Genomic DNA, 111,662 nt, shown 5'->3' on the forward strand with positions numbered 1-111,662 from the left:
GCGTCCGGAGAGGCACGTCGCGATTGACCGGTACTTTCGCTCGCCCAGGAGTGTTAGTTCTGCTTCAGTACTCCCAGAGCCGACGGATTCGCGATTCGATCTCCGGATGGTCGACTCGAAGGGACTCGACGTCCGTCTCGCCGTCGACGTTGACGACCTGCACCTCGCCGCGGCGGTCGGAGTAGACGTCCTGGAAGTCGTAGACGACGCCGACGACGTCGACGTCGTCGAGGATCTCGTTGCTCTCCAGGAGGAACTCGACCTGGCGGTCGACGTTGTACTCGACGAGGCGGTTCACGGCCTCCGGACGGCTCAGGTCGTCGGGGAGTGCTTCGACGCCCGCTTCGAGGCGGGGTGCTAGCAGGCCGATGCAGTGCTCGATGCCGGCGGGCTCGTCGAGGCCTTCGGTCAGGTCGTCGTAGGTAGCGGTGACGGCACCACAGCCGGTGTGTCCAACGACGACGACTGTCTCGGTGCCGGTGTGGGCGACGGGGTAGAGGACGTCGCCGGAGACCGCCTCGCCGTCGTCGGTCCGCTGGACGACGCGGTTGCCGATATTGCCGCAGGTGAAGACGCGTCCGGGGTCGGCGTTGCCCCACATGGCGTCCTGCAGGACGCGCGAGTCCGAACAGCAGACGGTGACCACGTCCGGTTCCTGGGAGTCCTGTACGTCGTCGAACCGCGACTCGAACTCGCTGGCGTGCTCGGCGTTGCGTTCCAGCAACTCGACGACTGTCTGGCGCATGGTTCAGACGAGACGCTCCGTCACGTATAATCCCCGGTTCCGGACTGCTGGAACCCCCGGAGTATATGCGCGCGGCGTCCGCTTCTCCCCACATGTCGCTCGAGACACCGTTCACCGACGCGCTCGGTCTCGACGTCCCAATCGTCCAGGCGCCGATCGGTAGCGCAACCTGTCCCGCGCTGGCGGCCGCCGTGGCCGACGCCGGCGCGCTGGGCATGCTGGCGGTGACGTGGCGGGACGAGGCGGCGACGCGGGCGGTCGTCGCCGAGACGCGACGGCGCACCGACGGGGTCTTCGGGGTGAACGTCGTCATCGACCCGGACGCCAAGACGGTACCGACGGAGACCCACGTCGAGGCCTGTCTCGACGAGGGCGTCGACGTGTTCTCCTTCTCGTTCGGCGACGCCGCGCCGTACGTCGACCGGATTCACGCCGAGGGCGGTGTCGTCCTGCAGTCGGTCGGCAGCGCCGCGGCGGCGAAACGGGCCGTCGATGCAGGGGTGGACGTCGTCGTCGCGCAGGGCTGGGAGGCGGGCGGCCACGTCCAGGGCGACGTCGCCACGCTCCCGCTGGTGCCGCGCGTCGTCGACGCGGTCCCCGAGACGCCGGTCGTCGCCGCGGGCGGCATCGCGGACGGTCGCGGAATCGCTGCCGCGCTCGCACTCGACGCGGACGGCGCGTGGCTCGGCACGCGGTTCCTCGCGACCGAGGAGGCCGACGTCCACCGACTGTACCGCCGGCGCGTCGTCGAAGCGGACGAGACGGAGACGGTCCACTCGACGCTGTTCGACGAAGGGTGGCCGGACGTTCCACACCGGGTGCTGGAGAACGAGACCGTCGAGGCGTGGGAGGCGGCGGGTCGCCCGGACAGCGACCGGCCGGGGGCGGGCGAGGTCGTCGCCGAGACCGAGGACGGGACGCCCGTCCGGCGCTACGAGGACTCGCTCGCCGTTCCGGGGATGACCGGCGCTGTCGAGGACCTCCCCCTCTACGCCGGCCAGAGCGCGGGCGGCGTAGAGGACGTCGAACCGGCGGACGAGGTCGTGACGACGCTCGCCGCGGAGACGGACGAGGCACTGACGAACGCCCGGCGATAGCGTCGTCGGGCGCGCCCGTCAGTCGTCGAGTCGACGGACGGGCCGCGGGACGTCCCGTCCGCGCAGCGACTCCGCCCCCTCGACCGCGACGAGCAGGGCCGCGACGGCGAAGGTGCCGAGGAAGACGTACGGGTAAATCGCGGCGTCGAACCCCATCACCTCGCCGCGGAGGTTGCCGAAGGCGTGGAAGCAGATGGCCGCGAGGACGCTCCGGCGCGTGTTGTTGTAGACCCAGGTGGCGACGACCGCGGTGAGAGCGACGTCCGGCAGCCACCACCACAGCTCCGGCTGGAACGTCGTCTCCTGGTAGTACCCCGTCATGAGGGTGAGCGGCACGTGCCAGGCGGCCCACGTCGCGCCGAGCACCAGACTCGCGGCGAGCGCGCTGTAGCGCGCCTGCAGGCGGTCGAACCAGTAGCCGCGGAGCCCCGTCTCCTCGACGAGCGGGATGAGGAAGGCGAACGCCACGAGCGAGACGAGCGCGACCGGGTCGACCAGCCGCTGGACCTCGATGAACTCTAGCGGCGACGACGTCAGTCCGACCGCCAGCGCGATGCCCGCCAGGGCCACGGTGAACGCCGGCCAGTAGGCCACCAGGACGACCCACCATCGGGGGCTGATGCGCCCGACCCCGGTCAGTCGCCGGCACAGGTCCGCGTACCCCGAACGACCCTGCGTCAGCCCGAGCAGCAGGACCCCGGCGAGTAGCGGGCTCAGGCCGCCGACGGCCAGGAGCGCGACGTTCGGGAACGTCCACACGGACTCGCCGGACGCGACCACGGGTGCCCAGAACAGGTAGGCCCACCCGAGGTACAGCACCGGGAACCCCCACGGCGTCGCCCGCCGCGCGAGCGAGCGCAGTCGCGTACCGCCCGATTCGGGGTCCTCGGTCCGGTGGCGTCGCTCCATCGTCTGCTGGCGACGTACGGGCGGCAGGTAGAAATAGTCACTCGCAGGTGCGACGGGCGCTAGCCACGCCGTCGACCTACTGCTGGACGAGCGCGTCGTCGGGGTAGCCGACCCGCCGTCGCGCCTCGACCCGTTCGCGCTCTGTCAGGCGGAACGGCGGGAGTTCCTCCTCTAGCGGCCCCAGCGCCGCGCGCCGCTCCTGGTGCGCTTCGAGGAAGTCGGCGACCTGCTCCGCGGCGATGTCCTTGAGTTCGCCGCTCAGCAGCGACCCCTCGCGGTACTCGCGGGCCAGCCGTTCGAGTCGCTCGTCGTCCGCCTCGAAGAAGTACTGGAGCAGGAGGAACGGGACGTCGACGGTCGGGTCGCCGCCGTGCTCTCGGTGGGCGTCGACGCTCGACCGCCCGCCGGAGTAGGCGTGTGTCCGCATCTTCTCGACGACCGTTTCCCGGTCGTCGGTGAGCAGGACGTCCGGCGCGTCCCCCGAGGAGCTCATCTTCCCCGGGCCAGCGAGGCTGGGGAGGAACTTCGAGAGCAGGGCGCCCGGCTTGGCCACGTCGTAGCGCCGCTTGCCGGCGACGTCGCGGCAGACGCGGACGTGGGGGTCCTGGTCGACCGCGATGGGGACGAGCGTGGGGTGGCGCCCTTCGACGAGCTGGGGCAGCAGGAGGTGTGCGGCCTGCACGGCGGGGTAGAACGAGAGGCCGACGTTCGCCGGCGCGCCGTACGTCGCCTCGACGGTGGACTGGGTCACGTCCGCCGCGAACGCCGTCGCGAGGGGGTAGAGGACGTCGGCGTCGGCCGTGTCGACCACGATGCGCGTGCGCTCGGGGTCGAAGCCGACGGCGAGGAGGTCGCGCATGTTCTCGCGGACGTGGTCGCTCGTCGCCGCGAGCGACTGGTCCTTCAGGAAGTACTTCTCGTCGTCCGACAGCGGGACGTAGACGACGGCGCCGGTCCGGTCCTGCAGGTGCTTCGCGAAGTAGAACGGCAGGACGTGGCCGAGGTGCATCGGTCCGGACGGACCGCGTCCGGTGACGATGGAGTGGGTCTCGCCCGCGTTCGCGGCGTCGAGGAACGGGTCCAGGTCGCGCTCCGCGTAGAACACGTCGCGCCGGACGAGCGGGTGGACCGGGTCCGGGAACGTCGCTCGCTGTTCGTCGGTCAGTGCGTCTGCGCCGAACCGTTCGAGGAGGCGGTCGTAGTCGACGTCGCCCTCGACGGCGTACGGCGTCACGGTGAAGTCGTGGTCTGCTGGCATACGTGGAGGTGTCGCTGGTCGCTCGGCGGTCGATACGGACGAGAAAGCGAGTGAGCGCCGCGGTCGCGGCCACCGGGTTAGGCCCGGTCGCCGCCGAGCGCGACACTGTCCGCTTCCCGTGGCTCACGCCAGCGCCAGCGACCGACGTCGGGGGAAGCGGACGTCACGGTGACCTGTTGGCTCGACGGGTATTTAAATGCATCTCCCGGGAAGCGGCGACGGAACGACGGCTCGACCGCGCGCTACTGTTCGGTCGAGTAACGTCTGGGGCCGGCGTCGCACGCTCGCCCGGTGTCACGTCGTCGTCTCGCCCGCATCGGCCGTCTCGCCGACGACATCGAACCGGACCGCGGCGGCGACCCCGACCGCCAGGAGCAGGCATCCGGAGAGGGCGAAGACGAGGAACGGCGAGTGCGACGCGGTCAGGTACCCCGCGCCGAGGAGCGCGACGGGGAACGGCAACTGGAGCACCGCGTTGGCGAGCGCGACCACCGTCCCGCGGTCGTCGTCGTCCGCCGCCAGCTGCACCAGGCTGTCGCTCGGGACGTTGAACAGCGGCTGAAAGCCGCCGAGGACGAACACCGCCGCGGCGACGACGGCGAGTCGTGCCGTCGTCGGGAAGCCGGCAACGAGCGTCCCGAGCACGGCGACCCCGAGGGCGGCGATGCCGACGGAGAGGACGCCCGCGACGTACGTCTCCTCCCGGGACCACGGGACGACGGGGACGGCGTGGTTGCCGAGGAGCTTCCCGGCGGCGAGCGCGCCGCGGAGCACGCCGTACGCCAGCGCGACGCCGAAGGCCTCCCAGCCGAGCGTCGCGAGGAGCAGCGAGTAGGGGACGACGGCGAGGTTGACGCCGACGCCGAACAGCACCACGTCGCGGACGACGGTGCCGCGGACCACGTCGGCACCTGCCCGGACCTCGGCGACGAAGTCGGACAGCACGTCCCGCGGACCGTGGAGGTCCGCGAGGTCCGGCGCTGGCGCGGTGACGGCAGCGAGCGGCAACGCCGCCAGCGCCGTGGCGACGGCAGCGCCGACCAGCGTCGGCACGCCGCCGAGGTACTGGGTGAGCGCCCGCCCGCCAGCAGGAAGCCGATCGACAGCGCCGTCCCCGAGACGTAGAACTGCGAGTTCGCCTCGTCCAGGTTCGCCTCGTCGACGATCGTCGGCAGCGCCGCCTCGCGGGCGTTGTGGTACGCGGCCCGCGTCACCGACAGCAGCGCGAGCGCGAGGTAGAGGTGGCCGACGGCGAGCGTCCCGACGACCGCGGTCAGGGGGACGAGCGTGACGACGGCGGCCTCGGCGAGTGCCGCGCCGACCATGACCCGGCCGCGGGGGAGCCGGTCGACGTAGTAGCCGAGGACCGGCGCGAGGAGGACGTCCGGCGTCGTCCCGAGCGCCAGCGCGATACCCAACTGGAGCGGGTCGCCGGTGAGCTGCAGCACGAGCCACGGGACGGCGATGCGTCGCAGACCGGCGCCGAACTTCAGGACCGTCTCGCCCGTCCAGAGTCGGCGGTACTCCGCGTCGGTCGCGACCAGTCGAAACGGGTGCTTCATCGGTCGTCCTCCCGGCCGTCGGGCCGATAGTGGCGAGGTCGTGTCTGATAGCCGATGAATCTGTCCCTTCGGCGGGGGGCACCGGCGCGCCGCCCGGAAGGTGCGACCAAACGAACCGCTTTTACCGGGAACACGCCAATGCGAAGGCGATGAACGTACTCGTCGTCGGTGCGGGCGCGATGGGTCGCTGGTTCGGCGAGGCGGTCGACTGCGAGGTGGCGTTCGCGGACGTCGACCCCGAGGTGGCGGCCGACGCCGCGGCCGAACTCGGCGAGCGAACGGTCGCGCTGGAGACAGACGAGTCCTTCACGGCCGTCTGCGTCGCCGTCCCCATCCCGGCCGCGACCGAGGCCATCGCCGAGCACGCCGGGAAGGCCGAATCGGCGGTCGTCGACGTCACGGGCGTCATGGCCGACCCCCTCGAAGCGATGGCCGAGAACGCGCCCGACCGCGAACGGCTCAGCCTCCACCCCCTGTTCGCGCGGGCGAACGCCCCGGGGAACGTCGCCGCAGTCGTCGACGAGGCGGGGCCGACGACCGACCGCCTGCTGTCGTGGCTGCGCGAGCGCGGCAACGACGTCGTCGAGACGACGGCGCAGGAGCACGACGAGGCGATGTCGACCGTCCAGGCGGGCGCGCACGCGGCGGTGCTCGCGTTCGCGCTCGCGGCCGACCCCGTCCCGGAGGGACTGCGGACGCCCGTCTACGACGAGTTCGCCGACCTCGTCGAGACCGTCACCGGCGGCGACCCGCGGGTGTACGCCGACATCCAGGCGGCGTTCGATGGCGCCGAGGACGTCGCGGCGGCGGCCCGGCGGGTAGCCGACGCCGACCCCGGGGCCTTCGAGCGACTGTACGAGGAAGCCGGCACCGAGCAGGCAGGCGACGGGGAGGCGGGACGATGAACGCCGACCAGCGCGAGGGCGTGGTCTCGAACGCGAAGTACCTCCGCAGCGTGCGCCCCGTCGACCCGGAGGAGGTCAGCGAGTACGTCGAGGGCCAGCCCCACCCCGCCGCCGTCCGGCAGGTGCTGCGCGAGGAGGCCGTCGACCTCGGCCTCGTGGAGCGCGACGACGGGACGTTCGAACCGGCGTCCGAGGAACCCGTCCCCCACGAGTTCCGCGGCGTCGAGCGGTTCCCGGAGCGGTACGGACGGTGCCTCGAGGACCTGCTGGTCGAGTCGCTCGGCGTCGGGTGGCCCGACGCCGAGACGGGCGAACAGCTCCGGACGACCATCCGACGGCTCAAGGAGGACTACTTCGCGCAGAACCCCGTCGAGTACGACCGCGACGTGGCGCTGGGCTACGCCGTCTATCACCTGCCTGACTACTACGCCGTCGTCCAGTACGTGCTCTCGGAGTTGACCGAACGGGGCCTGCTCTCCGGGCGACTCCGGGTGCTCGACGTGGGCGCGGGCGTCGGCGGGCCGGCGATCGGCCTGCACGACCTCCTGCCCGAGGACGCGCTGGTGGACTACCACGCCGTCGAACCGGGCGAGTCCGCCGACGTGCTCGCGGAGATGCTTTCGGAGACCGGGCGCAACTTCCACCCGACGGTCCACCGCGATATGGCCGAGGCGTTCGACCCCGAGGGGACCTACGACCTGGTCCTGTTCGCGAACGTCCTCAGCGAACTCGACGATCCGGAAGCAGTCACCCGCAAGTACCTCGACGTCGTCGCCGACGACGGGTCGCTGGTCGCCATCGCGCCGGCCGACCGGAACGCCAGCATCGGCCTGCGCGAGGTGGAGCGGTCGGTCACCGACCGCGCGACGGTGTTCTCGCCGACGCTGCGCCTGTGGCCGGGCGAGGAGCCGTCGGACGACTGCTGGTCGTTCGACGTGAAGCCCGACGTCGAGGTGCCGCCGTTCCAGCGCCGACTCGACGAGGCAGGCGAGGGCGACGGCGAGTTCGTCAACGCCGACGTGCAGTACTCCTACAGCATCCTCCGGCGCGACGACACCCGGCGCCTGGACCTGACCGCGGACGCAGGCCGGTTCGCGAAGATGGCGGAGATGGAGCGCCACGTCACCCGACGCGTCGACCTGCTGGCGGTGAAGCTCAGCCACTCGCTGTCGGAGTCGGACGCCGACAACCAGGTGTATCGCGTCGGCGACGGGAGCCAGCAGGAGGACCACTTCGCGGTGCTGGCGAAGGAGACGGCGCTGAACGCCGCCCTGGCCGACGCCGGGTACGGCGAACCGCTCGTGTTCGAGGAGGTGCTCGTGCTCTGGAACGACGACGAGGCGGCCTACAACCTGGTGGTCGACGAGAAGACGATCGTGGACCGGCTCTAGTTCCGCTCGGGGTCCTGGCGGACGGACTCGTAGTAGACGCCGAACTTGCCCTCGTCGTTCGGGGAGAGCGGGATGCCGTTCTCGGCGAGGAGTTCGACCGTCCGCCTGGGCTCACAGTCGAACCAGATGGAGAGGATGTCCACGTTCCGCTGTGCGTACTCGTAGTTGAGTTCCAGCCTCCGTGCCTCCGTGACGTCTCTCTCCGCCATGTCCACGTAGTCGAACAGAACGTTTCACTATAAATCCCATTGCTTCTTTGATTATATTTCTCCCTCGGCGACCCTCACGATGGCCGTGCGCCGGACAGCGATGCACTTTTGCGCTCCGCCCCCGACGCCGCGCACATGGCCGACCAGTTGGAGATACTGTTGACCAACGACGACGGTATCGACAGTCCCGGCATCCGAGCGCTGTACGAGGCCCTCCAGGACGTGGGCAACGTCACCACCGTCGCTCCTGCGACCGACCAGAGCGCCGTGGGGCGGGCGATGTCCTACGAGGTGGAGGTGGAGGAACACGAACTCGGATACGCCGTCGCGGGCACGCCCTCCGACTGCGTCGTCGCCGGCCTGGAGGAACTCGGTCCGTACCCCGACATCGTCGTCTCCGGGTGCAACGAGGGCGCGAACATGGGCGCGTACGTCCTCGGCCGCTCCGGCACCGTCAGTGCCGCCGTCGAGTCCGCCTTCTTCGGCGTCCCCGCCATCGCCGTCTCCCTGCACGTCCCGAACCACCTCTGGCCCTACGACACCTCCGTCGACGAGTACGAGGACGCCGCTCGCGTGACCAGCTACCTCGTCGACCACGCGCTCGGCGCGGGCGTGTTCGAGCAGGCGGAGTACCTGAACGTGAACGCGCCGATGGCCGGCGACGAACCGGCGCCGATGGAGGTCACCCGTCCCTCCCACGTCTACGACATGGACGCGACGAGCGAGGGCGGCGTCGTCACCCTCCACGACCGGACGTGGGAGCAGATGCAGAACGACACCATCCCGGACCCCGACGGCACGGACCGCCGCGCCATCCACGAGGGCCGGGTGAGCGTCTCGCCGCTCACCGCCCCGCACACCACCGAGCACCACGAGGCGCTCGACGCGCTCGCGGAGACGTACCTGAACTAGGTCCGATCGGGTGAAACTGCCGTTCTCGGCGGAACTGTCGCTCGCCTACGCCAGTTCGAGTTCCATCTCCATCTCGGGGCCGCCGGCGCGAATCGTCTCGAAGCCCAGAGACTTGTAGAGCGAGACGGCGGGCCGGTTGGTCCGGGCCACCGAGAGCCAGACGCGATCGACGTCCCGCTGGCGGCCGAGGTCCAGCAGGGCCTGAACCGTCTCGGTGCCGACGCCGACGCCGCGGAAGGATGGATGGACGAACACCGCGAGTTCGTGGCTGCCGTGGCGGTCCTCCAGCAGTGCGGCGTGGCCGACCGCGTCCGTGCCGTGCCACGCGACGACGTTGATGCCGTCGAGCAACCCCTCGACCCACGACCGCCGGTCGTCCGACTTCGCAGGCGGGATGCCCTGCGCGCGGTCTTTGTGCTCGAAGGTGTCGTACATCCGGCAGAGCGCCGACGCCACGTCCGTCCGTTCGTCCTCCGCATCGTCGTCGGGGCACCGGAGGTCGATGCGTCGCTTCTGGGCGTCGGCGAACGAGCAAGGCGGGGTGCGGTGGCCGGCACTCATCGCGTCCGAAAGCGAGGGAGTAGAGAACTTAAAGGTAGTGTCCAATCCGCTTACAAGTCATTAAATGGCCTAATGTCTCACTCGTTCCACGGGGCGGCGTCGGGGTCGACCAGGCGCTCCGTCCGGCCGACGTCGTCGACGGCCGCCACGTCATCCTCGTCGAGTTCGACGTCGAGGCTGAGCCAGTTCTCGCGGAGGTGCTCCCGACTCGACGCCTTCGGGATGGCGGTGACGCCCTGCTCGCGCAGCCACGCCAGCGCGACCTGGGCGGGCGTCGCGTCGTGCTTCTCGGCGACGTCCTGCAGTGCCTCGACGTCGTCGACCGCGCCGCGGGCGACGGGCGAGTAGGCGACCAGTTCGACGTCCACGTCGTCCTGCGCGCAGAACTCCCGGAGGTCCTCCTGGGGCAGCATCGGGTGCATCTCCACCTGGTCGGCGAAGATGGGCTCGGGTGCGACGTCGACCGCTTCCTCCAGGAGGTCGACGGTGAAGTTGCTCACCCCGATCTCCTCGATGAGCCCCTCGTCGCGCAGTTCTGCGAACGCCTCCAGCGTGTCCTGTGGCTCGTACTCGCCGGTCGGCCAGTGGACGTACAGCAGGTCGACGTAGTCGAGGCCGAGCCGTTCGAGGCTCGCCTCGGTGCTCTGGATGACGTGGTCGTACGCCAGGTTGTCGGGGCTGACCTTCGTCGCGACGAAGACGTCCTCGCGCGGCACGTCCGACGCGGCGATGGCGTCGCCCACCGCCTCCTCGTTGTCGTACCCCTGCGCGGTGTCGACGTGGCGGTAGCCCATCTCCAGCGCGGTCAGGACGCTCTGGAAGCACTCACCGTAGTCGTCCATATCGTACGTCCCGAGGCCGAGCATCGGCATCCCGCGGTCCGTCGGCGCGGACAGCGCGGCCACCGCCTCGTCGATCTCGACGTCGGCGACTATCTCGGAGACGTCGGGTTCGTCGACCGCCTCCGTCTCCGGCCCCTGTGACTCCGCATCCGCCCGGTCTTCGGTCGTCTCGACGGCTCCTTCGCCGTCCGTGACGTCGGCCGTCGTTCCTTCGTCGACCGTCGTTCCTTCGTCCTCGGTGGCGACGCCTACCGCCGACTCCCGTTCGTTGCCGGAACCCCTGCCGAACAGGTAGCCCGCGGCGAACGCGAGTCCAACGAGCAGCAGACTTCGCAGGCTCGACCCCTCGTCCGATGTGTCGTCGATGTTTCTGGGCACGACGTGTCAGTTGCCGTGCAGTGACTTTTCCGTTGTGGTAGCGCGGAACTCACCGTCCGCGTGCGGACCGTTGGCCGAGGAGAGAACCGTCGGCTCAGTCCAGCACCAGTTCGATGGGGTAGTCCGTGAGGTTCTCGAAGCCGTCCTCGGTGACGACGACGATGTCCTCGATGCGGACGCCGCCGAACTCCGGGTCGTAGAGGCCCGGTTCGACGGTGACGACGTGGCCGGGTTCCAGTTCGCCGCCGTCGGGGCTCAGCCGCGGGAGTTCGTGCACGTCGAGGCCGACGCCGTGGCCCGTGCTGTGGATGAACCCCGTCTCGGCGCTCGGGTCGTCGCGCAGCGTCGCGTAGCCAGCCGCCTCGTACACGTCGCACACCGCGTCGTGGACGTCCTTCCCCGTCGCGCCGGGTTCCAGCGCGTCGAGCGCCGCGTCCAGCGCCTCGTGGGTGAGGTCGTACCGATCGCGGAGTTCGTCGGACGGCTCCCCGCGCAGGAAGGTGCGGGTCATGTCCGCGTGGTACTTGCTCGCCTTGTCCTGCGGGAAGATGTCGACGATGACGGGCTCGTCGACCGCGATGGGACCGCTGCCGCGGTCGTGGGGGTCGGCGGACGCCTCGCCGCAGGCGACGATGGTCTCGTCGAGCGCCGCGCCGTGACGGAGCAGTTCCACCTCGATGGCCTCCTTGACGCGCTCGCTCGTCAGCATCTCGCCCTCGTGGTGGAGGAGGCCGTCCTCGACCGTCGCGTCGGCCAGCAGCGACTCGGCCGCCGCCATCGCCGCCTCGTTGGCGCGCTGGGCGGTCCGGACGTGGTCGACCTCCGCGTCGGTCTTGACCGACCGGATGTCCGTGACGACCGACTCCTCGTCGGCGGCCACCGTCACGCCCTGGTTGCGGACGCCGTCGGCGGTGCCGACCGGGAAGCGTTCGGGAACCAGCACCGAGCCGACGTCGTGGTCGTCGAGGAACGCCGCGACGACGCGGTGGCGGCCCTCCGCCCCGCCATGTTCGGCCACCTTCGCCCGGTAGTCGTAGTCCGACAGTCGCGCGACGTCGCCGTCGGCCTCCGTCTTCGCGCGGCCGTACTCCAGGCTGGAGACGAGCAGGTGGGCGTCACCGTCCTCGTACAGCGTGACGAACGGGTCCGGCGCGTCGAAGCCGGAGAGATAGAGCTGGTCGGAGTCGGTCGAGTCCGCGTCGACGAGGTAGCCGTCGGCGTCGGCGGCGTCGAGCGCCGCGTCCAGCGCCGAGAGGTCCTTCTGCATGTCTTCGCGGAGACGGCCGACGACCAAAACGGTACGGGTTCCGGGCGACGCCGTCCCCATCACTTTTCGAGGAGGCCTCCCAACGCATCCCCATGGCAATGCCCGACGCGGGCGACCCGGCGCGTGACCCCCGCGCCGACTACGACTACGCGACCGACGACGTGCGACGCTCCGGCCTCGTCGCCGACCTCGAAGAGCGCATCGACGGCGAGGCGCGGTTCGACGAGTACACCCGAAAGCTCTACGCCACCGACGCGAGCGCCTACGAGGTGCCGCCGGTCGGCGTCGTCTTTCCGGCCTCGACGGACGACGTGGCGGCCGTGATGGCCTACTGCGCGGAGCGCGAGATCCCCGTCCTCCCCCGGGGCGGCGGCACCAGCCTCGCCGGCCAGGCGGTCAACGAGGCGGTCGTCCTCGACTTCACCCGCCACATGGATGACCTGCTCGACGTCGACCCGGACGACGCGCTCGCCCGTGCACAGCCGGGCGTCGTGCTCGGGGAACTGAACCAGGAGCTGACGGAGCACGACCTGAAGTTCGCGCCCGACCCGGCGTGGGGCGACAAGAGCGCGCTCGGCGGCGCTATCGGCAACAACTCGACGGGCGCCCACTCCCTGAAGTACGGCAAGACCGACGCCTACGTCGAGGCGTGCGAGGTCGTCCTCGCGGACGGCACGGTCACCACCTTCGGCGAGGTGGCGCTGGACGAACTCCGCGAGCGCGCCGACCCCGACGGCGACCTCGAAGCGCGCATCTACGCCGCAGTGCAGCGCATCGTCGACGAGGAGGCCGACGCCGTTCGCGAGGCGTACCCCACGCTGAAGCGCAACGTCTCGGGGTACAACCTCTCGCGGCTCGTCGAGGAGGCCGCGGACGGCGCGGTCAACCTCGCGCGCCTGCTCGCCGGCAGCGAGGGGACGCTCGCCGTCGTCACCGAGGCGACCGTCTCGCTCGAACCCGTCCCGGAGACGAAGTCGATGGCGCTGCTCGCCTACGGCGACCTGCTCGACGCGATGGCGGACGTCGACCCCATCCTCGACCACGACCCGGCCGCCGTCGAGGTGCTCGACGACGTGCTGCTGGACCTCGCCCGGGAGACCGAGGAGTTCGCCGACGTCGTCGGGATGCTCCCGCCGGGTACCGACGCGGTGCTGCTCGTCGAGTTCTACGCCGAGGACGACGCCGACGGCCGCGAGAAGGTCGCCGCGCTCCGCGACGACCGCGAGGGCGACGACGAACCCGCGTTCGCGGCGATGGAGGCCCACGACGATGCCGAGCGCGCCCGCTTCTGGAAGCTCCGCAAGTCCGGGCTCCCCATCCTGCTCTCGCGGACCAGCGACGCAAAGCACATCAGCTTCATCGAGGACGCCGCCGTCCCGCCGGAGAATCTGCCGGAGTACGTCGCCGACTTCGAGGACGTCCTCGCGGAGAACGACACGTTCGCCAGCTTCTACGCCCACGCCGGCCCCGGCTGTCTTCACGTCCGGCCGCTCGTGAACACCAAGAGCCCCGCCGGGGTGAACCAGATGGAGGCCATCGCGGACGGCGTGACCGACCTCGTCGTCGAGTACGGCGGCAGCGTCTCCGGCGAGCACGGCGACGGCCGCGCCCGCACCCAGTGGAACCGCAAGCTGTACGGCGACCACGTCTGGGGGCTCTTTCGCGACCTGAAGGCCGCCTTCGACCCCGACTGGCTGTTGAACCCCGGCCAGGTCTGCGGATACGGCGAGTCCGAGGCCCTGCCGCGCGACGCGCCGGAGCGCGCGACCGCCGTGGACATGACCGAGCACCTGCGGTTCGGCCCCGACTACGAGTTCGACGCCGGCTTCGAGCCGGCGCTGGCCTGGGAGAACGAGAACGGCTTCCAGGGGATGGTCGAGCTCTGTCACGGCTGCGGCGGCTGTCGCGGGGGCCAGGAGACGACCGGTGGCGTGATGTGCCCGACCTACCGCGCCGCCGACGAGGAGATAACCTCCACCCGCGGCCGGGCGAACATGCTCCGGCAGGCGATGAGCGGCGACTGGGGGACGGTCGCCGCCGCGAGCGACGACCAGTTCGACGTCGAGTTCATGAACGAGGTGATGGACCTCTGCATCGGCTGCAAGGGCTGCGCCCGCGACTGCCCCTCGGAGGTGGACATGGCGAAGCTCAAGGCCGAGATCGAGCACGAGCATCACCAGCGCAACGGCGCGAGCGTCCGCGACCAGCTGTTCGCCAGCGTCGGGACGCTGTCGTCGGTCGGCAGTTCGCTCGCGCCCCTCTCCAACTGGGCCGCGAAGGTCCCCGGCGCGCGCACCGTGATGGAGTGGACGCTCGGCATCGCTCGCGAGCGTTCGCTGCCGACGTTCCACGGCGAGAGCCTGGAGGACTGGTTCGTCGCGCGCGGTGGGCCGGCGGTCCCCGAAGCGGAGGCCGACCGGCGCGTCATGCTGTTCCCGGACACCTACACGAACTACAACCACCCCGCGGCAGGCCGGGCCGCCGTCGAGGTGCTGGAGGCGGCCGGCGTCCACGTCCGCATCCCCGCGGACGTCACCGCGAGCGGGCGGCCGGCGTACTCGAAGGGGTTCCTCGACGTCGCGCGGCGGCGCGCCCGGACGAACGTCGACGCGCTCGCGCCACACGTCCGCGACGGCTGGGACGTGGTCGTCGTCGAGCCCTCCGACGCCGTCATGTTCCAGTCGGACTACCTCGACCTCCTGTCGGGCGGGCGCGAGGTCCAGCGCGAGACTGACCCCGGGAGCGCCCCGGGGGCGGTCGACCGTTGGGGGGACGTCGACCGCGTCGCGGCCAACACCTACGGCGTCTGCGAGTACCTCGACGCGTTCGACCTTTCGGCGGACCTCCCGACGGACGGGGACGGGACGCTCACCTACCACGGCCACTGCCACCAGAAGGCGACGAAGAAGGACGGTCACGCCGTCGCCGTCCTCCGCGAGGCGGGGTACGCGGTGGACGAACTCGACTCCGGTTGCTGCGGCATGGCCGGCAGCTTCGGCTACGAGGCCGAGCACTACTCGATGAGCCGCGCCATCGGCGACATCCTGTTCGACCAGGTCGACGACAGCGACGGCGACGAGGTCGTCGCGCCCGGCGCGTCCTGCCGCACCCAGATCGAGGACGGCCGCGGCGACGAGCCGCCCCACCCCATCGAGAAGGTCGCGGCGGCGTTGTGCTGACGGCTCACGGGCGGGTGCCTGCGTCACTCGTACAGCGTCGACGTGACGCGCGCGCCGCTGATGACCTCCGGGATGACGACCTCGTCTGCGCCCGCCCGGCGTGCGAGGTCCTCGTACAGTTCGTCGCCGACGCGGACGACGACGTGGACGTCGGGCGCGAGCTGGCTGGCGACGACGGCGATCTGGATGTTGACGTTCGAGTCGTCGATGGCGGCGACGACCGCCCGCGCACGCTCGACGCCGGCGTCCTGGAGCGTCGACTCCAGTCGCGCGTCGGCCTGGAGCCCGATGACGTCGTCGCCCTCGATGCGCTCGCGCGTCTCGGCGTCGCGTTCGATTGCGACCACCGGGACGTCGTTCGCCGCGAGTTCGCCCGCGACGGTGCGACCGAAGATGCCGTACCCGCAGACGACCACGTGGTCGTCGATCCGTTCGAGTTTCCGTTCGTTCTGCACACGTCTCACCCCACGTCGGATCTGGCCGCCGAACGCCGCCGCGACGACCGTCTCGCCGGTCCACAGCCCCGTGAGCACCAGCCCGGTGTAGACGAACACGGCGTACGCCTTGACGACCTCCCCTTCGCCGTGGATGCTGATCGACGCGGGGTCGAACAGCCAGAACGTCGCCTCGACGATGCTGACGTGGGCTAGCGTGACGAAACCCCCGACGCCAGCGACGACGACTGCACCGAACGCGGCGACCGGGACCGCGAGACGGGTGAGGAACGCCCGGGTCGGGAGCACTTCCTCGACTGCGGCGGCCACGAGGGTACCAATCGACGGCAGCCGACGAAAGCCTTCTGGCGTGCGAACGGATGTCGTGGCAAAAGATAACAGGCCAGCGGCCGTACTGGAGTCCATGCCGACCATCAGCTTCCGAGGACGCGACGTCGACTGCGAGGAGGGCGCGAACCTGCGGGACGCGCTGCTCGACGCCGGTGAATCGCCGCACAACGGCTCCGCGAACTACCTGAACTGCCGCGGACACGCGACCTGTGGCACCTGCGCCGTGGCGGTCGACGGCCCGGTGAGCGACCCGACCAGCGACGAGAAGCGGCGGCTCTCGATGGTGCCACACGACCCCGAGGCCGGGCTGCGTCTCGCCTGCCAGACGCGGGTGCTCGGCGACGTCGACGTCGTGAAGTACGGCGGCTTCTGGGGGCAGAAGGTCGAGAAGTAGCGCTAGTGCTGCTCGGCCCACTCGATGGCGTGCTCGACGGCGTCGGCCTTCGACTCGGTCTCGACGACGGTCGTCCACGCGTCGTCGTCGACGTCGTACTGGTAGACCGCGTAGCCGTCGTCGCGGTAGGTGAGGTTCTCGACGTACAGTTCCTCGCTGCCGTCGTCGGTCAGCCAGACGCGGAACTGCTTGCCGCCCTCCAGGTCCTCGCGTCGTCGCCAGCCGTCGATGCTCACTCCCCCGACCCCCAGTCGGAGACGCCGAGCACCGAGTCGCAGTCCGGGCAGGTCCACACCTTCGGCGTGCTCGCTCGCTCCCCGTGTTCGAGCCGCTGCGCCCAGTCGGTGATGTCGGCCTCGCAGTGCGGGCAGGTCGCCATGGGTCGCGTGACGGCGGACGCCGTCTTGTAGCTTCGGGCCGCCGTTCAGGGCAGGTGGAACTCGGGGCCGTCGTCGGTGTCCTGCACCTCGACGCCGACGGCGGCGAGCTCGTCGCGGAGTTCGTCGGCGCGCTCGTAGTTGCCCGCCTCGCGCTCGCGCTCGCGGACGTCGAGGACGAGTTCGACGAGGTCCTCCGCGATGCGGACGTCGCCGCCCGTCTCGCCGCCGAACGCGAAGCCGAGGACGTCGCCGCCGAACTCGTCGAACGTCTCCACGGCGCGGCGCAGGCCCACGTAGTCGTAGGGGTCGCCGCCGTCGAGGTGGCGGTTCACCGCGGTCACGAGATCGAGGAGGGCGGCGAGCGCCCGTCGCGTGTTGAAGTTGTCGTTCATCGCGGCCGGGAACGCCTCGCGGACCTCGTCGACCGCCGTCCGGAGGTCGTCGTCCGCGACCTTCGAGCCCGCGTCGGGACTGTCGAGGGCGTCGACGGCGCGGTCGTAGGCACCCGAGAGGCGCTCCCAGCGGTCCTCGGCCTCCGAGACGGTTCCGTCGCTGTAGGTCTGCGGGCTGTCGTAGGCGGTCGACAGCAGGAACATCCGGACCACGTTCGTGCCGAGTTCGGCGACGGCGTCCCGGACCGTGAAGAAGTTCTGCAGGCTGGAGGACATCTTCTCGCCCTCCGTCTCGAGCAGGCGGACGTGCAGCCAGTAGCGGGCGAACTGCTGGCCGGTCGCCGCCTCGCTCTGGGCGACCTCGTTCTCGTGGTGCGGGAAGACGAGGTCCTGCCCGCCGACGTGGACGTCGATGGTCTCGTCGAGGTGGGTCATGCTCATCGCCGAGCACTCGATGTGCCAGCCCGGCCGCCCCTCGCCCCACGGGGAGTCCCAGGTCCCACCCGTCGGATGGTCGACGGCGTACTCGACGTCCGGGTCGCGGTGTTCCTCGACGGCGTCCTCGCCCACGCCGTCGGCCTTCCAGAGCGCGAAGTCGGCGGGGTGGCGCTTCTCGGACCGCTCGTCGTCGGCGCCCTGGGCCTCCATCTCCTCGACCCGCTGGTTCGACAGCTTGCCGTAGTCGTCGAACGTCGTCACGTCGAAGTAGACGGAGCCGTCGGCCTCGTAGGCGTAGCCCTTCTCGATCAGCGTCTCGACCAGGTCGACGATCTCCGGTACGTGCTCGCTGACCCGGGGGTACACCTCCGCCCGCCGGAGGTTCAGCGAGCGCATGTCGCGGATGGTCTCGCCGACGAACCGCCGCGCCACCTCGCTCTCGCTGTCGCCGAGGTCGTCCTCGCCGACGCGAGCGGTTATCTTCTCGTTCACGTCGGTGAAGTTCTCGACGTGGTGGACGTCGTAGCCGAGGTGCTCCAGCCAGCGGTGCATCACGTCGACGTGCACCCAGCCGCGCGCGTGCCCGAGGTGGGCGAAGTCGGAGACCGTCAACCCGCAGTAGTAGAGCAGGACCGAGTCGGGGTCCTGGGGTTCGAACGGTTCCCGCTCGCCCGTGAGCGTGTTCGTCACCGAGAGGGTCATAGGGATGGATAGCGCCACGGAGCGTTTTAAACCGTCGGAACGTGGCACTCCTCGCCCCGTCCCCTCCGAAACGGGGCGGCAGCTACGTGGGACCTGCGCTTACGCGGGCACGTCGTCGAGCGCGTCCTCGACCACGCGGAGCGTGTCCGCGCCGTCGCGGCGCTCGACCACGACCGCCAGCGACTCACCGCCGACGGCCGCCGCGACCACCGACACGTCCGCCGCGTCGAGTCGCGAGAGGACGTGTGTCAGCGCCGGCGCGTCCACGTCGCCGGTGGCGACGACGCCGGTGAGCGACCCGGTTCCGGGCGCGAACGCCGCGTCGCCGACCGCGAGCAGGGACTCCGCGTCGCCCGCCGACGCCTCGCCGAGTCCGCTCTCCATGGCGACGCGGACGTCGCGACGCTCGCGCTCCGCGTCGGGAAACTCCTCCGCGTACCGCCGGAGCGCCGTCGCGATGGCGTCCGTGTCGTCGCCCAGTTCGTCGTCGAGGTGCCTGGCGGCGGCGGTGTAGTTCACCACGCCCGCACGCAAGGCCGCGAGGAGGAACGGGCGGCGGCGCACCGCCTCGCGGGTCGCTGCTGCGAGTGACATCGGCCGGGAGAACGGGGAGTCGGGGCAAAAACGATGCGGTTACGAGACGAGCAGGTACGCGGCCGTTCCGACGCCGGCGAGCACGACGAGTGCGCCGAAGACGGCGGCGAGACCGTCGACGAGCAGCGACGCGCTGCCGGCGAGCGCCAGCGCGACGACTCCGAGCGCGACGACCGCGAGGTCGACCGCCCGGCCCGTCGACTCCTCGTTCGTCGCGGTCGCCTGCCGTGAGGGGCTGCCGAGGCCCTCGTCGACCGGGATGGACTCACGGCGGTCGTCGGGTTCGGCGATGGAGACGTCGACGTAGGCGGTCTCGGCTCCGTACCCGGTGACGACCTTGAGACGGCCGCTGGCGGGCAGGTCGCCGTCGACCTCGACCGCGACGGCGCGCGTCGCGCCGGCCTCCACGTAGTGGTTGGTGGCCTGGAGGGTGGCGACCGTCGAGAGGTCGTCGTCCAGGTGCAGGTGGACGTGGACCGGCGCGCCGTCGTTCTCCAGCGTGACGCTGAACGAGCCGTCGGCCTCGAACGACCCCGTGACGGCGACGTCGTGGAGACCGTCGCGGTTCAGCGTGATCGGCAGGATCCCCGACACGGTCTCTACCTTTCGCTATTACTACAAAAAGGTTCAGGCCTCGCGCATGTCAGGCGGCAGGAGGTTCGGGATGCCGTCCTCGATGGGGTAGCGCTCGCCGCACTCCGTGCAGGTGAGCGTCCCCTCGAGAACCTCCTCCTCGTCCTCCTCGTCGACGTCGAGTTCCAGTTCCTGCTTGTCCAGCGGGCAGCAGATGATGTCCATCAGGGACTCCTTCATGGCCGGTGGAACGGAAGGGGAGGCCAAAAGCGTGACGGGTTCGATGACACGTCGTTCGCACCCGTGGCGCGCCCAGCGTGGCGAAACGGCGGTTCGAAAAACCTAATCCCCGTGCTGTCAAACGGGCGAGTATGGCTGACGACAACGAGGAAGCAGACGAACCCGTCGTCGAACTGGACGAGGCCGAACCGGTCGACGGCGCGCCGCTCGCACGCGTCTCGTCGCGGCTCCACTGGCCGCTCCAGAAGAGCGAGGTCGACCGCAAGGAAGGCGAGTCGACGATCCGGACGCCGGACGGCCCCCAGGAGCTCTCTTCGCTGCTCGAGCAGGTCGACGAGACGTACTTCCAGAGCGAACAGGAGTTCACCGACGAGATCCGGAGCCTCGTCGGTCCCGGTCCCGTTCCCACCGCAGACGGCTCGTGAGCACCAGTCGGCCGCTCGTCGAACGGGCGCCCGGGCTGACGTGGGTCCGTCTCTCCCTGCTCGTCGGCGGACTGCTGACCGTCCTCTGGTCGTGGTGGCACGTCCCCGGCGGCGACCTGCGGGCCCGACTCGTTCGCGACGTGACGCTGTACATCGCCGTCCCCGGCGCGCTGGCGGTCACGCACGGCCGCCACCTCGGCTACCGCGTCGACCGACGAGCGATCCGCAACGCCGTCCTGCTGTCCGCGTTCGTCCTCCCGTTCTACGTCGTCGGCTCGTCGCTGCCGCTGATCCGCGAGTACTATCCGATGTGGCACACGACGCCCGCGCTCGGCGACTTCCTGCCGCACGCCGCCAAGCAGTTCGTCGTCGCGCTCGCCGCCGAGACGTACTACCGCGGCCTGCTCTGTGTCGGCGTGCGGAAGATCGGGTTCAAGAGCGTCTTCATCAGCCCGGTCGTCTACGCCTTCCACCACCTCGGCAAGCCGCCGATCGAACTGCTGCTCTCCGGGCCGACGGACGTCCTCTTCGGCGCCGTCGACTACAACTCGAACTCGCTGCTCCCCTCCGTTGTCGCGCACGGCCTGGGCCTCGTTTTGCTCGACTGGCTGGTCCTCCACGACCCTGTCGTCCCGACGGACGTCGTGCTGCGCTGGCTCTCGTGGCTCCCCGTCCCGCTGTAACCCGTTTTTGGGTCCGCTGTGACGTCGCATCCCCCGAGGACGACGCGCTTTCGGCCGGCCCACTGCTGGAATTACTGCGACGGCGACACTGCCGCCCCCAGATTTGATACCTTTCCTACATGAGTCTGACGCAGTTGTTTAGTAGGAGGGGTGCAATCACGGAGACATGACAAGTCTCGGCGAAACCTACGCGGGACGCGACGGGGTGAAGAAGCGTCCGCGGCGCCTCTACGTCGGCGTCGGACTGTTCCTCGCCGGGTCGCTTCTCGCCGTCGTGGGCATCGTCGCCGCGACCACGGACCTCTTCGCGGCGGTCGGACTCGACACGTACGGCTCCCGGAGACTGGCGGGCGTCACCGCCGGCCTGGGCGTCCCGGCGACGTTCATCGGCGTGTTCACCGTCTTCCCCTCGACCAGCGACCGGGTCCGCGCCGCGGCGGCCATCGGCTCCTCCATCGCCGTCCTCGGCGTGGGGATGTTCTGGTACGCCTACCCCGAGCACTGGGCCGGCCACGGCCGCCAACTGACCCTCCCGGTCGTCGCGGTCTACTTCTTCGGCCTCGTCACGACCTTCTGGTGCCTGTTCAGCGGCGTCGTGAACTTCAAGACGCGCAACGACCCCGGCGGGACCGTCACCATGGAGGTGACCCGCCAGGGCGAGACGAAGGTCGTCGAGGTCGAACCGGACAGCGGCGGCCTGGGTGGCATCGGCGTCTTCGGCCAGCAACCGGACGGAGAGATCGGGTCCGCGACCGCCAGCGACGGGGGCGCGACGGACGACGACATCGCCTCGCCCATCGACCCCGACAGCGACCAGACGCCGACCTCGCCGGCCGACCCGACCGACCGGTACTGCGGCAACTGTACGCACTTCGAGTACGTCCGCACCGACGACGGGATGACCCCTTACTGCAAGCGCCACGCCGAGCGGATGACGGACATGGACGCCTGCGACCGCTGGGAGCCGAACCGCTAGAGTTCCGCCAGCGTCTCGGCGACGTCGTCCCAGTGGCTCCCCTTCCAGAAGTGCTGTCCACACGACCGACAGCGCCAGACCCGCCGTTCGTCCGGGTCGGGCACCCCTTCCGGCGTCGGCCCCTCCGTCTCCTCCAGTCGACCGTTGCACGTCGAACAGCGCGCCGGTTCGGTGAGCGAGAGGTCGAGTCCGGCCGCCCGGAGTTCGCGCAACTGGCCCTCGACGTCCTTCGTCTCGACCAGTACTGCGTCGGCGGCACGTCCCGCCAGTTGCGCGTCCCGCGTGACGAGCGTGCGGTCCTCGTCGCGGGCCATCGCGAGCACGTCGTCGTCGGCCTCGACGCCGTCGTCGAGGACGTAGGCGGCGTCGTGGCCGCACATCCGGAGGTACCGCGCCAGTTTTCCGAGCATCGCGTCGAGGAGAAGAGAATCGGACTCGGAGTCCATCAGTGGCAGAACTCGCGGACGCCCCCGGCGTCGCGGGCGTTCAGCACGTCCGCGGCCTCCGCCCAGCCGCGCCGGGCGGTGTGGACGCCGTAGCGGACGTTGCGGTACTCGGCGGGGCTGTGTGCGTCCGTGTCGACGGCGATGGTCGCGCCCTCCTCGACCGCCACCTGGACTGCCCCGCCCGGCAGGTCCAGGCGGTTCGGGTTCGCGTTGACCTCCAGCGCGACGTCGTTGTCGGCCGCGGCCTGCGCCACCGCGCGCACGTCGTAGTCGAGGCCCTGCCGCCGGTTGATGAGGCGGCCGCTGGGGTGGCCCAGCACGTCGACGCTGGGGTGTTCGATGGCGGCGACGAGGCGGTCGGTGCCGTCGCCGTCGAGGGCGTTGTGCGGCGACGCGACCACGAGGTCGAGGTCGGCGAGCACGTCGTCCGCGACGCTGATACCGCCCTCGGCGTCGACGTTCGCCTCGACGCCGGCGAACACGTCCACGTCGGCGTCCGCGTCGACCGCCCGCACCTCCGCCACCTGTTCGCGGAGTTCGTCGTCGTCGAGGCCGACGCCGCCGACCATCCCCGGTCCCGTCGCGTGGTCGGAGATGCAGACGTAGTCGTGGCCGAACTCCGCCGCCCCGGCGGCCATCTCCGCGATGGTGTCGTCGCCGTCCGACCAGGTGGTGTGGCAGTGGAGGTCGCCGCGCACGTCCGCTTCGGTGACGAGGTCGGGGAGGTCGCCCTTCGCAGCGGCGGCGATCTCGCCGCGGTCCTCGCGCATCTCGGGTGGAATCCACGGGAGGTCGAGCGCCGCGTACATGCTCTCTTCCGTCTCGCCGGCGACGCGTTCGCCCTCGCGCTGGCCGGCCGCCTGGGGGTCGTCGAGGTCGGAGACGTCGAAGACGCCGTACTCGTTGATCTTCAGGCCCCGTTCGATGGCGTAGTTGCGGAGCGTGATGTTGTGGTTCTTGCTGCCGGTGAAGTACTGGAGCGCGCTGCCGTACTCGCTGGGGACGACCACGCGGAGGTCGACGCGCATCCCGGCGACGCGGATGGCGGCCTTGTCCGTGCCGGCCTCGATGACCGCCGAGGCGCGCTCCCAGTCGGTGAACGCGTCGACGACCGCCTCCTTCTCCTCGCTCTCGGCGAGCAGGTCGACGTCACCGATGGTCTCGCGCCAGCGCCGTAGCGACCCAGCGAGCGCGCACCGACCGATCTCGGGCACGTCGTCGAAGTACGCCACCACCTGCTCGCCGATGGGACGGGCGTTGCCGAGCAGTTCCCGCCCCTGGACCTGCCGGGCGAACTCGACGCCGTCGAGGATGTTCTGCTCGCTCTTCTCGCCGTACCCCTTCAGTTCACGTATCTCGCCCTCCCTGGCGGCCGACTCCAGGTCCTCGAGCGTCCGGACGCCGAGTCGCTCGTAGAGGTCGCCCACCGTCTTCGGGCCGACGCCCTCCACGCGGGTCAGCGCCTCCATCTCGACCGGGAGCGTCTCGCGCTGCTCGTTCAGTTCCTCGATCTCGCCCGTCTCGAAGTACTCGACCACCTTCTCGGCGATGGAGTCGCCGACCTGCTCGACGTTCGCGACGGCGTCCGGCCCCTCGGCCGCGAGCTCCTCGACGTCCTCCGGGTAGTCGCGGACGTTGTCGGCCGCGCGCCGGTACGCCTGCGGCTTGTACTCGACGTCCCGGGCCTCAAGCAGGTCGGCGTACTCCTCCAGCAGCGCGGCGACCTCGGCGTTCCGGCTCACAGCCGCGACCTCCGGTTCGACCCGCCGTCGTCGCGGCCGAGCGCCTGCTTCAGGAAGGACATCCAGCGCTTCTTGTCCGCCGCCTCCTTCGCCTGCGCCTCGGTCTCCAGGTCGGTGGGACCGAGGTTCTCCAGGGCGTTCAGCGCGCGGTCGATGCCGATGATGGCCTCGACCAGTCGTTCGCCCTCCTCGCGGGTGATGTCGCCCTCCTCGAGACGGTCCTTGCGCTCGCGGCGCTCGCGTCGCAGGTTGGTCTTCGCCTGCTCGACGCGGTCGCGCTCCCCGGCGGGCACCGTGTCGCGGCGCTTGATCTCGAAGACGAACTCGTGCAGGTCCAGCGGCTCGCCCTGCACCGTGATCGTCTCCGGGATGGTGGCACCGACGGTCGCGCCCTCGCGCTCGACGCGTTCGAGCAGTTGCTTGCGCTCGTACTCTTGCACGTCCGTATCTCGTCGTTCGCGGAGCAAAAAGCTCCCGTCCGTCGCGGCGACGAGGGAAACGGGGACTGTCGGCCTCGTGGACTCCTCAAACAGTGATGGGTTCCCGGAACAGTGCTGAATACAGGGCGCGAATGCAGCATCGAATCCGATTACACGGTCCCACCTGGCGAAACGGGGGCGATTCGGCCGTCTCCATCAGCGATGTACGAGTCCCAGTATCCGGCTGCGAACGTCGTCGGCGGAGTCGTACGTTTGGTTCTTGGTTCCGGCAAGCACTTCCTCGAGTGATTTCGCTCCGTCCTGAGTCTGGATCTCGTAGTCGCCATAGGCCTCGACCAGTTCGTCCGTCGTGGTCGGATAGTCCTGGGTGCCGAGGGCGTCGTCAAGGTCACCGAGCTGTTCGCTCGGGTCGCCGCGCTTCTGTTGGTCTTCCGTAGCACGGTTACGGACCTCCTCTCGCTCCCGCTCTGGCTGGCGTCGCTCTTCGTCGTCCATCTGCCCGTCCTGGCTCTGGTCGTCGTCTACCATCCCCTGTTGTAGGAGACCGGTTCTCATAACGGTTCGGTTGCCCATCGGGTCACCGCCGGAGGGGAGTTCCCCTTCGTCGCTGAGTTCACCCCCTCAATTCGGCACGCCCTTCGTATCGTTCTCAGACTGTTTCCGCGGGACCAGTGGTCGGCAGAAGAGGAGAGACGAAACGTAGCGCGACTACTCGAAGGGGTCGTTCAGGACGACGGTCTCCTCGCGGCCGGGGCCGACGCCGACGGCGTAGACGTCGGTGTCGAGTTCGTCGCTCAGGTAGTCGAGGTACGCGCGGGCGTTCTCGGGGATGGCGTCGTAGCCCTCCTCGGCGACGGCGCTCCAGTCGACGTCGTCCCAGCCGTCGAAGGTCTTGAAGTTCGGCTCGCAGCGGCCCCAGCGCTCGGTGGTCGCCGGGATGGTGAATATCTCCTCGCCGTCGAGGTGGTAGCTGTGGCCGACCTTCACCTCGTCGAGGCCCGCCAGGACGTCGACGTGGTTGACGGCGAGGCCGGTGAAGCCGTTCGCGCGCTGGGAGTGGCGCAGCATCGGCACGTCGAGCCACCCGACGCGGCGCGGGCGGCCGGTGACGGTGCCGTACTCGCCGCCCTCTTCACGGATGTACTCGGCGAGGTCCTCGTTCTCGCCCGCGCCCTGCTCGTCGTATCCGGGCGTGTCGCCCTCGACGCCGCCGAGTTCGGTCGGCAGCGGGCCGCTCCCGACGCGGGTGAGGTAGGCCTTGACGATGCCGACGATCTCGCCACCGCCGACGACGCGGGGGCTGAGGCCGCTGCCCGTCGCGGCCCCGCCCGCCGTCGGGTTCGAGGACGTGACGTAGGGGTAGTTGCCGTGGTCGATGTCGATGAGGGTGCCCTGCGCGCCCTCGAACATCAGTTCGTCACCGGCGTCCAGGCGGTCGGCGAGGAAGTTGCCGGCGTCGATGGCCATGTCCTCCTCGGCCAGTCGCTCGCCGTACTCGCGGTACTGTTCGTACAGGCTGTCGACGTCGAACGCCTCGCCGGTCTCGACGCCGAAGACGTCCTCGGCCAGCCGTCGCTTCTGCGGGACGACGTACTCCAGTTGCTCGCGGAGGCCCTCGGGGTCGAGCAGGTCGCCGACGCGGATGCCCCGGCGGCCCATCTTGTCCTCGTAGGTCGGGCCGATGCCGCGGCCGGTCGTGCCGACCTCCTTGTCCGAGTCGCTCTTGACCTCCTCTTCGATGCCGTCGAGGACGCGGTGGTAGGGGAGGATGACGTGCGCTCGTCGCGCGACGCGGACGTCGGGTTCCAGCCCTCGTTCCTTCAGCGCGTCTATCTCGTCGAACAGCGTCTCGGGGTTGACGACGCAGCCGTTGCCGAGCACGCCCACCTTCCCGCGGACGGCCCCGCTCGGGACGAGCGAGAGCTTGTACTCCTCGTCGCCCTCGACGACGGTGTGGCCGGCGTTGTCGCCGCCCTGGTAGCGGACGACGACGTCGGCGGCGTCGCCGTAGAGATCGACGACGCCCCCTTTGCCCTCGTCGCCGAGTTGCGAACCGACGATGGTTACGGTCATACCGCCGGTGGGTTGTTCCCCACCTCCTAAACCGGTTACGGTATCGCCCATCGAACGATGCACGGACGTGGACAACATCGAGGGGTGGGATGGCTCACAACGGCACGCGCGAGGATACTTCTCGGGGTCGCGGCCGGTCACGGGACCCCATCTGACCGCCGTCGATACGGACGTACCGCAGTCGGCCACGGTCGTACCGTCGAACGCGCGTGGAAGCGGTTCGTCGTCAGGGTACCAACTGCGTGGCCGTTTCCCCGACCGGAACTGTTAATTCGTCGCACCCCCAAGCCCCATCCTGTCTTGCGTTTTCCGCCGTGGACAACAACATTTAAAAGGCTCTAAGACAAGTTAACACGTGCCATGATAGATAGGCTTGAGAAGGAAGTCGATATGCTCGAACGACATCTGCAGGTCCTGAAGATGGTGATAGAGAACGAGCCCATCGGGATCGTGAAGATGTCGAACGAGACCGGCTACCCTCATCACAAGGTCCGCTACTCCCTCCGGGTCCTCGAAGAGGAGAACCTCATCTCTCCCTCCAACCAGGGGGCAATCACGACCGACCGGACGGAGGAGTTCGTCTCCGAACTCGACGAGAAGCTCTCGGACATCACCGAGAAGCTCGACTCGATGAAGATCGGAGATATGCAGGAAGCGGAAGCCGAGAGCTAGAGTTCGGGAACGTTCAGGTGGAACTCGCCGTCACGAGACTCGACAAGACACAGATGGTATCCTCGCTTCCGGGATAGTTTGACGAAACTCTCTCTTTTGTCGCGGCTCAGCAGTCCGCCGCTGGTCGCGTCTTCCGTCGTCTCCAGCGCCGCCGGTTCGAAGAAGCTCTTCGTCACCTGGAACGCCCCGCTGAGTTCGTCGTTGGCCTGCCCGACCGCCGACCCCGCGTCCACGAGCGACCCGAGCATCTCGCCCGTCGCCGGGTCACGGGAGTCGTTGAGGTTGGCCACGACGAGCGGGTTGCCCATCCGGTCGCGGAGGACGACGTCGAACGACTCCTCGTAGGTCTCGCCGTCCTCGTCGGCCGCCGTGACCATCCCTCGGAGTTCGATCCGGTCGATCTCCGGGATCGCCTCGAAGACGTCCTTCATACCGCGCTCGCGGCCCGTGTCCATGATCTCGTAGAGGAGGTCCGTGACCAGCCAGTGGACGAACCGGTACTCCATCGAACCGTGGAGGAACGACTCGAACGCCTCGCCGTCCACGGCGACCTCGTCGGCGTCGAACTGCGTGTGGTGTTCGAGCTTGAGGTTGGCGTTCACGTCCTCGCGGGTCGCCTCGCCCGACGCGGCGTCGGCGAGCGTCCCCTTCCCCTTCGACCCGTAGCGGACGAAGAGGTTCGTCCCGTCCAGAGCCTGCTGGGGGTTCAGGTCGCGCTCGGCGTCGACTGCAGCGCCGCCCGCCGACTTCGCCGCCGCCAGCTTCTCGCGGAGCTGTTTCACCTCCTCGCGGAGGTCGTCGCGCTCCTGCCGGAGGTCGTCACGTTCGTCCTCCGCGGCCGCCAGGCGCTCGCGCAGCGCTTCGATCTTCTCGGCGCGCGACTCGAGTTCGGCCTTCAACTCCTTCAGTCGGCCGTCGGCACCGCCGGTCTGCGACCGGGTCGACTGGGCGGACTTGCGCTGGCTGCGCCGCTGTTGCTCCGTCGACCGCTGCTTGTTCGGCTGGCCGCTCGCGGACGTGGACGTCCGCGACCGCTCGCTGCTCCGTTCGGGGTCGAGCGACGGGATGGCCGTCGTCTCGCGCCACTGCTGTTCGTCGGCGATCGCCCCGTCGCCGCTCTCGCCCTCTGCCTGGGACTGATTGCCGGCCGCCCCCGTGGCGGGTGACCCGCTGCCCGACCGGTCGCGCTGGGCGTCGGACTGCGGCTGTCGACCGCCCGCACCCGCCGCTCCAGCCCCGGACGGAGCGTCACCGCCACCACCCGGGGCTTCCGTCGGCGTCGCGTCGGTCGGCGCGTTCGCCGACTCCGGCGACTGCGTTCGCGACCCCGCGTCGGCGGCTCCGGTCGCCTGTCCGGCACCGCCCCCTGCTCCCGACTGGGACTCCGGCGTCGGGCTCTCGTCGGCCGTCCCCGCTGCGGCCGCGCTCCCGTCGTTCCCGCCGGCCGCCCCGGGCTCCGGAATCTCGGTCACGTCCACGTCCACGTCCATGACCTCGTAGATGCCGACCTCGTCGTTGGCGCGCTCGAAGGCGTCGTCGCCGGTGACGAGCTGTTCGCTCTCGCCGACGAAGGCGACGCTCATCGAGCGGCCGCCGTGGAAGACGACGTAGTAGTCGCCGCTGAGGACGTTCTCGCTGAGTTCGACGTACCCCGTGAACTTCTTGTCCGAGAGGGTGTCGGTGGCCTCGGCGAGCGGCGTGTCGTTCGTGTAGTACTTCGCCTGCGTCTCCCCGCCACGCTCCTGCATCACGGTGAGGAGCGGGAGCGATGAGTGAGGGGCCTCGTACGCCGTCCCGCTCGCGCTCTCGAAGTCGTCGACGTCGCCGTCGAAGACTCCGACGACCCGGCCGTTGAGCATGAACAGCCACGCGCCGCCCGCGTTGACTGCCCCGGCGAACCCGGCGTCGGCCAGGTCGTGGAGGGCGTCGAAACCTCCCGAGAAGGGGCGGGAGTCCCATTCTTTCACCTGTTCGACCGTGCGCGCATCCATACTTACGTCAAAGCCGCAACCACCTCAAATACTTTCGGGTTACCGTAACCAAAAGCAAGTAAATAAATCGAAACTGTCTGGTTCGGTCGGCCGGACGACACGACAGCGAGACTTCAGCGGCAACGTTCTCACCCGTCGCCCTCGATTCGTGTCCGACGAGGAGAACTCGGCCTCGGTGGCCTCGGCCCGGGTCCGTCGACCGAACCAGAACCCCTAACTTTCAACCACGAGAACGGTGCACCGTGAGTTCCCGCGACGAGTACCGGGTCGACATGCACGTGAAGGTGCTGAACGAGCGCGTCGTCGAGCGAGCGAAGTCACGCGACGTCGACGCCCTCGTGTACGCACCCCACTTCGTGCCCCTGCCGGAGATACGACGGCGTGCCGAGGCGTTCTCCGACGACGACCTGCTCGTCGTCCCGGCGCGGGAGGTGTTCACCGGGACGTGGCGCAACCGCAAGCACGTCCTCGCCGTCGGTCTCGACGACCCCGTCCCGGACTTCATCACGCTGGCCGGCGCGATGGCCGCGTTCCAGCGACAGGACGCCGCCGTCCTCGTCCCCCACCCCGAGTTCCTCAACGTCGGCATCGGCGAGGACGACATCAGGGTCCACGCCGACGTGGTCGACGCGGTGGAGACGTACAACCCGAAACACCTCGCCCGGCACAACCGCCGCGCGAAGGAGATCGCCCGCGTCACGCGGAAGCCGACGTTCGCCTCCTCCTACGCCCATCTCGCGCGGACCGTCGGCGACGTCTGGACGGCCCTCGACGAACCGGTGTCGTCGACCGAGGACCTCGTGGCGGCCGTCACGTCCGGCGACCTCGGCCGCGTCGTCCACCTGAGCGGACGCTCGCACCGACTCCGCTGCAAGGTCGAGTTCGCGCACCTCGGGTGGGAGAACACGTGGAAGAAGTTCGACCGCCTCGTCCTCTCGGGGACGGAACCGACCCACCCCACGGCCGACCTCTACGGCGGTCGCTTCGACGACGTGGCCGTCTACTGAATCCCGATCGCGGCGAGACTGCTCGCGAGGACGAACTCGCGATAGACGAAGAGTCCGGCGACGACCAGTTCGACCCCCGTCACCGCCAGGGTCACGACCGTGGCGCGGTCGCTGCTGACCGAGACGCCGAACGGTGCGCCGAACTCCTCCTCGTAGGGGTAGAACAGTGCGAGTCCACGCTTGCTGCCGAGCATGTCGAGCGCGTAGTGGGTCAGCACCCCGATCCAGACGTACTGGAGATTCCCGAACTGCATGGGGTAGACGTAGAACAGCGCGAGGACGGGCAGGTTGTGCAGCGTCTTCCGGTGCTTGCCGAAGGCCGTGTCCACGTCCGGGAACAGCGCACCCAGGATCACGGGGACGCCCACCTCGACGATGGTGACGAACGTCTCGACGTCGCCAGCAGGGTGGAGGACGTATCCCAGGCCGATGCTCAGGAGTGCAGCGTTCAGGACGTGTTCCTTCCGATTCATCCGGTCGGTGGTCACACCGTGGCGTATCAAGGTTTTCCCTTTCCGCTGGACGGCGACGCCGTCCGTCGCCGGCCAGCGAGCGTCGCGTGCCGAACGGCTGGCGAGCGTCGCGTGCCGAACGGTCGGGACGAGGTCGAGCAGGAACGGACCGGCGGCTGTCGGTCTACGGGACACTCGGACGGTGGTCGTCGAGTACGTCGAGAGTGTCGACGCGAGAGGAGGAGAGAACTGCGTTACGATTCGACGAGCATGTCGTCGTACTCGCCGTCGTCGACGCGCTCCTTGAACTCGCGCGGGTTCTCACCCTCGATGGTGACGCCGAGCGAGGTGCAGGTGCCGACGACCTCTTTCGCGGCGTTCTTCGTGTCGTACGCGAGCAGGTCCGGCTTCTTCTGCTCCGCGATCTTCTTGATCTGTTCGACGGAGAGGTCGGCGACGAAGTCCTCCTGGGGTTCGCCGCTGCCCGTCTCGAAGCCAGCCTCGTCCTTGACGAGCGCTGCCGTCGGCGGGACACCGACCTCGATGTCGTAGCTACCGTCGTCCTCGACCGTGATGGTGACCGGGACCTCGGTGCCGTCGAAGGCCTCGGTCTGGTCGTTGATGTCGTTGACGACCTCCTGGACGTTCACGGGGGTCGGTCCGAGTTCGGGACCGAGCGGCGGACCGGGGTTGGCCTCTCCTCCCGGCACGAGTACTTCGATCGTATCAGCCATACACGAACGAAGTCTCGCGGCAGTTTTAAGGATTTTCTTTTGTAGCGTCGTGGACACCGCTTCACAGTCACCCCCGTAGCGAAGCAGACCACCGCCGGTTCCCTCCACGACTGATACCACGTGGTGTCGACCTTTCACGTGCGTCGGAGAAGGGTGCGGTAGGGTCTCGTGCGTGGTCGGGGTCGTTCCTCGCGGCGACCGTTCTGTCTCCGCTGCTCAGGGGATGCTGACGCCGCGCCGACCGAGGAACTCGCTCGCATCCTTTATCTCGACCGGGCTACCGACGATGCGGAGGGTGTCCTCGTCGACGTGGACGATGGAGACGGTGAAGTTGCGTTCGAGTTCCTCCCTGACCCCTTCGAGCACGTCCTCTGCGACGACGATCTGGGTGCTGTCGCGGAGCGTCGCGGGGTCCGGCATCTCGTATGCGGGGGTTCGCCGTGGAGGACCTATTAACGTGTCGAAATGTCTGGAGGTCACTCGAACGAAGGAAAGGGTTTTTCGGCGGCGGTGGCGGAGAAACTGGTGATGGGACTGGAGGAGGAAATCGAGGACCTCCGCGAGGAGATCGCCAACACGCCGTACAACAAGTCGACCGAGGAGCACATCGGCCGGCTGAAGGCGAAGCTCGCGGAGAAGAAAGAGAAACTGGAGAACCAGTCCTCCGCCGGCGGCGGGCACGGCTACGCCGTCGAGAAGACCGGCGACGCGACCGTCGCGTTCGTCGGCTTCCCCAGCGTCGGGAAGTCGACCCTGCTGAACGCGCTCACCGCCGCCGAGAGCGAGGTCGGGTCGTACGAGTTCACCACCCTCGACGTCAACCCGGGGATGTTGCAGTACAACGGCGCCAACATCCAGTTGCTCGACGTTCCGGGGCTCATCGAGGGCGCAGCGAGCGGTCGCGGCGGCGGGCAGGCGGTGCTGTCGGTCGTCCGCGCCGCCGACCTCGTCGTGTTCGTGCTCTCGGTCTTCGACATCGACCAGTACGACCGACTCCGGGAGGAGCTGTACGCGAACAAGATTCGCCTCGACCAGACGCCGCCGAGCGTCCACATCGCCAAGAAGGGCAAGGGCGGCATCCGGGTCACGTCCAGCGTCGACCAGGACCTCTCCCACGACGTCATCAAGGAGATGCTGCGCGAGCACGGGTACGTCAACGCCGACGTGACCCTCCGCGAGAAGCTGGACCTCGACCGGCTCGTCGACGGCGTGATGGACAACCGCGAGTACCTCCCCTCGATGGTGACGGTCAACAAGGTCGACCTCATCGAGCCCGACTACGCCGAGACGGTCAACGAGGAGCTGCGCGAACGCGACATCGACCCCGACGAGGCCGTCTTCATCAGCGCCGAGAAGGAGAAGGGCCTCGACGCGCTCAAGGAGACCATCTGGGAGGAACTGGGCCTGATGCGCATCTACATGGACAAGCCCGGTCGCGGCGTCGACTACGAGGAACCCCTCGTCATCTCCGAGGGGAGCACGGTCGAGGACGCCGCCGAGAAGGCGGGCGGGGACCTCAAGGAGCGGTTCCGGTTCGCCCGCGTCAGCGGTCCGAGCGCGAAACACGACGAACAGCAGGTCGGCCTCGACCACGAACTGGCCGACGAGGACGTCCTCCGGCTGGTCGTCCGGAAGTGAGACGTCTCGCGCTCCTCGCGCTGCTCGCCGTTCCGTGGACCGTCCTCGTCACGCCGGGCGGGACGACCTTCGTCTACCCCTGGGGGCTGGTGAATCCCGAGACGCTTCACCTCACGACCCTTACCGACTACCTGTTCGTCTACACCACCGGTCTCCCCGAGCGACTGCTCGCGTGGCCCGTCAGCGTCGTCCTCTACCTTGCCGCACTGGCGAGCGCGTTCGCCGGCCGCTTCGAGGACCGTCGCGTCACCGGCGGTCTCCTCGTCATCGCCGGGCTGAGCCAGGCCATATTCGCGCTCGGGTTCCCGCGCCGGAGCGGGACGGTGATTCCGCTCGGGACCGTGCTGCTCTGGACCGCAGCCTGGTGGTTCCACTGGCCCGACCTGCGCAGCACGTTCGAACGATGATTCCGGGAACCCCGCTGTCCATCGCTCGCTGACCGTCGACGGACGTTCGCTCCCCCGTCGGTACTGCGCCACCGTCTGTATAGGTGATTCGCACGCACACGCGAAGGACGAAGTCGTCGGCGAGACGGTGACTCGTCGGCGAGACGGTGTCCACGAGATGGTCTGTCCAGGAGCGTCGTGCACGCACCGGACGACCGGGCCTCCAGCTCTCCTCGCCGACCGGCGTGGCGTTCCGGCGCGTCGCCCTTCCGCGAACGGTAGCCTTAACGCGTCGGCGACGGACGTTCCGAACGCATGAGTGGGACACTCGACCACGTTATGATGCGCGTGGAGGATCTGGACGAGAGCCTCGACTGGTACCAGGACCACCTCGACTACGAGGAGAAGGGCCGCTGGGAGGCCGACACCTTCACCAACGTCTACCTCGGGCCCGAGGACGTCCACGAGGAGGGTGCCGTCCTCGAACTCACGTACAACCACGACGGCCGCACCTACGAGATGGGCGACGCCTGGGGTCACATCGCCGTACGCGTCGACGACGTCTACGACGCCTACGAGCAGCTGATGGACGAAGGCGTCGGGGACTACCGCGACCCCGACTCCTGTGGCGGGAGCTACGCCTTCGTCACCGACCCCGACGGCCACGAGGTCGAGATCGTCGAGCGCGACCACGGCGCGCCCTGGAGCCTCGACCACACCATGATGCGCGTCGAGGACGCCGACGAGGCCATCGGCTTCTGGACCCGGAAGTTCGAGTACGAGCACACCGGCCGCTGGGAGGCCGACACCTTCGCCAACTACTTCCTGAAGCCCGAGGGCGCTGCCGACGAGGCGATGGCCGTCGAGCTCACGTACAACTACGACGGTCGCTCCTACGACCTGGGCGACGCCTGGGGGCACCTCGCGGTCCGCGCCGACGACCTCCACGACTACTGGGCGACCCTGCAGGAGCGCGAGGCCGAGGACTACCGCGACCCCGAGTCCTGCGACGACCGGTACGCCTTCACCAAGGACCAGGACGGCCACGAGATCGAGATCCTCGAACGCGAGTAGCGACCCTCGATTCCGACCGACCCACCTTCGTTCTTCCGTCGCTCCCGGTTTTTCAACGCACTATTCCTATCGAGCTGTCACGCTCCGAGTGCCCCGTCTATCAACTTTCCTTTCGGTCATCGATGGGACCGTTTCTCGGATTGACGTTGCCGAGCCACGGGGAAGTTCCAGGGCTAGTCCCCGACGAATGTAGTCGTAATCGACGCATAACGTCGCCACCGTATAACTTCCTTGGCAAACGTTGGCAAGCGCCGAAACCTCCGTTTTCGAGCGCATGACGGGGTAACGGCGGGTTGAAGGACCACAAAGCATTTATAACGAGAGGGTAACGTTTTGACTGTACCCCTACCCATGGTGGCAGAGTCAGCACCGCTTCCCTGCCCGTGCAGTTCGGGTTACACAAAGTATTCAAAGGGTCGTGGGAAAGACGCTGTCGCCGCAGAAACAACCAACCAACGATAACAATGACAGGAAACTCAGATAAGCTTCGCAGTCTGTTCCTGACTGCGCTGATGGTCGTTTCGGTGTTCGCCGGTTCGATGGCGTTCGCCGGTTCGGCCGCTGCAGCTTCGGACGCGCCCGGCTCCAGCGTCGCTCAGGGACCTGTGGAGTATACCGATGGCGGTAACACCTACGTTGAAGTGGTGTTCGACCAGGCAATAGACAACTCTAGCAACCATTACAACTACACCGTTTACGACCGCAGCGGCGGTGAGGTTGGCACGTACTACGCGTCCAACAACGGTAACGATTCGGTTATCCGCCTCGATCTCGGAGGAGACACCGACCTGAACGGTGAGGCTACGCTTTCCGTCCAGAACAACTCCGAGCACGTGGCCAACCACACCATCACGACCACGTCGGCTACGGTCAGTCATGATGGGGACCGTACCACCGCATACGCCGGTGCACGGGTCGCAGTCACGAACAGCACTAACAACTCGGAATACGAGGTCAGCGGCAAGAGCAACAGCTACGTCCGCTCCTTCCGCCTCGGCTCGAACAGTCAGGTGGCAGTTCTCGACACCAGCGACCTTGACGATGCTTCCGACTACCACGTCAACTTCAGCGACGGTACTTCGCAGACGCTGGAGATTCGCGACCTCGGTCTGGGTATCACCGCAGACAACGTCACGACCGAGGACGACGTGAAGGCGACCGTTACGGCAAACCGGTACGGTCGTAACGTCGACGTCACGCTGCTCAAGAACGGTGACGAGGTCAACACGACGAACGGTGACCTCGACAGCGACGCCAAGTCCGAGTTCAACCTCGGTTCGGTCGACTCGACTGGCACGTACACGATCGAGGCGACCGACGTCGCGACCGGTATCACGAACGAGACGCAGATTACCGTCAAGGAACCTGCAACCGGTACGGTCACCTACGACAAGGAGTACTACACGGTCAACCGCGGTGACATCGCCGCGTTCACCCTGGACATCGAGAACTCGGACCACGCCGAATTCGAAATCGGTGACCGGAACGAGGACTTCTTCCAGGCTAACGCGACCGTCACCGACGACGACGAGGACGGTCAGGTCACGGTGTACTTCAACACCTTCGCGACCAACAAGAATGACGAGGACTACCTCACCGTCGACGAGGACTCCTCGATCGAATACGACGCGGACAACGACGCTGAAAACAGTCTCTCGGAGCCGCTCGCAACGAGTGGCGGCTACGAGGTCCGCTCGTACGTCGGTTCGAACGCGGAAGACGCTGAAGAGCTTGCTGTCACCGAGCTTACGGTCGAGAAGCGCTCGACCGACGCTATCAGCAGCTGGATCGCGCCTGAAGACGTCGACACGACGAACGTCTCGACGCTGACCGACGGCCTCACCGACCGCGACACCGTCGCCAAGGGCGACAACGTGGTCCTCAAGGTCGAGGCGACCGGCATCTTCGGCGCCATGGACGGCAAGTCCGAACTCGAGAACGTCGACAACATGACGCTGACCATCGCCGAGTCCGGTTCGAACGTCGAGGCCAACACGAAGGCCGACGTCACCACGCCGGTGAACTTCAGCATGATGAAGGACGCCGACAACGGCTCCTTCTACGCGATCGTCGACACGCAGGAACTCAACGACACCGAGGGCAAGGCTCTCGGCGAGTTCAACGCGACGTTCGACCTCAACGGTGACTACGCGCTCGCCTCCGACGGCAACGAGACCGTCTCGACCACGTTCACTACCGAGGCCGCCGAGATGTCGCTGAACAACGGCGACGAGAAGGCGTTCCCGCAGGGCGAGGGCACCATCACCGGTGAGACGAACCTCGCACCCGGTACGGAGATCAACGTCCGCGCAGCGAGCTCGGGCAAGTTCCGTAAGAACTCCAAGGTCACCGTCGGCAGTGACGGTATGTTCGAGGCGGCGTTCGACCTCGGCAACTACGACAACGGAACCACCTTCGAGGCCTACGTCTCGAGCCCCGACGGCTTCGAGAGTGACTCGAAGATCTCCGGTGCGATCGACTCGAGCGTCCAGGACGAGCCGGACGACACGACGACGACGACGTCGGACGAGCCGGACGACACGACGACGACGTCGGACGAGCCGGACGACACGACGACGACGACGTCGGACGAGCCGGACGACACGACGACGACGACGTCGGACGAGCCGGACGACACGTCCACGACGTCCACGACGTCCACCACGACGAACGACGGCGGTCAGCCCGGCTTCGGTGTCGGCATCGCCATCGTCGCGCTGATGGGTGCTGCGCTCCTCGCACTCCGCCGCGAGAACTAAATCGGAGTAGCTGACTCCGATTCCCGATAATCCGCTTCTTTATCGCGCCAACTCCGATAGCGGCTGCGCTATCCGACGCAGCGATCCACTGCCAAAAGCGACTGTTCTGCGCGCCGAGTACCGCCGCAACAGGGCTATCCGTCGAGCAATTCCTCGGGCGCGTCCGCGAGCGTCGACAACGCATCGCGCTCGACGTGGTGGAGGTCGCCGGGAACGACGAGCAGATGGAGCGGGTCGCCGAACTCGCGGGTCGCGAGCTCGGAGAGTCGGTCGGCCGCAACGAGCGGGTCCGGACTGCCGGCCCGTGCGACGACGACGGCGAGGACGTCCTCGTAGTCCGTGGCGAGCATCTCGGCGGCCGTGCTGGCGGTCATGTACTCCTCGCGCTCGGCTTTGATGTCGAGGTAGACCAGCGTGTGGAGGCCGCGGTCGCGGTTCTCGTCGAGCGCGTCGGTGACGCTGGACGGGACGCCGTCCGCACCGTGGGCGTAGTCGAACGGGAGCGTCGTCGCCTTGCCGAAGCGGTAGTTCTGGAGGCCGGTCAGGCCAGCGGCGGCCGACTGGGCGGTCGGCGCGTGGACGACGCGGGTGTCGATGCCCCGCTCCTCTGCGCGGAGGCGGAGGTCCACGTGCGTCGTCGAGATCATCGTGTCGCCGGCGGTGAGGAAGGCGGCGTCGCCCGCCTCGGCGGCGGCGAGGATGGCTTCGGGGTCCTGCTCGACGCCGGCGCGGTCCCGGACCTGGACGTCGACGTCGTGGTACCGTTCGAGGTCGTCGACGGTCGCGCCGAGGAGCCGGCTGGTGTAGAACTCGGCGAAGACGTCGTCGGCGGCCCGGAGCGCGTCGCGTCCCTCGATGGTGATCGAGCGTTCGTCGTACAGTCCGAGGCCGATGAAGGTGAGCATACCCGCAACTGGACGCGCACGGGAGTTAAGCGGCGCGCATCGGCAGTCGCCGTGAAAAAATGGGCGGTGAACGGTTCAGTACTGCGACGACTGGGTGTGCTGTCGGCCCTGGTACTGCTGGCCACCCTGCTGTGGCTGGGACTGCTGTTGGCCGCCCTGCTGGGTCGGCAGCTGCGTCTGGCCGCCCTGCTGCCCGAACTGCTGGCCGCCTTGCTGCTGGCCACCCATCTGCTGGCCACCCATCTGCTGGCCACCCATCTGTTGACCACCCATCTGCCGGCCGCCTTGCTGCTGGCCACCCATCTGCTGCCCTCCCTTCTGCTGGAGCGACATCAGGCCCTTGTCGATGGATTCCACCGACCGACGGGCCTTCTCGACGGTGTCCTGGACCCCCGGCTCCTGGACGTGCTGCTGGAGTTCCTGCAGACTCTGCTGGAGGGTCTGTTTGGCCGCCCGGCCGATCGGTTCGGCGAACGGCGACTCCCGGAGGATGAGCTTCTTCTGCAGGTGGGCGATGTCCTGGATGTCGTCACAGGCCCGCACGACGTTCGCCATCCCGCGCTGGCAGGCGCGGGTCTTCGTCCACTCCGCGACCGAGGCCACGCGGTCGAGGTCGTGGATGGTCGTCCGAACCTCGCTCGGCAGCGAGTCGTCGAATCGCTGGCCCATCCGCTGGCCTATCTGCTGGCCGCCTTGCTGCTGGCCGCCTTGCTGGCCGAACTGGCTCTGCTGTGAGACTGGTCCACCGTAGCGCTGCTGCTGGGGCTGGTGTATCTGTTGTGCCATGGTTTGCTCCCGCTCCGGGTCGCTCCCGGCGCACTCCACCGTAACATCGGACCCAACTTAACTCGGCGCAACCGTTTCACTCGGTTTTCTCCCGAAAGCCGTATCCGAGGTGCGTAACCGGCTCACAACTACGCTCAGGGCGACAGAGACGCTGCTCCCCTGTCGCGAAGCCCGCTATCCGGGCCCAGGCAGTCGGGTCAGGAACGTGTCCCCCGTGAACGGTCGTAACGACGGATACGCAGCGGTAATCGGGAATACCACCGGACGTCGGTACGGTATCCCGACGACTACCCGCAGTGCGGCGTCCCGAAGCGTCAGCGTTAACGCCCGTTCGAGAGAACTGAAACCATGGAAACGCCGTGCGTGCGCGTCGAGCGCGAACGCGGAGAGGAGACGCGCCGCGAACTCGCGGAGGCCAACCTCCTCCGGGACGACCGCGAGATCGTCGTCGAGGACGGCTGGCTGTACGTCCCCGTGGCGGACCCCGAGGCTGTTCCGGGATCCTTCGAGGTCGTCGACCACGACGTCCCGCGGCGGGAGACCCAGACGATGCCGGCGGACCTCCTCGGCGAGGAACCGAGCTACGAGCGCCTGGGGGACATCGTCATCGTCGACGAGGACGACCCCGACCGCGCCCGCGAGATCGCCGACGCCATCGTCGCCTCTGACCTGCCGGTGCGGACGGTGCTGAATCGGGCGTCGAAGGTCAAGGGCGACCGCCGGGTGCGCGACTGGGACGTACTGGCGACTGATGAGGCCGAACCGGACGAACTGCGAGCGAGAACCGAGACGGTCCACCGCGAGTACGGCTGCGAGTTCGCGCTCGACGTGGCGCAGGTGTACTTCTCCCCGCGCCTCGCCACGGAGCGCCACCGCGTCGCGGAGCAGGTCGCGGACGACGAACACGCGTTCGACATGTTCGCCGGCGTCGGCCCGTTCGTCGTCCCGTTCGCCCAGCGTGGCGCCGACGTCGTCGGCGTGGACATCAACGAGGTGGCGATCGAGTACCTCCGGGAGAACGCGCGCCGGAACGGCGTCGAGGACCGCGTCACCGCCATCCACGGCGACGTTCGCGACGTCGCCGCGGGCGATTCCGACGCGACGGACGCCGACTACGGGAACTGGGCCGACCGCGTCGTGATGAACCTGCCACACAGCGCGGACGAGTTCCTCGACGCGGCGATTCGCCTCGCGAGCGACGACTGCGTGCTCCACTACTACGACATCCAGCACGAGGACGACCCGTTCGGTCCCGGGGAGGCGGCGATCCGCGCGGCCGCGGAACCGGAGTACGACGTCGCGGTCGAGACGCGCCACGTCGTCCGCTCGTACGCGCCGCACGAACTGAACGTCTGTCTCGACGTCCGCCTCACGCGGTAAACGCGAAGTCGTCACCCCGGCAGCCCGGCAGCGATTTCGCAACTCTTATGGCTGTACTGACGGAACGAATGAATGCGAAGCGAGGTACGCCGTGCCGGTGTAGCTCAGACTGGCTAGAGCGATTCCTTCGTAAGGAATAGGCCGAGGGTTCAAATCCCTCCACCGGCTTTCTGTGCGAACGAACGTGAGCAGCGAAAGCACTCGTGGGATTTGAAGTAGACGACGAGCGAGCGGCAGCGAGCGACGTCGGCGTGGTTCAAATCCCTCCACCGGCTTACCTTCTGCGACGACTTCCAGTCCGGTCGCTTCTCGCCTTGCCGATGCAGTACCTGCGAACGAAGAGTCCATTCCGTCAGCGGTCGCGTTCCCTCAGAGCAGTCGCGCGCCCTCGGCGGCGATCCGCGTCCGCTCGTCCAGGACGCCGTCGACGCCGACGGCGAATGCCGTCTCGCCGAGCATGGCCATGCTGGCCGTCCCGCCGGCGGCCTCCACGTCGGCGACCGCCTCCCGGACCTGGTCGGTCGGGAGGCCGAGTTCGCGCGCGAACTCCCAGGACCGGTCGAGCAGGTGCGTGAGCGACGGCTCCGCGGGGAGGGCGTCGAGCACGGCGCCGCCGACGCGTTCGACCTCGGCCATCAGTCCGGGGTCGCCGAGCGCGTCGCTGGTCGCTATGCCGCCGTAGGAGACGTACTCCACGGGGTCGTCGCGGTGGTAGCGCCGGATGCCGTCGCCGTAACTGGTCACCAGCCCGCCCGATTCCTGGATGAACACGTCGCCGAGACCGGTGCCGGCGGCAACCTCCGCGCGGTGGGACGCTTCGACGAGTTCGTCACGGGTCGCGCCGAGGTCGAACCGCTCGTCGACGGCGAGCGCGGTCGCGAGCGTCGCCGCACCGCTCGCACCGAACCCGCACCCCACCGGGAGGTCGGCGGTCAAATCGACGCGGGCGTCGACGCCGAGGTCGTCGAGCAGCACCTCGACCGGTTCGAACGCGGTCGCCGTTCCGTCGAGGGTGACGACGGTCTCCTCGGCGTCCGACACGCTGGCGACGACGCCGTCCTCGATGGCCAGGCTCGCACCGCGCGACTCGTCGCCGGACTCGGCCGGCGCGAAGACGGCCGTCACGCTTCCCGGGGCGAACGCTTCCATGCGAGCAACTGGGAGCCGGGACGGTTTATATGGTTGGGAACGGTCGGGAATCGGGGTGGAGTGCGGGAATCCCGACGTGGGCGGGCGGGAACTCGGGCGTGTGCGAAGTAGCGGACGAGCCGTAGAGGGGGACCGTGGAAGACGTGTCCGTCGGGACGCGAGGTGACGATGCAGCGGGGCCCGGAAGGCGAGTCGAGGGGAGCGAGAACAGGAGTGGTCCGCGACAGCGCGGACGGGGTCGGGCCACGCGGACCGGGTCAGGACTGCGCGGAGTCGAACTCCAGGGTCACGTCGAGCAGGCTGTCGAACACGTCGGGGAACTCCGCGACGGTCACACGCTCGTTCGCCTCGTCGTACTCGATCAGGCCCGCCGCGCTCAGTTTCGGCACGTCGGTGTGGTGCAGGTCCGTGTAGAGGCGGACGTGCGCTTCGGCGGAGAGGGGTTCCGACCGTGCCGCGTTCAGCCAGCCCGCGACGTTGTCCGCGAGTCGCGTGACGGTGGCTTCCTCGTGACGTCGAAGGTGATAGAGTGCGTACCGCCTGCGGGGTTCGGCGAGTATCTGCAGGAAGGGACGCAAGGAGTCCCTGGTCGTATCGGCTTCCATCGTGGTTGACGACGCGACGCTTTGCCGTCGGTTGCCTTAAAACGACTGATTGGCTCTCTCGACTGTCGCGCGACGGACGCCTCCTACGTCGGGTTTATATCCGGGGTCCAGCATGTTCCCGTATGGTCGACTTCCTACCCTCCAGCGTCGACCCCGCGGACGACGACAGGGGCCCGCGGGTGGTCGGCGTCGACAGCGACGACGCCGACGACCTGCTGGCGGCGCTCTCCTCGGACACCAGCCGCGACATCCTCGCCGAACTGTACGACGACCCCGCGTCGCCCGCCGCCCTGGCCGACCGGGTCGACACCTCGCTCCAGAACGTCCAGTACCACCTGGGGAAGCTGGAGAACGGCGACCTCGTGGAGGTCGTCGACACCGTCTACTCCAGCAAGGGTCGGGAGATGGACGTCTACGGCCCGACGGCCGAGCCGCTGGTCCTGTTCGCGGGCAACGAGGAGGAGACCGTGGGTCTGAAGTCCGCACTGACGAACCTGCTGGGAGGCGTCGGGGCGCTGGGCCTCGCCAGCCTCTTCGTCCAGCGCCTCTCGACCGGGGACCTGCTGGCGTTCGACGCGTCCTCGAACGCGGGCGGTGGCGGCGGCCCCACGACCGGTGATGCGGCAGACGGGACCACGGCGCTTGACGCCACCGATAACCTTTCCGCTACCTCGTCCGTGACCGACTCGACGACGCGGTCCACCGTGGCCGAAGCACCGACGCGGACCACCGACGCGGTGAATACCGCCACGGAGACGGCTGCGGAGGCGACGAAGACGAGCGTCACGACGACGACGGAGACGGCGACGCAGACGTCAGAGGCGCTGTCGACGACCGCTCCCGCCGGCGGTACCGAGGCCGCGGCTGGACTACCGCCGGGGCTGCTGTTCTTCGCCGGCGGACTGCTGATGCTGGCGCTCGGGTTCGCGGTCTGGTACGTCCGCCAGCGCGGACAGGTCTAAGGGACGTGCCGTCGAACGTCGGGCGGTATGGACGCTCGACGGACGCACGCGCTCGGCACGCTCGCGATCGCCGCCGGGACCGCGCTGTTCGTCCTCGCGCTCTCTGTCGTCGTCGTGGGCGTGGTCGGCGTCGTCGACGAGTCGGCGACCGTGCGTGACGTCGTGCGGACCGTCGCGACGACGCTGTCGCGAGACTCGACGCAGTCGTCGGCACCGGGTCGGGCGCTGTACGTCGGCGCCGCCGGACTGGGCGTCTCGCTGTGGCTGCTCGGAATCGGACTGCTGCTACAGGGTCGGGCCGAACGGAGGTGACTCGGGTGGCAAACGTGTCGGTGGAGTGGCGGCGGGCAGTACGGCGCTGTGCGCTCGAAGTTCGACGCGTCGGGAGCGGACCGGAAGGGGTGGCCGTGTGGCGCGCTCCGTGGGGGTGGATGACTTTTCTCTGGCTGGCGATGATGACTGTTCCCTGACGGTCCCGAGCGTGGCGACGCTCGCTCGCACGCCACGTTCGTGTGCAATCGTCGGGCAGTGAAAAAAGCCGCTAATTGTGGTACGTACGTCTCTATAGCTGTTCCGTCAGCGGTCGAGCCTTCCGTCGCGTCACGTCGTCGCGGACGCTGGTGCGGCAACGCCGGTCGGTCGTCGAACGTCTTCGGGTCGGTCCCCCGGTCGTGATTGCACGCGCACCGCGGCGAAGATTTTTGGGTGCATTTTTAGTAGTCGAAGGGTAACCGTTCCAGTATGGCAGTAACGGACGATTCAACAGAGGAGCACGGTCATCACCTGCCGGCCGTCGAGGACTGGCCACAGGGCTTCGGCGAGGCGTCGTGGTGGCCCTTCATCACAGCGGTCGGTGCTGCCGGGTTCTACGTCGGTGCCGCACTGTACGTGCTCGGCCACGGTGGCGAACAGATCGTCAGCCCGATGATCGGACCGGCGGTGTTCATCGGAAGCGTGTTCATCTTCCTCACCGGCCTGTACGGGTGGGTGTACCACGCCTTCGTGAAACACTTCTGGTCCCGGGACACGAACGAGTCTGGCGCGACGGCGTTGCGCTGGGGGATGGTCGCGTTCCTCGGGTCCGAGATAGCGACGTTCGGCGCACTGTTCGTCTACTACTTCTTCATCCGCGCGGGGGCCTGGCCTCCGGCGGGTGACGAACTCCCGGAACTGATCCCGATGACCAGCAGCCTCGGCGAGCTGATGGGGTCGCTCGTGCTCATCAACACGACCATCCTGGTCATCAGCAGTGTCACCCTTCACTGGGCGCACGTCGAACTCCGGAAGGACAATCACAGACGGTTCCTCGCCGGTCTCGGCGTGACGCTGCTGCTGGGCATCATCTTCGTCGGCGGACAGGTGCTCGAGTACTACGAGTTCATCGTCCACCACGGCTTCACCCTCACCGGTGGCGTGTTCAACAGCGCCTTCTTCGGACTGACCGGCCTCCACGGCCTGCACGTCAGCCTCGGTGCCGTCCTCCTCGGCATCGTCTTCATCCGCGCGCTGTTCGGTCAGTACTCCGCGGACCGTCACGTCTCCGTCTCGACCGTCTCGATGTACTGGCACTTCGTCGACGCCGTCTGGATCTTCCTCGTCGTCGTGTTGTACGCCGGCGCGGAGATGACGGTCTGACCACGCCCTGAACCTTCCTCCGTTCTGCCCGTCGACCAGCACCGGCAGTGGCGTCACTGCTGACTGCGGGTTGCAGCGTGCGTCGCGTCGTCGCGTGCGTCTGCCGCTGCGCACACAGCGTCGCTGCAGGCGGTCCTCTCTTCTGGCTTCGCCGGTCGACGCGGGCGTCGGCGTCGCGGGGTTGCGGTCCGGACTGGTGCCGTCCTCTCCCCCGTCGTCATCCCGCGTCGCGAGTTGCGCAACGAACACGACCGGGGGACGCGGTACGCGACGGAACGGCCTAACGCCAGTCGGGATTCCACTCCATGCTGTCTCCGGGAGAACTGTCCGACCCGTGCACGACTGCCCGGCCGGACGCTGCGGTAGCGTTTCGACTCGCCGAGATGACGTCGCCGTCGCGTCTCCCGCGACTGCCGTTCACGCAGTCCAGTCGCTTCGCTTCGACCTGTGGCGCTCTGGGGACGTCGTGACGGTCAGCGAGAGCACGTCACCCCTGACGGAGTGTGTTCTCCTGAACGTGCGTGTTGCTCTGGGCCGGGGCGTCGCTGGCGACCGACGGAGATCGGGTCGTGACGAGCAGGGGTCGACGTCGGGCGAGGCGCGCGGATGACGGGGATTGCCGAGTCACGGCGTGCGGAGCGGTTGCGTCGTGGTGGCGAGTACCGGAGCGGCGACGCCACTCGTGGTCGGTCGTCGGACGTCGGATGAGAAGGAGAGCGTCCGTTACGCTTCGGAGCTGTTACCGGCCGTGCTGTTGTTGGCACCGTTGGCACCCTGCTCGTTGAGCCACTGCTGGTAGCCCTCCTGGGTGCGGACCTCGACCTCGCTCAGCATGTTGGAGTGGCCGACGCCACAGTACTCCGCACAGTAGACCGTGTAGGTGCCCGTGTCGGTCGGCGTGGTCTTGATGACGTTGTGCTGGTTCGGAAGAGCGTCCTGTTTCAGGCCCATCTCGGGGACGTGGAACGAGTGGATCCAGTCCGTGGACGTGACGTTGAGGTAGACGGGGCGGTCCTTCGGGATGACGAGCGTGCTCGCGCCCTCGATGCCCTGTTCGGGGTAGTCGTAGTTCCAGATGTACTTCTGGCCGACGACATCGACCTCGACGGCGTTCTCGGGGACGTTGTTCGCGTCCTCCGGCGTCGTCGTGACCGCCCCGTTGGCCATCACGCCGTACGACGCGTAGCCGACGAACAGCAGGACGATCGCGGTCGCGACGGTCCAGGTGATCTCGAGTCGACGGTTCTCCTTCGTCGGGAGCGGGTCGTCGTTGTTCCGGAACTTCCACACGGTGTAGATGAGAATGCCCTCGACGAGTACGGTGATGGGAATCGCCGCGTACAGTAGCTGACTGTTCAGCGTACGGATGAGCTCCTCGGTCGTCGAATCGTACCCCTGCGCGAGCGCGGGGTCGACTGCGACCGCAAGCAGCGCTGTCCCCAGCACCGCGACGAACGCTGGCCGCTTGGAATCCATGCTGGCTAGTCGTTGGAAAGTTACCCATAAATATGTGCTGTCTTCTCCCGCGTGGTCGAACCCCGAGGAAAATGTTACCGCAACGGAGTGTGTCGGTCACGCCGGCACGACACGGGCAGTGCGACCCGGACGGACGGCGAGAGCATTCCCGGCGGACAGCGCACGGGCAGTCGTCCGGTCCGTTCCGCAGCGTTACCTCCTCTCGCCCCGAATTGTAAACTGGCGAAACTGACAGGAGAGTGTCTGCGACGGTCCGGGCGATCGTCGCGTCGTCGCAGACCGCAGGGAGGAAGACGGTCTCCCTGGCCGCGAAGAGGCATACAATCAAGTCCCTCCAGTATCGAGTGTCGAACATCTCGATGATCGAAGTCGACGACCTACGAAAGGAATACGGCGGCTTCACCGCCGTCGAGGGGAGCAGCTTCGCCGTCCCCGAGGGCGAGGTGTTCGGCATCGTCGGCCCCAACGGAGCGGGGAAGACGACGACCCTGAAGATGCTCGCGGGCCTCATCGAACCGTCCGACGGGACGGCCCACGTCGCCGGCTACGACGCGGAGGACCCCGAGATGCGGAACTACCTCGGCTTCCTCCCCGAGGAGTCGCCGCTGTACGAGGACATGACGGCTCGCTCCTATCTGCACTTCTTCGCCGACCTCTACGACGTCCCGGACGCGACCGCGACCGACCGCATCGGTCGGACCCTCGACAGGCTGGAACTCGACCACCGCGACCGACGCATCGGCGACATGTCGAAGGGGATGAAGCGGAAGGTCGCCATCGCGCGCTCGCTGGTCAACGATCCGGACGTCCTCATCTACGACGAACCGGCGAGCGGCCTCGACCCGCTCACGACGAACTACATCGTCGAGTTCACGCGCGAGCTCGCCGAGTCGGGGAAGACGGTCGTGTTCAGCGCGCACAACCTCTTCCACGTCGAGAGCATCTGCGACCGCGTCGCCGTGATGAACGACGGTCGCATCGTCGCCCGCGGGAGCGTCGAGGCCATCCGCGAGGAGCACGGCCAGACCGCGTACCACGTCTACACCACGGTCGAGGTGGAGGGAGCCGAACCGGAGGACGACACCGAGACCTATCGCAGCGTCGTCGCGAGCATGGACGCCGTCGAGGAGACGCGAGAGCGCGCGGCGGCCGCAGGCGGCGAGGTCGTCGACATCGAGACGCACACGCCGAGCCTGGAGGACATCTTCCTCGACCTGGCGGCGGAGTCGCCGGACGTGGAGGGACGACCGTGAAGCTACGGAAGACGCTCCGCATCGCGCGCTGGGAGGTGAGCAAGAACGCCGGGCAGTTCGACCGCCGAACGCTCGCCGTCCTCGGCGTCGTTCTCCTGCTCGTCGCCGGACTCACTCCCCTGGTCGTCGACCGCGGCAACACCCTCGACGACGGCATCTACACCGTCGGGGTCTCCGGGGAGAGCCAGTACCACGGCCCCGTCACGGACGACTCGACGTTCGCCGTCGTCGAGCCGACCGCCGGTAACTACGAGTCCGAGCGCGTCGACCTGTTCGTCTGCCCGCCCGACGCCGGGTTCTGTCCCCCCGGACGGATACTGTTCGACGAGGACCCGAAGGGGAAGGCCGCGCTCTCGGAGCTCCGGAAGACCGTCACGTCGTACAACGACGAGATGATGGTCGACGAACCGGACCGCGCCGCCGCGTTCCCGGTGAACGTCACCCTGCTGTACTCCGAGCAGAACGCCACCGGAAGCGAGGGCGGCGAGCCCGCACAGCCGCGGGACGTCACGACGCGGACGACCGCGCCGGGCGAGCAGCGACTCGGCGGGAGCACCGGCGGTGAGAGCGCCGACGGTGGCGCGCAGTCGCCGCCGGACGGCGGGGCGGGCGCCATCAGCGCGCCGTCGGTCGGCGGCGGCTCGTCCGTCTTCGTCGACGAGCAGCGCCAGGGGTCGCCCTCCGACATCACGCCGCCGTTCCCCTTCGAGTCGCTGGTGCTCGCGTTCGCGTTCGTACTGCCGATGAACTTCGTCATCCAGGCGTACGCGAGCAGCGTCCTCGACGAGCGCGTCAACGAGCGGGGCGAACTCCTGCTGGTCTCGCCGGTCTCCCGGGGGGACATCATCGCCGGGAAGACGCTGCCGTACCTGACGGGGATGGTCGCCATCGCGACGCTGACGGCCGTCGGCATCGTCTCGATGACGCCCGCCGGCGGGGCGGACGCGTTGACGCTCGCCGGCACCGTCGCCACGTCGGTCGCGGCCGTCCTCCCCATCGCCCTCCTCTTTCTCGCCAGTGCGTTCGTCGGCGGGATGTTCGCCCGGTCGTTCAAGGAACTGACGTTCGTGACGGTGTCGCTGTCCGTCCTGCTCACCTCCTACGCGTTCATCCCGGCCATCTTCACCGACGTGCACCCCATCGCGGCCATCTCGCCGCTGACGCTCGTGGTGACCGCGCTGCAGGGCGAGGCGGTGCCGCTGGCCGACTACGCCTTCTCGACGCTGCCGCTCTATCTCTCGGCGGGCGTCCTGTTCGCGCTCGGCGCGGGCGTCTACCGCGAGGAGGACATGTTCACCCAGCGGTCGGTGCCGATGAAGGCGCTGGACGCGCTCGACAGCCAGCTATCGGGCCGGCGCAGCGTGGCGAAGCTCAGCGCCCTCTCCATCCCGTTCGTCTTCGTCGGCGAACTGCTCGCCGTCGCGCTGCTCTTCGCGCTGCCGGTCGGCCTCTCGATGCCCGTCCTGCTGGTCGCCATCGCGTTCGTCGAGGAGGTGGCCAAGAGCGTTCACGTCTACGCCGGCTTCGAGCACGAACGGTTCGGCCGCACGCTGGACGACGTCGGCGTCCTGGGCGCGCTCAGCGGTCTCGGCTTCTTCCTCGGCGAGAAGGCGACCGCCATCTCCCAGCTCGTCGGACTGCCGAGGCAGGAGCTCGGACAGGCCGCGTTCGGCGTCACGACCGGACTCGGCGTCGAGGCCACGCCGCTCGTGCTGGCCGGCCTCCTGTTCGCGCCGCTGGCGCTCCACGTCGTCACCGCGACGGTGACGGCGCTCGGGGCCAGCCGGGACCGCAACGCCTACCTCGGGGCGCTGGTGGTGGCGACGCTGGTTCACGCGTCATACAACCTAACGGTGGTGAGCTACGTTGGATAGACGGCTCACCGTCGCGCGGCGGGAGCTCGCCTCCCTCCGCAGCGAGAAGACCATCGTGCTCGCCATCCTCATCCAACTGTTCGTCGCGGCGTTCTCCTCGTTCCTCGCGGTCGGGCTCGTCTCGCTGTACGACCCCGGTGCGGCGTCGAACGGATACACCGTCGAGTTCGGCGTGACCGGCGAGGCCGGCAGCGACGTCGCGCCCGTCCTGGAGGGCCAGGACGACTGGGAGGCGGTCGAGTATCCGAACTTCGAGACCGCGATGAACGGCTTCCGGCAGGGGCAGGTCCACGCCGTCCTCAGGGTGGAGCGGACGCCGGACGGCCGGGCGCAGGTGACTGCCATCGCGCCGGACGGCAACGTGAAGACGACGCTCGTCGTCACCCAACTGCGCGAGGTGCTCGACGCCTTCGAGCGCACCGAGCGCAACCGTCTCTCCTCCCGACTCGAACAGCAGCCGATCGAGCCGCCCCGCGAGACCCGGGCGAGCCCCTACTTCGGGTTCACGTACACCGTCCTCGTCCCGCTGCTCGTGTTCCTGCCGGTGTTCATCAGCGGGAGCGTCGCCGTCGACACCATCACCGAGGAGTTCGACCGCGGAACGCTCGAACTGCTGCGGGTGACGCCGCTGACGAACGTCGACATCGTCGACGGGAAGCTGCTGGCGATGGGCGTCCTCGCGCCGCTCCAGTCAGGGACGTGGCTGCTGTTGTTGTCGGCCAACGGCACGAACGTCTCGAACCCGGCCGAACTGCTGGTGCTCGCGACCGCGCTCTCGCTCGTCGTGGTCGCGCTGGGAGCGACGCTCGCGCTGCGGTTCCGCGACCGCAAGCAGGCCCAACTGCTGTTCTCGCTCGGCATCCTCGTCCTCTTCAGCGCGACCTACCTGCTCCCGGAGACCCCCGCGAACACCGTGGCGAAACTGGCCATCGGCGCGCCCACGGCGTTCACGCACGGCATGGTCGCCGTCTACTCGGTGGCCTCGCTGGCGGCCTACTTCGCGGTGCGGCGGTACGTCGGTTCGCGCGGACTCGACGGGTAGCCCCCGTCGCCGCTACTCCTCCGTCCGACCGCCGACGGTCGGACGGCCACCGTCGGTCGCCCGGCCGCCGTCCGTCTCCAGTCGCGCGCGCCGGCGCTCGAACTCGTCCTCGTCGATCTCGCCTTGCGCGTAGCGCCGCCGGAGCACCGCCATCGCGTCCTCGGTGCGGTTGCCGGGCCGTCCGTCGCGGTCACTCCCGGAGCGGCCGCTCAGGGCCGCGTAGAGCACGAGCCCCACGACGACCAGCAGGAGGCCGACGGCGAGCAGCCAGAGCAGCCCAGTCCCGTCCCCCATCCAGCCGCCGACGCCGCCGTGCGTGCCCATCCAGCCGTCGTGGTGATGCAAGCCGTCGTCGCCGCCGTGGGCGAGCGCGACGCCGGCGAACGCGACCGGTAGCGCGAGCGCGCCGAGTGCCGTCCCGGCGACGGCCGACCGTCGCCACTGACGGAGGTTCCGTTCCATGTGAGAACGTACGTGGCTCCGGTTTACGTCTATTTTCCCTCTGATGGTCGGGGCGAGACCGAGCTCACCTTTGGTTTCCGGTGCTGGTGCGGACCGAAGCGTTGGTTTCCTCGACCGGAACGGCGTTACGCGCCGGCGGTCCGGCCGACCGTTCGGGACGGTTCACGGTCGCCTCCCGAGCGCCGACGTGGCGTCGCTCGGTGGGTCCCCCTAACCCGCGAACCGGGATTCAACGGGCCGTTACGGTCGGGGGCGCGCCGGCGGACGACTAGCCGCCGTCGGTGCGCGCCGTCGGCGCGTCGCGGAAGGTCACCTCGCGCGTCCGCGGGTCGCTTCCCTCGGCGAAGACGTCGGCCCGGACGCGCCCGTCCATGTCTCGCGGGACGGGTTCGCCGTGCATGTGGAGCAGCGTCGGCGCGAGGTCCAGTATCGAGAGGCCGTCGACGTCACCGGTCGTGAACGCCGGTCCGGTCGCCGCGAACAGGCCCGACCGCGTGTTCACTCCGTCCCAGGCGTCGTGCTCGCGGGCGAAGACCTCGTCGCTGCCCACCTTGTCGGAGACGTGGACGTCGGGCGCCTTGTCGACGACCACGTCGGGCCACTCGTCGGCGTAGGGTCCATCGTAGACCTCGTCGCCGCGGTAGACCGCCTTCGCCACGGGGCGACCGTCCGGCGTCTCCAGCGTCGAGAGCTTCTGCAGCAGTTCGTCGCGGACTATCTCGCGCTCGGGACCGTCGACGGCGAGGTACACCGGCCCCTGGGCGCTGGCGACGGCCCGGGTCCGCTCCCAGTTCGCAGTGTCGATCTTCCCCCGGCCGACCTCCCCCCGGTCGTTCGGGAGGTGGTCGACGACGGCGCGCGGCGCGAGGCGGTTCGCGGCGGTCTGGACGTCGAACGGCAGGCGCTCGTCGACGCTCGCGAGGGTCTCCTTGAGGCGGTCGGCCGTGACGCCCAGACTGTGAAGCGTGCTGGCGACCCTGGCGTCGAAGGACAGGTAGCCCTGCTCCTGGAGCCACGTGTTGACGTAGAAGACGCGCTCGATCTCGGCGTGGCCGTGGTCGCTCATCAGGACGACGTTCGCACCGTCGTCGAGGAAGTCGCCGAGGTGGTCGTCGATGATCTTCCACGCGCGGAGCGAGTACTCGCCGTCCCAGCGGTGGTGGTGGAGCGCGTTGACGTAGAACGTCGTCAGCTGGAGCAGCGACAGCTCCCGCGTCTCCCGGAGGTACTTGCCCACCTCGAACTGGGTGTCGATGTGGTCGAGGACCTCCTCGAAGGCCGCCTCGTCTCCCGAGTCGAGCGACTTCCGCGTGATCGGCCGGTAGTCGAACTCGCTCCGGAGTTCGGTCTCCAGCGACGACGGACTCGTGAACCCGGACGCGTCGGCGTCGGGCGCGCCGGAGACGACGCACTCCCCCATCGACTTCGGCGGGTAGGTCGTCGGCACGCCGACGACGCCGACGCGCTCGCGGTCGTCGAGCAGCTCCCAGTACTCGTCGTGGTCGTGGTACCGGTCGTTCGGCAGGTACACCCGTTCGTCCTCCGTGTCGACGTTGTACCACCAGTACACGCCGAGCTTGCCGGGATTCTTCCCCGTCGCGTACGCCTTCCAGTTGGGCGACGTCACCGGCGGCAGGACCGACCGGAGGTTGCCCGCCACCCCGCCGTCGACGATACGTGCGAGATTGGGCAGTTCGCCCGCGTTCAGCCACGGTTCGAGCAGTTCGAAGCCAGCGCCGTCGAGACCTATCACTACTGTGTATGTCACTCCTGACCCCCCTTGCGGCGTTGCGCGGTCACCGACGCGTGGATCGACCGTCGACGCCCGACACGCGTCACGCCGCTCGCAGTACTATAGTAGGCGCGACATGTCCTTAGTTACACGCTGGCTATCCGCACCGAAACGCCGGAGTATGCGCGCGACTGTCTCGTCGACGCGCGGTTTCGTCGCCGCCCCTCGCCCTGCCGGGAGTTACTCCCGGTCTGACCGCCGTCTCGGCCTCGCTCACTCCGTCCGGACGCCGGCGGCGCACGAGCAGGTCACCGCCGGGTCCATCACCTCGTCGACGGGCATCGACTCGCCACATCCGGTGCAGACGACACGTGCGCCAGACCGCCGTCTGCGTTCCCGGTAGTAATCGAGCGCCTGCGACCCGACGACGGCCGCTGCTCCCAGCCCGACCGCACCCATAAGGACAGTGTCAAGTGTGCTCTCGCGTGCCATGACCCACCAACGAGAGGCCAGTGACTTAAAGTTGATGCCACTTTACTCGTATTAAAATTGTCGTCGCGGCGAGGACGGGAACGGACGCGACTCGACTGCACTCCTTTCGCCCGGCGAGCAGATTCGACCCTGGCGGTCGCAGGGGATTCGACCCGATGGTTGCGGGAGAACCGACCCCGGCGGTCTGCGTCACGGCAACGCGCAGTCGCGGTGCAGGTCGCGTCCGCAAACGGTTCTTATAAAAACAGCTCCGTCGTACGTGGTCCCGTATGGTTTCGATCTTCGGCCCCATCGTCGGGTTCGTCGTCAGTCTGCTCATCGGCGCGCTCGGCATCTACGTCGGTGCGCGCGTCGTCACCGGGACCGACGACTACGGCTACGCCATCATCACGGCCATCGTCGGCTCGCTGGTCTGGTGGATCGTCGCCGTCTTCGTCCCGTTCGTCGGAGGCATCCTCGCGCTCGTCGCGTGGGTCTGGGTCATCAACGTGCGCTACCCCGGTGGCTGGGGCAACGCCATCGCCATCGGCTTCATCGCCTGGCTCTCGGTGACCGTGGTGCTGTACGTCCTGACGTTCCTGAACGTCGTCACCGCCGAGGCCTTCGGCATCCCGGCCGTCTAGTCGCTCCACCCGACCTCTTCTCCGACCAGTTCCGCGGCGTTCCGGACTGCGCCGACCGACGAGAGGTAGCCCGCGCCGACCGTCGCCTTCAGCGCCTTCGCTGCGGTGCCGGTGAGCACCGTCGGACCGACCTGCGCGACCGCGCCGTCCCCCACCGACACGAGCCATCCGGGCGAGTCGAACGTGAACGGGTCGAGTCGCGGTTCGAACAGGTCGTCGCCGCCGCGGTCGTGCTCGACGAGTCGCAGCAGGTTCGCCGCGACCACGCGCGCTTCGCGGATGGCCGCCTGCGCGCTCGCCGGCACCGACTCGCCGTCGCCGTCGACCACGCGCGCGGCGTCCCCGACCGCGAAGGTCCCGTCCCCGAGGCGCAGGTCGCTGCGCACCAGCGGGCGCTCGCCGTCGAGCGCCTCCGGCCCGCGGATGCCGCCCGTCCAGACGAACTGGTCGTACTCGACGCGGCCGTCGACCAGGTCGACCGCGTCCGCCGTCGCGCGCTCGACCGTCGCGCCGGTCCGCACCACGACGCCGCGCCGCTCCAGTTGCTCGCGGACCGCCGACTGGAAGTTGCCGGGGAACGCGGGAGCGACGTGGTCGAGTTGCTCCAGCAGCAGTATCTCGGGCCGCCCCGCGTCGGGGTCGCCGCCCTGTTCGCGCGCGAGCGCGGCGAGCTCGCCCGCCACCTGTACGCCCGACAGCCCCGCGCCACCGACGACGACGCGGGCCTCCTCCCCCGCGCCGACCGCTCCATCCCCTTCCTCGCCGTCCTCCGGTTTCCCGTCGAGTACGTCGAGGAAGTCCGAGCGGATGACCTGCGCGTGCTCGATGCGCTTCAGCGGCGTCGCGTGCTCCGCGACGCCCGGCAGGTCGTAGAACGCGGTCGTCGCGCCGAGACAGACCGCGGCGTAGTCGTACGCGAATCCCCCGTCATGCAGTTCCACCCGGTTCCGGTCGACGTCGACCGACTCGACCGTCGCCTTCAGGACCTCGCAGTCGAGGACCTGGTCGAGCGGGATGGTGATGTCGTCCCGCAGCGACGGCCAGCGGACGACGCGGTGGAGTTCGTGCTGGACGAGGTGTTCGCCCGTCTCCTCGACGACGACCAGGTCGACGTCGTCCGGGAGCCCCTGCTCCAGCCGTCGAGCGAGGGTCAGTCCGGCGTACCCGGCGCCGAGAACAGCGACCTTCATGCCCTCGAGATAAGCACGGCAGGCCCTAAAGGCGTACTCCAAACCAGACGGGGCGGGGCACCGACCCCGAAGGGCCTACTCGCGGGCCGCCAGTTCGTCGGCGAGTTCGTCCGTGACCTCGAAGCCCAGTTCGTCCTTGCTCCCGCGGTGTTCGCGGACGGTTCCCTCGCGGACGAACAGCGCCCGCGTCTCGTCCTCGCCCATCACGCTGGCGTCGTTGGCGACGACGAACGAGAGGTCGGCCCGCTCCAGCGTCTCGCGGGCCGCATCGACCATCGCGTCGTCGTCGCCGCTCGTCTCGGCCTTGAACCCGACGATGGGCAGGTCGGGGTTCGACTCGCGGACGGTGTCGATTAGCTTCGGCGTCTGCTCCAGGTCGAGCGTGAGGTCCTGGCCGGAGCGGAGCTTCTCGTCGGCTGCGTCGACGGTGTAGTCGCTGATGGCGGCTGCGGAGACGAGCGCGTCCACCGGGAGCGCGCCGACGAGGTCCTGAACCTCCTCCAGCATCTCGTCGGCCGTCTCGACCCGCCGACCGGTCGCGTAGTCGGTGTCGGGGGCGTCGTGGACCAGCGTCACGTTCGCGCCGTACGCGTAGCAGGCGCGCGCGACGGCCCGCCCCGTCTTGCCCGAGGCGCGACTGGTCAGCACGCGGACGGGGTCGACCGGCTCGCTGGTCGCGCCGCTGGTGACGACGACGTGCCTGTCTTCGAGCGGACTCGGCGTGACCGTGCGCGCGAGTTCGAGCACGATGGCGTCCTCCGTGGCTATCTTCGCCTTCCCCTCTTCCACGCGCGGAGCGACGAACCCGACGCCCCACTCCTCCAGCTGGTCGATGGCGTCGAGGACGCCGGGGTGGTCGTACATCGGTTCGTGCATCGCGGGCGCGACGAGGACGGGGACGTCGGCCCCGAGCGCCGTCGTCGCACAGGTCGTCACCGGCGTGTCGTCGATGGCGGACGCCACCTTGCCGACGGTGTTCGCCGTCGCGGGAGCGACCAGGAGCACGTCGGCCCACCCGTCGCGGCCGCAGAGCTCCACGTGCTCGACGGAGCCGGTTATCTCCGTGACGACGGGGTTCTCCGTGGCGAACTCGACCGCCCAGGGATGGAGGATGCCCTGCGCGCTGTCGGTCATGACCGCCCTGACCGACGCGCCTCGCCGCCGCAGTTCGTGGGCGAGCTCCACCATCTTCACCGCCGCGATGCTGCCCGTCACCCCCAGCGCAACGTTCACTCCGGTGAGCATTACTCGGAGTTGGGCGCGGCCGCGGCTAAATAGCCACGGGTTGACACCGGCGCCGTTCAGTCACGCCTACCTACATGTCCGAAACATTATTACTGTCGCTGGGCCAACCGGTGTGGTATGCAGAAGAATGCCACTGGCGTCGGACCGGTCCTGCGGTCCCTTTCCGGCGTCACGGCCGTCCTCCGTTCGCTCCCCGCCACCGCCCGGTACTACGTCGCACGCCTCGTCGCCTACGGGATATACGTCGGGACGAGCGTCGTCGCCATCACCGCCATCGTCGTCGGCACCGCGACGGGTCTCATCTGGGTCGGGACGAACGTCGTCCCGTCCGTCCCGTGGCTCATGGTCCTCTACCTCGTCTTCGGGTCCACCGTGCTGATGGCCGAGTTCACCGTCTTCCACCGGGCGTTCAAAGGCTGGGGGACCGTCGTCTTCCACCTCGTCCTCGGCGAGGAGGACCGCGACGAACGCCGGACGGCCCACCACTGACGGTAAGATAGGGTGTCGTCGTCACGTCGTCGCGTCCTTCCACGGCGGACGAACGCACTCGTCACGCGCCTGCGTTTCTGTCGCACGACTGTCGACTGTGCTAACGTCTGACGAACATTTATGCATTCCTGGTATGTCTCGAACCTGTAGCTATGGCAAATGCAATCAGACGTATGGCCGAGGGCAGTTCGCGCATCGTGGAGCGGTACCTCCCGGACGCCTTCCTGTTCGCCATCCTGCTGTCGTTCGTGGCGTACGGGCTGGCGTTCGCGTTCGTGCAGCCGTCGGAGACCTACGCGACGCACGCGCGACTGGTCCTGACGGACGGCTGGTACGGCGGGTTCTGGGGGCTGCTCAGCTTCGCGATGCAGATGACGCTCATCCTGATGACGGGGTACGCGCTGGCACAGACCGACCTCGTCGACGGCGTCCTGTCGCGCCTCGCCGCGGTCCCGTCGACGGAGCGGCGCGCAGCCGCGTTCGTCCCGCTCGTGGCCGCGGTCGCGTCGTTCGTCCACTGGGGGCTCGGGCTCGTCGTCGGCGCAATCTTCGCCCGCAAGGTCGCGGCGGAGATGCGGGGCATCGACTTTCCCATCATCGTCGCCGGCGCGTACTCCGGGTTCGTCGTCTGGCACGGCGGCCTCGCCGGCTCCATCCCGCTGGTGCTCAACTCCACCGCCGAGGGCGGCAACTTCCTGCTGGACGACGGCGTGCTGACCTCGACCATCGCCACCGGCGAGACCATCTTCACCGTGGCGAACCTCGTGCTGTTCGTCGCCGTTGGCCTCGTCTTCCTGCCCGCGCTCTACTACCTCATGTACCCCGACGACGAGGGGAAGAAGACGACCATCGACCCGGCACAGCTCGAGGAAGCAGCGGCGGACGGCGGCGAACCCGCGGCCGCGGTCGCCGCGCCGGCCGACGACGCGACGGTCGCCGACCGCATCGAACACTCCGCTGCCGTCGCGTGGGCCGTCGGCCTCGCCGGTATGGTCGCCGTCATCTTCTACTTCGCCGTTCCGCTGGTGAACGACGGCGTGATGCCGTGGAACAACCTGAACCTCAACATCGTCAACTTCACCTTCCTCTTCCTCGGCCTGCTGCTGCACGGCACGCCAGCGGCGTACGTCGACGCGATGAAGGAGGCCGTCGAGAACGTCTGGGGCATCATCCTCCAGTTCCCCTTCTACGCTGGTATCATGGGTATCATGAGCTACGCGCCCGAGGGGTCGACCAGCCTCGCGACCCAGATCGCCCAGGGGATGGTGCAGGTGTCGCCCGACGGCGCCCTGCCCGCAATCGCCTTCCTCACCGCCGGCATCGTCAACGTCTTCGTGCCGAGCGGCGGCGGCGAGTGGGCCGTCGTCGGCGAGACGCTCGTGACGGCGGCGCAGACGCGCGGCACCAGCGTCCCCCGGGTCGCCATGGGCGCCGCGTGGGGCGACGCCTGGACGAACATGATCCAGCCGTTCTGGGCCATCCCGCTGCTGGCCATCAGCGGCCTCTCCGTCCGGGACATCATGGGCTACTGCGTGATGGTGCTGCTCGGGACCGGTGCCATCGTCCTCGTCGGCATCACCGTCCTGCCGATGTGACGCCTCGTCCGGTCGTATCGCGGCGAGTGTTCCCGTCCTCAGTCCGTTTTCGACCGTCGGACGGCCACACGAGATAAGGCCGTTCGCACCGAGGATAATAGCGTACCCGAGCCACATGACCCGCCTCTCCCGCCGTCGACTCCTTCTCACAGTTGCAACGACCGCGTCCGCGTCTGCGTCCCTCGGCCTCGCGACCGCCCAGGAGACGACGTTCGAACTCGGGGCCAGCGTGTCGGGATGGCAGGGCCAGTCGCCCGAGTCCATCGCCGACGAGACGAACCCCACGTTACATCTCACGGCCGGCAAGGAGTACGTCGTCTCGTGGACGAACCTCGACGGCGAGAAACACACCTTCGCGATCGCCGACGGCCAGGGCGACGTCCTGAAGGAGACGAAGGTCGTCGAGGAACGCGGCGCCGTCCAGACCGTGGAGTTCACGGCGAAAGCGGAGATGACGACCTACTTCTCCCAGCTCTCCCCCGACCAGATGCGCGGGGACGTCGTCGTCCACCGGCCGACGACGACCGGGACGGCCAACGCGACCACGGGCGGAACGACGAACGCGACGACCAGCCCGACGACCAGCGCGACCACCGGGACGAAAACGACGTCGACCGCGACGACGTCGCCGGGGGACGGCACGGCCACCACGAGTCGGCCTACCGCGACGACCACCGTGGTGCCCGACACCGACAACGACGACGGTCAGCCGGGGTTCGCCGTCCTCGGCGCGCTCGGGAGCCTCGGTGCGTTCGTTTACCTGCTGCGTCGACGCGGGAACTGACGCCGCCGCTGGCTTCGTTTCGATACCCGCCGTCCGAACCGGTCGTCCGATGATGGGGGAGAGAGGACGGGAGCAACGACGACGAAGAAGGAGGCGAAAGCAGTGTCGGGAGACGCAACGACGGAACCGGCGGAGGGGAAAGGACCGTCCGCGGACTCAGAGGCTGCTCTTGATGCGCTCGAAGAAGCCCTGTTCGACGTCGACCTCCTCGCCGCCGGCCTCGGCGAACTGCTTCAGGGCCTCGCGCTGCTCGTCGTTCAGCGACTCGGGCGTGACGACCTGGACGTGGACGTAGAGGTCGCCGTTGCCACGGCGGCGGAGGCGCGGCATCCCCTTGCCCTGGAGGCGGAACGTCTCGCCGCTCTGGGTGCCGTCGGGGACGTCCATCTCGACCGACCTGTCCATCGTCGGCACCTCGACGGTGTCGCCGAAGACGGCCTGCGGGAACGAGACGGCCTTGTGGATGTGGAGGTCGTCGCCCTCGCGCTCGAAGTCGGGGTGCTCGCGCACCGACACCTCGATGAGCATGTTGCCGTTCGGGCCGCCGTTCTCGCCGGGGGCGCCCTCGCCCTCCATCTGTAGCGTCTGGCCGTCGGCGATGCCGGCCGGAATCTCGACGCTGAGCGTCGCCTCGCGCCGGACGACGCCGTCGCCGCCGCAGTCGTCGCAGGTCTCCTCGTACAGTTCGCCCTGGCCCTCACAGCGCGGGCAGGTCCGGGACTGCTGGACGCGACCGAGTGGCGTCTGCTGGACCTGGGTCACCTGCCCCTGCCCGTTGCACTCCGGACAGGTGCGCGAGTCGGTGCCCGGCGGGTGTCCCTCGCCGTCGCAGGTGTCGCAGCGCTCGGGGCGGGTGACGGTCACCTGCTTCTCGGCACCGTGGTACGCCTCTTCGAGGTCGACGGTCAGGGTCGTCCGCAGGTCGGCGCCCTGGCGCGGGCGGTTGTCGTTGCGGCCGCCGCCGCCGAAGAACTGCTCGAAGATGTCGCCCATGCCGCCGGCGCCGCCGCCCATACCGCCGCCGAAGGGGCCGCCGCCCATGCCGCCGGCACCGCCGCGGCCGTCGCCGTCGAAGCCGCCGCGCTTCTCGGCCTGCTCGAACCGCTCGTGGCCCATCTGGTCGTACGCCTGGCGCTTCTCGTCGTCGGTCAGTACCTCCTTCGCCTTCTTCACCTTCTTGAACTTCTCCTCGGCGTTCGGATCGTCGCTGACGTCCGGGTGGTACTGCGTCGCCTTCTCCCGGTACGCCTGCTGGATCTCGTCCTCGCTGGCGTCGCGGCCGACGCCGAGCACGTCGTAGAAGTCCTCGCTCATTCGTTATGCCTCGATAAAAGTCGGAGTTACTTGAAGGGTCCGTTGGCGAGTCGGTGGCGAACGGAAGCGATTCGGTAGGTCGGCGCGGGGGAGTTACTCCTCGTCGTCCTCGTCCACGTCCTCGAAGTCGGCGTCGACGTACTCCTCGCCGCCCTGCTGGTCGCCGGCAGCGCCCGCGCCGGGGCCGCCGCCCATGCCGCCAGGACCGCCGCCCATGCCGCCGGGGCCTGCGCCGGCCGCACCGGCACCGCCGGCGCCGGCCTGGGCCTGCTCCTGGTACATCTGCTTGCCGATCTCCTGGAGCTGTTCGCTCAGGCTCTCGGTGGCGTCCTCGAGGTCCTCCTTCGTCGCGTCGTCGTCCTCGAGGGTCTCCTCGACGACCTCGATCTCCTCGCGGATGTCGGCTTCGAGGTCGTCGTCGATGTTCTCCTCGTTCTCGTCGAGGAGCTTCTCGGCGCGCTGGATGGAGCTCTCGGCCGCGTTGCGCGCCTCGATGCGCTCGCGGCGCTCCTCGTCTTCCTCGGCGTGCTTCTCGGCCTCCTCCTGCATCTGCTCGATCTCATCGTCGGAGAGGCCGGCACCGCCCTCGATGGTGATCTCCTCGCTGTTGCCGGAGCCCTGGTCCTCCGCGGAGACGTTGACGATGCCGTTCTCGTCGATGTTGAACGCCACCTCGATCTGGGGCGTCCCGGCCGGGGCCGGCGGGATGCCGGTGAGGTGGAACTCGCCGAGCAGTTCGTTCTCGTTGGCGATCTCGCGCTCGCCCTGGAAGACGCGGACCTGCACGGAGGTCTGGTTGTCGGCGGCCGTGGTGAACACCTTCGACTCCTCGGTCGGGATGGTGGTGTTCTTGTCGATGAGGCGCTCGAAGAGGCCGCCCTTGACCTCGATACCGAGCGAGAGTGGGGTGACGTCGAGCAGGACGATGTCGTCGACGTCGCCGGAGAGGACGCCGCCCTGGATGGCCGCGCCGAGCGCGACCGCCTCGTCGGGGTTGACGTTCTTCTTCGGCTCCTGCCCGGTCATCTCCTCGACCTTCTCCTGGACCTGGGGCATGCGGGTCGACCCGCCGACGAGGATGACCTCGTCGATGTCGCCCTCGTCGTAGCCGGCGTCCGAGAGCGCCTGCTCCGTCGGGTCGACCGTGCGCTCGATGAGGTCCTCGGTCAGGCTCTCGAACTTCGCCCGGGTGAGGCTCTCCTCGAGGTGGACCGGTCCGTCGTCGGTGGCCGTGATGAACGGCAGGTTGATGTCGGTCTCCTTGCGCGAGGAGAGTTCGATCTTCGCCTCCTCGGCGGCCTCGGTGAGGCGCTGGAGCGCCTGGCGGTCCTCGCGGAGGTCGATGCCGTGCTGGCTCTCGAACTCCTCGGCGAGGTAGTCGATGATTGCGTGGTCCCAGTCGTCGCCGCCGAGGTCGTTGTCACCGTTCGTCGCGACGACCTCGTAGACGCCGCCGCCGAGGTCCAGCACCGAGACGTCGAAGGTGCCGCCGCCGAGGTCGTAGACGAGCACGGTCTGGTCGGACTCGTCGTCGAGGCCGTACGCCATCGACGCGGCCGTCGGCTCGTTGACGATGCGCTCGACCTCGAAGCCGGCGATCTCGCCGGCGTCCTTCGTGGCCTGGCGCTGGCGGTCGTTGAAGTACGCGGGGACCGTGATGACCGCCTTCTCGACCTCGTCGCCGAGGTACTCCTCGGCGTCGCGTTTGATCTTCTGGAGGATCATCGCCGAGATCTGCTCTGGCGTGTACTCCTCACCGTCGACCTCGACGGTGTAGTCGTCCTCGCCCATGTGGCGCTTGATGGACTGGATCGTGTCGTCGGGGTTCTGGACCGCCTGGTTCTTGGCGGGCTTGCCAACGAGTCGCTCGCCGTCGTCGGAGAAGGAGACGACCGACGGCGTGGTGCGCTCTCCCTCACCGTTGACGATGATCTCGGGGTCTCCACCTTCCATCACCGCGAACGCGCTGTTCGTGGTACCGAGGTCGATACCCAGTATCTTGTTGCTCGCCATCGTTGGTCCAAACTACCCGTTTGCGCCGGTTAAAGGTTACTAGATGCCGCGAGGTCGAGCTGAGAACCATCGCGTCGCCTGCTTGCGGTTTTGCGTTCGTGACTCGTCCCCATCCGGGAACCTTTATGACGAACCGGAACTCTATCCGGCAGTCGAGTCGCCTGGAACGAAGTCGCGGCAGGGGGAGCGTGGGCATCACGGCGTTCACCGACCCGCTGGACAGCGTCGTCACGGCGGTGGTCCACGCCGGCATCATCGCCGTCGTCCGGCAGAGAATCATCTTCACGCCGGACGACAACGCGAGCACGCAGGACGCGCTCCTGACCACTGGAATCCAGGTCGTCCTGCTGCTCACGCTCTTCCTCGTCCATCGACTGGACGACCCGGTCCGAAACTTCGCTCCCCGCCCCGATTCGTCGGGCGCTCCCCCGACGCTGCGTCCTACTCTTCGCCCTCGCCGCCGTCGCTGACGGTGATCTGGGCCGACTGCAGTACCTTGTCACCCATCTCGTAGCCGGCGCGGTAGACGTCCGCGATGGTGTCCTCGGGCTGGTCGCTGTCCACGCGCATCATCACCTCGTGACGCTGGGGGTCGACCTCGGTCCCGGGTTCGGGGTCGATCTCGTCGACGTTCTCCTCGTCGAGGACGCGGTCGAACTCCCGCAGGGTGAGCTCGACGCCCTCTCGCAGGCTCTCGACGTTCTCGTGGTCGTCTTCGACGGCGCGCTTGAGGTTCTCGTGGACGTCGAGCAGGCGCTCGACCAGGTCCTCGGTCGCGCGCTCCTCGATCTGCTCCTGGCGCTTCTTCGCCCGCTTCTTGTAGTTCTGGAAGTCGGCCTGCTTGCGCTTGAGCTTCGACTGGAGCTCCTCGGCCTCCGCCACGGCCTCCTGGCGGCCGGATTCGATGTCCACGAGGTGCTCTTCGATGTCCGCTGCGAGTCCTTCGTCCTCGATGGCGACCTTCGCGACGAGCGTCGTGCTCGTCGGGCCGAGGACGTCCTCCTCGACCGTCGCTTCCGTCTCGTCGACGCCGGCCTCGTCGGCGACGTCGCGCTGCTCGTCGTCGGACGTCTGTGCGGCCTCCTCCTCGGTCATACCTGAACGAAGCCCCCGCTCGCGTTTAAGACTTACAGAAACGACCGTCGACGGCGCTCGGCTATCGCCGACGCCCGGCCGTCGCCGACCACGGTCAGGCACTGCCACCGGGGTCGTACCGCGCCGCGGCCTGCAACAGCGCGGTCAGCGGCCACGGGACGTCGGCGAGGCCCACCATGAGCCCGATGCGCTCGTACTCGACGACGCCCGTCGTCGCGAGGAGCGGAAGGTGGGTGCGCGCCAGTTCGACGAACGCGTCCTCGTACGCGTCCTCGGGAACTTCCCCGACGTCGATGCCGCGTTCGCGCGCGGCGACGTACCGCGCGAGGTCCTCGAGCTTCACCGGCCGCGAGTCGTGCCGTGCGAGGTAGTGGAGCGCCAGTCGACGGCGACGGTCCCCCAGGAGCCGGAGCAGTGAGAACCAGCGGATAGACGTCGTCTCCTCAGGATTCGACCGCTGAACGCCGCCGCGGTCCGCGAGTTCGGCGACCTGCGACGGGAACGGCGTCCCCTCCAGTCGGTCCGGCGTGCGTTCGATAGTCAGCGTTCCCTCCGCGACCGACTCGTCGCACCGTCTCGGCAGGCCGAACGCGCGGAGCGCGTACGCGAGCGGGAACAGGACGGCTCTCGCGAGCGTCGACTGGATGCCGCTGTCGGCGTTCTCCGGAGCAGGTCGTCTGTCGGACATCGTCCTCCGCGTCGGATTCACAATGCCGCCATCGGAGTTTAAGCCCGGTCACCGTTCGTGTCGTTCACGCTCGTCCTGTCGCCGTCGGTCGGTCGCTGTCTCGATTACGCCGCCGCCGACGAGAAGTAGGGTCTCGTCCACCGAACGCAACGGAGCGAATGGCCCGACACGAGGCGTCGCTGGCGCACTCCGTCGTCGCGGTGGACGTCGACTGCCGGTCACCGTCGGCGTCCCACGGCGTCCCGAAAGCCGCGCCAGTGGCGCGTTCAACCCTCGTTCGTCCGTCGACACGACGGATTATCGCGTAACGGACGGACGCCGCGTGAGTGTAACGGTCGTTACTCGGCGAGGACGCCGCAGTTTCGGTCGTGGACGTGCCACGAACCGACGATAGAGACGGGGACGAGTAGCGGTGTCACAACCCTTTTCCGGTGTGCGGGAGAACCCGCAGGTATGGCTGAAGACGAAGCCAGCGAGAGCGAGGACAACGGCGAGGAAGAGAAGTCCTTCCGAGAGCGCGTCGAGGAGATCCGCGAGAAGCGCGCGGAGGAGGGCGAGGACGAGGACCGCGAAGAGCGCATGCGCGAGGCGCTCGGCGGCGGCGGCCCCGGCGGCATGGGCGGCGGTGGCGGCAACCCGTTCGCACAGATGATGGGCGGCATGATGGGCGGCGGCCCCGGTGGTGCCATGGGTGGCGGTCCCGGCGGCGAGAGCGAGGGCAACGAGGAGCTCGTCCGCGAGGTCCGACAGCTCCGCGACGAGGTCCGCGACGCCACGCGACAGCTCCAGCGCATCGCAGACGCGCTCGAGGACTGACCCTCCTGTCGACCGCCTTCCGGCAATCCGGTGAACGAAAGCCGGGTTTCTTATAACCCAATCGTCTATTTCGATTCGTAACAGTGTCGGGAGGGTCAGGTGGCGGATCGCTCCGCCTGTTCGGTGACCGCGAGTTCGTCGCCTTAGCCGGTACTGCGTTCGCCCGGAGCCAGGCGTACTCGACCATCCTCATCGCGCTGGCGCTGTACGCCGACATGTTCCACGCCAGCCGGACCGTCGAGGGCCTGTTCGGGACGGCGTTCGCGGTCGTCCAGCTCCTCATCGTCCTCCCGCTCGGCCGGTACATCGACACGCGCAACGCGAAGCGGTTCCTGCTCGCCGGCCTCCTGCTCAACGTCGTCGTGTTCGTCGGGTTCAACTTCGTCGACAGCATCGAGCACGTCATCCTGATCCGGACGCTCCAGGGTCTGAGCGCCAGCGTTCTCTGGCTCACCGGGACGACCGTCGTCGGCGAGATTTCCGACGAGGGCTCCCGCGGGCTGTGGATCGGTACGTACAACCAGGTCGGTGCGTTCTCCAGCCTGTTCGGCGACGTCTTCGGCGGCCTCCTCCTCTTCCTCTACGGGTTCGAGGAGACGTACGCGGTGCTCAGCGCCATCACCCTCGGCGCGTTCTTCGCCGTCCTCTTCTTCCTCCGGGACAACCCGGGCGGACGGACGGACCCAGAGGAGGCGAGCGGTCTGGAGACCATCCAGACGCTGCTGGACCGCACCGCTGTCCGGGCACTGGTGTTCTTCCGGGTCGCGTTCAGCGTCGGCAAGATGGCGGTCATCATCTTCCTGCCCATCTACGCTCGCACCGAGTTCGGCATCAACCCCTTCGTCATCGGCGGCATCATGGCCGGCGGGAAGCTGACGAAGTCGCTCACGCAGGGGAAGGTCGGCGACTGGACGGACCGCGTCGGCAACAAGTACCAGTTCATCCTCGCGGGCGCGCTCGTGTACGCGGTGGGGACTGCACTCATCCCCTTCGCCGGCATCGCCCACCAGTACGTCCCCGGGACGACGGTCCGCGCGTTCGGGGCGTCGATGGACCTCCCGGGTGCCTTCTTCGTCCTGTTCGCGGCGTACGCCGTCCTGGGTATCGGCGACAGCCTCCGACTCCCCGCGAGCATGGCGCTGTTCGTCGAGGAGGGGGAGCACTTCGACGCCGTCGCCTCCAGCCTCTCGCTGCGCTCCATCGCGTGGAAGGTCGGCCAGGTCGGCGGCCCGGTGCTCATCGGCGCCGTCTGGGACGCGACCACCGTCTGGGTCGCGTTCTGGTCCGCGTCGGCGTTCATCGTCGTCTCCTCCGTGGTGTTCGCGTCGCTGTTCAGCATCGACCCCGACCCGACCGGCGACGCCGTCGCGGGCGACTGACGCTCGCCGGCGCGACGTCGACAACGCAACCGTCAAACCGGTGAAGGTCCAACGGGAACGCATGGACGAACAACCGGGACTCTCGGACCAGTACCGAAAGTCCAGTCCGTGGCCGCTTTTCATCGCGGTCGGACTCGCGCTGTTCGAGGTGGGAATCGTGCTCGCCGACGTCCTCTTTCCCGTCGCCGTCGGGGGGATGTTGATGTTCGTCGGCAGCATCGTCGGTATCCTCCGCGAGTCGGAGTACATCGACAACCCGTGGAAGGCGATGGTCGTCTGCGCCGGCCTGGCGTTCGCGGTCGGTGGCGCTCTCTGGACGCTGACCTCGGCAGACTCGGTCCAGTTGCGCGGCACCGCCATCGTCGTCGGCGGCGCGGTCCTGCTCGTCGGCGCCATCGCCGGGTCGCTGTGGCAGCCGACGGCGGCGTAGTTGGTGCCGTTCCGACGGCTGCGCGGGAGGTGATTCCGTCTGCAATCACGACCGCTCTCCCCCGCTGTCGCGTTCCGGACGGAATCACAAACCTATTTGTTACGCCCGGGGCAACGGTCCGGTAATATGGCAGAACGCGTCTTCGACAAGGAAACGCTGCTGGACATCACGGTGAACGTCGTGCCGCTCGGTATCCTCGTGTTCTTCCTGGCGCTGTTCATCGCGTTGAACACCTGGTCGGGAAGCCTCCTGATAGACGTCCTGAGCTGGGCGCTCATCGTCGTGCCCTTCGTCCTCCTCGGTCTGTTAACCTATCTCGCCGCGCGGAAAATCTAGATAGGGCGCGGAGCCGGAACCTAACCTTTCTTTACCCTGTAGTTCTCACGGTCGTCCATGGCAGACACTGGGCAGATTGCTCTCACGGTCGTGATGGGAGTGCTCCTGCTCGCCGTCGCCGCCTTCCTCTCGCGGATCGAGGACTGGCGGTCGTACACGCCTCTCAGCGGAGGGGGGTACGGGTACGGGGAGCACTCCGGACACGCGCACGAAGAGAAGCCTTCAGGAATCATCCGCTGGTTGACCACGGTCGACCACAAGGACATCGGGATGCTGTACGGGGCGCTCGCCCTGTTCTCGTTCGCGTGGGGCGGCATCGCGGTCCTGCTGATGCGGGCCGAACTGTTCGCCCCCGGCGTCGACGTCATCGGCGAGGAGTTCTACAACGCGCTGCTGACGACCCACGGCATCACGATGCTGTTCCTGTTCGGGACGCCGATCATCGCGGCGTTCGGGAACTACTTCATCCCGCTGCTGATCGGGGCCGACGACATGGCGTTCCCGCGCATCAACGCCATCGCGTTCTGGCTGCTCCCGCCGTCGGCGGTGCTCATCTGGATCGGCTTCCCGCTCGCGATGACGAGCATCAACGTCGATCCGGCCCAGACGAGTTGGACGATGTACACGCCGCTGACGACGGCCAAGGCCAACCCCGGCATCGACTTCATGCTGCTGGGGCTGCACCTCTCTGGAATCAGTACGACGATGGGGGCGATCAACTTCATCGCCACCATCTTCACCGAGCGCGGTGACGACGTCGGCTGGCCGGACCTCGACATCTTCTCGTGGACGCTGCTGACCCAATCGGGCATCATCCTGTTCGCGTTCCCGCTGCTGGGGAGCGCGCTCCTGATGCTGCTGGCCGACCGCAACTTCGACACGGTGTTCTTCGCCGCAGAGGGCGGTGGTGCCATCCTCTGGCAGCACCTGTTCTGGTTCTTCGGCCACCCCGAAGTGTACGTGCTGGTGCTGCCCCCGATGGGCATCGTCAGCCTCGTCCTACCGCGGTTCTCCGGACGGAAGCTGTTCGGGTTCAAGTTCGTCGTCTACTCGACGCTGGCGATCGGCGTGCTGAGCTTCGGCGTCTGGGCCCACCACATGTTCGCCACCGGCATCGACCCGCGCATCCGCGCGAGCTTCATGGCGGTGTCGCTGGCCATCGCGGTGCCGAGCGCGGTGAAGGTGTTCAACTGGATCACCACGATGTGGAACGGTCGGCTCCGGCTGACCGCGCCGATGCTGTTCAGCATCGGGTTCGTCCAGAACTTCATCATCGGCGGGGTGACGGGCGTGTTCCTCGCCTCCATCCCCGTCGACCTCGTGCTCCACGACACCTACTACGTCGTCGGGCACTTCCACTACGTCGTGATGGGCGCCATCGCCATGGCCGGCTTCTCGGCGTTCTACTACTGGTTCCCCATCTTCACCGGGAAGATGTACCAGAAACGCCTCGCCCACTGGCACTTCTGGCTCAGCATGGTCGGCTCGAACGTCACGTTCTTCGCCATGCTGTTCCTCGGCTACGGCGGCATGCCGCGGCGGTACGCGACCTACCTCCCGCAGTTCGCCACGTGGCACCAGGTCGCCACCGTCGGCGCGTTCGTCATGGGCCTCGGTCAGCTCATCTTCGTCTGGAACGTCGTCGAGTCGTGGCTCGAGGGTCCCGTCGTCGAGGACCCCGACCCGTGGCACCTCGAGGAGGACGGCCTCCGCACGAAGGAGTGGGAGTGGTTCGAGAAGAAGCAGGAGACGATGCTGACGGACGGCGGCGAGGAGCAGGACGGTCCTGACGCTCCCGCGGACGACTAGGTAGCAGCGTCGACGTCGCACAGTAACCAAACCGCCCTTCTTCGGGTTCCGATACGACCAGCAGCGGTGCGCGGACGAGGTCGTCGTGGCCGCCAGTTGGCACCGAGTACACAGACAACAGTGGCTACGTGGCGTGCGTCGACGAATGCAGGACGAGACGTGGGTCGGTGCAGACGCGGTGCGTGCGTCGGTCCGAACTGTACCTGGGGTGCGGCGAAGCGGGCACGGCGCGCGGCCTACGTCGTCGCCAGGACGATCCCCATCGCGAACATGAGTACGGTGATGCCGCCGAGGACGAGCGCGAGCAGTTCTTTCTCGGTCATACGTCCTCTTGGCTTGGTCGAATGAAAAGGCTAATCCTCTGCGTGTCCAACGTTCGACCGTGCCCCAGCGACTCGACGGCTCCGCGCTCGTCGTCACGATGTACGCCATCATCGTCGCCTTCGCGGGGACGGTCGGTGCAATCATCGGCGCGCTCGCGCCAGACCTGCTCGGCCAGGAGCTCGAACCGGTGATGCTCCTCGGCGTCGTGAAGATCCAGCCGACGCCGCTCGGACTGGCCGTCTTCGGCTCGGTGACCATCGGACTCGTCCTCGGCGTGCTGCTCGTGCTGGTGATGTACGTCTCCCGGTACGACGACGCCGCCGTGTGACGCTTCGGTGGTCGCTCGTCGGTCGGTTCCCGCGGACGTTCGTCGATGGCTGCTCCGGCAGTGGCCCGACCGCCGGCGTCACGTTTTTCGACGAACGTCCTTTCGCTCGGCAACGCTCACCGAATCCTTAATGCACTGTCCTGAAGAAGGTACGCGCATGTACGACGAGGACGACCTGGAGGAGATACGGCAAGCCAGGGAGGAGTGGGAGGAGGACACCCTCGGACCCACGCTGGAGCGGTTCGGGGAGCGCAAGGACCGCTTCGCCACCGTCTCGAACCTGGAAGTCGACCGCCTCTACGACCCCAGCGACGTCGCCGACCTCGACCTGGAGGAGGACCTGGGTTACCCCGGCGAGGAGCCGTACACGCGCGGGGTCTACCCGACGATGTACCGTGGTCGGTCCTGGACGATGCGCCAGTTCGCCGGCTTCGGCGCTGCGGAGGAGACCAACGAGCGGTTCCACTACCTCATCGACGAGGGCCAGACCGGGCTCTCGACGGCGTTCGACATGCCGAGCCTGATGGGCATCGATTCGGACGACCCGATGTCCATCGGCGAGGTCGGCAAGGAGGGCGTCGCCGTCGACACCCTGCGCGACATGGAGATACTGTTCGACGGCATCGACCTCGGGGAGGTGTCGACGAGCTTCACCATCAACCCGAGCGCACCCGTCATCTACGCGATGTACGTCGCGCTGGCCGACCAGCAGGGCGTCCCTCGCGAGGAGATACGGGGCACCATCCAGAACGACATGCTCAAGGAGTTCATCGCCCAGAAGGAGTGGGTCGTTCCGCCGGAGCCCAGCCTCGACGTCGTCACCGACACCGTCGAGTTCGCCGTCGAGGAGACGCCGAAGTTCAAGCCCATCTCCATCTCGGGCTACCACATCCGCGAGGCCGGCTCGACCGCCGTCCAGGAGCTCGCGTTCACCCTCGCCGACGGCTTCGCCTACGTCGAGGACGCCATCGACCGCGGGCTCGACGTCGACGAGTTCGCTCCCCAGCTCTCGTTCTTCTTCAACTCCCACAACTCCATCTTCGAGGAGGTCGCGAAGTTCCGCGCCGCGCGGCGCATCTACGCGACCGTCATGGAGGAGTGGTACGACGCCGAGGCCGACGCCAGCAAGCAGCTGAAGTTCCACACCCAGACCGCGGGCCAGAGTCTGACCGCCCAGCAGCCGCTGAACAACATCGTCCGGGTGACCATCCAGGCGCTCGCGGGCGTCCTCGGCGGCACCCAGAGCCTCCACACCAACAGCTTCGACGAGGCGCTGGCACTGCCCAGCGAGGAGGCGGTTCGCGTCGCGCTGCGCACCCAGCAGATAATCGCCGAGGAGTCCGGCGCGGCCGACATCATCGACCCCCTCGGCGGCAGCTTCGCCGTCGAGAGCCTCACCGACGAGGTCGAGGAGAAGGCGATGGCGTACATCGAGGAGATAAAGGAGATGGGCGACGGCTCGGTCCGCGACGGCGTCCTCGAGGGCATCGACCGCGGCTACTTCCACCGCGAGATCCAGGAGTCCTCCTACGAGTACCAGGAGCGCGTCGAGGACGGCGAGGAGGTCGTCGTCGGCGTCAACGAGTACGAGATCGAGGAGGAGACCAAACCGGAAATCCTCACGGTCGACGAGGAGGTCCAGGAGCGCCAGCTCGACCGCCTGGAGTCGGTCAAGGAGGAGCGCGACGACGATGCCGTCGAGGCGGCATTGGACGCCCTCGAAGACGCCGTCGAGAACGACGAGAACGTCATGCCCTACATCGTCGACGCGGTCAAGACCTACGCGACGATGGGCGAGATCATGGCCGTCTTCGAGGAGCGGTACGGCAGCTACCAGGAGACGGTCGGCCTGGCCTGACGCTTCGGCCCCTCTTTCTCTTCGCTGCTGGTGTGGTTGCTTCGCTCGTGATGCCGTCGAGCAGCGACAGACGCTCACCAGCGATGACGAACGACATTCACGTGTCCGCTATCGTATCCTGAAAACCGAGCGGCTCGGCGGCGTTAAGCCAGTTTTATAAATAGATACGATAGACGATACGTCATGGAATCGAGACGACGGATTGCGATTTCGATCGTACTCGTCGCGCTCGTCGCGGTGGCGGGGTGTACGTCGGGTCCCTCCGGGGACTCGTCGGGCACCGACTCGCCCGCGACGAACGGGACGACCGCAACGACCACGACGACGAAGACGCTCGACGACCTCTCGTTCCCCGATGGAGCGACCGACGAGGGGGTCGAGAACGGGTCGGCGCTCGCAGCAACGCACGTGGAACGGCTCTCCGACACGGGGTACGAGGTCGAGGTCACCGCGTCCTACTCCGCCGAGAGCGAGTCGGGGACCAGCACGTACGTCGTCCGGCGAGACGCCGAGACGGGCGAGATGTACCAGCGAACCGCCAGGAAGAGCAACGGCGATGAACGCGGCGAGTTCGCGTACGCGAACGACACTGCGACCTACACGAAGCGGGGCACGGACGACCCGTCGTGGGACGTGAACACGCGCCGGACCAGCGACGACGTGGCTGACAACAACGTCGTCATGGCCGCCGAGTCGATCCTGCCGATGGGCAACTGGACGGACCCGAGCGTCGTGTCGGCTGACGGCCAGCCGTTCGTCGAATACGAACTCGACGGAATCGCGCCGGAGCCCGAGTTGATCGATGCAGACACGGTGACGAACGCCTCCGGAACGCTACTCGTCGACCAGCAGGGCGTCGTCCACCGCCTCACGCTGACCATCGCACAGGAGCGCGACGGGACCGAGTCGCAGACGAACTACGAGTACCACGTGAAGAAGACGGGCGACGTCACGGTCGAGCAACCCGACTGGGTGAGCACGGCCATCGAAGAGACAGAAACGGAGGAGGAGACGACGGACTCCTCCCGCGTGCAGATAGTCTCTGGCTTCGGGAGCGTCTCGGACGGCACCGTCGAGACGGTCAATCTTACCGTGATGCGCGCCCCCGGCGCCGACGACATCAACCTCTCGATGGCCACCGTCGAGTGGGTCGGCCCCAACGCGGCCACGACGCTCACGGTCGGCGACAGCATGACGGAAGACACGTTCGTCGTCGAACCCATCAAGGACGAGGACGGCTCAGCGCCGGTTCTCAACGAGCACGACGACCGGTTCATGATCGCGATGGACGCCTCCGCGGTCGGCGGCGCGCTGGAGGAGGGCGAGAGCGTCGAACTGAAGGTCACCACCCAGTACGGAACGGTGACGTACTACCGCGCGAACGTCCCAGAGGACCTCTCGGACGAAACCGCGGTGACGCTGTAACCGTCGCCGGTTCGCGAACGACTTTTTCGACGGTTGCTCACCGGTAGTGACGACCGTCCGAACGCCTGGAGCACCGGCGCTGGTTACGGCGGGGACGCGCGTCGAGTAAACGCCACGGTAACGCCGTTGGCCACCTGCGGCGTTTCCGAATCGGTCGTTTACCGTGGTCCGAGCGGCCGACGACGGAGAACGACGGATATGGGGTAGGGGAATCTTTATGCCTTTGGTAACTGCACTCTAGCACGGATATGTCAGACGATACCGTGGAGCTCGAAGCGCGTCTCGAAGAGGCGGAGAGCTTCGACCCTCCGGAATCGTTCGTCGAGCAGGCGAACGTGACCGACGAGGGCATCTACGAGGAGTTCGACGAGAACTGGCCGGAGTGCTGGGAGCGGGCAGCCGACCTGCTCGACTGGGACGAGGAGTACGACACGGTACTGGACGACGGCGACGCGCCGTTCTACGAGTGGTTCACCGGCGGATCGCTGAACGCCTCGGCGAACTGCCTCGACCGCCACCTCGACGAGCGCGGCGACGAGGTGGCCATCGACTGGATCGGCGAACTCGGCGACACGCGCACGTACACGTACGAGGAACTCCACCGCGAGGTCAACGAGTTCGCGGCCGCGCTCCGCGACCTCGGCGTGGAGGAGAACGACGTCGTCACGATGTACATGCCGATGATCCCCGAGTTGCCCATCGCGATGCTGGCGTGTGCCCGCATCGGCGCGCCCCACTCGGTGGTGTTCGCCGGCTTCTCCGCCGACGCCCTGGCGACGAGGATGGAGAGCGCCGCCTCGGAGTACCTGATCACCTGCGACGGCTACTACCGCCGCGGTGACCCGCTGCATCACAAGGAGAAGGCCGACGAGGGGCTCTCGCAGGTCGACCACGAGGTCGAGGAGGTCGTCGTCGCGGACCGGCTCGGCGACGAGTACGACCACCCGATGGACGACGGCGAGCGCGACTTCGACGACCTCGTCGCCGACCACGAGGGTGCGGCGGTCGAGCCAGTGTCGCGGGACGCCGAGGACATGCTCTTTCTCATGTACACCTCCGGCACCACCGGGAAGCCGAAGGGCGTCAAGCACACCACCGGCGGCTACCTCTCGTACGTATCGTGGACCAGTCACGCGGTGCTGGACATCGAACCCGACGACACCTACTGGTGCTCGGCCGACATCGGCTGGATCACGGGCCACTCCTACATCGTCTACGGCCCGCTCGCGCTCGGCACGACCAGCGTGATGTACGAGGGGACGCCGGACTATCCCGAGAAGGACCGCCTCTGGGACATCGTCGAGGAGTACGAGGTGGACATCTTCTACACCGCGCCGACGGCCATCCGCGCGTTCATGAAGTGGGGGACCGAGCATCCCGAGAAGCACGACCTCACCAGTCTGCGCCTGCTCGGTACCGTGGGTGAACCCATCAACCCGCGCGCCTGGAAGTGGTACTACAAGCACGTCGGCAACGAGGAGTGTCCGGTCGTCGACACGTGGTGGCAGACCGAAACGGGTGGGATGATGGTCACCACCCTGCCTGGCATCAACACGATGAAGCCCGGGAGCGCCGGCCCACCGCTGCCGGGCATCGACGCGCGGGTCGTCGATACGGCGGGCGAGGAGGTCGACGCGGGACGCGCGGGCTACCTCACCGTCGACAAGCCGTGGCCGGGGATGCTCCGGACGGTGTACAAGAACGACGACCGCTACGTCAGCGAGTACTGGTCGGAGTACTCCGACCCGGACGCCGACGAGTGGGTGTACTTCCCGGAGGACGGCGCGAAGATCGACGAGGACGGCTACATCACGGTGCTGGGCCGCGTCGACGACGTGCTCAACGTCTCCGGCCACCGTCTCGGCACGATGGAGATCGAGTCCGCCATCGTCGGCGTCAACGGCGTCGCTGAGGCCGCCGTCGTCGGCGGCCAGCACCCCGTGAAGGGCGAGGCGGTCTACGCCTACGTCATCACCGAGGAAGGCCAGGAAGGCGACGCGGCGTTCGAGGAGGAGATCGTCGCGGCCGTCGAGGAGGCCATCGGTCCCATCGCCCGCCCCGAAGAAGTGGTCTTCACGCCGGAACTGCCGAAGACGCGCTCCGGGAAGATCATGCGCCGCCTCCTCGAGGACATCGCCAACGAGGAGGAACTGGGCGACACATCCACGCTGCGCAACCCCGACGTGGTCGAGGACATCCAGGCGAAGGTGAGCGACGACTGACGGCGTAGCGACGTCCAGCGAATCCGCTTTCTTTCGCCGCGGGCTATCCGTGGCGGTGGCATCGACCGTCAGGCCCGGGATATCGGAACGACCGGCGCGTCCCCGTCGTAGGTCGACCGTACCGTCGCAGCGACGACGCGAGCCCTTTACCGGCCGACTGTTCCGATTCCGAGTTAACGTCGACGCCGTCCCCGGAATCTTGCCCTAAGCACAACGTATTCACGAACGAAGATTGTGTTTCGACGCATGTACAAATCCCTGCTCGTCACGGACTTCCTGGACCGGGCACGCGACCACTACGGGGACCAGGAGGCGGTCGTCGCCACCACGGGCGAACGGTACACCTACGACGAACTCGGCGACCGGGTCGACCGACTGTCGGCGGCCCTCCAGGCGCGCGGCATCGAGAAGGGCGACCGGGTGGCCGTCCTTGACCCGAACACCCACTACCAGCTCGAGACGGCCTACGCGACGATGCAGCTCGGGGCGGTCCACACGCCGCTCAACTACCGGCTGACCCCCGACGACTTCGAGTACATCCTGAACGACGCCGGCGTCGACGCCATCGTCGCCGACTACGAGTACGCCCACAACATCGAGGCCATCCGCGACGAGGTGCCGACGGAGACGTTCATCAGCAACGACGCCGACAGGACCGAGGGCGACTGGGAGGACTTCGAGACGGTCATCGACGACGTCGAACCGGCGTACGACCGCCCGGAGATGAGCGAGGACGAGATCATCACCATCAACTACACCTCCGGGACGACGGGCGACCCGAAGGGCGTGATGCGGACCCACCGCACCGAGACGATCCACGCCTACCTCGTCGCCATCCACCAGGAACTGCGCGACGACGACGTCTACCTCTGGACGCTGCCGATGTTCCACGTCAACGGCTGGGGACACATCTACGCCGTGACGGGCATCGGCGCGAAGCACGTCTGCACGCGCGGGGTCGACGCCGGCGAGATCGTCGAGACCGTCCAGTCCGAGGACGTCTCGATCCTCTGTAGCGCGCCGACCGTGCTCAACATGCTCATCGACTACTACGAGGAGAACGACCGGCCCGCGATGACCGGCGACAACGACGTCCGGGTCACGACCGCCGGCAGCGCCCCGCCCGAGGCGACCATCCGCACCGTCGAGGACGAGTTCGGCTGGTACCTCAAGCACCTCTACGGCGCGACCGAGACGGGGCCGCTCATCACGATGTCGGACGCCCGTCGGCTGATGGACGAGGACGACGACAGCCGGTTCAAGCTCAAGAAGCGCCAGGGGATGGGCGTCCTCGGCACCGAGGTCGAGGTCGTCGACGACGACGGCGAGGCGGTCCCGCGCGACGACGCGACCATCGGCGAGATCGTCGTCCGCGGCAACCAGATCATGGAGGGCTACTGGGAGAAGCCCGAGGCGACCGAGGAGGCGTTCGACGACCGGCGCGAGGGCTGGTTCCACACGGGCGACCTCGCGGTGGTCGACGAGCACGGGATGGTCTCCATCCAGGACCGCAAGAAGGACATCATCATCTCCGGCGGCGAGAACATCTCCAGCATCGAGCTGGAGGACACCCTCTTCGAACACGACGAGGTGAGCGACGTGGCCGTCATCCCCGCGCCCAGCGACGAGTGGGGCGAGACGCCGAAGGCGTTCGTCGTCCCTGCGAGCGGCGACGCCGACGACCCGGGCGTCGAGTCGGACGCGCTCGTCGAGTTCGCCCGCGAGCACCTGGCGAAGTACAAGGTCCCGCGCCGCATCGAGTTCGTCGACGAACTCCCGACCACTGCGACCGGCAAGATCCAGAAGTACGAGCTCCGCGAGCGGGAGTGGGAGGACGAAGACCGGATGGTCGGTCAGGGATAAGCGACCCGACCGGAGACGGAAGGTCTCGACACCGCCGATTCCGTTTTCGTCGGCGACGTTACCATTACCAGAAACGGCCGCCATTGCTCCGACAACCGCTCTACCCCCTGACTTTTTACATATCGGTGCGGCGAAGAATCCAACACGATTAATAGTGAGGTTGTAGCGTGTGGTTGCATGGCACACGAGAAACAGAACCCGACGCGCAGGGACGTCGTGAAGATGGCCGGCGCGGCGAGTGCCACGGGAATCGCGGGGTTGACGGGAACCGCAGGTGCACAGGACGACTATCCGCCGCTCGGTAACTATCCGATACAGGGGAACACGGCGACGCTGGGATTCAACGTCCCGCAGTCGGGGCCGTACTCGTCGGAGGGCAAAGACGAGTTACGCGCCTACGAGCTGGCGGTGAAGCACCTCAACAACGGCGGCGGCTGGGTGGACGACTGGAGCGACCTCTCCGGGAACGGCGTGCTCGACAAACAGCTCGACTACGTCACCGGCGACACGGCGACCGACGCAGACCAGGCGCGCAAGTCCGCCCAGCGGATGGTCAGCCGCGACAAGGCGATCATGGTGACCGGCGGGTCGTCGAGCGCGGTGGCCATCGCCGTCCAGGAGCTCTGCCAGCGGGAGAAGGTCCTGTTCATGGCCTGCCTGACCCACTCCAACGACACGACCGGCAAGAGCTGTGCCCGGTACGGCTTCCGGGAGATGTTCAACGCCTACATGACCGGCCAGGCGCTCGCGCCCGTCGTCTCCGAGGAGTACGGCAAGAACAAGAATTTCTACCAGCTGTACGCCGACTACACCTGGGGGCAGACCCAGCAGGCGTCGATGAACAAGTTCTTCAAGGAACAGGGCTGGTCGCAGGTCGCCAGCGTGGCGACGCCGCTGGGGACGAAGGACTACTCGTCGTACCTCTCGAAGGCCGCGAACTCGAACGCCGACGTCCTCTTCCTGAACCACTACGGGCTCGACGGCGCGAACTCGCTCACGCAGGCCCGGAACATGGGGATCGACCAGGACATGGAGATCGTGATGCCGCTGTACAACCGCCCGATGGCACAGGCGGCCGGCGGCGCCATCGAGAACATCTACGGCACCGTCGCGTGGGACTCCCAGATCGACAACGAGCCGTCGAACTCGTTCACCGAGGCGTTCGGCGACGAGTACGACGGCCGGACGCCGTCCGGGCCGGCCCAGCTGGCGTACTCCCAGACGCTGCAGTACGCCGCCGCCGTCGAGCGCGCCGGCACGTTCTATCCGCCCGAGGTCATCAGGCAACTGGAAGGCCACCAGTACGGCAACCTGGGCATGGACCAGGAACTGATGCGCAAGTGCGACCACCAGGCCCAGCGCGCGGTGCCGGTCGTCAAGGGACTGCCGAAGTCCGAACAGGAGGCCGGGACGTTCTTCGAACTCGTCCAGATGACCCCGAAGGCGAAGGTGGGGTACGAGTGCAACAGCGGGCCGGCCGGGCAGTGCAGTCTCGGTTCGTACGAGTAGCGGGCGGAAACTACACCAATATTTATTATAAACTCGGTGGTGGGGAGAGGCGTATGGTGGGGGAACGGGGACGAACGGCAGGAGGGCCACCGCGGGACGAGAGAAGCGCGTTCGGCCGGAAGTCGACGAGGGAGTCGACCGCGGTCGTCGACGGACGGGGCGGCGCATGTCGCTCCCCGGGACGACTGCACGGCCGACCCGGCGACGGGGAGGTGAGCGGATGAGCGACGGCGACTTCGTCGAGGAGCGAGCGGAGGGGACCGTCGTCGAGAGCGGTGGGTTCGACCGCTGGGAGCGCCTGCGAGAGAGCGAACTCGCCGTGGTAGTGGCGACGACGGTCGTCGTGGTCGTCTTCCCGTGGCTGTTCGCCCGCGCACCGGTCGTCAGCGACGTCCTGGACGGCTACCAGTCGCTGGCGTCGCTCGTCCTCATCTGGGGCATCTTCGCCATGGGGTTCAATCTCCTGCTGGGCTACGTCGGCCTGCTGTCGTTCGGCCACGCGGTGTTCTGGGGTGGCGCCGCCTACGCCGCCGGCGTCTTCAGTTCGACCGTCTCGGGGAGTCCGGTGCTGATGGTCGTCGCGGGGACGGTGTTCGCCGTGCTGATGGCGTGGGTGCTCGGGGTCGTCTCGCTGCGTCGCGGGGGTATCTACTTCGCCATCCTCACGCTGGCGTTCGGCCAGATGGCCTACTACCTCGCGCTGGGACCGTTCGCGACCGTCACCGGCGGCGAGAACGGGTTCACGACCGTTCAGACGGGCGACCTCCTCGGGACGTTCCGCCTGGCGTCGCCGCCGCCGGCGTTCGAGGTCCTGTTCGGCAACTGGATGTACGTCTTCGTCGGCACGCTGACCGTGGCGAGCGTGGCCGTCGCCTATCGCATCCTGCACTCGCCGTACGGGCTGGTGTTCAAGGCGATCCGGGAGAACGAACAGCGCGCGGAGTTCGTGGGGCTGAACGTCTGGCGGTACAAGCTGATGGCGTTCGTCCTCTCCGGGGCGTTCGCCGGCGTCGCCGGCAGCCTCTTCGTCGTCCACGGCGGATACGTCCCGCTGGAGTCGCTGTACTGGACGACCAGCGGCGAGGTGGTCGTGATGGCCGTCCTCGGCGGCGTCGGCTCCCTGTTCGGGCCACTGCTCGGTGCCGGCGTCTACCTCTACGTCGAGAACATCGTCAGCGGCTATCCCGCCTACGGGGCGTACTGGCACCTCATCCTCGGCCTCGTCTTCGTGGTCGTCGTGGTGCTGTTCCCGCGCGGCATCTGGGGCATCCTCGCCACTCTCACCTCACCTCTTAAACGACTCGTCGCACGCGAGGAGTAGAGCAGGGGAAGTTCGCCGGTCGAGCTGGCTTTAGTGTTTCTATCGCGACAATATTTCGGCAGACCTCCGGGACGAACTGACGCCGGCTCGCCGACAATCTGTATTAAAAACAATGCGGAATATGGAAAGGGTTATTAGGTATGAATATGTTGCGTGGTAGTATGCGGGATGGTACCAGAGACCTCAACCGTAGAGATGTCGTGAAGATGACCGGTGCAGCGGGCGCCACCGGAATCGCCGGCCTCGCCGGCTGCCTGAGCAGTGGTGGTGACGACGGCGACGGTGGTAACGGAGACGGTGATTACCCTGCACTCGGCAACTACCCGGTCGAAGGCGACACGGTCACGTTCGGGTTCAACGTCCCGAAGTCGGGGCCCTACGCCTCCGAGGGGAAAGACGAACTGCGAGCGTACAAGCTAGCGGTGAAGCACCTCAACAACGGCGGCGGCTGGGTGGACAACTGGAGCGACCTCTCGGGCGACGGCGTGCTCGGCAAGACGGTCGACTACGTCGAGGGCGACACGGCGACCGACGCCGACACCGCACGCAAGTCCGCAAAACGGATGATCGACCGCGACGACGCCGTGATGGTGTCCGGCGGGTCGTCGAGCGCAGTGGCCATCGCCGTCCAGGAGCTCTGTCAGAGCAAGAAGGTCATGTTCATGGCCTGCCTGACCCACTCCAACGACACCACGGGGAAGGACTGTGGACGGCACGGCTTCCGTGAGATGTTCAACGCCTACATGACCGGGCAGGCGCTCGCACCGGTCGTCACCAGCGAGTACGGGGACGACCTCGACTTCTACCAGCTGTACGCCGACTACAGCTGGGGCAAGACCCAGCAGGCGTCGATGAAGAAGTTCTTCGAAGAGGCGGGCTGGTCGCAGGTCGACAGCGTCGCGACGCCGCTGGGGACCAAGGACTACTCGTCGTACCTCTCGAAGGCCGCGAGCTCCGGCGCGGACGCTTTGTTCCTGAACCACTACGGGCTCGACGGCGCGAACTCACTGCAGGGTGCGATCCAGGCCGGACTCGACCAGGACATGGAGATCGTGATGCCGCTGTACAACCGCCCGATGGCGGAGGCGGCGGGCGGCGCCATCGAGAACATCTTCGGGACGGTCGCCTGGGACTCCCAGATCGACAACGAGCCGTCGAACTCCTTCACGAAGGAGTTCGGCGACGAGTACGACGGTCGAACGCCGTCCGGGCCGGCCCAGCTGGCGTACGCCCAGACGCTGCAGTACGCCGCCGCCGTCGAACGCGCCGGCACGTTCTACTCGCCGGAGGTCATCAAGCAGCTCGAGGGCCACGAGTACGGCAACCTGGGGATGGGCGACGAGCTGATGCGCAAGTGCGACCACCAGGCCCAGCGCGAGGTGCCGGTCGTCAAGGGACTGCCGAAGTCCGAACAGGAGTCCGGCAAGTACTTCGAGATCGTCGAGATCACGTCTCGCGACAAGCTCGGTTACGAGTGCGGTTCGGGCCCCGCAGCGGAGTGCGAACTCGGTTCGGCCAAGTAGACAGCGACGACCGAGTACCCACGCCAACGTTTATGCATGGTAGTGTGTGACTAACACTCGAAGCAGATTTCCAGACACGTGATGGATTACAGATACATGATAGCTATGTACTGCAGGGAGGAGCAGCCGTGAGTATCGTTTCACAACTGGCGACGATCCTGTTGAACGGGCTTCAGCAGGGCGCGATCTACGTACTCGTCGCCATCGGACTGTCGATCATCCTGGGGACGCTGAAGTTCGTCAACTTCGCACACGGGGCGCTGTACCTCGTCGGCACGTACGTCGGAATGCTCGTAGCACTCGAGAAACCGGTGGGCGGGAAACTTGCGGAGTGGGGAATCACCGAACTCGGACTGGGCTGGGGCTTCCTTCCCGCTCTCATCGTCGCCCCGGTCGTCGTGTTCGCCATCGGGCTGCTGATGGAGCGGTTCGTCGCCCGCCCGTTCTACGACCGACCAGACACCGACCAGATTCTGTTGACGTTCGGACTCGCCATCGTCGTCCAGGAGGCGTTCAAGATCCTGTTCGGCGCACAGAGCTACAACTTCAGTCAACCTGGCTGGGCGACCGGCCCGGTCTCGATGCCGCTGGTCGGCACCATCGGGAAGTGGCGGCTCTACGTCATCGGCATCACCTTCGTCCTCGTCGTGCTCGTGTACGCGCTCATCGAATTCACAGACTTCGGGCTCGTGGTCCGCGCGGGCACCCTCGACGCGGAGATGGTCCAGCTGCTCGGCATCAAGATCAGCCGGCCGTACCTCATGGTGTTCGGCGTCGGCGCGGCGCTCGCCGGCGTCGCCGGGGTCGTCGGTGGCGCTCTCTACACGGTGAATCCCTACATCGGGATGGAGACCCTGGTCCCCTCGTTCCTCGTCGTCGTCATCGGCGGCGTCGGGAGCATCAGGGGCGCGGTCCTCGGGGGCGTCCTCGTCGGGCTCACCCTCTCGTCGCTGGTCGCCGTCGCTCCGCAGTGGTCGCAGGTCGGCATCTACGTGCTCGCCGCGATCATCCTGCTGGCGCGACCGCAGGGGCTGCTCGGCACCGAGGAGGTGACGCCATGACGGACGGCACCGCCGACCCGCCAGCGGAGGAAGGCAGCGCGGTCGTCGAACCGGGAGCGATTCCGGTGTGGTCGTGGTTCGGCAGCGACGAGCGCTCGCTCGTCGGCATCACGACTCTCGCTGTCGTCCTCTTCCCCTGGGTGCTCGTCCGGGCACCCGTCGTCAGCAACGTCCTGGACGGCTACCAGTCGCTGACGTCGCTCATCCTCATCTGGGGCATCTTCGCGCTGGGCTTCAACCTGCTGCTGGGCTACGTCGGCCTGCTGTCGTTCGGCCACGCGGTGTTCTGGGGCGGCGCCGCCTACGCAGCCGGCATCTTCAGCGCGCAGGTGAGCGGAAGTCCGATACTCGTGGTGCTGTTCGGCACCCTGTTCGCCGTGGTGCTTTCGGTGATGCTCGGCGTCATCACGCTCCGGCGCAGCGGCATCTACTTCTCGATACTGACGCTGGCGTTCGGGCAGATGGCGTTCCACCTGGCGGTCTCGCCGCTCTCCGGACTGACGAACGGCGAGAACGGGTTCACGAACGTCGCCGTCGGGAACCTCTTCGGTTTCCTCGACCTGTTCGGTCCGACCGAGTCCGTCCCGCTCAGCACGCCGCTCCCGGTGATCGGCGACTGGATGTACCTCTTCGTCGGCACCATCACGGTGCTGACCGTGGTCGCCATCGCGCGCATCCTGCACTCGCCGTACGGGCTGGTGTTCAAGGCGATCCGGGAGAACGAACAGCGCGCGGAGTTCGTGGGGCTGAACGTCTGGCGGTACAAGCTGATGGCGTTCGTCCTCTCCGGGGCGTTCGCCGGCACCGCGGGCAGCCTCTTCGTCGTCCAGGGCGGCTACGTGCCGATCCAATCGCTCGACTGGACGACCAGCGGCGAGATCGTCGTGATGACCGTCCTCGGCGGTGCCGGGTCGATGGTCGGCCCGATGCTCGGCGCGGGCATCTACATCTACGTCGAGAACGTCGTCTCGGGCTACGCCGTGGTGCAGCCCTACTGGCACCTCATCCTCGGCCTCGTCTTCGTGGTCGTCGTCGTCCTCTTCCCCGACGGCATCTGGGGTATCCCGGGTACCGTCCGCGAGAAGCTGTCGGACTCCCCCGGCGGAGAACGGGGAGGTGAGAACTGATGTCGCTGCTCGAGACCCGCGGACTCACCAAGGAGTTCGGCGGCCTCGTCGCCGTCGACGACGTCGACCTCGACATCCAGGAGGACGAACGGGTGAGCGTCATCGGCCCGAACGGCGCGGGCAAGTCGACGCTCATCAACCTCATCACCCGGATGCTCGACCCGACGGACGGCGACATCCGCTTCAAGGGCGAGACGATCACCGACCTGGACCCCTACGACGTCGTCCAGATGGGGGTCAGCAAGTCGTTCCAGACCGCCTCCATCTTCCCGGAGCTCACCGTGGAGGAAAACGCTCGCATCGCCGCGCTGGCGGCCGAGCACGGGTCGTTCCGGTTCAACTTCCTCCGGCACCAGAACCACTACCCGGAGGTCGCAGAGCTGACCCACGAGACGCTCGACTCCGTCGGCCTGCTCGGCCAGCGGGACACGACCGCGGCCGACCTGCCGTACGGCGACAAGCGTCGCCTCGAACTCGGCATCGCGCTCGCGAGCGAACCCGACCTCCTGTTGATGGACGAACCCACGGCCGGGATGTCGCCGGAGGAGACCCACGCGACGGTCGACCTCATCGAGCAGGTCAAGGAGGAGCACGGGCTCACCATCCTGCTCGTCGAGCACGACATGGAGATCGTGTTCAACGTCTCCGACCGCATCATCGTGTTGAACCGCGGCGGCGTCATCGCCCGGGGGACGCCCGACGAGGTACAGGGCGACCCCCGCGTCCAGGAGGCGTACCTGGGAGGTGTCGAACTGTGAGCCTGCTCGAACTGGCGGACGTCGACGCCTACTACGACGAGAGCCACATCCTCCGCGACGTGTCGATGCGCGTCGAGGAGGGCGAAGTGTGTGCACTGCTCGGCCGCAACGGTGCGGGGAAGACGACGACCCTCCGCAGCATCGCCGGCGCGCAACCGCCGGACGTCCGCGGGGGGTCGATACACTTCCGGGGCGAGGACATCACCAGCAACGACCCCGAGGACGTCTCCTCGCACGGAATCTCGCTCGTCCCCGAGGAGCGCCGCGTCTTCCCCGACCTCACGGTCGCGGAGAACCTCCATCTCGCGGAGGTGGACCAGAACGTGTCGAACACCATCGGTCGCTCGTTGCCCGACGTCCAGCACGAGGGCATGACGACCGAGGAGGTGTACGAGGAGTTCGAACGGCTCCGTGAACGTCGTGAACAGAAGGCCGGAACGCTGTCGGGCGGCGAACAGCAGATGCTCGCCATCGCGCGGGCGCTGAAGCAGAACACCGACCTGCTGATGCTGGACGAACCGTACGAGGGCCTGGCCCCGCAGATCATCGCCAACGTCGAGGACGCCATCCGGCGCATCAGCGAGAGCGGGACGACCATCCTGCTGGTCGAGCAGAACGCAGCGGCCGCCATCAAGCTGGCAGACCGCTGCTACGTGGTCGACCAGGGCGAGATCGTCTTCGACGGGACGGCCGAGCGACTCCGCGACGACGAGGAGACGAGGGAGCGGTATCTTGGAGTCTGACATGGACGCGGACGCCCTCTTCGACGCGCTCGTTGCGGAGGACGTCGTCGTCGAGAACGAGACCGTCTCGCTCACCGAGGACTTCGAGCACCGCTGGTCCATCTACCTGGACACGTACGCCAGCGTCACCCCAGAGGCGTTCGACGAGGCCGTCGCTGACGCGTTCGGCGTCTCCGTGGAGGAGGCCCGTGAGATCGAGGTGACCCGGGCGGAGTTCAGCTACTACCTCGCGCTCCACGCCCACCTCGACGGCGACTACTCCGCAGACGAGATCGGCGTCATGGCCGAGATGGTCGACCGCATCGGTCCGTCCTCGCCGGTGCCCGACGACCTCCGGGAGCTCGGCGACGACGCCTACCCCGAGTTCCTCGCGGCGAACCCGGACTGCGTCGTCTCCATCTGGAAGCGCGACTGTGCACCCTGCAAGGCGGTGGCGGAAGACCTCGACCGCATCCGCGACGCCGCCCCGGACGACGTGGCGTTCGCGGGCATGGACGGCGACGACGTCGTCGAGTTCCGCCGCGAGTTCGAGGTCGACGCCGCGCCGGCCGTCCTCGCGTTCCGCGACGGCGAGCTCGCGGAGACGACGACCGGGGGCGTCGGCACCGAGGCGATCATCGAGACGCTGCGGACCGTCTACGACTGATTCCCCGGCGGTTCGACACCCTCTTCTGCGGCCGTTGTACCGAGAGCGACGCCCGGAGCTGTGGCTGCCACGGACGGCAGTTGCCAGGAAAAATCGGTTCGCTGCGTTACTCGTCGACCTTCACGTCGCCGGTGACCATGACGGGCCGGTCGGCGTCGAGCACGACGGACTGGACGACGCTCCCGAACAGCGCCTTCCCGGCGGGCGATCGCTTGCGGCCGCCGACGAAGATGGCGTCGACGTCCTGCTCGCGCGCGACCTCCAGGATCTCCTCGGCGGGGTCGCCGCTCGTCTCGACGACGTCGGTCTCGATGCCTGCCTCGTCGAGTACCTCCTGGGCACGTCGGACGCCGGCGACCTGCGTCACCGACGCGCCGCCGGGATTGTCGGTGAACGTGTGCAGCAGCGTCGCCTCGACCTCGGAGTCGGCCGCCGGAAGATCCGCGACGGCTTTCGCCTGCGAGCGGCCTCGGTCCTCGTCCTCGTCCAGCGCTATGAGTACGTGATACATACTCGTACTCTATTCTCATTCGGCTTATTCGTTGGGGTGGAAGACGTATTCCGTCGTTCCTTCGTCGCGTTCCGGTGGACGAACGTTTTTGCCGGTTCGCGGCGACGACCCGGTATGGTAACGGACCGCACCGGGGCGGACCTGTTCGTCGAGACGCTCGAATCCTACGGCGTCGACCACGTGTTCGGCAACCCCGGCACGACCGAGCTGCCCGTCATGTCGGCCATGGCGGACAGCGACCTCGAGTACGTGCTCGCGGCCCACGAGGACGTCGCGGTCGGCATGGCGGCGGGGTACGCGAGCACCCGTCGCTACCGCGCCGACGAGCTGTCGGGCACGCCGGCCGGCGTCGTGAACCTCCACGTCGCGCCGGGGGTCGCCCACGGCCTCGGCAACCTCTACGGCGCGGCCGTCGCTGGCGCACCGCTGGTCGTCACCGCGGGTGCCCACAGCCTCGACTTCCGCCACGAGGAGCCCATCCTCGACGGCGACCTCGAGGCGATGACCGACCAGTTCACCAAGTGGAGCGCGGAGGTGACCGACGTCTCGGCCCTGCCGACGATGCTCCGGCGGGCGTTCCGCGTGGCGACGACGCCGCCGACCGGCCCCGTGTTCCTCGCCCTCCCGCTCGACGTGACGATGGCCGCGACCGACGCCGACCCGGAGCCGCTCGGACCGATACAGAACCCCGGCGCGGGCGACCCGACGGCCGTCGAGCGCGCGGCGGACCTGCTCGTCGACGCGGACGACCCCGTGCTCGTCGTCGGCGACCACGTCCCGCGCCACGGCGCGTGGTCGGAGACCGACCCCGTCGACGCGGCGGTCCGCCTCGCGGAGGCGGCGGGCGCGCGCGTCCACGCAGAGATACTGTCCTGCGAGATGGACTTCCCGACCGACCACGACCAGTGGGTGTCCCACGTTCCGCCGGACGAGGACGTCGCGGCCGCCGTCCTCAACAGCGACACCGTCGTCTTCGCGGGCTGTTCGACCAACACCACCCTCGTCCGTCACGAGCGGGAACTGCTCTCGGCCGACACGACCGTCGTCGACCTGAACGACGAACCGTGGCAGGTGGGGAAGAACCACCCGGCGGACGCCGCCGTCGTCGGCGACCTCGGCCTCGTGATGGACGCCGTCGCCGACCGCGTCGAAGACGGCGTCTCCGACCAGGAACGCACGGAACGACTGGAGCGCGTCGAGCAGTTCAAGACCTTCGCCGGCCAGCGGATGGAAGCGATGGGGGCCGACGAGGCCCCGGACGACCCGCGCGCCTCGAAGGCGGACCTCGTCGACGCGATGCAGGCGGTCGCACCGGACGCCTACGTCGTCGACGAGAGCATCACCAGCAAGTACGCGCTGCTGACGCGCTGGGACTTCGACCGCGAGGCGTACCTCTCGAACAAGGGCGGCGGACTGGGGTACGGCCTGCCCGCTGCCGTCGGCGCGGCGATGGCCGAGCGCGAGCGCGACGACTCCCGCGACGTCGTCGGCTTCGTCGGCGACGGCTCCTACCTCTACTACCCGCAGACGCTGTACTCCGCCGCGCGCTACGACGTCGACCTCACCGTCGTCGTGCCGGACAACCGCAACTACCGCATCCTGAAGGACAACACCCTCGACCTCATGGGCGGTGAGGAAGACGACCACGAGTTCGTCGGCATGGACTTCGACCCGCCGGTCGACATCCCCACGAACGCCGAGAGCCACGGCGCGAGCGGCCACCTGGCGGAGACCCACGACGAGGTCGAGGATGCGCTGACGACCGCGCTCGACGAGGACGGCCCGAGCGTCGTCGACGTCCTCGTCCACGACTAGCAGCAGTCCCAGGTTTGGCCGCTATGTTGCAGTTCCGCAATCAGCCATCAGATAGTCGTGTTGATGCCTTGCCGGACGACGTCGACGTGAAAGTCGTATCGGGGTCAGGGCCGCGGTCTGTGGCCATCAGTCGGCAACTCTGGTCCTGGAGAAATAGTCGATTCGACGTGCAACACAGCAGCCAAATTCGGCGACTACTGCTAGACTATTCGTCGACGACGTCGTCCCCCACGCGTCCGCCGTCGACCGTCTCGGGGAACACCTTCCCCGGATTCAGCGTGTCCTCCGGGTCCAGCGCATGCTTCACCCGGCGCATCGCGTCGACGGTCGCCGCGCCGTGCTCCGCGACCAGGTACTCGCGTTTCCCCCGGCCGATGCCGTGCTCGCCGGTCGCGGTGCCGCCGAGTTCGATGGCTCGCTCCACGACGTCGTCCTGCGTTCGCTCGCCGCGCGCGACGTGGTCGGGGTCGGTCTCGTCGACCAGCACCGAGAAGTGGAGGTTGCCGTCGCCGGCGTGCCCGAAGCAGGGGACGAGCAGGTCGCGCTCGTCGGCGAGGTCGGTCACGTACTGCACCATCTCGGGGTAGGCGCTGATGGGGACCGTCACGTCGCCGGGGTGGAGCGGCGTCAGGTCCGGGTCGTAGGACTGGACGGCGAAGGCGAGGTCGCGCCGCGCCTGCCAGAGGTCGTCCATCGCGTCCTCGTCGACGACGTCGAACCGCTCGACGTCGTGGCTCTCGAACACCGAGCGACAGAACGCGACCTCCTCCTCGACGCCGTGGTTGGCGTGGAACTTCAGGAACACCGTCGGCGCGTCCGGCAGGTCCGTCCCCGTGTAGGCGTTGGCCATCGTCGCGCTCGTCGCGTCCACCAGTTCGATGGTCGCGACGTCGACCCCGGAGCGCACGGCGTCCGCGACGGCCGCGGTCGCGTCGTCGAGCGACGGAAACAATGCGCGCCCGCCGCGGACCTGCTCGGGTCGCCCCGCCAGTTCCAGCGTCGCCCTGGTGACGACCGCCAGCGTTCCCTCGCTCCCTACCAGGAACTCTTTCAGGTTGTAGCCGCTGGAGGTCTTGACCGCCCTGCTCCCTGCCGTTATCACCGACCCGTCAGCGAGGACGGCCTCCAGTTCGAGCACCCAGTCGGCCACCTCGCCGTACTTCACGGTCTGCATCCCGCTGGCGTCGTTGGCGATCATGCCGCCGACGGTCGAGATGTCGCCCGAGGAAGGCAGCGGCGGGAAGAACAGCCCCTCGCTCGCGACGGCGTCGTCGACCTCGGTGCCCATCACGCCCGGTTCGACGTCGACCTGGAAGTCCTCGGGCCGCACGTCGAGGACCGCGTCCATCCGCGTCACGTCGAGGCTGATGCCGCCGCGGGCGGGCGTGGCGTTGCCCTCCAGGCTCGTCCCCGCCGCGTACGGCGTGACCGGGACGCCGCGCTCGTTCGCCGCCGCGAGCACCGCCGACACGTCCGCGGTCGACTCCGGCCAGACGACGGCGTCGGGCCGGACAGCCTCGTCGTCCGGCGTCCCCCAGTCCGCGGCGTGGCCGTCGCGGTGGGAGTCGCCGACGGAGAACTGGTCGTCGTCGAGCAGGTCGCCGAGGAACGACGTGTCGTACGCCATGCGTTAGCACTGTTCTCGCCGTGGCATAAAACCAGGGTGCAGTTGGGGACGACGGGGAGCGACGGGCACGATGGGGTCCCGCTGCTGCCATCCCCAGTGTTGCTACTCTGTCGGGGCCGTGCTGAATGGATAGCGGGAATCTCGAACAGTCCAGCGTTCGGGTGGATGGGTCACTCGATACGGTTCTCTTTCTGCTCTCGCCTGGACCACGTCTGGCCTGGCATGGTCGCAGCGTCTCGTCAACCCGAGCGTCGGCCACTGACACGACAGAAGTCGACGCCTCCTCCTGTTGACGACGCCAGTAAGCGACGTATTGGAACCCTCCAATTACATAATGGAAAAGATTTATTACGTAGTGTCAAACATCTCTGACACACATGGTCGTCCTCAAACGAGACGTCCCTATCGTGGTCATGGTCGTCGGAATGGTCGCGTCGACTGCCGGTGCCGACCTGGTGTCGTCCCAGGAGCTCGCGCTCGGGCTCGCAGTCGGTGGCTCGATCGTCACCTGGGGGACCCTGTTCGCGGCGGGCGTGTTCCTCGACGACAGGATATGGGGCCGCCTGCTCAGCGACGAACGGATGAACCGGATCACTCATCGGTCGGGTGCCGCTGCGTGGCTGTTGATGCTGGGCGTGTCGTCCTCGCTGATGGTCTCGCTTCCCCGGTACGGCGGCACGGTTTCTGCCAAGGACGCCCTGATGGCAGTGCAGACGGTCGGAATCGTCGCATTCGTCGGTGCGATGGCGTACAACAGTCGGACGATCTGACCCACCATGGAGAACAACCTGAAAGTCTGGCGCGCGAAGGCCGACGTCACGCAGGAGGAGTTAGCGAAGGAACTCGACGTCGCACGACAGACGATCAACGCGATCGAGCGCGGTCGCTACGACCCCTCGCTCGAACTCGCGTTCAAGCTCGCACGTTACTTCGACTGTGCGATAGAGGACATCTTCACGTACGAACCAGACGACGAGGACTGATCCAGGAGTACACACATGACAGACACTTCAGTGCCGAAAGTCGACGTCGACGACCGAATCGAAATCGGACTGTCCCTGATAGCGATACTACTCGGTGCCCTGGCCGCATACTTCACAGGCAAGACTGGAGAACCCCAGCCGTTGCTCTGGCTGGGCTGCGCAGGACTCACGCTGTTCGTCCTGTTCTTCACCGAAGCGTAGCCGCGCCCGTTTCATCAGTCGTTCACCGTGCCACCGGAAGGGATTATCCCGCTCGACCACCGAGGGCCGATATGCAGTGGTGCGACCAGCCAACGAGTTCGACCGAGTGCGATGACGGGAGCGCTCCGGACCGAACTCCGACGGAGGACGTGGCGTGACCGACGACCCCCTTCCGGCCGAACATCTCTCGCCGCTCGCCACGCTCGTCGACGAGGTGCTCGCGGGCGTCGGCTACGAGATGGCGGCCGCCACCGACGCCATCAACGACGCCGTCCCCGGCCACGGCGGTCTGTTCGACCCCGCGACCACCTCGACCGAGTTACGTCGCGCGCTCGAAAGCCTGCTGGCGTCGGACCTCGACCGACCATCCGTCCCCGAACCGACGGGCGACGCGTTCGTCCTCTACGTCGACGGCAGTTCGCGAGGCAACCCCGGCCCCGCAGGTGCAGGCGCTGTCATCGTGGACGCCGACGGGGAGGAACTCGCCCGGCTCGGCCGACCCGTCGGCTCCCGGACGGGGAACAACACTGCCGAGTACGTCGCTCTCCAGCTCGGGCTCTCCGAACTGCTGGCGCGCTACGAGCCACGCCGGCTGGAGGTGCGCATCGATTCGATGACGGTCATCCGGGACGTCTGGGGTGGCGACGAACCGACGGAACCGGGCGTCGAGGCGTACAGCGAGGCCGTCACGGCGTCGCTGTCGAGCGTCCCGGACCACCGGTACACGCACCTGGCCGACAGCGACCCCAACCCCGCCGACGCACTGGCGACGGTGGGAGCCGACATCGCGGCCCTCGGGCCGGGATAGGCGGACATCGCCGCTCACAGTACGACGTCCCGGTCGGGTGCCGAGCCCCAGAAGCGAAGAGAACCCACGTATCGACTCCGCACACACGGTCCGGCACGCCCTTCCCGTCACTCACGACGGCTTTCGACAGCACCGACAGGGTGCGACGGGGGAGGACGCGCCTCAGTCGGGGAGCGCGCCCTCGTCGACGTCGTCGCGGCGGCCGTCGAGTACTGCGAACCGCTCGCCGCGCCGCCGCTCCAGCCACCGGAGCAGGCGCTCGGCCCACCGGAGTTTCTTCGCCTTCACCCGCCCGACGTCGGGGTCGTCGAGATCCCACCCCGGGAAGACGAGTTCGGCCGCGTCGAAGTGGTCCGCGAGGAACGCCGCCCGGTCGCCGTCGGTGAACCCGCCGAAGTTCTCGACCGGGCCGCGCGGGGCCGCCTGCGTCGTCGCCAGCACGTGGTCGTGGTCGAATGTCGGAACGTGCTCGCGGACGCCCCCGAGATTGTCGCCGTGAGCGTGCGCGGCGACCGGCACGCCTCGCTCGGTCAAATAGCGCGCCGTATCGGGGTTCTTGTCGAGGTCGGTCACCATGCAGTCGACCGCGACGCCGGCGTCGAGCAGGACGTCGGCGGCGGTGGAGGCGGCGACCACGACGTCCGCGTCGGCGGCCTGGTCGACCTCTGCAGAGAGAGACGGCCCCGCGCCGGCGACGGCGACCGTCGCACCGTCGATGCTCGCAAGGCGGTCGTGGTCGAACGGCTCGGTGAGGTCGGCGAGGACGTCGCGGCCGCGCTCGTCGGCGGCGCGGTCGAACCCGAAGTCGGCGAGGATGGCCTCGTAGACCGGTTCCCAGGTCGCGAACTCCATGTTACTCCTCGCGCCCGAACGCGTGGCCGATCTTTGCGGCGTCGACAGTCTCCGCGACGTCGTGGGTGCGGACGACGTCCGCGCCGCGCTCGACGGCGAGGGCGGTCGCGGCGAGGCTGGCGGGCAGGCGCTCCTCGGTCGGCCGGTCGACCACGTCGCCGAGGAAGTTCTTGCGGTTGATGGAGACGAGGATGGGCCGGCCGATGTCGCGGAACTCCCCGAGCCGGTGGAACGTCTCGCGGTCGTCGGCGAGCGTCTTCGCCTCGCTCCACCCGCCGAACGCCGGGTCGACGATGGTCTTGTCCGTCAGCGGCTCGCTCGCCAGCGCGTCGTAGATGTCGTCGACGCGCTCGATTGCGCCGGGGCGTTCGAGGTCCGGTGGGCTCGCCATCTTCACGACGGCGGCGTCGCGGGCGCGACACACCTCCGCCATCCCCGGGTCGGCGAACCCGCAGATGTCGTTGACCATGTCGAACCCCCGGTCGAGTGCTGCCGCGGCCACCTCGGCGTACCGCGTCTCGATGGAGAAGACGGCGTCGCCGTCGACGCGCTCGATGGTCTCGACGGCGACGTCGAGCCTGTCCAGTTCCTCCTCGGCGGAGAGCACCTCGAAGCGCTTGTTCGCCGACTCCAGGCCCACGTCGACGATGTCGGCGCCCTCGCCGACGAGCTCCTCGTCGACGTACGCCGCCGCGGCCCCGGGGTCGTCGTAGACGCTCGGGTCGTACGGCGACTCCTCGCTGACGTTCAGGACGCCCATGACGCGCGGCGGGTGGTCCGGCCCGATGCCCAGTCCCGCGGCTGAGACGTTCGTCATGGATGACTCACGGGAGCCCTGGCGTAAAAATCGCCCCGGTCTGCGGTCGCACGGTCCCACGACGCCTTCGCCGCCGTCCGGTCCCGCGTCGCGGCCGCCGTCACCCTTCCAGGTCCTCGAGCCACCCGCGGGTCAGGTCGGCTTCGTCGACGCCGCCGACGTACGGCTTCACGTCGAGCACGGGCGTTCCGTCGACGAGGTCCAGGCCGTTCACGTGGAGGGTCGTCCCGTCCACGTCGTCCAGGCGGACGACCGACTGCGCGATGGGGTTCGGTCGGTGGGGGCTCCGGCTGGCGAACACGCCGACCTCGACGCCGTCGGCGTGCGGCGGGCGCGCGCGAAGATGGGAGTCCTCGATGCCGTCGAGATGTGCGAGCACGACGACGTGGGAGAACTCGTCGAGGCCGTCCAGACCGTCGGCGTACGCTTCGTCGAGTTCGACGCGCGACGCGACGTCGGCGTCGCGGGGCGTCGGTACGTCGTCTGGCGAGCCGTACGGCGAGCGAACGACGCCGATCGGCGCGTAGGTGACGTCCATACACCTCCTCCGGCACGCCGGACAAAGAACGGTCCGCTGGAGGTCGTCGTTGCCGGGAGTCGGGAGCGCCGTCGGAACTGGCGGCCGACTCACCGCCTCGCGCGGAGGTCGTCGACCGACGTCTCCTCGCTCCAGTAGCGGTCGCCCTCGAACTCGACGGGCATCAGTGTGATGTCGAGGTAGTCGTCGAGTTCGTCGGCGGACATCCCGAAGGTGTCGATGACGCCGGGCGAGAGGTAGCGCCGCTCCAGGTCGCCGACGTACGGGAGGTACATCGTCCCGATGCCGTACCCCGGCGTCGCGTAGGCCCGCAACTCGAGTTCGAAGTCGGCGGCGTCGCCGCGCTCGACTGCCGCGCGCAGCGCCACCCCCGTGTTGGTCTGGCAGAGCTCGACGCCGCCGTCGCCGATGGTGATGTAGCGGTAGCCGGTGAGGACCTGGTCGCGGGCGACGGCGACCGCGTCGCGGAGCGTGTACCCGCAGTTGAGCAACCGGGCGAGGATCTGGCCGACCTCCGTCGCGAGGTCGTTGGACACGTCCGAGAGCGTGGCGACGCCGGCGTAGCTCCCCTTCTCGACCAGTGCGGCGGCCTGCTCGTACGACCGACAGGCGTTGAGCAGGAACGCCTCGACGCCGACGTCGTCGAGCGTGCGCGCGTCGAGGACGCCGTCGGGACAGCGGATGCCCTCGTCGTCGACGTGGCCGATGTAGTGGAGGAAGTCGAACGAGGTTCCGAGGAGGTCGGCGAGTTCGTCCGTCGCCAGCCCGTAGTCGATGTCGACGTCGTACTCCAGCAGGTCGCGGAAGCCGTACAGGTCGTTGACGACCCCCTCCGCTTTCATCGCCGGGTCGTTGCAGACGACGCGGATCTCGATGGTCGACTGGTCGGGGACGTCTCGCTCGACCCGCCGCCGGCAGGCGTCCGCGGTCAGCTTGTCGCCGCCGAGCGGGTAGCCGTCGCCCACCCAGGCGTGGCCGCTGGTCTCGACCGGGTCGGTGCGGACGACGTTCTCCGTCGGCGGGTCGTCGTCCGCCGGCCCCCGGTAGAAGTCGGCGAGCGCGCCGGGCGGCGACGTCGACGAGGCCGTCGACGGTTCGTCGGGACAGCGGACGAGCGAGAGGTCCCTCGCGACGAACGGGAGGACGTCCACGTTGTCGGCGACCGGGACGACGTCGGTCGTGAGTGGCCACTCCGGCACGTGCGGTGCCAGCGTCTCGTACGGCACGGAGAGGTACTCCCGCACCTGCGCGGCTATCGGGCGGCCGTAGAGCGCGGCGAAGTCCAGGTCGACGAGCGGCTCGACCTGTTGGCGCTCGTGGAGGTCCACCGCGTAGTACCCCTCCGTCCGCGTCAGACAGTCGAGGAAGACGACCTGGCGGAGCACCCGGTTCACGGTCGCCTCGTACCCGCCAGGCCCGTCGAGCGCGTACTCGAAGTCGCCGGCGACGAGGCGCGGGTCGGTCCCCGGCACGACCGCCGCACCGAGGTAGTACGCGAGCGACGCGGCCGGGTAGACGTGGCCGCGGTCCGCCGGCAGGACGAGTCGCACGTCCGTCGCCGGCCGCTCGACGCCGTCCGGAACGGAGAACGTCTCGCCGCGCTCGACGAGCGGCGGGTGGCCGCGCAGGGTCTGGAACGACCGTTCGCAGTCGGTCGTCTTCAGCGCGGACCCGAGCAGCGAGACGGCGTCCATCGCGTCGCGGACGTCGTCGGTCACCGTGACGGTCCCCGCGGGCCCCTCGTGGAACGACCGCGCGCCGATCCGTACCGTCTCCTCACCATCGAGGTCCACCCTGACCCGGTCGCCCGCGCGCCGCACCGCGTCGCCGCGCTCGACGACGAGGTAGAGCTTCATCGGCGTGCTACTGAGTTCGAGGTAGTGGGCGGCCTCGGGCAGTCGCTGCTCGCCGTCGTTCGGTGAGTAGTCGGCCACGATGTCGCCGGTCCGGTCCCGGACGATGACGTTCACGAGCGAGGGGATGGTCAGCGCCGACGTACGGAACGACACCGCGGCGTCGACGGGGAAGAGGAACTCGTCCGGGTCGGCGGCGCGCGGAGCGATGCGGGACGGCGAGTGGAAGGCGAACCGGACGTTGTCGATGGGGTCGTCGACCAGCACGCCCGACTCGCCCAGCGACTCGAACCGCGGTCGGACGGTGTCGTCGGTCGCGCCGTTCATCGCCCGGCCTCCCCGGCCGCGCGGAACGGGACGTCGGCGAGTCCCATACGTGGAAGATGCGTCCGGTCGAATCCGGTTAAGAATTCTGATGGGTGCTAAATTCAGCCAGTGAAATCCTTCATCTCCTCGTTTATCTCCGCTATCTGCTCGGTCTGGTCCTCTATCTCCTCGGAGATGACGGACGTCTCCTCGCCGATCTGGACGGCGTTCTCGGTGGTCTGGTCGACCATGGCGGCGACCTCCTCGGCGCTGGCGGCCTGCTCGTCGGTTGCCTCGGCGACCTCCTCGATGCCCAGCGTCGCCTCCTCGACCGAATCGCCGATCTCGTCGAGGCGGTTCATCGCCGATTCCACTTCGTCGATACCGCTGTCGATCTTCTCGTTGCTGCGGTCGAGGCTCTCGACCGCGTTCTCGGTGTCGGCCTCGATGCGGTCGACCATCTCCTCGATGTCCGCCGCCTGCTCCTGGGACTCGACCGCCAGGTCCTTGATCTCCTCGGCGACCACCGCGAACCCGTCGCCGGCCTCGCCCGCGCGGGCGGCCTCGATGCTGGCGTTGAGCGCGAGCAGGTTCGTCTGGTCGGCGATGTCGTTTATCACGTCCGTGATGGAACTTATCTCGTCGATGCGCTGCTGGATGGTCTCCATCTCCCGGGTCACCTCGTCGGCGGCCTCGCGGACCTCCTCCATCGTCTCGACGACTTCCCCGGCCGATTCCTGGCCCTCGCGCGCCCGGCGGCGGGCCTGCGTGCTCGCCGAGGAGACCTCCTCGGCCGAGGAGGCGACCTCCTCGACCGCCGCACTCAGGTCCGACACCTCCTCGGCGACGCTCTGCATCCCGGTGGACTGCTCCTCGGCGAGGTCGGTTATCTCCCGGATGCTGCCGGCGATTTCCTCCGAGGAATCGTACAGTTCGAGCAGCGAGTCCTGGATCTCGCTCGCGGCCTCGTCTTCGAGGTCCGTCTCGACGAGGTCCTCGTCCGCGTCGTCCAGGTCGATGTCGTCCTCGAACTCGTCGTCGACGTCGCGATCCACGGCCGGGTCGACGTCCGCGTTCTGGTCGTTCACTAACTCGTCTTCCTCGGCCGCCTGACCTGTCGGTCGAGACATGGGATTGCGGCTTGCGAACACTCGATTAAAAGAATTGTCCCAACGAGGATGCGAACTATAGTTTTTCGATGTACCTGGCGTTAGTTTTCTCGTCGTTAGGATGAACGAACGCTTGAGTATTCGATGAACGACCAACCTCGACTCTCGGCAGTGTGTCGGTCCCCGCGGCCGCGGAGCGGGTCGACGGTGCGGCCTTCGCGGGTCACGTCGCCACCATCCCGTCGAGTCGCAGACGCGCTCTTTTTGTCGCTGGGGTCGATAGCTTGGAGTGATGGGTAAAGTGAGCATCGGGCTTCGCGGCTGGCGGTTCGACGAGGAGGAGGTGTTCACCGAGGACGGCGAGTACCGTCCGATGGACGAGATGTCGGAGGACACCCGCAAGCGACTCGTGCGCCTGACGGCGCTCGTGGGGTCGCCCTGCGACGCGTGCTGGCTGATCCACGGCGACGCCGAGATCCAGAAGTGCAACCCTATCGAGGTGGTGTACGGCGAACCGCACTACGAGGCGGCGGTCTGCCGGGAGCACGAGCGCGACTTCCTCTACTGGTACTTCGAGGAGGGTGGCAAGCAGTACCGCGGTGAGGAGCAACTCCAGGACGAGTTCCACGAGTGGTTCGCCGACGGCGGTCGCGCACCGGAGGGGTACGAGGGCGTCGAGCACGTCGACACCGACCCGGCGGACCTCCCCGAACCGCCGGACCCGGACATGGAGGCGATGAACGTCGACACGGGCGAGCCGAAGGAGGAGATCGACCTCCGGGACGTGGACGTCGACCAGGACTACCCCTCATGAAGCCGGCCGTCGCGGTCGTCGAACCGAAGACGCCGGGCAACGTCGGCACCATCGCGCGTGCGATGAAGAACTTCGGGATGGACGACCTGAAGATCGTCGACCCGCCGGAACTCGACCGCGACAGCGAGGCGTACGGGTTCGCCGGCCAGGCCCGCGAGGACGTCCTCCCGAACTACGACGAGGTGACGTTCGACGAGCTCGTCGCGAACTACCACACCGTCGGGCTGACGGCGACGACGAACGAGGACGCGCGCAAGCACGTCCGTTTCCCGTTCGAGACGCCCGCCGAACTCGCCGACAGCCTCGCCGAGGCGGAGGCAGACGTCGTGCTGATATTCGGTCGCGAGTCCAACGGGCTGACCAACGAGGAACTGGCGCGCGTCGACCAGGTGTGTTCCATCCCGGCGAGCGCGGACTACCCCGCGCTCAACCTGGGGCAGGCGGCGACGGTGACGCTGTACGAACTCCGTGACCTGACCGTCGACGAGACCCAGCACCCCGACGTCGAGCGCGAGCGCGCCGACGAGGCGGCGATCGAAGGGTTCTACGACGGGTTCGCCGACCTGCTCGCGGCTATCGACCACCCTGAGGAGAAACGCGACAAGACGATGCGACTGGTCCGGCGCCTCGTCGGGCGCGCGCACCCGACCGGGCGCGAGATAGCGACGCTGCGCGGCGTTCTCCGGCGTGCCACGGAACGTGCCGAGGCCGCCGACCCGCCGCGGACGCAGTAGGTTCGAACCGGCACGTCGACGAACCTCGACGCATCCCGCGAGGTGTCGGTTCTGGGGGACGAATGCGGCAGTTTACCTGCCGCGAGTGGTGACAGCGATAGATAAAGTATTTAGGGCCAGTCGTGACAACAAGGGAATAGTCATGCTGACCGCCCTCCTCAGCCGCTTCGGTTCCCTGCCGCTCGGGACCCAGTTCACCCTGCTGGTCGCCGTCCCGAGCGTCGCCCTCCTCCTCGTCGGGAAGCGGGTGTTCCTCCCGGAGGAACGCCTCCGGACCCTGTTCGTGGAGTTCCTCCGCACCGACTGGAAGTACCTCGGCGTGGCGTGGGTCGTCACCCAGGGCGTCAACACCCTGGCGCTCCACTTCCACGTGGGCCGGACGTTCACGGGGGTCATCTACGCCATCGAGGGAGCGACGGTGGTCGCCTTCCAGGCCATCGCCTCGACGCCGCTGACGATGTTGTTCACCGTCGTCTACCTCGCGGGCTTCCCGTTCGTCGTGCTGTTCACGTACTTCAAGCTGAAGGCCCACGACGAGGAGGAGGCCCGCCGGTACGCGGTGGCGTACGTCATCCTCGTGCTGACCGCGGTGCCCTTCTTCGTCCTCTTCCCGGTGAAGGTGTCGTCGCTGTACCTGACGACCGTCGAGCCGCTGATGTACGAACTCAGTCCGGCCATCCGCTACGGCATCCACTCGACCGACACGCTCGTGAAGGCGTTCCCGAGCCTCCACACCGGCCTGTCGCTGCTCGCGGCGCTGTACGCCCGCAAGGCCGACACCGCGTACGCCTACACCGTCGGGACGCTGTCGCTCGCCATCGTCTTCTCGACGCTGTACCTCGGCGTCCACTGGCTCACCGACGCCATCTTCGCCATGGTGATGGTCGGCGTCGCGTACTACGTCTCCCAGACGGTCAGCGAACCGCGCTGGTCGGTCGTCTCGCGGGAGGCCGTCGCCGCCGTCCGCCGCACCGCCTCGCGGATGGCCTGACGACCGTACTGGAAGACTCCTTTCTGCGACGCTTACCGGTCCGTTAGCTCGCCGCTCGCGACCACGGACCGTTGTCCGAAAAGCAGCCCCTGCAACTGCGCCCGCTCAGGCGCGTTTCTGGATCTCCTCGCGGAGCAGTTCGCTGACGAGGTCGCCCTCGGCCTGGCCGCCGAGCGCGCCCATGCACTCGCCCATCAGCGCCGAGAACGCGCCCATCCCCTCGGCCTCGACCTGGTCGCCGTTGCGCTCGACGACCTCGACGACGGCCTCGCGGACCTCGTCCTCGGCCGCGGCGCCGAGTCCTTCCGCCTCGACGGCCTCGCTGGCAGTGCGGTCGGGATCCTCCGCGAGCGCGACGAGCAACTCGTCGACGTTGCCCTTCGGCACCTCGCCGTCGGCGGCGAGGTCCAGCGCGTCGAGGAAGTGCTCGTCGGTGAGGTTCTCGACGGGGACGTCGTCGCGCCGAAGCTCCGTGACGGTGCTCTCCAGGGTGCCGGCGGCCAGCGTCGCGTCGACGCCGTTCGCGACGGCCGCCTCGAACAGCGCCATTCGGCGACCGTACGCGACCTGTTCGGCCAGGCCCGCGTCGAGACCGTACTCGTCCTGGTAGCGGTCGACCTTCTCGGTGAGCAGCTCAGGTTCCTCGACCTCCGCGGGGTCGAGGTCGACGGGCGGCACGTCCGTCTCGGGGTACATCCGGGCCGCGCCGGGGAGCGGGCGGAGGTAGCGGGAGGTGCCGTCCTCGTTCGCGCCGCGCGTCTCCTCCGGGACCGCCTCGATGGCGACTTCAGCGCGCTCGGCCGCCGCCTCGATGGCGCTCCGGGCGACGTCCTCGGCCGCGGCGACGATGGCGACGGCGTCGTCCTCGCCCGCGTCGACGGCGTCCCGCAGCGCCGCGACCTCGTCCTCGGTGACGCCGTAGGCGGGGAGTTCGTCCGTGTGGAAGATGCCGCCCGCGCCGTGGCGCTTGGCGTGGTCGGAGAGTTCGGTGCCGAGGCGGCGGTCGGGCTGTATCTCGCGGCCGACGAGACCGTCGAAGCCGTAGAGCGGGACCGCGGTGACCGCGCCGCCGTCGTCGAGCGCGCCGCGGACGACGCCCGAGTCGGTGTTCTCGAAGACGGCCGTGACGTCCTGGACCTCGCCGACCTCGGCGTCGCGGTCCTGGAGTTCGTCGCGGACGGCGAGCAGTTCGACCTGGCGCTCGACCTCGTTGCGGACCAGGTCGTCGATGTCGTCGAGGCTCTGGACGCCCTTCATCTCGACGCGCGCTCCGTCCGCGATGGAGACGTTGACGTCCTGGCGGATGGTGCCGAGGCCGCGCTTGACCTCGCCCGTCGAGCGCAGCAGCATGCCGATGCGCTCGGCGGCCTCGCGGGCCTGTTCCGGCGTGCTGATGTCGGGCTTCGTGCCGATCTCGACCAGCGGGATGCCGAGGCGGTCGAGGCTGTACTGGACGCCGTCCTCGCGCTCCTCGACGCGCTGGGCGCTCTCCTCCTCCAGCATCAGGTCCTCGACGCCGACGGGACCCTCGCTCGTCTCGATGGCCCCGTCGCGGGCGACCAGCGTCGAGCGCTGGAACCCGGAGGTGTTGGAGCCGTCGACGACGATCTTCCGCATGACGTGGGCCTGGTCGACGACGTCCATGTCGAGCAGTTGTGCGATCTCGAGCACGACCTCGCGGGCCTCGTCGTCGAGGCGGTGCGGCGGTTCGTCGTCCTCCTCGACGAGGCAGGTGGTGTCGTAGGCGAGGTACTCGAACTCGCGGTCGATCTGGCTCTCCTCCAGCGCCGCCTCGTCGATCTCCCCGAGTTCGCTCCGGGTCGGGTGCAGGTAGCGGGCGAACGACCGCTCGGCGTCTTCGGGGTCGCGCAGTTCGGTCGGACACTGGCAGAACAGTTTCGTCTCGGTGTCCAGTTGCTGGTGGATCTCCAGCCCGGCCACGAGCCCCAGGTCCTCGTAGTCGTACTCGCTCATTGGTCGCTTCTGTGTCGCCGAAGGGTAAAAAACCGTCCAGTTCGCCGCGGGTTACCTGGCGTACAGCTTCGACCCGACGAGCGACGCGAGGGGGACGTCGTCCGCCGGCGAGACGGCGAGGTACGGTCGCTCGACGGGCCCGAACACGTCGACGACGCGGCCGACGTCGTCCAGTTGCTCGTCGACCACCGCGGTGCCGAGGTCCGGGTACTCCTCGCCAGGGGAGCGGACGATGGCGAGCCCCTGCGCCGTCCGGGTCACGTCGCCGAGTTTCCGCATCAGTCGCGCAGCGCCGCCACGTACGCGGCTACTGCCTGGATTAGGTCGTTCTTCGACGAGTCGTCGGCGTTCTTCACCAGCACGCGCCCGCGCTCGTTCCAGCCCTCGCGGGAGTACGCCTTGTCGCGTTCGATGACGGCGTCGTAGCCGACCTGCTGGACCGCCTGCGCTATCTCGTCGACCGTCGGCTCCTCGACGGCGACGTCTTCGGGGACCCGCCGCCCGTCGCTGCGGGAGAGGTCCGCGTCGACGTAGGCGGGCCAGATGACTTTCTCGACCATACCCGAAGTCGACGGCGTGGCGTTAAACGCCTTTTCCTGTCGGGTCGCACGGCGAGCAACGATGCCCTGCGGGGCGCGCAAGCCGTCCGAACTGCCCGCCCGGCGCGAGCGGTAGCTTTCAAACCCCCTGGTTCCCTACCGTTCAGGCATGGGTAACGCTGCACTCCGGGAACTCGCGGTCATCGAGGAGGTGGCCTTCGACGACCTCGACGGCTCGCTCGTCGCGGTCGACGCGCACAACTGGCTCTACAAGTACCTCACGACGACGGTGAAGTGGACCAGAGACGAGGTGTACACGACCGCTGACGGCACCGAGGTCGCCAACCTCGTCGGCGTCGTCCAGGGGCTGCCGAAGTTCTTCGAGCACGACCTGACGCCCGTGTTCGTCTTCGACGGCGCGGTGACCGAACTCAAGAGCGACGAGATCGAGAGCCGCCGCGAGGCGCGCGAGAAGCGCGAGGAGCGCCTGGAAGCGGCCCGCGAGCGCGGCGACGAACTGGAGGTGGCCCGCCTGGACGCCCACACCCAGCGGCTGACCGACGTCATCCAGGAGACGACGCGCGACCTGCTCGACCTGCTGGACGTGCCGTACGTCGAGGCGCCGGCGGAAGGGGAGGCGCAGGCCGCCCACATGGCCGCGACGGGTGCCGTCGACTACGCCGGCACCGAGGACTACGACGCGCTGCTGTTCGGCGCGCCGCTGACGCTCCGCCAGCTCACGAGCAAGGGGAACCCCGAATTGATGGACCTCGACGCGACGCTGACCGAGCACGACATCAGCCGGGAACAGCTGGTCGACGCCGCCATCCTCTGTGGCACCGACTTCAACGAGGGCGTCTCCGGCGTCGGCCCCAAGACCGCGCTGAAGGACGTCCGGGAGCACGGCGACCTCCACGCCGTTCTCGAAGCGCGCGGCGAGACCATCGACCAGGCCGAGCGCCTTCGCCAGCTCTTTCTCGACCCGGACGTCACCGACGACGTCGCCTTCGACGCCGAGATGGAGCCGGACGTCGACGCGGCGCGCGAGTACGTGACCGACGAGTGGGAGGTGGACCCCGACGAGGTCGAGCGCGGGTTCGAGCGCATCGAGGACGCCGTCGTCCAGACGGGCCTCGACAGGTGGACCTAGAGGTACCGGAGCCCGTCGAACAGCGCGAACCCGAGCACCATCACCCCGACGCCGCCCGCCCGGTGGAGCCAGACGTACCAGTCGTGGGGCTCGGCGGAGCTTTGCCGCATCCCGACGAGGTCGAAGAACGTCTCGACGGCGATGAACGTCCGCGCGACGAGGAAGCCGACCGTCCCGACGCCGACGACGAGGAGTCCGAGGAGGACGTTCGGCATCGCCGTCGGGTAGGCGAACGGGCCGACGACCACCGCGGACCCGAACGCGGCGAGGGTCGGGACGCCGGCGATGACTGCCGCACTACCCCGGGAGACGTCGCGGACGCCCCGGAGCGCGCCGGCGAGCACGAACGCCTGCCACGCCAGCGTCGCGGCGAACAGCGCGAGGAAGGCCGTCGAGTCGGTGACCGTCGCTGCGTCCCGTGCGGCCGTTCGCAGCGCGTCGACGGTCGTCGGATGCGACCAGCCCTCGACGACCCCCGAGACTGCAAGCGGGCGGGCGAGATAGCGGAGCGACGCGGGCGAGACGCCCCACGCCGTGACGACCAGCAACTCACCGAACTGCTCGACTGTCTCGCCGTCCGGTCGTCCGGCCTCGCCGGTGACGAGCGCGAACAGCGCCGCGAGGAGCACCCACACCGCGAACGGCGTGAGCAGCGCCTGCGGGACGCCGGCGTTCACCGCATTGCGGGCGACCCGGTCGAGTCGTTTCTCGATGGTCCCGGGGCGGTCGCAGTCGGCGGGCGGGTCGTCGTCGCCGAAGTAGCCCTCGCAGATGGCGTCCGGCGGTCGTGCGGGGTTGTCGACGGTCGCCGTCCCGGAGACCGATTCGCCGACGACGCCCGCGGTCTGTGCGACCCCGTAGGCGTTGGCCGCGCCGGCGAGCATCACCAGAAGGAGCGCGACGCCGAGCGACGGCGTCCAGTCGCCGAACGTCGCCGCCGGCCTGACGAACGCGCGGAGTTGCGGTGGGATGGAGGGCATCGTTCGGCGGTTATGATGCGAGAAATTAAATCCCGCGATGTCGCCGGAGCCGAAGGACTGAGGGGTGGCGACGAGCAACGACCGGGCATGGGAGACGACCGGCAGCTGCGACCGGACGACGTCGAGGAGTCGATGAGCGTCAGGCTCGCGTGGTCGGCCCGCGGCGGGTCGGGGCCCACCAGCGAGGCCGACGGCGAGGTGACCCGCGTCTGGCGGCCCGAGGACGACGTCCGGGAGTTCACGGTGGCGGTCGACGACGACGTCGACGTCGACGTGTACGCCGACTACCGCCAGCCGACGGTCGAGCGGGTCGTCGACGACGGGGACGGCGACCCCGACTCGAAGACGGTCGGGCGACTTGACGACGTCACTCGGCTCGACTGAACGGGTGGGACCCGTCTGTTTTTGGTCGTCGCGGGGATACGGTCCGCCATGGACGCGAACGACGTCGAACAGCTCATCGAGTCGGGCATCGAGGACGCCGAGGCGACCGTCACCCAGCCGCGCGGCGTGGACGACGAGGACCACCTGGCCGCGACGGTCGTCTCGCCGGCGTTCGAGGGCGAGACGCTCGTCGACCAGCACCAGCTCGTGTACGACGCGCTGGGCGAGCACATGACGACCGACATCCACGCCCTGGAGCTGAAGACCTACACGCCGGAGGAGTACGAGGAACGGTAGCGCGACGGGGTCGAGTCACCAACCTATAACTGACAGACCGCCGACTGATTTCGGTATGCAACCCCTCCATCCAACGGTCCGCACCGTCTGGTCTGTCGCGTCGGTCGTCGTCGCGACGGTCCTCGGCGTGGCGGTCGCGATACTGGACCGGAACGTCCTCCACGTCGGAACGTGGCTCCCCGTCCTCCTCGCCGTCGGCGTCGCCGTTGGCGGCGTGGGACTCGCCTTCCTCCGGTACCGGGTCTGGCGGTACGAGGTCCAGGAGGACGCGCTATACCTCGAACGCGGCGTCGTCAAGCGGGTAGAGAGCAGCGTTCCGTACGTGCGCGTCCAGCACGTCGACACCCAGCACGGCCCGGTCGAACGCGCGTTCGGCCTGGCGAGCGTCGTCGTCTACACCGCAGGGTCGCGCGGCGCAGACGTGACCGTCCCCGGACTGCCGCCGGACCGGGCGCGAGCGCTTCGCGACCGGCTTCGAACGCTCGCGACTGCGAGCGAACCGGAGGACGGCGTATGAAGCGACGGCATCCCGTCACCGCCGTCTTTCGTTCGGTCGGGCACGCGATCCAGTTCGGCGGCGTCGGGTTCTTCGCCGGGTCGATGTTCTCTCTCGTGAACCTCGTCGGCGTGGACACGGTGCTGGTCCTGTTTCCGCTCGGGGCTGTCACCGGGATCGGCTACGGGCTGGCGGCGTACTACCGGTTCGAGTACGAACTCACCGACGCGCACCTCGTCATCCACTCCGGCGTCCTGGCCCGACGCGAGCGCGAGATACCGTTCCGTCGCGTCCAGAACGTGGACGTGACGCGCGACCTGCTCGACCGGGCACTCGGCCTCGCGAGCGTCGGCGTCGAGACGGCGGGCGGCGGCGCGACGGAAGCGACCCTCGAATTCGTGTCGCGGAGCGAGGCCGAACGGATCCAGGCCGCGGTGCGGTCGGTCGGCGACGACCCCCCCGACACCGCGTCGCCGGACTCTCCGACGGCGCGTGACGACAAACGATCGCTCCTGTTCGAACTCTCACTTTCGGAGCTGGCGCTGTTCTCGCTGGGGTCCGTGCGCGTCGTCTGGGTCGTCCTGACGCTGTCAGCGGTCCCGCTGCTCGGCGACGCCCTCGCTCGGCGACTGGTCTCGGTCGCCCGGCCGTTCGGCGGTCCGCCGGCGCTCGCGCTCGACGCTCTCACCCCCGACTCCGCGCTCGTGCTGCTGGTCGTCGCCGCCCCCCCGACCGCCGCCGCGGGATGGGTCGTCGGGACGCTGTACGCGTTCGCGGGCTACTACGACTTCACGCTCGGCCGGTCCAGCGACGACCTGCTATACGCCCGCGGCCTGCTCCAGCGCTACAGCGGCTCAATCCCACTCGACAAGGTCCAGCGACTCACGGTCACCGAGAACGTCGTCCACCGCGCGCTGGGGTACGCCGGCCTTCGCGTCGAGACTGCGGGATACAGCCAGGCCGACGCGGACGACCGGGACGTCGCGGTGCCGCTGGCGTCGCGCGAACGAACGCTGTCGGTCGCCCGGCGACTCGAAGCGTTCGGAGAGCCGTCGTTCCGGGGACTGCCCGCCCGCGCGAGGCGACGGTACGTCGTCCGGTACGCCCTCGCCGTCCTCGCCCTCGCCGCCGTCTGCTACGCCGTCGCGGTGACCGTCGGCGGGTTCGAGTACTGGTATCTCCCGCTCGCGCTCGCCCCCGTCGTCCCGGTCGCGGCTCACTGCAAGTGGGCCAGTCGGGGCTACGCCGTCGGCGATCGACACGTTCTCGTTCGGACGGGATTCTGGCGACGGACGACACACGTCGTCCCGTTCTACCGGCTCCAGACCGCGATAACCGGGCAAACGATCTTCCAGCGGCGACTCGGGCTGGCGTCGGTGACCGCCGACACGGCCAGTTCGTCACTGCTGTTCGACAGGAGCGCCACCGTTCACGACGTCGACGAAGACGAGGCCCGCCGGCTCCACCGGCTGTTCAGGGCGGAACTGCAGAACGCGGTCGGAGCGGAAGAGACCGATACCCCGGCCGCGCCGTCACAGGCTCGGGGTCGACATCTCGGTGGCGTCTAGGTCCCGATTCTTGAGCGCCTCGCCCGTCTCTGCGTCGAAGAGGTGGATGGCGTCCTCGGGGATGCGCGCGACGACCGATTCGCCGGCGTCGACGGCCTGCATCCCGCCGACGGTGGCGACGAACGTCCGCGCCTCCTCGTCGGCGGCGTCGCCGAACGTCAGGTAGACGTTGTTCTCGTTGCCCATCGGTTCGACCACGTCGACCGTCGTCCGGAAGTCGTGGTCGCCGTCCGCGCTGCCGACGAGTTCGACGTCCTCGGGGCGGACGCCGAGCGTCACGCGGTCGGCGTCGCCGAGGGCGTCGGCCGACTCCGCGGAGAGGCGATACTCGAAGTCGTCGCCGGCGAGCAGGTCGCCGTCCCGGCGCATCTCGAAGAAGTTCATCGACGGCTCGCCGATGAAGCCGGCGACGAAGCGGTTCGCGGGCTGGTGGTAACACTGAAGCGGCGTGCCGACCTGCTGGAGTTCGCCGTCGTCGAGGATGGCGATGCGGTCGCCCATCGTCATCGCCTCCGTCTGGTCGTGGGTGACGTAGACGGTGGTGACGTCGAGGTCCTCCTGGAGGCGCTGGAGCTCCGTGCGCATCTGCGACCGGAGCTTCGCGTCCAGGTTCGAGAGCGGTTCGTCCATCAGGAACACCTCGGGGTCGCGGACGATGGCGCGGCCGAGCGCCACCCGCTGCTGCTGGCCGCCCGACAGCTCGCCGGGCTTGCGGTCCAGCAGGTCGCCGATGCCCATCATCTCTGCAGTCTCCTCGACGCGCCGGTCCATCTCGTCGTCCGGCAGGTCCGTCGACTCCTCCAGGCCGAAACGCATGTTCTCCCGCACGGTCATGTGAGGGTAGAGCGCGTACGACTGGAACACCATCGCGATGTCGCGCATCGTCGGTGGCTGGTCGTCGATGGCCTCGCCGTCGAGGCGGATCTCGCCGCGCGAGACGGTCTCCAGTCCCGCGATCATCCGGAGCGTGGTCGACTTTCCGCAGCCCGAGGGACCGACGAGGACGAGGAACTCGCCGTCGCCGATGTCGACGTTCGCGTCGTCGACCGCGACGATGCGGTCGCCGTCGTCGTCGAAGTGCTTCGTGACTCCGTCGAGCGTGAGTTCGGCCATTATGCTATCCTCCGTCGTTGCGTGGTGTGAACGTTGGTTCTCATTGTCCTGCGACACCTTTCGCGAACTTCTCGCCGAACATGACGTACACGATCAGCGTGGGAATCGCCGCCACGAAGGCCCCGGCCATCTGGAGGCTGTACGACTGGATGATGCCCCCGCTGAGGTTCGTCAGCGCGACGGTCACGGGCTCCGCCGCCCCGGCGCCGCCGGGGAGGATGACCAGCGCGAACAGCAGGTCGTTCCAGATCTGGGTGAACTGGTAGATGAGCGTCACCGCGAACATCGGTTTCGAGAGCGGCAACACGATGTTCCGGTAGATGCTGAACAGGTTCGCGCCGTCGAGGCGCGCGGCCTCCAGCATCTCCTCGGAGAAGTTCCGGTAGTACGACCGGAACAGCAGGAACGTGATCGGGATGCCGTACGCGACGTGGGTGACGATGAGGTTCAGGATGACCGCGTAGTGTTCGCGCATGAACGGCAGCCCCCACAGCGGCGACAGCAGCGACTGCGTGTCGACGATGGCGAACAGCCGCGACAGCGGCACCAGCACCGCCTGGTAGGGGATGAAGATGCCCGCGACGAACAGCGCGACGATGGGCATCTGGTACTTCCAGTCGACGTTCGTCAGCCCGAACGCCGCGAGGCTGCCGAGCAGCGCCGACAGTATCGTCGCGGGAATGGCGAGCATGAGGCTGTTGACGAGGCCGTGGAGCAGCGCGTCGAAGGCGGTCAGCCACGGCTGGACGGTGAACCCGCCTGGCCCCGGCGGCGCGAACGGGACGGTCCTGTTGAACGAGCTCGCCGTCTTGAACGCCGTCATGATGCCGGCCTCCAGCGGTGCGAGGTAGAAGCCGGCGAGCGAGGCCAGCACCGCGTACAGTGCGATGCGGCGGTTGCTCGTCTCCCGGAGCGTCGCCGCGACGCTGCTGATGCGCGAGCTGTCGCCGGTCTCCGGTTCCGGCGCGGCGGGCGGCCCGCTCATAGTTCACCCCGCCGGTACTCGCTGTAGAGGTACGGCGTCACGACCGCCAGCGCCATCAGGAACAGGACGAGCGCGATGGCGGACCCGTACGCCCAGTTGTTCGACCCGAACGCTTCCCGGTACATCATCGTCGCGAGGATGTCGGCCGCGGGTCCGGGGTTGTCGCCGAACATGACGTACAGGAAGTCGAACGCCTTCAGCGCGAACACCATCAGCACGACGGCGGCGCTCACCGTCGAGGCCCGCAGTTGCGGGACGATGACGCGCCAGTACATCCGGAGCGTGTTCGCGCCGTCGACGCGCGCCGCCTCGTAGTGATCGGTCGGGATGGCGCGGAGGCCAGCGAGGTAGACGACCATGGCGTACCCGCTGAACTGCCAGATGAGCGCGAAGACGACCGCCGCGAGCTTCAGGTCGGGGTTGGAGATCCACTTCATCGCGAGGAAGTCCAGCCCGAGCCGCCGCAGCGTGACGTTGATCATCCCGTTGTTGAAGTTGTACATCCACGCCCAGAACTTCGCGGTGACGACGAACGACAGGCTCATCGGCAGCAGGTAGACGGTCCGGAACGTGTTCTCGAACCGGATGCCCTGGTCGACGAGGATGGCCAGCAGCAGTCCGACGACGAGGCAGACGACCGTGAACGCCACCATCAGGACGATCGTGTTGCGCGCGGCCGTCCAGAACGTCGGGTCGGAGAACGCCTGGCGGTACATATCCAGGTCGAACGCCGACACCTCGTACGTCGGGAGCTGTAGCCCCCCGAAGTCGGTCAGCGAGATGATCAGGTTCCAGCCGATGGCGCCGTAGACGAAGAAGCCCATCAACAGGAACGGCGGCAGCCAGAACGGGAGGCTCTGGACGAACTCGCTGCGGAGCAGCGACGTGTCGAACCCTTCCTCCGCCGGGACGCGCTCCTGTGCCACCTCGCCGCCGTCCGTGCGCACCTCCTCCCGCCCGCGCATCCGACGCAGTTTCTGATATAGTCGCTTCATGTGAAAAATCGTAGTTGACTGGCTTGACTACGCGAAGACCTGGGTGAGGTTGTTGTACGCCTTGTCGACGTTCCAGTCCGACGTGAACGTCTTCATCGCTTCCTCGAACTTCGTCAACTGTTCCGGCGGCATCGCCAGTCCGTGCTGGATGGACGGCGGCTGCGCGCTGGAGTTCTTGAACTCGTCCATCTGCTGGGTGAGGAACGGCCCGAAGGCGTCCTGCGGGACGTCGGTGCGCGGCGGGATGGAGCCCTTCTTCGGGTTGAACCGCTTCTGGGCGTCCACCGAGCCGACGTACTGCAGGAACTTCTTCGTCGCCTCGGGCGTGGGGTTGTTCTTCGGGAACGCGAACGAATCCATGTTGAGCGAGTAGATGCCCTCCGTGCCGGGGAACGGCACGTGGCCCCACTGCTTCTCGAACTCGAAGCCGTCCTCCGAGCGGTACATGCCGGCCGCCCAGTCGCCCTGGTGGAAGAAGGCGGCCTTGCCGTCGATGAGCCGACCGTTGGCCTTCTGCCACGTCAGCGACCCGGCGTCCTCGTTGAACAGTTCCTCGTACTCCTTGACGATGGACAGGGCGTTCCTGACGGCGGCCTCGTTCGCCTCGACCTTGCCGCTGGTGAAGGCGTTGTAGGTGTCGACGCCCGCCTCACCGAGCAGGACCTGTGCCCAGAGCTGGCCGGTCGACCACGCGGACTTGGTCTGGTGGGCCATCCCCACGGCGTCCGTCTGCTCCTCGACCTGCTGCATCGCGGCCACGAGGTCGCTCGGCTTCGAGATGCTGGACGGGTCGACGTCGGCCTCCTCGACGACCTCGACGTTGTAGAAGAGGTTGTTCAGCCGGTGGATGTTCAGCGGAACGGCGTAGAACGAGCCGTTCAGCTTGGCCGCGTTCTTCGGCCCCGCCAGGTAGCTGTCCTTCATGCCGTTGGTCGACCAGACCGAGTCGCCGATGCCGTTCAGCTTGTCGGCCTCGACGAACGGCGTGAGGTTCTTGCCCGGCCACGCTTGCCACGTGCTCGGCGGATTGTTGTTGAGGATGCGCTTCTTGATGACGTTCTTCAGGTTCTGGCCCGCGCCGCCGGAGACGGGATTGGACTTGATGGAGATGTCGGAGTGTTTCTCCTCGAACCCCTCGAACAGGGCCTCGACGGCCTTCGAACCGTCGCCGCCGGTCCACCAGTGCTGGATCTTCAGCGTCGTGCCACCGCTCGAGTCGCCGTCACCGTCACCGGTGGTGGAGGAGGTGGTGGAGGTGTCGCCGTCGCCGCCGCCAGTACAGCCCGCGAGACCGGCGAGGCCGGCCGCGCCGGCGAGGCCGGCTCCTTTCACGTAGGTGCGCCGCGTCAGTTCTTCGTGATTGCCGTCTGTCATAATTTGTCTCACCGGGAGACGTGCCCCAAGTAATGGACGGTGCTACTTAATGATTCTTAAGTTTTATTCAAAGACGAGTGAGTGTCTATCATAGGACAATCGAGAGCGGAACGACAGATATCGGACGACGGCACGACCGTTACACGGGGACCCGGCGTGGACCGTCAACGCCGGACTGACGACAGTCTCGATCAGTCGTGGGAAGGTTCCACGACACCGCCGTCGTCGGTCGCACGGAGCTGTCGAAGCGCCATCACGACGCCGTTCGTCCACCCGAACCCGTACTGGAGCCGGTACTCCCCGTGGTCCAGCGAGTGCGTCCCGTCGCAGACGTCGTACTTCTCCACCATCTCGCCCGTCCGGTCGAACA

112 protein-coding genes, 1 tRNA gene and 1 pseudogene (1 of these 114 only partly in view) are annotated in these 111,662 nt (G+C 68.0%); 59 read left to right on the top strand and 55 right to left on the bottom strand.

Annotated elements, in window-relative coordinates:
• Positions 1-64 precede the first annotated feature (64 nt).
• Positions 65-745 carry a carbonic anhydrase gene (locus NKT36_RS13960; protein WP_327051664.1) on the bottom strand — a complete coding sequence of 227 codons (681 nt, stop codon included), beginning with the start codon at positions 743-745 and terminating at the stop codon, positions 65-67.
• A gap of 92 nt (positions 746-837) precedes the next feature.
• Here NKT36_RS13960 and NKT36_RS13965 point away from each other — a divergent pair, with 92 nt between their 5' ends.
• Entirely contained in the window at positions 838-1,842 is a 1,005-nt protein-coding gene (locus NKT36_RS13965; RefSeq protein WP_327051665.1) for an NAD(P)H-dependent flavin oxidoreductase, read from the top strand.
• Positions 1,843-1,860: 18 nt separating this feature from the next.
• Here NKT36_RS13965 and NKT36_RS13970 read toward each other — a convergent pair whose 3' ends face one another.
• The 4 genes and pseudogenes from NKT36_RS13970 to NKT36_RS19260 all read right to left on the bottom strand — a co-directional run.
• Positions 1,861-2,751, bottom strand: coding sequence for a CPBP family intramembrane glutamic endopeptidase (locus NKT36_RS13970; RefSeq protein ID WP_327051666.1), 891 nt, complete (start codon positions 2,749-2,751; stop codon positions 1,861-1,863).
• Between the two features lie 76 nt (positions 2,752-2,827).
• On the bottom strand, positions 2,828-4,009 hold the full coding sequence (locus NKT36_RS13975; RefSeq protein WP_327051667.1) for a tryptophan--tRNA ligase: 1,182 nt from the start codon (positions 4,007-4,009) through the stop codon (positions 2,828-2,830).
• A gap of 294 nt (positions 4,010-4,303) precedes the next feature.
• Complete coding sequence (locus NKT36_RS13980) at positions 4,304-5,062, bottom strand: MFS transporter (protein ID WP_327051668.1); 759 nt, start codon at positions 5,060-5,062, stop codon at positions 4,304-4,306.
• 143 nt (positions 5,063-5,205) lie between these two features.
• Positions 5,206-5,571: pseudogene (locus NKT36_RS19260) on the bottom strand (MFS transporter); the annotation flags it as partial.
• A 149-nt stretch (positions 5,572-5,720) separates the two neighbouring features.
• Here NKT36_RS19260 and NKT36_RS13990 point away from each other — a divergent pair.
• Complete coding sequence (locus NKT36_RS13990) at positions 5,721-6,476, top strand: prephenate dehydrogenase (protein WP_327051670.1); 756 nt, start codon at positions 5,721-5,723, stop codon at positions 6,474-6,476.
• The gene (locus NKT36_RS13995) at positions 6,473-7,867 is read left to right on the top strand and encodes a small ribosomal subunit Rsm22 family protein (RefSeq protein ID WP_327051671.1); all 1,395 of its coding nucleotides are present in this window, start codon (positions 6,473-6,475) and stop codon (positions 7,865-7,867) included. Before NKT36_RS13990 ends, NKT36_RS13995 begins: the two co-directional genes overlap by 4 nt.
• On the opposite strand, the gene NKT36_RS14000 is transcribed toward NKT36_RS13995, so the two are convergent.
• Positions 7,864-8,076, bottom strand: coding sequence for a hypothetical protein (locus tag NKT36_RS14000; RefSeq protein ID WP_327051672.1), 213 nt, complete (start codon positions 8,074-8,076; stop codon positions 7,864-7,866). The two genes, NKT36_RS13995 and NKT36_RS14000, sit on opposite strands and share 4 nt — an antisense overlap.
• A gap of 135 nt (positions 8,077-8,211) precedes the next feature.
• Between NKT36_RS14000 and surE the strand changes: the two genes are divergently transcribed.
• Positions 8,212-8,988: a 5'/3'-nucleotidase SurE gene (surE, locus tag NKT36_RS14005; protein WP_327051673.1), complete on the top strand. Its 777-nt coding sequence runs from the start codon at positions 8,212-8,214 to the stop codon at positions 8,986-8,988.
• A 45-nt stretch (positions 8,989-9,033) separates the two neighbouring features.
• Here surE and NKT36_RS14010 read toward each other — a convergent pair whose 3' ends face one another.
• From NKT36_RS14010 to NKT36_RS14020, 3 genes are all read right to left on the bottom strand, one after another.
• Entirely contained in the window at positions 9,034-9,549 is a 516-nt protein-coding gene (locus NKT36_RS14010; RefSeq protein WP_327051674.1) for a GNAT family N-acetyltransferase, read from the bottom strand.
• A 77-nt stretch (positions 9,550-9,626) separates the two neighbouring features.
• Complete coding sequence (locus NKT36_RS14015) at positions 9,627-10,421, bottom strand: aldo/keto reductase (RefSeq protein ID WP_407652217.1); 795 nt, start codon at positions 10,419-10,421, stop codon at positions 9,627-9,629.
• A 442-nt stretch (positions 10,422-10,863) separates the two neighbouring features.
• Positions 10,864-12,036: a M24 family metallopeptidase gene (locus NKT36_RS14020; RefSeq protein WP_327051676.1), complete on the bottom strand. Its 1,173-nt coding sequence runs from the start codon at positions 12,034-12,036 to the stop codon at positions 10,864-10,866.
• 92 nt (positions 12,037-12,128) lie between these two features.
• Here NKT36_RS14020 and NKT36_RS14025 point away from each other — a divergent pair, with 92 nt between their 5' ends.
• Positions 12,129-15,215: an FAD-binding and (Fe-S)-binding domain-containing protein gene (locus tag NKT36_RS14025; protein WP_327051677.1), complete on the top strand. Its 3,087-nt coding sequence runs from the start codon at positions 12,129-12,131 to the stop codon at positions 15,213-15,215.
• 23 nt (positions 15,216-15,238) lie between these two features.
• On the opposite strand, the gene NKT36_RS14030 is transcribed toward NKT36_RS14025, so the two are convergent.
• Positions 15,239-15,979, bottom strand: a complete 741-nt coding sequence (locus NKT36_RS14030) for a potassium channel family protein (protein ID WP_327051678.1) — start codon at positions 15,977-15,979, stop codon at positions 15,239-15,241.
• A 94-nt stretch (positions 15,980-16,073) separates the two neighbouring features.
• On the opposite strand from NKT36_RS14030, the gene NKT36_RS14035 reads away from it, so the two are divergent.
• The gene (locus NKT36_RS14035; RefSeq protein ID WP_327051679.1) at positions 16,074-16,394 is read left to right on the top strand and encodes a 2Fe-2S iron-sulfur cluster-binding protein; all 321 of its coding nucleotides are present in this window, start codon (positions 16,074-16,076) and stop codon (positions 16,392-16,394) included.
• A 2-nt stretch (positions 16,395-16,396) separates the two neighbouring features.
• Here the strand turns inward: NKT36_RS14035 and NKT36_RS14040 are convergent, their stop codons facing one another.
• From NKT36_RS14040 to NKT36_RS14065, 6 genes are all read right to left on the bottom strand, one after another.
• Positions 16,397-16,630, bottom strand: coding sequence for a hypothetical protein (locus NKT36_RS14040; RefSeq protein ID WP_327051680.1), 234 nt, complete (start codon positions 16,628-16,630; stop codon positions 16,397-16,399).
• A complete protein-coding gene (locus tag NKT36_RS14045) occupies positions 16,627-16,773 on the bottom strand; it encodes a hypothetical protein (protein WP_327051681.1) in 147 nt (48 codons plus the stop codon). Before NKT36_RS14045 ends, NKT36_RS14040 begins: the two co-directional genes overlap by 4 nt.
• A gap of 45 nt (positions 16,774-16,818) precedes the next feature.
• Positions 16,819-18,306: a cysteine--tRNA ligase gene (gene cysS, locus NKT36_RS14050; protein WP_327051682.1), complete on the bottom strand. Its 1,488-nt coding sequence runs from the start codon at positions 18,304-18,306 to the stop codon at positions 16,819-16,821.
• A 99-nt stretch (positions 18,307-18,405) separates the two neighbouring features.
• On the bottom strand, positions 18,406-18,900 hold the full coding sequence (locus tag NKT36_RS14055) for a DUF7523 family protein (RefSeq protein ID WP_327051683.1): 495 nt from the start codon (positions 18,898-18,900) through the stop codon (positions 18,406-18,408).
• A gap of 39 nt (positions 18,901-18,939) precedes the next feature.
• On the bottom strand, positions 18,940-19,494 hold the full coding sequence (locus tag NKT36_RS14060; RefSeq protein ID WP_327051684.1) for a DUF7524 family protein: 555 nt from the start codon (positions 19,492-19,494) through the stop codon (positions 18,940-18,942).
• Between the two features lie 33 nt (positions 19,495-19,527).
• Positions 19,528-19,713, bottom strand: a complete 186-nt coding sequence (locus tag NKT36_RS14065) for a methytransferase partner Trm112 (RefSeq protein WP_327051685.1) — start codon at positions 19,711-19,713, stop codon at positions 19,528-19,530.
• A 131-nt stretch (positions 19,714-19,844) separates the two neighbouring features.
• Here NKT36_RS14065 and NKT36_RS14070 point away from each other — a divergent pair, with 131 nt between their 5' ends.
• The 3 genes from NKT36_RS14070 to NKT36_RS14080 all read left to right on the top strand — a co-directional run bounded on the left by NKT36_RS14070 (position 19,845) and on the right by NKT36_RS14080 (position 21,797).
• A complete protein-coding gene (locus tag NKT36_RS14070) occupies positions 19,845-20,138 on the top strand; it encodes a DUF5789 family protein (RefSeq protein WP_327051686.1) in 294 nt (97 codons plus the stop codon).
• A complete protein-coding gene (locus NKT36_RS14075; protein WP_327051687.1) occupies positions 20,135-20,821 on the top strand; it encodes a CPBP family intramembrane glutamic endopeptidase in 687 nt (228 codons plus the stop codon). The genes NKT36_RS14070 and NKT36_RS14075 overlap by 4 nt, the downstream gene beginning before the upstream one ends.
• Before the next feature lie 166 nt (positions 20,822-20,987).
• The gene (locus NKT36_RS14080) at positions 20,988-21,797 is read left to right on the top strand and encodes a DUF7139 domain-containing protein (protein ID WP_327051688.1); all 810 of its coding nucleotides are present in this window, start codon (positions 20,988-20,990) and stop codon (positions 21,795-21,797) included.
• Here the strand turns inward: NKT36_RS14080 and NKT36_RS14085 are convergent.
• The 5 genes from NKT36_RS14085 to NKT36_RS14105 form a co-directional block, all read right to left on the bottom strand.
• Entirely contained in the window at positions 21,794-22,243 is a 450-nt protein-coding gene (locus tag NKT36_RS14085) for a Mut7-C RNAse domain-containing protein (protein ID WP_327051689.1), read from the bottom strand. The two genes, NKT36_RS14080 and NKT36_RS14085, sit on opposite strands and share 4 nt — an antisense overlap.
• Complete coding sequence (locus NKT36_RS14090) at positions 22,243-23,985, bottom strand: helix-hairpin-helix domain-containing protein (protein WP_327051690.1); 1,743 nt, start codon at positions 23,983-23,985, stop codon at positions 22,243-22,245. The genes NKT36_RS14085 and NKT36_RS14090 overlap by 1 nt, the downstream gene beginning before the upstream one ends.
• Positions 23,982-24,425, bottom strand: coding sequence for a DUF5788 family protein (locus NKT36_RS14095; protein ID WP_327051691.1), 444 nt, complete (start codon positions 24,423-24,425; stop codon positions 23,982-23,984). The genes NKT36_RS14090 and NKT36_RS14095 overlap by 4 nt, the downstream gene beginning before the upstream one ends.
• Before the next feature lie 195 nt (positions 24,426-24,620).
• Entirely contained in the window at positions 24,621-24,953 is a 333-nt protein-coding gene (locus tag NKT36_RS14100; protein ID WP_327051692.1) for a DUF5789 family protein, read from the bottom strand.
• Between the two features lie 180 nt (positions 24,954-25,133).
• Entirely contained in the window at positions 25,134-26,498 is a 1,365-nt protein-coding gene (locus NKT36_RS14105) for an adenylosuccinate synthase (protein ID WP_327051693.1), read from the bottom strand.
• Positions 26,499-26,858: 360 nt separating this feature from the next.
• Here NKT36_RS14105 and NKT36_RS14110 point away from each other — a divergent pair, with 360 nt between their 5' ends.
• Positions 26,859-27,170, top strand: a complete 312-nt coding sequence (locus NKT36_RS14110; RefSeq protein ID WP_327051694.1) for a hypothetical protein — start codon at positions 26,859-26,861, stop codon at positions 27,168-27,170.
• Here the strand turns inward: NKT36_RS14110 and NKT36_RS14115 are convergent.
• The gene (locus NKT36_RS14115; protein WP_327051695.1) at positions 27,167-29,161 is read right to left on the bottom strand and encodes a DUF7527 domain-containing protein; all 1,995 of its coding nucleotides are present in this window, start codon (positions 29,159-29,161) and stop codon (positions 27,167-27,169) included. The two genes, NKT36_RS14110 and NKT36_RS14115, sit on opposite strands and share 4 nt — an antisense overlap.
• 272 nt (positions 29,162-29,433) lie before the next feature.
• Between NKT36_RS14115 and NKT36_RS14120 the strand changes: the two genes are divergently transcribed.
• Entirely contained in the window at positions 29,434-30,168 is a 735-nt protein-coding gene (locus NKT36_RS14120) for a PHP-associated domain-containing protein (RefSeq protein ID WP_407652218.1), read from the top strand.
• Here NKT36_RS14120 and NKT36_RS14125 read toward each other — a convergent pair.
• The 3 genes from NKT36_RS14125 to NKT36_RS14135 all read right to left on the bottom strand — a co-directional run bounded on the left by NKT36_RS14125 (position 30,162) and on the right by NKT36_RS14135 (position 31,774).
• Complete coding sequence (locus NKT36_RS14125) at positions 30,162-30,641, bottom strand: metal-dependent hydrolase (protein ID WP_327051697.1); 480 nt, start codon at positions 30,639-30,641, stop codon at positions 30,162-30,164. The two genes, NKT36_RS14120 and NKT36_RS14125, sit on opposite strands and share 7 nt — an antisense overlap.
• A 233-nt stretch (positions 30,642-30,874) precedes the next feature.
• Positions 30,875-31,354 (bottom strand): 50S ribosomal protein L11, encoded by a 480-nt coding sequence (locus tag NKT36_RS14130; RefSeq protein WP_327051698.1) that lies wholly within the window; start codon positions 31,352-31,354, stop codon positions 30,875-30,877.
• 216 nt (positions 31,355-31,570) lie between these two features.
• Positions 31,571-31,774, bottom strand: coding sequence for a VNG_1110C family protein (locus NKT36_RS14135; protein ID WP_327051699.1), 204 nt, complete (start codon positions 31,772-31,774; stop codon positions 31,571-31,573).
• Between the two features lie 108 nt (positions 31,775-31,882).
• On the opposite strand from NKT36_RS14135, the gene NKT36_RS14140 reads away from it, so the two are divergent.
• From NKT36_RS14140 to NKT36_RS14155, 4 genes are all read left to right on the top strand, one after another.
• Positions 31,883-32,992 (top strand): OBG GTPase family GTP-binding protein, encoded by a 1,110-nt coding sequence (locus NKT36_RS14140; protein WP_327051700.1) that lies wholly within the window; start codon positions 31,883-31,885, stop codon positions 32,990-32,992.
• Positions 32,989-33,399: a TIGR04206 family protein gene (locus NKT36_RS14145; RefSeq protein WP_327051701.1), complete on the top strand. Its 411-nt coding sequence runs from the start codon at positions 32,989-32,991 to the stop codon at positions 33,397-33,399. Before NKT36_RS14140 ends, NKT36_RS14145 begins: the two co-directional genes overlap by 4 nt.
• A gap of 294 nt (positions 33,400-33,693) precedes the next feature.
• Positions 33,694-34,452: a VOC family protein gene (locus NKT36_RS14150; protein ID WP_327051702.1), complete on the top strand. Its 759-nt coding sequence runs from the start codon at positions 33,694-33,696 to the stop codon at positions 34,450-34,452.
• A gap of 464 nt (positions 34,453-34,916) precedes the next feature.
• Positions 34,917-37,211, top strand: coding sequence for a DUF7827 domain-containing protein (locus NKT36_RS14155; RefSeq protein ID WP_327051703.1), 2,295 nt, complete (start codon positions 34,917-34,919; stop codon positions 37,209-37,211).
• Between the two features lie 134 nt (positions 37,212-37,345).
• On the opposite strand, the gene dph5 is transcribed toward NKT36_RS14155, so the two are convergent.
• Complete coding sequence (gene dph5 / locus NKT36_RS14160) at positions 37,346-38,116, bottom strand: diphthine synthase (protein ID WP_327051704.1); 771 nt, start codon at positions 38,114-38,116, stop codon at positions 37,346-37,348.
• A gap of 75 nt (positions 38,117-38,191) precedes the next feature.
• Complete coding sequence (locus tag NKT36_RS14165; protein ID WP_327051705.1) at positions 38,192-38,902, bottom strand: hypothetical protein; 711 nt, start codon at positions 38,900-38,902, stop codon at positions 38,192-38,194.
• A 348-nt stretch (positions 38,903-39,250) separates the two neighbouring features.
• On the opposite strand from NKT36_RS14165, the gene NKT36_RS14170 reads away from it, so the two are divergent.
• Together NKT36_RS14170 and NKT36_RS14175 are read left to right on the top strand one after the other, a co-directional pair.
• The gene (locus tag NKT36_RS14170) at positions 39,251-40,282 is read left to right on the top strand and encodes a class I SAM-dependent methyltransferase (RefSeq protein WP_327051706.1); all 1,032 of its coding nucleotides are present in this window, start codon (positions 39,251-39,253) and stop codon (positions 40,280-40,282) included.
• Between the two features lie 93 nt (positions 40,283-40,375).
• Positions 40,376-40,450: transfer RNA gene (locus NKT36_RS14175), tRNA-Thr, on the top strand.
• A 201-nt stretch (positions 40,451-40,651) separates the two neighbouring features.
• On the opposite strand, the gene NKT36_RS14180 is transcribed toward NKT36_RS14175, so the two are convergent.
• Both NKT36_RS14180 and NKT36_RS14185 read right to left on the bottom strand, forming a co-directional pair.
• Entirely contained in the window at positions 40,652-41,431 is a 780-nt protein-coding gene (locus NKT36_RS14180; protein ID WP_327051707.1) for a GHMP family kinase ATP-binding protein, read from the bottom strand.
• 257 nt (positions 41,432-41,688) lie between these two features.
• Complete coding sequence (locus NKT36_RS14185; protein ID WP_327051708.1) at positions 41,689-42,036, bottom strand: DUF7344 domain-containing protein; 348 nt, start codon at positions 42,034-42,036, stop codon at positions 41,689-41,691.
• A gap of 122 nt (positions 42,037-42,158) precedes the next feature.
• On the opposite strand from NKT36_RS14185, the gene NKT36_RS14190 reads away from it, so the two are divergent.
• From NKT36_RS14190 to NKT36_RS14200, 3 genes are all read left to right on the top strand, one after another.
• Positions 42,159-42,998: an ArsR/SmtB family transcription factor gene (locus NKT36_RS14190; RefSeq protein WP_327051709.1), complete on the top strand. Its 840-nt coding sequence runs from the start codon at positions 42,159-42,161 to the stop codon at positions 42,996-42,998.
• A 27-nt stretch (positions 42,999-43,025) separates the two neighbouring features.
• A complete protein-coding gene (locus NKT36_RS14195) occupies positions 43,026-43,310 on the top strand; it encodes a hypothetical protein (protein WP_327051710.1) in 285 nt (94 codons plus the stop codon).
• A gap of 429 nt (positions 43,311-43,739) precedes the next feature.
• Complete coding sequence (locus NKT36_RS14200) at positions 43,740-44,633, top strand: cytochrome c oxidase subunit 3 (protein WP_327051711.1); 894 nt, start codon at positions 43,740-43,742, stop codon at positions 44,631-44,633.
• 723 nt (positions 44,634-45,356) lie between these two features.
• Here NKT36_RS14200 and coxB read toward each other — a convergent pair.
• Positions 45,357-46,109, bottom strand: coding sequence for a cytochrome c oxidase subunit II (gene coxB / locus NKT36_RS14205; RefSeq protein WP_327051712.1), 753 nt, complete (start codon positions 46,107-46,109; stop codon positions 45,357-45,359).
• 359 nt (positions 46,110-46,468) lie between these two features.
• On the opposite strand from coxB, the gene NKT36_RS14210 reads away from it, so the two are divergent.
• The 3 genes from NKT36_RS14210 to NKT36_RS14220 are packed head-to-tail and all read left to right on the top strand — an operon-like array spanning position 46,469 to position 50,278.
• Positions 46,469-47,362 carry an ABC transporter ATP-binding protein gene (locus NKT36_RS14210; RefSeq protein ID WP_327051713.1) on the top strand — a complete coding sequence of 298 codons (894 nt, stop codon included), beginning with the start codon at positions 46,469-46,471 and terminating at the stop codon, positions 47,360-47,362.
• Positions 47,359-49,236: an ABC transporter permease subunit gene (locus NKT36_RS14215; RefSeq protein ID WP_327051714.1), complete on the top strand. Its 1,878-nt coding sequence runs from the start codon at positions 47,359-47,361 to the stop codon at positions 49,234-49,236. The genes NKT36_RS14210 and NKT36_RS14215 overlap by 4 nt, the downstream gene beginning before the upstream one ends.
• Complete coding sequence (locus NKT36_RS14220; protein WP_327051715.1) at positions 49,229-50,278, top strand: ABC transporter permease; 1,050 nt, start codon at positions 49,229-49,231, stop codon at positions 50,276-50,278. The genes NKT36_RS14215 and NKT36_RS14220 overlap by 8 nt, the downstream gene beginning before the upstream one ends.
• A gap of 12 nt (positions 50,279-50,290) precedes the next feature.
• Here NKT36_RS14220 and NKT36_RS14225 read toward each other — a convergent pair whose 3' ends face one another.
• From NKT36_RS14225 to NKT36_RS14235, 3 genes are all read right to left on the bottom strand, one after another.
• Complete coding sequence (locus NKT36_RS14225) at positions 50,291-50,740, bottom strand: SHOCT domain-containing protein (protein WP_327051716.1); 450 nt, start codon at positions 50,738-50,740, stop codon at positions 50,291-50,293.
• Between the two features lie 268 nt (positions 50,741-51,008).
• Positions 51,009-52,493, bottom strand: a complete 1,485-nt coding sequence (locus NKT36_RS14230; RefSeq protein ID WP_327051717.1) for an alkaline phosphatase family protein — start codon at positions 52,491-52,493, stop codon at positions 51,009-51,011.
• A gap of 252 nt (positions 52,494-52,745) precedes the next feature.
• Positions 52,746-52,964: a hypothetical protein gene (locus tag NKT36_RS14235; RefSeq protein WP_327051718.1), complete on the bottom strand. Its 219-nt coding sequence runs from the start codon at positions 52,962-52,964 to the stop codon at positions 52,746-52,748.
• Positions 52,965-53,233: 269 nt separating this feature from the next.
• On the opposite strand from NKT36_RS14235, the gene NKT36_RS14240 reads away from it, so the two are divergent.
• Positions 53,234-53,587, top strand: a complete 354-nt coding sequence (locus tag NKT36_RS14240; protein WP_327051719.1) for a hypothetical protein — start codon at positions 53,234-53,236, stop codon at positions 53,585-53,587.
• On the opposite strand, the gene NKT36_RS14245 is transcribed toward NKT36_RS14240, so the two are convergent.
• Both NKT36_RS14245 and coaBC read right to left on the bottom strand, forming a co-directional pair.
• Positions 53,584-54,777 carry an NAD(P)/FAD-dependent oxidoreductase gene (locus tag NKT36_RS14245; protein ID WP_327051720.1) on the bottom strand — a complete coding sequence of 398 codons (1,194 nt, stop codon included), beginning with the start codon at positions 54,775-54,777 and terminating at the stop codon, positions 53,584-53,586. The genes NKT36_RS14240 and NKT36_RS14245 overlap by 4 nt on opposite strands.
• A 75-nt stretch (positions 54,778-54,852) precedes the next feature.
• Positions 54,853-56,022: a bifunctional phosphopantothenoylcysteine decarboxylase/phosphopantothenate--cysteine ligase CoaBC gene (gene coaBC, locus NKT36_RS14250; protein ID WP_327051721.1), complete on the bottom strand. Its 1,170-nt coding sequence runs from the start codon at positions 56,020-56,022 to the stop codon at positions 54,853-54,855.
• Between the two features lie 117 nt (positions 56,023-56,139).
• On the opposite strand from coaBC, the gene NKT36_RS14255 reads away from it, so the two are divergent.
• The 3 genes from NKT36_RS14255 (at position 56,140) to NKT36_RS14265 (ending at position 58,890) form a co-directional block, all read left to right on the top strand.
• Complete coding sequence (locus NKT36_RS14255; RefSeq protein WP_327051722.1) at positions 56,140-56,511, top strand: hypothetical protein; 372 nt, start codon at positions 56,140-56,142, stop codon at positions 56,509-56,511.
• Positions 56,512-56,663: 152 nt separating this feature from the next.
• Positions 56,664-58,106: a short-chain fatty acid transporter gene (locus tag NKT36_RS14260; RefSeq protein WP_327051723.1), complete on the top strand. Its 1,443-nt coding sequence runs from the start codon at positions 56,664-56,666 to the stop codon at positions 58,104-58,106.
• Between the two features lie 115 nt (positions 58,107-58,221).
• On the top strand, positions 58,222-58,890 hold the full coding sequence (locus NKT36_RS14265; RefSeq protein WP_327051724.1) for an LPXTG cell wall anchor domain-containing protein: 669 nt from the start codon (positions 58,222-58,224) through the stop codon (positions 58,888-58,890).
• 156 nt (positions 58,891-59,046) lie between these two features.
• Here NKT36_RS14265 and dnaJ read toward each other — a convergent pair whose 3' ends face one another.
• Both dnaJ and dnaK read right to left on the bottom strand, forming a co-directional pair.
• Entirely contained in the window at positions 59,047-60,204 is a 1,158-nt protein-coding gene (gene dnaJ / locus NKT36_RS14270) for a molecular chaperone DnaJ (RefSeq protein ID WP_327051725.1), read from the bottom strand.
• A 93-nt stretch (positions 60,205-60,297) separates the two neighbouring features.
• Positions 60,298-62,217, bottom strand: a complete 1,920-nt coding sequence (gene dnaK, locus NKT36_RS14275) for a molecular chaperone DnaK (protein WP_327051726.1) — start codon at positions 62,215-62,217, stop codon at positions 60,298-60,300.
• A 125-nt stretch (positions 62,218-62,342) separates the two neighbouring features.
• Between dnaK and NKT36_RS14280 the strand changes: the two genes are divergently transcribed.
• Positions 62,343-62,687, top strand: a complete 345-nt coding sequence (locus NKT36_RS14280) for a hypothetical protein (RefSeq protein ID WP_327051727.1) — start codon at positions 62,343-62,345, stop codon at positions 62,685-62,687.
• On the opposite strand, the gene NKT36_RS14285 is transcribed toward NKT36_RS14280, so the two are convergent.
• On the bottom strand, positions 62,659-63,312 hold the full coding sequence (locus NKT36_RS14285) for a nucleotide exchange factor GrpE (protein ID WP_327051728.1): 654 nt from the start codon (positions 63,310-63,312) through the stop codon (positions 62,659-62,661). The genes NKT36_RS14280 and NKT36_RS14285 overlap by 29 nt on opposite strands.
• A gap of 94 nt (positions 63,313-63,406) precedes the next feature.
• Positions 63,407-64,000 (bottom strand): DUF7344 domain-containing protein, encoded by a 594-nt coding sequence (locus NKT36_RS14290; protein WP_327051729.1) that lies wholly within the window; start codon positions 63,998-64,000, stop codon positions 63,407-63,409.
• A 453-nt stretch (positions 64,001-64,453) separates the two neighbouring features.
• Between NKT36_RS14290 and NKT36_RS14295 the strand changes: the two genes are divergently transcribed.
• From NKT36_RS14295 to NKT36_RS14380, 18 genes are all read left to right on the top strand, one after another.
• On the top strand, positions 64,454-64,816 hold the full coding sequence (locus tag NKT36_RS14295) for a hypothetical protein (RefSeq protein WP_327051730.1): 363 nt from the start codon (positions 64,454-64,456) through the stop codon (positions 64,814-64,816).
• Between the two features lie 83 nt (positions 64,817-64,899).
• Positions 64,900-66,195, top strand: coding sequence for an MFS transporter (locus tag NKT36_RS14300; protein WP_327051731.1), 1,296 nt, complete (start codon positions 64,900-64,902; stop codon positions 66,193-66,195).
• A 61-nt stretch (positions 66,196-66,256) separates the two neighbouring features.
• Positions 66,257-66,625, top strand: a complete 369-nt coding sequence (locus NKT36_RS14305) for a DUF7541 family protein (RefSeq protein ID WP_327051732.1) — start codon at positions 66,257-66,259, stop codon at positions 66,623-66,625.
• A gap of 126 nt (positions 66,626-66,751) precedes the next feature.
• Positions 66,752-66,961: a DUF6684 family protein gene (locus tag NKT36_RS14310; protein WP_327051733.1), complete on the top strand. Its 210-nt coding sequence runs from the start codon at positions 66,752-66,754 to the stop codon at positions 66,959-66,961.
• Between the two features lie 57 nt (positions 66,962-67,018).
• Positions 67,019-68,770: a cytochrome c oxidase subunit I gene (gene ctaD, locus NKT36_RS14315; protein WP_327051734.1), complete on the top strand. Its 1,752-nt coding sequence runs from the start codon at positions 67,019-67,021 to the stop codon at positions 68,768-68,770.
• A gap of 382 nt (positions 68,771-69,152) precedes the next feature.
• On the top strand, positions 69,153-69,422 hold the full coding sequence (locus NKT36_RS14320) for a DUF7520 family protein (RefSeq protein ID WP_327051735.1): 270 nt from the start codon (positions 69,153-69,155) through the stop codon (positions 69,420-69,422).
• A 157-nt stretch (positions 69,423-69,579) separates the two neighbouring features.
• Complete coding sequence (locus NKT36_RS14325) at positions 69,580-71,280, top strand: acyl-CoA mutase large subunit family protein (RefSeq protein ID WP_327051736.1); 1,701 nt, start codon at positions 69,580-69,582, stop codon at positions 71,278-71,280.
• Positions 71,281-71,463: 183 nt separating this feature from the next.
• Positions 71,464-72,705: a DUF7537 family lipoprotein gene (locus NKT36_RS14330; RefSeq protein WP_327051737.1), complete on the top strand. Its 1,242-nt coding sequence runs from the start codon at positions 71,464-71,466 to the stop codon at positions 72,703-72,705.
• Positions 72,706-72,953: 248 nt separating this feature from the next.
• Positions 72,954-74,927: an acetate--CoA ligase gene (gene acs, locus NKT36_RS14335; RefSeq protein ID WP_327051738.1), complete on the top strand. Its 1,974-nt coding sequence runs from the start codon at positions 72,954-72,956 to the stop codon at positions 74,925-74,927.
• Positions 74,928-75,173: 246 nt separating this feature from the next.
• The gene (locus tag NKT36_RS14340) at positions 75,174-76,790 is read left to right on the top strand and encodes a long-chain-fatty-acid--CoA ligase (RefSeq protein ID WP_327051739.1); all 1,617 of its coding nucleotides are present in this window, start codon (positions 75,174-75,176) and stop codon (positions 76,788-76,790) included.
• A gap of 177 nt (positions 76,791-76,967) precedes the next feature.
• A complete protein-coding gene (locus NKT36_RS14345; protein WP_327051740.1) occupies positions 76,968-78,299 on the top strand; it encodes a substrate-binding protein in 1,332 nt (443 codons plus the stop codon).
• Positions 78,300-78,519: 220 nt separating this feature from the next.
• Positions 78,520-79,620 carry a branched-chain amino acid ABC transporter permease gene (locus NKT36_RS14350; protein ID WP_327051741.1) on the top strand — a complete coding sequence of 367 codons (1,101 nt, stop codon included), beginning with the start codon at positions 78,520-78,522 and terminating at the stop codon, positions 79,618-79,620.
• 206 nt (positions 79,621-79,826) lie between these two features.
• Positions 79,827-81,143 carry a substrate-binding protein gene (locus tag NKT36_RS14355; RefSeq protein ID WP_407652182.1) on the top strand — a complete coding sequence of 439 codons (1,317 nt, stop codon included), beginning with the start codon at positions 79,827-79,829 and terminating at the stop codon, positions 81,141-81,143.
• Between the two features lie 128 nt (positions 81,144-81,271).
• The gene (locus NKT36_RS14360) at positions 81,272-82,204 is read left to right on the top strand and encodes a branched-chain amino acid ABC transporter permease (protein WP_327051743.1); all 933 of its coding nucleotides are present in this window, start codon (positions 81,272-81,274) and stop codon (positions 82,202-82,204) included.
• A complete protein-coding gene (locus NKT36_RS14365) occupies positions 82,201-83,331 on the top strand; it encodes a branched-chain amino acid ABC transporter permease (protein ID WP_327051744.1) in 1,131 nt (376 codons plus the stop codon). Before NKT36_RS14360 ends, NKT36_RS14365 begins: the two co-directional genes overlap by 4 nt.
• The gene (locus tag NKT36_RS14370) at positions 83,331-84,089 is read left to right on the top strand and encodes an ABC transporter ATP-binding protein (protein WP_327051745.1); all 759 of its coding nucleotides are present in this window, start codon (positions 83,331-83,333) and stop codon (positions 84,087-84,089) included. The genes NKT36_RS14365 and NKT36_RS14370 overlap by 1 nt, the downstream gene beginning before the upstream one ends.
• Positions 84,086-84,832, top strand: a complete 747-nt coding sequence (locus NKT36_RS14375) for an ABC transporter ATP-binding protein (protein ID WP_327051746.1) — start codon at positions 84,086-84,088, stop codon at positions 84,830-84,832. The genes NKT36_RS14370 and NKT36_RS14375 overlap by 4 nt, the downstream gene beginning before the upstream one ends.
• Positions 84,822-85,478, top strand: a complete 657-nt coding sequence (locus NKT36_RS14380; protein ID WP_327051747.1) for a thioredoxin family protein — start codon at positions 84,822-84,824, stop codon at positions 85,476-85,478. The genes NKT36_RS14375 and NKT36_RS14380 overlap by 11 nt, the downstream gene beginning before the upstream one ends.
• Positions 85,479-85,584: 106 nt before the next feature.
• Here NKT36_RS14380 and NKT36_RS14385 read toward each other — a convergent pair whose 3' ends face one another.
• Positions 85,585-85,989 (bottom strand): universal stress protein, encoded by a 405-nt coding sequence (locus NKT36_RS14385; RefSeq protein WP_327051748.1) that lies wholly within the window; start codon positions 85,987-85,989, stop codon positions 85,585-85,587.
• A gap of 114 nt (positions 85,990-86,103) precedes the next feature.
• On the opposite strand from NKT36_RS14385, the gene NKT36_RS14390 reads away from it, so the two are divergent.
• Positions 86,104-87,804, top strand: a complete 1,701-nt coding sequence (locus tag NKT36_RS14390; RefSeq protein ID WP_327051749.1) for a thiamine pyrophosphate-binding protein — start codon at positions 86,104-86,106, stop codon at positions 87,802-87,804.
• 205 nt (positions 87,805-88,009) lie between these two features.
• Here the strand turns inward: NKT36_RS14390 and NKT36_RS14395 are convergent, their stop codons facing one another.
• Entirely contained in the window at positions 88,010-89,431 is a 1,422-nt protein-coding gene (locus NKT36_RS14395) for an FAD-binding oxidoreductase (RefSeq protein ID WP_327051750.1), read from the bottom strand.
• A 377-nt stretch (positions 89,432-89,808) separates the two neighbouring features.
• Between NKT36_RS14395 and NKT36_RS14400 the strand changes: the two genes are divergently transcribed.
• The 4 genes from NKT36_RS14400 to NKT36_RS14415 all read left to right on the top strand — a co-directional run bounded on the left by NKT36_RS14400 (position 89,809) and on the right by NKT36_RS14415 (position 91,423).
• On the top strand, positions 89,809-90,201 hold the full coding sequence (locus tag NKT36_RS14400) for a hypothetical protein (protein ID WP_327051751.1): 393 nt from the start codon (positions 89,809-89,811) through the stop codon (positions 90,199-90,201).
• Positions 90,202-90,207: 6 nt separating this feature from the next.
• Positions 90,208-90,414 carry a helix-turn-helix transcriptional regulator gene (locus tag NKT36_RS14405; RefSeq protein ID WP_327051752.1) on the top strand — a complete coding sequence of 69 codons (207 nt, stop codon included), beginning with the start codon at positions 90,208-90,210 and terminating at the stop codon, positions 90,412-90,414.
• 15 nt (positions 90,415-90,429) lie between these two features.
• Positions 90,430-90,615: a hypothetical protein gene (locus NKT36_RS14410; protein WP_327051753.1), complete on the top strand. Its 186-nt coding sequence runs from the start codon at positions 90,430-90,432 to the stop codon at positions 90,613-90,615.
• Between the two features lie 154 nt (positions 90,616-90,769).
• Positions 90,770-91,423 carry a ribonuclease HI family protein gene (locus tag NKT36_RS14415; protein ID WP_327051754.1) on the top strand — a complete coding sequence of 218 codons (654 nt, stop codon included), beginning with the start codon at positions 90,770-90,772 and terminating at the stop codon, positions 91,421-91,423.
• 162 nt (positions 91,424-91,585) lie between these two features.
• Here NKT36_RS14415 and NKT36_RS14420 read toward each other — a convergent pair whose 3' ends face one another.
• The 5 genes from NKT36_RS14420 to NKT36_RS14440 all read right to left on the bottom strand — a co-directional run bounded on the left by NKT36_RS14420 (position 91,586) and on the right by NKT36_RS14440 (position 96,919).
• Positions 91,586-92,275 (bottom strand): 6-hydroxymethylpterin diphosphokinase MptE-like protein, encoded by a 690-nt coding sequence (locus tag NKT36_RS14420; RefSeq protein WP_327051755.1) that lies wholly within the window; start codon positions 92,273-92,275, stop codon positions 91,586-91,588.
• A 1-nt stretch (position 92,276) separates the two neighbouring features.
• Entirely contained in the window at positions 92,277-93,092 is an 816-nt protein-coding gene (gene folP, locus NKT36_RS14425; RefSeq protein ID WP_327051756.1) for a dihydropteroate synthase, read from the bottom strand.
• A 100-nt stretch (positions 93,093-93,192) separates the two neighbouring features.
• Positions 93,193-93,630 carry a tRNA (N6-threonylcarbamoyladenosine(37)-N6)-methyltransferase TrmO gene (gene tsaA / locus NKT36_RS14430; RefSeq protein WP_327051757.1) on the bottom strand — a complete coding sequence of 146 codons (438 nt, stop codon included), beginning with the start codon at positions 93,628-93,630 and terminating at the stop codon, positions 93,193-93,195.
• A gap of 89 nt (positions 93,631-93,719) precedes the next feature.
• Entirely contained in the window at positions 93,720-95,810 is a 2,091-nt protein-coding gene (locus NKT36_RS14435) for a hypothetical protein (RefSeq protein WP_327051758.1), read from the bottom strand.
• A 101-nt stretch (positions 95,811-95,911) separates the two neighbouring features.
• On the bottom strand, positions 95,912-96,919 hold the full coding sequence (locus NKT36_RS14440; protein ID WP_327051759.1) for a methyl-accepting chemotaxis protein: 1,008 nt from the start codon (positions 96,917-96,919) through the stop codon (positions 95,912-95,914).
• Positions 96,920-97,190: 271 nt separating this feature from the next.
• Here NKT36_RS14440 and NKT36_RS14445 point away from each other — a divergent pair, with 271 nt between their 5' ends.
• The 3 genes from NKT36_RS14445 to NKT36_RS14455 all read left to right on the top strand — a co-directional run bounded on the left by NKT36_RS14445 (position 97,191) and on the right by NKT36_RS14455 (position 99,437).
• Positions 97,191-97,712, top strand: a complete 522-nt coding sequence (locus NKT36_RS14445) for a hypothetical protein (RefSeq protein ID WP_327051760.1) — start codon at positions 97,191-97,193, stop codon at positions 97,710-97,712.
• Positions 97,709-98,446: an RNA methyltransferase gene (locus NKT36_RS14450; RefSeq protein ID WP_327051761.1), complete on the top strand. Its 738-nt coding sequence runs from the start codon at positions 97,709-97,711 to the stop codon at positions 98,444-98,446. Before NKT36_RS14445 ends, NKT36_RS14450 begins: the two co-directional genes overlap by 4 nt.
• A 142-nt stretch (positions 98,447-98,588) precedes the next feature.
• Positions 98,589-99,437: a phosphatase PAP2 family protein gene (locus NKT36_RS14455; protein ID WP_327051762.1), complete on the top strand. Its 849-nt coding sequence runs from the start codon at positions 98,589-98,591 to the stop codon at positions 99,435-99,437.
• A 105-nt stretch (positions 99,438-99,542) separates the two neighbouring features.
• On the opposite strand, the gene gatE is transcribed toward NKT36_RS14455, so the two are convergent.
• The 3 genes from gatE to srp19 are packed head-to-tail and all read right to left on the bottom strand — an operon-like array spanning position 99,543 to position 101,971.
• Positions 99,543-101,411, bottom strand: coding sequence for a Glu-tRNA(Gln) amidotransferase subunit GatE (gene gatE, locus NKT36_RS14460; protein WP_327051763.1), 1,869 nt, complete (start codon positions 101,409-101,411; stop codon positions 99,543-99,545).
• A 51-nt stretch (positions 101,412-101,462) separates the two neighbouring features.
• Entirely contained in the window at positions 101,463-101,690 is a 228-nt protein-coding gene (locus NKT36_RS14465; protein WP_327051764.1) for an H/ACA ribonucleoprotein complex subunit GAR1, read from the bottom strand.
• Positions 101,690-101,971: a signal recognition particle subunit SRP19 gene (srp19, locus tag NKT36_RS14470; RefSeq protein WP_327051765.1), complete on the bottom strand. Its 282-nt coding sequence runs from the start codon at positions 101,969-101,971 to the stop codon at positions 101,690-101,692. The genes NKT36_RS14465 and srp19 overlap by 1 nt, the downstream gene beginning before the upstream one ends.
• A gap of 148 nt (positions 101,972-102,119) precedes the next feature.
• Between srp19 and fen the strand changes: the two genes are divergently transcribed.
• Positions 102,120-103,100, top strand: a complete 981-nt coding sequence (gene fen, locus NKT36_RS14475) for a flap endonuclease-1 (protein ID WP_327051766.1) — start codon at positions 102,120-102,122, stop codon at positions 103,098-103,100.
• Here fen and NKT36_RS14480 read toward each other — a convergent pair.
• Positions 103,097-104,080: a hypothetical protein gene (locus NKT36_RS14480; RefSeq protein WP_327051767.1), complete on the bottom strand. Its 984-nt coding sequence runs from the start codon at positions 104,078-104,080 to the stop codon at positions 103,097-103,099. The two genes, fen and NKT36_RS14480, sit on opposite strands and share 4 nt — an antisense overlap.
• An 87-nt stretch (positions 104,081-104,167) precedes the next feature.
• Between NKT36_RS14480 and NKT36_RS14485 the strand changes: the two genes are divergently transcribed.
• From NKT36_RS14485 to NKT36_RS14500, 4 genes are read left to right on the top strand one after another with little or no spacing between them, the layout of a single operon-like run.
• Entirely contained in the window at positions 104,168-104,464 is a 297-nt protein-coding gene (locus tag NKT36_RS14485; RefSeq protein ID WP_327051768.1) for a hypothetical protein, read from the top strand.
• A 48-nt stretch (positions 104,465-104,512) separates the two neighbouring features.
• A complete protein-coding gene (locus NKT36_RS14490) occupies positions 104,513-104,761 on the top strand; it encodes a BolA family protein (protein ID WP_327051769.1) in 249 nt (82 codons plus the stop codon).
• Between the two features lie 55 nt (positions 104,762-104,816).
• A complete protein-coding gene (locus NKT36_RS14495) occupies positions 104,817-105,278 on the top strand; it encodes a PH domain-containing protein (RefSeq protein WP_327051770.1) in 462 nt (153 codons plus the stop codon).
• Positions 105,275-106,825, top strand: a complete 1,551-nt coding sequence (locus NKT36_RS14500) for a PH domain-containing protein (RefSeq protein ID WP_327051771.1) — start codon at positions 105,275-105,277, stop codon at positions 106,823-106,825. The genes NKT36_RS14495 and NKT36_RS14500 overlap by 4 nt, the downstream gene beginning before the upstream one ends.
• Here the strand turns inward: NKT36_RS14500 and NKT36_RS14505 are convergent.
• The 5 genes from NKT36_RS14505 to NKT36_RS14525 form a co-directional block, all read right to left on the bottom strand.
• Complete coding sequence (locus tag NKT36_RS14505) at positions 106,790-107,938, bottom strand: ABC transporter ATP-binding protein (protein ID WP_327051772.1); 1,149 nt, start codon at positions 107,936-107,938, stop codon at positions 106,790-106,792. The two genes, NKT36_RS14500 and NKT36_RS14505, sit on opposite strands and share 36 nt — an antisense overlap.
• A 40-nt stretch (positions 107,939-107,978) precedes the next feature.
• Positions 107,979-108,923: a carbohydrate ABC transporter permease gene (locus NKT36_RS14510; protein WP_327051773.1), complete on the bottom strand. Its 945-nt coding sequence runs from the start codon at positions 108,921-108,923 to the stop codon at positions 107,979-107,981.
• On the bottom strand, positions 108,920-109,918 hold the full coding sequence (locus NKT36_RS14515; protein WP_327051774.1) for a carbohydrate ABC transporter permease: 999 nt from the start codon (positions 109,916-109,918) through the stop codon (positions 108,920-108,922). The genes NKT36_RS14510 and NKT36_RS14515 overlap by 4 nt, the downstream gene beginning before the upstream one ends.
• 27 nt (positions 109,919-109,945) lie before the next feature.
• Entirely contained in the window at positions 109,946-111,292 is a 1,347-nt protein-coding gene (locus tag NKT36_RS14520; protein WP_327051775.1) for an ABC transporter substrate-binding protein, read from the bottom strand.
• A 191-nt stretch (positions 111,293-111,483) separates the two neighbouring features.
• On the bottom strand, positions 111,484-111,662 hold the 3' portion of the coding sequence (locus tag NKT36_RS14525) for a trehalase family glycosidase (RefSeq protein WP_327051776.1). It continues 1,309 nt past the right edge of the window; only the last 179 of its 1,488 coding nucleotides appear in the window; the start codon falls outside the window, past its right edge; its stop codon occupies positions 111,484-111,486.

This window comes from Halomicrococcus gelatinilyticus (assembly GCA_024227995.1).
GTDB lineage: Archaea > Halobacteriota > Halobacteria > Halobacteriales > Haladaptataceae > Halomicrococcus > Halomicrococcus gelatinilyticus.

Excerpts from the sequence above, each read along its gene's own strand:
- NKT36_RS13995 (WP_327051671.1), top strand. The coding sequence starts at position 6,473 with ATGAACGCCGACCAGCGCGAGGGCGTGGTCTCGAACGCGAAGTACCTC.
- NKT36_RS14305 (WP_327051732.1), top strand. The coding sequence starts at position 66,257 with ATGGACGAACAACCGGGACTCTCGGACCAGTACCGAAAGTCCAGTCCG.
- NKT36_RS14510 (WP_327051773.1), bottom strand. The coding sequence starts at position 108,923 with ATGAGCGGGCCGCCCGCCGCGCCGGAACCGGAGACCGGCGACAGCTCG.
- NKT36_RS14395 (WP_327051750.1), bottom strand. The coding sequence starts at position 89,431 with ATGGCGTACGACACGTCGTTCCTCGGCGACCTGCTCGACGACGACCAG.
- NKT36_RS14385 (WP_327051748.1), bottom strand. The coding sequence starts at position 85,989 with ATGTATCACGTACTCATAGCGCTGGACGAGGACGAGGACCGAGGCCGC.
- dnaK (WP_327051726.1), bottom strand. The coding sequence starts at position 62,217 with ATGGCGAGCAACAAGATACTGGGTATCGACCTCGGTACCACGAACAGC.
- NKT36_RS13975 (WP_327051667.1), bottom strand. The coding sequence starts at position 4,009 with ATGCCAGCAGACCACGACTTCACCGTGACGCCGTACGCCGTCGAGGGC.
- NKT36_RS14435 (WP_327051758.1), bottom strand. The coding sequence starts at position 95,810 with ATGAACGGCGCGACCGACGACACCGTCCGACCGCGGTTCGAGTCGCTG.
- dnaJ (WP_327051725.1), bottom strand. The coding sequence starts at position 60,204 with ATGAGCGAGGACTTCTACGACGTGCTCGGCGTCGGCCGCGACGCCAGC.
- NKT36_RS14015 (WP_407652217.1), bottom strand. The coding sequence starts at position 10,421 with ATGCCGATGCTCGGCCTCGGGACGTACGATATGGACGACTACGGTGAG.
- NKT36_RS14020 (WP_327051676.1), bottom strand. The coding sequence starts at position 12,036 with ATGCAGAAGGACCTCTCGGCGCTGGACGCGGCGCTCGACGCCGCCGAC.
- NKT36_RS14520 (WP_327051775.1), bottom strand. The coding sequence starts at position 111,292 with ATGACAGACGGCAATCACGAAGAACTGACGCGGCGCACCTACGTGAAA.
- NKT36_RS14290 (WP_327051729.1), bottom strand. The coding sequence starts at position 64,000 with ATGTCCGACAGACGACCTGCTCCGGAGAACGCCGACAGCGGCATCCAG.
- NKT36_RS14500 (WP_327051771.1), top strand. The coding sequence starts at position 105,275 with ATGAAGCGACGGCATCCCGTCACCGCCGTCTTTCGTTCGGTCGGGCAC.
- NKT36_RS14105 (WP_327051693.1), bottom strand. The coding sequence starts at position 26,498 with ATGACCGTAACCATCGTCGGTTCGCAACTCGGCGACGAGGGCAAAGGG.
- NKT36_RS14285 (WP_327051728.1), bottom strand. The coding sequence starts at position 63,312 with ATGACCGAGGAGGAGGCCGCACAGACGTCCGACGACGAGCAGCGCGAC.
- NKT36_RS14445 (WP_327051760.1), top strand. The coding sequence starts at position 97,191 with ATGGGTAAAGTGAGCATCGGGCTTCGCGGCTGGCGGTTCGACGAGGAG.
- NKT36_RS13970 (WP_327051666.1), bottom strand. The coding sequence starts at position 2,751 with ATGGAGCGACGCCACCGGACCGAGGACCCCGAATCGGGCGGTACGCGA.
- NKT36_RS14350 (WP_327051741.1), top strand. The coding sequence starts at position 78,520 with ATGAGCGACGGCGACTTCGTCGAGGAGCGAGCGGAGGGGACCGTCGTC.
- NKT36_RS14325 (WP_327051736.1), top strand. The coding sequence starts at position 69,580 with ATGTACGACGAGGACGACCTGGAGGAGATACGGCAAGCCAGGGAGGAG.
- NKT36_RS14170 (WP_327051706.1), top strand. The coding sequence starts at position 39,251 with ATGGAAACGCCGTGCGTGCGCGTCGAGCGCGAACGCGGAGAGGAGACG.
- NKT36_RS14245 (WP_327051720.1), bottom strand. The coding sequence starts at position 54,777 with ATGAAGGTCGCTGTTCTCGGCGCCGGGTACGCCGGACTGACCCTCGCT.
- NKT36_RS14115 (WP_327051695.1), bottom strand. The coding sequence starts at position 29,161 with ATGGATGCGCGCACGGTCGAACAGGTGAAAGAATGGGACTCCCGCCCC.
- dph5 (WP_327051704.1), bottom strand. The coding sequence starts at position 38,116 with ATGCTCACCTTCATCGGCCTCGGACTGTACGACGAACGCTCGATCACC.
- NKT36_RS14495 (WP_327051770.1), top strand. The coding sequence starts at position 104,817 with ATGCAACCCCTCCATCCAACGGTCCGCACCGTCTGGTCTGTCGCGTCG.
- cysS (WP_327051682.1), bottom strand. The coding sequence starts at position 18,306 with ATGACCCTCTCGGTGACGAACACGCTCACGGGCGAGCGGGAACCGTTC.
- NKT36_RS14190 (WP_327051709.1), top strand. The coding sequence starts at position 42,159 with ATGGTCGACTTCCTACCCTCCAGCGTCGACCCCGCGGACGACGACAGG.
- NKT36_RS14280 (WP_327051727.1), top strand. The coding sequence starts at position 62,343 with ATGACGAACCGGAACTCTATCCGGCAGTCGAGTCGCCTGGAACGAAGT.
- NKT36_RS14195 (WP_327051710.1), top strand. The coding sequence starts at position 43,026 with ATGGACGCTCGACGGACGCACGCGCTCGGCACGCTCGCGATCGCCGCC.
- NKT36_RS14450 (WP_327051761.1), top strand. The coding sequence starts at position 97,709 with ATGAAGCCGGCCGTCGCGGTCGTCGAACCGAAGACGCCGGGCAACGTC.
- NKT36_RS14150 (WP_327051702.1), top strand. The coding sequence starts at position 33,694 with ATGAGTGGGACACTCGACCACGTTATGATGCGCGTGGAGGATCTGGAC.
- NKT36_RS14180 (WP_327051707.1), bottom strand. The coding sequence starts at position 41,431 with ATGGAAGCGTTCGCCCCGGGAAGCGTGACGGCCGTCTTCGCGCCGGCC.
- acs (WP_327051738.1), top strand. The coding sequence starts at position 72,954 with ATGTCAGACGATACCGTGGAGCTCGAAGCGCGTCTCGAAGAGGCGGAG.
- NKT36_RS14480 (WP_327051767.1), bottom strand. The coding sequence starts at position 104,080 with ATGCCCTCCATCCCACCGCAACTCCGCGCGTTCGTCAGGCCGGCGGCG.
- NKT36_RS14310 (WP_327051733.1), top strand. The coding sequence starts at position 66,752 with ATGGCAGAACGCGTCTTCGACAAGGAAACGCTGCTGGACATCACGGTG.
- NKT36_RS14070 (WP_327051686.1), top strand. The coding sequence starts at position 19,845 with ATGGCTGACGACAACGAGGAAGCAGACGAACCCGTCGTCGAACTGGAC.
- NKT36_RS14330 (WP_327051737.1), top strand. The coding sequence starts at position 71,464 with ATGGAATCGAGACGACGGATTGCGATTTCGATCGTACTCGTCGCGCTC.
- NKT36_RS13990 (WP_327051670.1), top strand. The coding sequence starts at position 5,721 with ATGAACGTACTCGTCGTCGGTGCGGGCGCGATGGGTCGCTGGTTCGGC.
- NKT36_RS14000 (WP_327051672.1), bottom strand. The coding sequence starts at position 8,076 with ATGGCGGAGAGAGACGTCACGGAGGCACGGAGGCTGGAACTCAACTAC.
- NKT36_RS14345 (WP_327051740.1), top strand. The coding sequence starts at position 76,968 with ATGGCACACGAGAAACAGAACCCGACGCGCAGGGACGTCGTGAAGATG.
- NKT36_RS14035 (WP_327051679.1), top strand. The coding sequence starts at position 16,074 with ATGCCGACCATCAGCTTCCGAGGACGCGACGTCGACTGCGAGGAGGGC.
- NKT36_RS14365 (WP_327051744.1), top strand. The coding sequence starts at position 82,201 with ATGACGGACGGCACCGCCGACCCGCCAGCGGAGGAAGGCAGCGCGGTC.
- NKT36_RS14485 (WP_327051768.1), top strand. The coding sequence starts at position 104,168 with ATGGGAGACGACCGGCAGCTGCGACCGGACGACGTCGAGGAGTCGATG.
- coaBC (WP_327051721.1), bottom strand. The coding sequence starts at position 56,022 with ATGCTCACCGGAGTGAACGTTGCGCTGGGGGTGACGGGCAGCATCGCG.
- NKT36_RS14025 (WP_327051677.1), top strand. The coding sequence starts at position 12,129 with ATGGCAATGCCCGACGCGGGCGACCCGGCGCGTGACCCCCGCGCCGAC.
- NKT36_RS14340 (WP_327051739.1), top strand. The coding sequence starts at position 75,174 with ATGTACAAATCCCTGCTCGTCACGGACTTCCTGGACCGGGCACGCGAC.
- NKT36_RS14265 (WP_327051724.1), top strand. The coding sequence starts at position 58,222 with ATGACCCGCCTCTCCCGCCGTCGACTCCTTCTCACAGTTGCAACGACC.
- NKT36_RS14045 (WP_327051681.1), bottom strand. The coding sequence starts at position 16,773 with ATGGCGACCTGCCCGCACTGCGAGGCCGACATCACCGACTGGGCGCAG.
- NKT36_RS14080 (WP_327051688.1), top strand. The coding sequence starts at position 20,988 with ATGACAAGTCTCGGCGAAACCTACGCGGGACGCGACGGGGTGAAGAAG.
- folP (WP_327051756.1), bottom strand. The coding sequence starts at position 93,092 with ATGACGAACGTCTCAGCCGCGGGACTGGGCATCGGGCCGGACCACCCG.
- NKT36_RS14440 (WP_327051759.1), bottom strand. The coding sequence starts at position 96,919 with ATGTCTCGACCGACAGGTCAGGCGGCCGAGGAAGACGAGTTAGTGAAC.
- NKT36_RS14355 (WP_407652182.1), top strand. The coding sequence starts at position 79,827 with ATGACCGGTGCAGCGGGCGCCACCGGAATCGCCGGCCTCGCCGGCTGC.
- NKT36_RS14235 (WP_327051718.1), bottom strand. The coding sequence starts at position 52,964 with ATGGCACGCGAGAGCACACTTGACACTGTCCTTATGGGTGCGGTCGGG.
- surE (WP_327051673.1), top strand. The coding sequence starts at position 8,212 with ATGGCCGACCAGTTGGAGATACTGTTGACCAACGACGACGGTATCGAC.
- NKT36_RS14100 (WP_327051692.1), bottom strand. The coding sequence starts at position 24,953 with ATGGTAGACGACGACCAGAGCCAGGACGGGCAGATGGACGACGAAGAG.
- NKT36_RS14505 (WP_327051772.1), bottom strand. The coding sequence starts at position 107,938 with ATGGCCGAACTCACGCTCGACGGAGTCACGAAGCACTTCGACGACGAC.
- NKT36_RS14085 (WP_327051689.1), bottom strand. The coding sequence starts at position 22,243 with ATGGACTCCGAGTCCGATTCTCTTCTCCTCGACGCGATGCTCGGAAAA.
- NKT36_RS14120 (WP_407652218.1), top strand. The coding sequence starts at position 29,434 with ATGCACGTGAAGGTGCTGAACGAGCGCGTCGTCGAGCGAGCGAAGTCA.
- NKT36_RS14165 (WP_327051705.1), bottom strand. The coding sequence starts at position 38,902 with ATGGCACAACAGATACACCAGCCCCAGCAGCAGCGCTACGGTGGACCA.
- NKT36_RS14295 (WP_327051730.1), top strand. The coding sequence starts at position 64,454 with ATGGCTGAAGACGAAGCCAGCGAGAGCGAGGACAACGGCGAGGAAGAG.
- gatE (WP_327051763.1), bottom strand. The coding sequence starts at position 101,411 with ATGAGCGAGTACGACTACGAGGACCTGGGGCTCGTGGCCGGGCTGGAG.
- NKT36_RS14225 (WP_327051716.1), bottom strand. The coding sequence starts at position 50,740 with ATGGAACGGAACCTCCGTCAGTGGCGACGGTCGGCCGTCGCCGGGACG.
- NKT36_RS14200 (WP_327051711.1), top strand. The coding sequence starts at position 43,740 with ATGGCAGTAACGGACGATTCAACAGAGGAGCACGGTCATCACCTGCCG.
- NKT36_RS14390 (WP_327051749.1), top strand. The coding sequence starts at position 86,104 with ATGGTAACGGACCGCACCGGGGCGGACCTGTTCGTCGAGACGCTCGAA.
- NKT36_RS14010 (WP_327051674.1), bottom strand. The coding sequence starts at position 9,549 with ATGAGTGCCGGCCACCGCACCCCGCCTTGCTCGTTCGCCGACGCCCAG.
- NKT36_RS14255 (WP_327051722.1), top strand. The coding sequence starts at position 56,140 with ATGCAGAAGAATGCCACTGGCGTCGGACCGGTCCTGCGGTCCCTTTCC.
- NKT36_RS14490 (WP_327051769.1), top strand. The coding sequence starts at position 104,513 with ATGGACGCGAACGACGTCGAACAGCTCATCGAGTCGGGCATCGAGGAC.
- NKT36_RS14465 (WP_327051764.1), bottom strand. The coding sequence starts at position 101,690 with ATGCGGAAACTCGGCGACGTGACCCGGACGGCGCAGGGGCTCGCCATC.
- NKT36_RS14130 (WP_327051698.1), bottom strand. The coding sequence starts at position 31,354 with ATGGCTGATACGATCGAAGTACTCGTGCCGGGAGGAGAGGCCAACCCC.
- NKT36_RS14515 (WP_327051774.1), bottom strand. The coding sequence starts at position 109,918 with ATGAAGCGACTATATCAGAAACTGCGTCGGATGCGCGGGCGGGAGGAG.
- NKT36_RS14210 (WP_327051713.1), top strand. The coding sequence starts at position 46,469 with ATGATCGAAGTCGACGACCTACGAAAGGAATACGGCGGCTTCACCGCC.
- NKT36_RS14405 (WP_327051752.1), top strand. The coding sequence starts at position 90,208 with ATGGAGAACAACCTGAAAGTCTGGCGCGCGAAGGCCGACGTCACGCAG.
- tsaA (WP_327051757.1), bottom strand. The coding sequence starts at position 93,630 with ATGGACGTCACCTACGCGCCGATCGGCGTCGTTCGCTCGCCGTACGGC.
- NKT36_RS13965 (WP_327051665.1), top strand. The coding sequence starts at position 838 with ATGTCGCTCGAGACACCGTTCACCGACGCGCTCGGTCTCGACGTCCCA.
- NKT36_RS14110 (WP_327051694.1), top strand. The coding sequence starts at position 26,859 with ATGATAGATAGGCTTGAGAAGGAAGTCGATATGCTCGAACGACATCTG.
- NKT36_RS14410 (WP_327051753.1), top strand. The coding sequence starts at position 90,430 with ATGACAGACACTTCAGTGCCGAAAGTCGACGTCGACGACCGAATCGAA.
- NKT36_RS14370 (WP_327051745.1), top strand. The coding sequence starts at position 83,331 with ATGTCGCTGCTCGAGACCCGCGGACTCACCAAGGAGTTCGGCGGCCTC.
- NKT36_RS14260 (WP_327051723.1), top strand. The coding sequence starts at position 56,664 with ATGGCAAATGCAATCAGACGTATGGCCGAGGGCAGTTCGCGCATCGTG.
- NKT36_RS14125 (WP_327051697.1), bottom strand. The coding sequence starts at position 30,641 with ATGAATCGGAAGGAACACGTCCTGAACGCTGCACTCCTGAGCATCGGC.
- NKT36_RS14240 (WP_327051719.1), top strand. The coding sequence starts at position 53,234 with ATGGTTTCGATCTTCGGCCCCATCGTCGGGTTCGTCGTCAGTCTGCTC.
- NKT36_RS14420 (WP_327051755.1), bottom strand. The coding sequence starts at position 92,275 with ATGGAGTTCGCGACCTGGGAACCGGTCTACGAGGCCATCCTCGCCGAC.
- coxB (WP_327051712.1), bottom strand. The coding sequence starts at position 46,109 with ATGGATTCCAAGCGGCCAGCGTTCGTCGCGGTGCTGGGGACAGCGCTG.
- NKT36_RS14065 (WP_327051685.1), bottom strand. The coding sequence starts at position 19,713 with ATGAAGGAGTCCCTGATGGACATCATCTGCTGCCCGCTGGACAAGCAG.
- NKT36_RS14455 (WP_327051762.1), top strand. The coding sequence starts at position 98,589 with ATGCTGACCGCCCTCCTCAGCCGCTTCGGTTCCCTGCCGCTCGGGACC.
- NKT36_RS14155 (WP_327051703.1), top strand. The coding sequence starts at position 34,917 with ATGACAGGAAACTCAGATAAGCTTCGCAGTCTGTTCCTGACTGCGCTG.
- ctaD (WP_327051734.1), top strand. The coding sequence starts at position 67,019 with ATGGCAGACACTGGGCAGATTGCTCTCACGGTCGTGATGGGAGTGCTC.
- NKT36_RS14400 (WP_327051751.1), top strand. The coding sequence starts at position 89,809 with ATGGTCGTCCTCAAACGAGACGTCCCTATCGTGGTCATGGTCGTCGGA.
- NKT36_RS14185 (WP_327051708.1), bottom strand. The coding sequence starts at position 42,036 with ATGGAAGCCGATACGACCAGGGACTCCTTGCGTCCCTTCCTGCAGATA.
- NKT36_RS14135 (WP_327051699.1), bottom strand. The coding sequence starts at position 31,774 with ATGCCGGACCCCGCGACGCTCCGCGACAGCACCCAGATCGTCGTCGCA.
- srp19 (WP_327051765.1), bottom strand. The coding sequence starts at position 101,971 with ATGGTCGAGAAAGTCATCTGGCCCGCCTACGTCGACGCGGACCTCTCC.
- NKT36_RS14140 (WP_327051700.1), top strand. The coding sequence starts at position 31,883 with ATGGGACTGGAGGAGGAAATCGAGGACCTCCGCGAGGAGATCGCCAAC.
- fen (WP_327051766.1), top strand. The coding sequence starts at position 102,120 with ATGGGTAACGCTGCACTCCGGGAACTCGCGGTCATCGAGGAGGTGGCC.
- NKT36_RS13960 (WP_327051664.1), bottom strand. The coding sequence starts at position 745 with ATGCGCCAGACAGTCGTCGAGTTGCTGGAACGCAACGCCGAGCACGCC.
- NKT36_RS14055 (WP_327051683.1), bottom strand. The coding sequence starts at position 18,900 with ATGTCACTCGCAGCAGCGACCCGCGAGGCGGTGCGCCGCCGCCCGTTC.